This is a genomic window from Paenibacillus sp. SEL3, from assembly GCF_054602585.1.
Genome location: NZ_CM137725.1, coordinates 4,460,344 through 4,575,686 on the forward strand (window position 1 = coordinate 4,460,344; position 115,343 = coordinate 4,575,686).

Sequence of the window (115,343 nt, forward strand, 5' to 3'; positions counted from 1 at the left end):
TTTGAGAATTTGCAGTCCTTCCACGCCCAGTCCTTGGAAATCGTACGGAGACGTACGTGGTTTAAACGCGCCACCACGAAGAATCGGCACACCGGCTTCCTTGAGAGCCGCACCTACTTCACGAGTTTGCTGGTAGCTTTCCACCGAGCATGGACCTGCGACCATGATGGAGGCTTTGCCGCCTACCAGCGTATCTTTAACCTTAATAATTGTGCTATCTGGTTGATTTTTGCGGCTGACGATCAGATGTTTTTTGTGTTCTTCTTTTTGATAGTTCAAAGAAGCCTTGAAAATATTTTTGAACAGTTGGCGAATCGTAGCATCGTCAAAAGGCCCACGGTTAGCCGCGATCAGCTTGTCCAGCATTTGTTGCTCACGTACCGGATCAAAGTCAGGTACCCCTTGAGCTTCCTTCAATTTTCCAAGTTGTCCGGCCAGTTCAGCGCGTTGGGACAGCAGCTCCAGCAATTGCAAATTTGTAGCATCGAGTTGTTCACGCAGCAGCTCCAAAGAATTTTCATTTGTAGACATACAGTACTACACCCTTCCCGAATTTAATTTGTTTTTTCTGTCAGTCCATGGACTTTTTTTGCAGAAAATAACACAAAAAGGCACTCGCCGCAAGGGACGAATGCCGTGGTACCACCCTAATTACAGAAGTATACATACGAATCGTCAACGTCGTTCAGTCGACAGCAGTAACTTCTGAGCTTGATGCCCGTAACGGGGGCTTCCGGAAACCTCTACTCGGACAAAGGAATGAATCCTTCTGTCGGTTCAAGGCTCGACTCGGGAGTGAATTTCAACGCGGGATTGCGGTACGCTCTCAGCAATTCGTACCTTTCTGTGGGAATCCGTTAGACGTTTACTTGTCTCCGTCGATGTCTTTGTTCATGGTATTCAAAAGATTTGACCTTATTTTAAACAAAGTAGGTACAGAAGGCAAGCCCTGATTATCAGGTTCAAGTTTTTTCCCTTGAATTGCTGCCCTTTTATTTTCCTTGATCCCTGGGTTCGGGATTCGCAGATGCGACTCCTCGTGGGTTATCTTCGGTCGAGGTATCGTCCGTATTCGTCTTGTCCGCAGTCCTACGGTCGTCTGCTTCCACAGGATTCAAGGCTTTATACCGTTTGTATTCCATATCGGCCTGAGACATCGGATCTTTATACATAGGAGATCAGTCAACTCCTTTCTGTTATACACTACATTACCCGCATAGCAGTATGGGTAACCGTTTTCTTTCACTCGATAAAATGAAGTGGTTAATCCAGCATATCGTCGCTTTCCAGTTGATCTTCTTCATCCCCATCGGTACCATTCAGCAAATCGGTACCATGCAGGAATTCGGCAGGAGCAGAAGGATCAACGGGACTGTTCGGTGTCAGTTCATCGGCATCTGGTACGTCCTCCAGAGGAGTATCCGGCCCTTCGGTCAGATTCTCCCAGTTGGTTTCTGCATTTTGCAGAGAAGGCTCAAAATCATTGTCATGTAGCTCAGTAGTTCGATCGTCACGATTTGCCATGTTGCTCAGCTCCTTTACTTTTTGTTGCTTATTCCGACCTTACCCAAACAGCGGAACGGCTAAACCTTCAGTTAGTGTGTCTGTAGGAAGTTAAAATCATGCGAATAGGGAGATGCCCATTCTCAATTAGCGTTTTTTTGGTAACTGCTGTGATATGATAAAGAAGATAGGGAGGGATATGAATTGGAATGGTACATGTTTGGTCCGATGATTAGTCGTATCCGCGTAGGACAAAAGGCATCTACCCCGGGATTTTCCCGCACCCTCATTCGACGCCCGGAAGGCTTATACTGGACAGATGGCGGACAGGCCGGAAAAATAGTAGAAATACGCGATTATTTATTTTCCGATATTTGGACGATCTATGAAGATGAAGATTGTGAACCATGGTTGGGGCTTAGAGAGCAGAAAGAGCGGCGCGAACAGGAAATGATCATTAATCAATATGAAGATTTTACAAAAAATGAGTAAAAAGAACATGATATCCTTCTTGTGAAGAAGGTATGCACATCATCGTATAGAATAATATAATTTCAGGACGTAAAAAATGTTAAAACGTATACAAACTTGTAAATCCTACTATGTAACTTTGAGGTGCTTAATATGAGGCATGTGCCCAAAGCTGTCGCCGCCCTGCTAGCGGTCATTGTGATGCTGTTGTCGCTGGGTCACTCCGCCTATGCGGCCAAAATGACCCCGGAAGGGGATTATAAAATACCCTCCTGGGATATGAGATGGGGAGAGGTAGACGAGGATGGCTCTTTAGATGAGGTAAAGAATCCCAGCAAGATCTGGATGCATATTGAAGATGATACACAACTGCTTAGGCAGCCCGGCAATATAGGCTCCGCCTGGATTCGTATTAAGTTACCTTCGCTAAATGATGAAACGCCAGCGATACTTTTTGAAAATATTTATGGCAGGCATATTACGCTGTATAAGGATGGGACCAATTTTTACGAATCCTACCGTGGGTACAATTATGAGAATAATCGTATTCTGATTCCGCTGAAGCCGGAAGACAGCGGTAAAACATTATACATATGGACGGAAAGCAGTAAGAAAAGACTGGGCATCATCGGTAATGTGATGACCGGTGATTATCGCGATTTGTTGGGGACCTTGGTCAGAATGGATGTTTTAGATATTGTACTGGGCAGTACGTTTATCTTTATCGCCCTGGTGCTGCTGATCTGCTCGTTTTTTCTGTTCCGTCCGAGTATGGCCATGTGGCTGTCTCTAAGTGCGATTGTATTGTCTATTGGTCTGATGATCGTAACGTATTCACCATTCTTGTATACATTCTATCGCGGCTATGGCAAGCTGTACTTACAACTTTTTGATGTGGCACTATTTATTCTGCTGCCCTCATTAGCCTTCTTTTTTGAGCAAAACATCAATTCGATTATACTGATTCGTAAATTCAGAAAGTTGTTAACCGCCTACTCTTTGTTCTGCTTTACCATGATGATTGTGAATTTAGGAGCACAGGAGCGGTTGAACAACATATATTATTTTTTTAGTGTAGTCATTCTGGGTATATTACTCGTCGCCTTAATGATACTGCTGGTATTTGCTTCGGTTCGCATGGCACTTAAGGGTGATCACGAAGCGATCATCTTATCGACAGGCTTTGCATTTTTTGCAGTCATCTCTATCGGGGAACTGAGCTGGTTTTTCATTCTGGACGGACACTACAATATGTTTTTGTGGAAATGGGGCGTGTTCGGCTTTGTACTGGCGTTGATCGCGATTTTGGGCAGAAGGCTGGCAGAAAAGCACAAGCAGGTGGTTCGGTATTCCAGAGAACTGGAGATGTTCAATAATGAGCTTCAACGTTCGGAGAAAATGGAGATAATTAGCGATCTGGCTGCATCTGTAGCTCATGAGGTACGTAATCCCCTTCAAGTTACACGTGGATTTCTTCAGTTGATGAGCAAGCAGGAGGATGGTAAGAACAAAGACTATCTACATATTGCTCTGGAGGAGCTGGATCGAGCTTCCGCGATTATTACTGATTTTCTGACCTTTGCCAAGCCAGAATTTGACCAAACCAAAACGTTGACCATATTGGACGAATTCAAGCATATTGAAGGAATCATCAGTCCAATGGCTAATTTGCAAGGTGGAAAAATTTCGCTGGATATTCCCCAGGAAATCAAAGTACGCGGGAATTCCTCCAAGTTCAAGCAGGCGTTCATCAATATCATCAAAAACAGTATTGAAGCGCTGCGAGATCAGGGGCTTATTCATATATGGGCTTATGTGGATAACGGAGAAGCTGTCATTCATATTCGGGATAATGGTGAAGGGATGGATGCTCAGACTTTATCCAGACTAGGTGAGCCTTATTTTTCGAATAAGACAAAAGGCACGGGTTTAGGAATGATGGTGACTTTTCGGATTATTGAAACGATGAATGGAAAAATAACTTTTACAAGTGCAAAAGGGGTGGGAACAGAAGCGACCATCCGCTTCCCCGTAGCCGGATAATATCCGGCTTTTTTGCGTTCGGAGAAAACGGAGGGAAGCTTGCTGAGCCCACCCCTATGAGGTTAAGGAATCTAGATTAAATAAGCATTAACAACCATTCTACCACATTGAGCGAGGTTTCTGGGATGCAGCGAGCACGCCGGAGGGGTCTGGAGGAATTACCAGAAAAAACTGATCAGGCGTTTCTTCTAATGTTTTGATTTGGATATGATCGGGGATCACGACTCCTAACACATCACGAATTGCAGATTTGGGATCAGTCATCAGTTTCTCTCTGAAACTGGCATCCTCCCAAGCTTTTTGAATGACTTGTGTTTGAAGAACTTCAGTAGCCATCAAAAATCACCCTCTCATTCAATTGGTTATATTTACCTAGTCAGTATACCACGAAGGGCTCAGAAAAATCTAGCATTATTTCATATTTTTGGAGAGCCAGTAGTCAAGTCCGCCTCTTCTCAAATGCGAGCGTCCGCCTTCAATTTCTGCCGCCACTTCGCCCAGCTCAGCTGCGATAGAATGTGCAAAGCTATGTAGGCCGTGGATAGAAGGCTCCAGGGTCTCTAACTGTTGGACTGCTTGATCGGCAATGTTCACATAGCTGGCAAGCGCACCGCGTACATAAATCGCTTCCTGAATCTGTTTGGGTCCCAATCCTTCACAGTAAGCCGTCTTTTGCTCGGCACTGATATGGGACAAAAGACAGTTATAGCTATGTTCGACCAAATCTTCTGACCAATCCGCCCAATCATCCGACATTTGAAGCACGAGTAGCGCCAAGTCCGTCATATTTGTAATGTTTTGAATCAGATCAGCACGGCCTGCGAGCAGCAAAGCACCCGTTCCGGCCATTTTTAATGGACTTGCTTTCAGCGCGACCTTATTTTTTTCTCCTTGAAAATAGTCCTCTGTTCCTTCGGATATCACACTAACGGCCCATTCATCAACATACGTTCGGGCATATGACCAAAAAGGAGAGGTTGCCGGAAAAAGGTCCCGATATACGCTTAGACACTCGGTATAGAATAGTTGACTTAAAGCGAGTTGCGTTTTACGGTTGTCTGCTGCTGTGTCCATCACATCGTCTTGAATTAAATAGTGAGCCATGACGAACACGTTGCCAAGTGACAGCCTGCGGTATGTTTCGGGGGGCAGTCCTGTGAGTTCTTGCAGCCAAAATGGAAGCAAATAGCATATGTAATTACGCGTGCTGTCTTCCCGCAACGGATTAAAACGCGCCAGATAGTCCAAACCCTCTTGCTGAAAGGGAGCTGGAAACGTGGACGTCCGTTCCTCCGCTTGACGAAATACTTTTTCCAATTCGTCTTTGTATGCAAAATACCATTCCATCGCCATCACCTGCATCTCTTATGAATATTTTTATAGCGACTTCTAGTTGTTACCCGCCATTATACAACAGATTGCAATTTTCAAGATTTTGTTATTTTTACATTGAGAATGTTGTAAAAAGGATATCGACAAAAATCCCGGTTGGGAAGATCCCGCCGGGATTTTGTTTTTTTAAATTAGATGATCTCTAAATAGTCAATATAAGCATCCCATGTCCCATTATCGGCTGTTACAACAAGCTCAATCTCTTGATTTCCGGTTCCATGGCTGACATTGTTTAAAGTATAGACCGCAGGACTGTTCCCGCCGTAGTAGAAGGTACCCTTCGTTTGTCCACCAATTTTCAAGTCAACTTTGGCCATGTTGGAATTATTTGAAGCACCACGGAGTGAAAAACTATGGGTGCCGCTGGTAAAATTCTGTGTGAATTTCACTGAATCATTGTTGGAGTATAAAGCCACTCCGTTGAACGGCGAGCTGATATTTGAAGTATACTGACCGCCTTTGGTCATATTCTCTGCTTCCACTTTTGTGCCTTTGTTTGGCGGCGTTTCGCCGTTTCCGCCATCAGGCGCTACCGCCCGGCCATTGCTTGGTGAGATCATACCAGAGCAAAGGTTACGATTTTTGAGGTTCTGTGCAATTTGTGGAATAGCTTGGAGTGTAGTCTGGTACTGATCATGCATCAGGATCACATCGCCGTTTTTAAGTTTGCCCGCAGCAGCTACGATCTGTGCGGTGGAGGCGCCGTTCCAGTCTTGGGAGTCAACGTTCCACAATACTTCGGTAAGACCGTTTTGGGTCTCAATGGATTTGAGGGTTGCGTTGGTCTCGCCATACGGAGGACGGAACAACTTTGGTGCCGTGCCAGTAATGGACTGTATCGTTTGCTGCGTGCGTGTAATTTCCGATGACATCTGCGATGTGCTCAGTTGTGTCATATGCGGATGTGACCATGAATGATTACCGATCCACATGCCTGCTGCTTGCTGGTCACGTACAAGCGAAGGATTATTCTGCGCGTTTTGTCCAAGATTAAAGAGCGTCGCGCGTAAACCGTTTTGCTTCAGAGCACTAAGAAGCGCTTTGGTGTTAGAGGGATTGGGACCATCGTCGAAGGTTAACGCTACATAACCGCTCGAGCAATCAGCCGCAAGCGCCTGGTTGCTCGAGATCACCAGCGAGCCTGTGAATAAAGACAAGGTGATTGACATAATCGCCGTCCATTTTCCTGCTTTAGCTATAAACATGGGTCTACCTCCTAGCTATTTTAATATAGTATGGATGTTCCGATACTCCGAACCGATTCAACTCTTTACTAGATTTGAAATTTTAGTTGATCTCCAAATAATCAACATAAGCATTCCATGTTCCGTCATCGGCTATTACAACGAGCTCGATCTCTTGGTTTCTGGTGCCATTATTGCCGCCAATCGTAATTGTATTACTAGTTACATTGGCACTCCGACTGCTTTGGTATCCCTATACAATAAGTGAATCTTCATACATCTTGTCCATGTCTTCCCACTTTTTGAAGTGCTCGCTGACCGATATGGTTTTGCTCGTGCGTTTGGATGTCCATAAAAATAACCTTATTTTTTTGTTTCATTGGACTTTCCTCCTGTAGCCTCACTATGATGCAGTGCATTCTGTAGTAGCTTAATGCAACATGTCTTTCCAAAAATAAAAATGTAAACGTTTACAATTTTATTTTATCATATTTTCCTTAATATATAACTTGGAAAATTTCAAGTTATATTGTAGAAAGTATAGTTATTCATTCTTGCTCACTCTACAGGATAGGGTTCCCAAGGAGCGCGTGTAGATCGAAGGTTGGGTGTAATTGTGATAGCAATGTTCATAATCTCTTTTTTCCCGTCTTATGGTTACTTAACAGGCGAAAATATGAATAAAAATAGCGGGAAAAGAAAATATTATTTTAAAAAGGATGAAAGAAGGGTCTGCAACATGAAAAAACAATGGAAATTGACCGCTGCTATCCTGTATGGAGGAGTGATGATGTATGGCACTGCGGGTGCAGCTGGAGCTTCCGGGACGGAACCGAGTAATTCGTTGCAAACTCTCACTCCCAACGACTCTATCCAAGGGGCAGCCCGCCAATGGAATGCTGAACCACAGGACGAACACGGGCATGTTCACAGACATAGGCACGGCAAAAGGCCTGGCGGCTTGAATCACCATCTCAACGAGAAAGTAGCCAAGCTGCTGGGCATCACTCCTGTCCAGTTAGAGAAAGAGCTGGGACAAGGGAAGTCGTTGGCCGAGGTTGCTAAAAGCAAAGGCATCAAAGAGGAACAGCTCATTGATAAGTTGAAGAATGAAATGACCGTGGACTTGAAACGGCTTGTGAACCGTAAAGGCCCGATTACATTCGATCGTAAGTCCGGCGCTTCGAATGAAGCTCAATTGAAGCGTTAGCCGGGGATACCGTGGTATATCTGCTCTTGAATAAGTCGAGGAGTAGATCGTTTGACAATAAAAAAAGGATGGGGAAACCCATCCTTAAATTTCCACTTCCTTATCTTGTGCTATGTCATATTTAGTTACTTTACTGGTGTATTTATCTACATAATAGAATCCATAAGTTGCAATGTGATCAGGGAAATCTTCGTAAACTCTTATACAATATTTAGTTCCTTCCAAACCTTCAACCATTAAGTTTAAATTATATTTAACAGCATCCTTTTTTATTTTATCAGAAAGAATATGGAGTGCTTGATTTTCTGTAATCATCTTTTGCTGTTTACCTAAATACAGTTTATTATCAATGAGGCTGATTTGTCTGCTTTCTGCAATCCCAATATCTTTAACAGAGATATACGTGTTTCCGTTGTAAATCAAGCCATCGGCAGTGTTCTTTTTTGTCCCCTCTAAAAATACATCAAACTTTTTCACAACAGCATTTACGCTTGTTCCAGATGCAGCCATTGCGGTTGCACCAGTAATCATCATACCAATGGTTAAGCCCACTAATAGCCCCTTTAATTTGTCATTCATTTTAATTACCCCTCTTATGTATGCTAATTCCCTCACTATAGTATCCTAAATATCACCATATATAAAGTGATTGTTGTGGGAGAGCAGAAGAGTCAATTATCTTTAAAGAGCTTAAAAAAATCAATGGTTTCTTTTAAATCTTCATCATCAGTATAAATGTTCATCACCTTGCCTATTTCAATTGCAAAGTCCACATACTGATTTGGTTTAGCCGTAATGATATTCTTGTGTATCTCCAGACCCGTTGGATGATTCACAGGATTTTTATAGGAGACACCTGCTATCTCCAGTAGTTCAGTGGCAGAACAAATGGTCGCTATCACTTTATGATCATTATTCAATGTATTAATTAGAGCTAGAAGCTGCTTGTTCGTCTTTAATGGGGTGTTATCTCCGCCAGGTATAATTAGGAGTTGAATATCCACAGCAGACACTTCATCAAGGGCTACCGAAGGCGTAACTTTAAAATCCTCATAGGAAATTACAGGGTCTTTGGTTACTCCAATCGTAACAATGTCCCCTTTGGTTTTCATAAAATAGGTTGCTAGCATAATCTCAAAACTCACATAACCATCATAAATTAGAACGTGTGATTTCATTTATACACCTACTTCAACATTAGTTTTTAGCTTTGAGTCAATATACCACTTTGATAGGTTTAATTCCATAATTTACAGCAAATATAGGCTTGGAAGTTGAAATAACCAGTCGCACGAAATCAACCAGCGACTGGTTATTTAGCTTTGCTAGAATAAGAGTTGAGCGATACCTATAATAGCTTTTTAAGCTGGGAAATACGGCCTTGGGATACGCCGAGCCGTTCAGCGTATTCGCCTTGCTTGGCGTTTGGATGCTCGCGCATGAGTCTTCTTAGCTTCTCAACCAAATGTTGTGAAGACAACCGATGTACACTTTTTTCTTTGCACGCAGGTTCCTTAATAACAGGTACAGGCATTTGACTCACACCTATGTTTCCCTTCAGATCGTTTATGCATTTTTTACATAAAAATGAACCCCTGAAATAGCTTAAATCCTGAACCGAATAGCATAAATGACAGCAGACTCCTATATACTTTCGCATGCTCAATAATCCTGTTTCAACATCCAAATAAAATTCTAAAGATTCACCAGCTTGAATCCCCATAGAGGTTCGCATCTCCTTAGGAATAACAATCCGGCCTAACGTATCCAAGGGACGTGTCATACCTGTATTTTTCAAGTGATCTTCTCCTTCCATTGTCCAACATCCAATGATCTCCTAAAAAAAATATAAAAATCAATAAAGTAAAAGCATTTATGTTTGTTCCAAAAGATGGTATTATCGTGAAAGAAAATCAATAATTATACCATTAGTTTCCAAACTACATTGTTTATTGAAATTGAAATTGAAATTCTATGAAAATGCTGAAAGGGTGGTTTATCCATGGAAATCACACCTACGATACAGGCAGAAATTCAAACTTATCTGAAACGAAAAGGCTTAACGATGACCAAGTTTGGTCACACGATTGATTTGAATGTAGGTACAGTTAGTAGCATTGTGACTGGTAACCGATCTATTTCTGTTCATCAACTGGATAGTATTACTGCGGGAATGAATTTACCACCGGATTATTTTTACGAACGTTATATTGAAGAATGCATTGAAGAATCTCCGCTCAACTGGAAAAAAATCAGCCCTTTCCTATACCGATGCATTGAACTAGGACGACTCGACTGCTTGCAGCGAGTTGTAATTATGTTATTGGATAACCCTAATTATCCGCCATCGCTCTTTGAAGTTGCCGAAAATGTATACAAAGACGGTTACAACGAAGCAGCGGCATACCTTTACAAAAAGGTGGCTGAAAGTGAGAAGCAGCAGCATTCAGAGCGATTGGCGGTCTGCCAGTATCGTTTGTTCCAAATCAATATTGGACAAGATAGAGCTGTAAATCTTCAAGCTGCCATTGAATTTGCCCCTTTTGTGGATCGTTTAGACGAGATAGAGCAATTAGATGCTTTAAAAGATTTGGCTAACGTGTACAGATCATTAAGTATGTGGGACAAGGTGTATGAATTTGCCCATCAGATGGGTCAATTAGGACAGATCCAATATAATTTGGTTCATAACTCCAAGCGTAAAGGAACAGAGCCGCGAAAAAGGCTAAGCAGGCCGCTGTTTGTATACATAGTTTACTCCGAGTTGCTGTGTGCTAATGCTTGTGATGCAAAAGGCGATCATGAACAGGCATTAGAACATATTCGAGGTTATGCCGATCTAAGTTGGGTGAAGGAACAAGATTCCGAGTCTCTCTATTGGAAGAAGCAGTATCTGCAATGGGCGAAAATTAATACGTACGTCAATAGACTTATGTCCGGGGACATCAGTGTTCTGCCGGATTACGTAGAACATATGGCTGCCGAAAAAGAGATTTTTTCCGAATTAATAAACGTCATTGAAGTGGCTAATCGGTACAATGTAGATGTAGACCATATCCTTAAGCGTTTTGAATCCCAAATTGCAGCGTATCAGGAGCCGTTATCTTCTGACATGTATACACAACAAGTTTTACCTGAAGAATACGTGCGATTTTGGTACAAGATGGCTAAGTACAGCCTAAATAAAGGCAGATATCCATATGGTTTCAATTGTTTAATAAACGCTTTTGAAAAAGCTGTTACAATTAACCACGTACTACTTATTGCCAATTGTTTTGGACTATTTTCTCATTTCAAAACACATGCGGCTCCTGAAACACATGCTCAGTTCCAATCTATTTATGAGGAGGTGTGGGAGAGAAATGATCAAAAGGATGGCTTTCTGCTTGACGGTAACTAGCTTTTTACTGGTATTCACAGTACCAGCCCAGGCTGGAAATCTAAGCCATGACACAATCCAAACACAAGGACACGTTGGTGGATCTTGACCAAGCACTAATTTATTACCCTGGACCAGCTTATTGCTGGTCTTTTTTTGTATTATTTTGTAATTTTTTGATTCAAAAAAGGTTCTTAAGTAGTTGGACATCCCTCCTTAAAATAAGATTCAATAGGAGGTATGCAGGATGAACAGGGATAAAACGGAAACGTTAATTCAACAAATGGAACACGCCAGACAACACTTGCATGATCTTTACGCAGAGTATGGCTTCGGACATGCTTGTGTACTTGAACAGTCTATGCTTTTGGATGAACTGATTAATCAGTACAACCGTATGTATCAGACCAGAAAGCAGCCTCACCATGTTTTGGATCAGATCATTAACAACGACGATGTTATGTTCAGTCCATCCTCCCCTTTCTCTTTATGCAAAACTGTGACTTCTCCCACGTAATGTTTATTATTATTCTATATAATGACTTATTTTAAAATAAAATACATATTCATGTCATAAAATGTTAATCATTTTTTTGGGGACAGCATACTAAGGCAACAAAAAAGCAGAGCTCCATAAGAGAGCCCTGCCAAAGTCCATTGGATTTATAACCCCATGCTGAAACACAGACGCACAAGTTTAGCCAAGCTCCTGCGTGCTTTTGGAAGCGCGCTTAGAGGAAAGGAACTGGAAACGAAACGCATGCCAGTTCAACCGCTGTCTGCCTTTGGAGCCAACAATCCAGTTGCCGCCGGGCAGATGGGCAAAGAGCCAGCTGATGCCCAGAGAAACACTTGCCACGACGACAAACGTAATGAGCGTAGCTGTAAAATGATGATCACCCAGTGCAAGCGGGCGGGTGTAGTAGGATATGAAGGACAGCACGAGCGCATGGGCCAGATATCCTCCGAAGGAATAGCGTCCAATCCAGTTCAGCATACGGCGAAACGGCTCGGATCGCTGGTCTTTTTGCAAATGAAGCAGCAGTCCGTACAACAAAAGCAACTGCGAGACAATCAGCACGAAGGTGCTTGGCTTCAGATAGGTGGAAATATTAAGATTAATCGTATCACCCGACTGGATCAGCATTGTGTGACCCATAAGCATGAACAAACCAATAAAGACAAATACATTCCACGGCAACGTCTGTTGGGCCAATCCCCGCCAGGTGTCCGTCATATAGGCGCACACTGCGCCCAGCATAAAATAGAAAAAATACATAACAAAGTTATAAGTGCGGTAATCTAACAGAGTCTGCCAAAAGGGAGGCAACCCAGTGCTCCATGCAGACATGTCATAGTAGGACCATTGTAACAACAAAGCGTAAGCCGCAGCGGCAATCAGCATAACAGCCAAAACAAGCTGTTTGCGTCTTTTCGTGCTGTAACGACGTAGAAACACTTGAACCTGCCCGGCTGCTTTTGAAAATAAAGGAAACAAAATATAAAACTGAAAGATCATCACTACAAACCATAGATGATATCCGCTGACGGGGATGATCATTTCCTCGAACATACCTTTGTAAAAATAAATATTTCCCCACTGCGCCGTTGACCAGTTTTGAGTACATACCCAATAAATAACCGTCCAGCAGAGGAAAGGAACATAAATATCTCGAAACCGCCTGCCAATATAGCGAGGGTAGCCAATCGGTTTGTTACCATTATAAAAAAGCAGCGCCGCAGACAGGAAAACGAACGTCGGTGTGCCAAAACGTGTCAAATGATACAGCATCGCGAGCATAACGGAATCTGGCTGTTGGATGTCGCTGCGATAAATATATTCGCCAATGCAATGCTGAAGCACGACAGCGAGGTAGGCAAGACCCCGTAGTTCTGTCCACTCCGCGATACGCGGCTTGCTCATCCATATCACTCCTTTTCCTCAAGATACGCATATGTTTTTCCTAGCACAATTGTAGGTATTGTAACGTAGAAACATTAGTGCAGGATTAACGCCACCTGAAAGTAAGAAGAGTGAAGTAGTTCCAATTTAATATGATTGCGTTTACAATCTAAGTGAAACCAGAATAAATTAAAGTGAATTTATAACTTAAGGATACACACAGGAAGAGGGAGGAAGGATGAAAAAAACGCTGCTGGTATATATGCTGTTGATTGCGGCCTTTGCTCTCTATGTGTTCAGGTATGAACAAACTGGCCCGTTGAATGGTACTTGGGAAGATAAGGGGCTACGAGGCAGCATCGGAGAAACCTATATGATGATTACCTTCCAGTCTGGCTTGGAGTATTGGAAAAGCGGGCTCAAGGGTTTCGAGGATGCAGGAGATGCTTTGGGAGTGACTGTGGAGTATCGGGGAGCTACCCGTTATGATGCACAGGAGCAGACGACAGTTATTGAGCAGGCGATTGCTCGTAAGCCCGCAGGGATTGCCATATCAGCGATTGATCCTCACTCTCTGATTCCGGTAATTAATAAGGCGCTGGATGCGGGCATTCCTGTGGTACTGTTTGATGCCGAAGCGCCGGGGAGTCGGGCGTATTCTTTTTTGGGCACGGATAATTATAAGGCGGGCGTGACCGCTGCGGACAAAATGGCAGAGCTGTTGGGACGAGAAGGTCAAGTCGCTGTTTTGACGCTACCCGGTCAGCAAAATCATGAGGAACGCTTGCGTGGCTTTCGCGATACCATACAGCGGCAGTATCCTGCCATGAAGGTGGTGGAAGTAGCGGATGGCCGCGCAGACGCGATGGTCTCCCGGGATGAGTCGCAAAGGCTGATGAAAGCTTATCCGAAACTGGCGGGCATTTTTGTGACCGAAGCAACGGGAGGAACAGGTGTAGGTGAAGCGGTACTGAGTCAAAAAAACAGCCACCCGCTGAAAATCATTTCTTTTGATACGAATAAAGCGACATTGGATATGATTCGTGGTGGCACAATCTCGGCAACAATTGCCCAGGGAACATGGAATATGGGCTATTGGTCGCTTCAATATCTGTTCCATCTGCATCATCATTTGACGACTCCTGCGCCTTCTTCCACTGGAGACAACACTCCGCTGCCCGTGCGGGTAGACACTGGAATCTCTGTTGTCACCCAGGCGAATGTAGATGATTATTATGCGAAATAAATTTTGGAAGCGTATCCAGCTAGGAGTGCACCACATGATGCCGCGGTTACGCTTGCGCAATATGCCCTTACGTTATCAGCTGATGCTTCTGTTCCTGTTGTTTGGCATTGTACCTTCGCTGGGATTAGGTCTGCTGGTCAATTGGACGGTGGAACGGATTATTGAGCGGCAGGTGGAAGACCATACGATGCAGTTGATTGGCAAGGTAAATGAAGCACTGGACACCAAAATGGAAAATTTGCAGAACATGACGTATCTGATTGCTTTTAACCCCGATATCGGGGAGTTCTGGAAAGGGAAGACGCTGGCTGACGGCCACGCAGGTCATGCGAGTGTAATAACAACGGAAAACCAGGGGGAGCAGACTCAGAACTCGGCGCAAAATCAGGCTCTCAGCTCCAAGCAGGCATTAAGTTCTGTACAGGAGCAGGATACGCTGTATAAAATGAAGCAATTTTTGCAGGGCTATACTACGTTATATCCTGAAATTGCAGGGATTCTGATCGTGAACGAAAAAGGCGACTATATCAGCAACGAAATGTATGCTCGAAGCACGCGTAGCCTGACGGAAGAAGATTGGTACCAACAGGCGGCGCAGCATGCAGGCATATTCACTGTGCTAGGACAGCCGAGCCACCGTAATGTGACCACTCATGTCCGGTACAAGGACAGTGAAATTGTCTCCGTCGTTCGTTCGGTTACGGATTCGGAAACCGGACGCGTGCTAGGCGCGATAATGATTGACCTCAAGCTACGGGCTGTGTCGCAGGCCGCCAGAGATGTAACCTTGGGCAAAAGTGGGTATTTAATGGTGACAGATGCTGAGGGACGCAGCGTGTACAGGCCGGATATGCCTTTGATTGAGCGCATTCCACCGCAATGGTTCGGGGCAGGTGACAGCGGGATGTTTACCCGTGAAGCTGGGGGCAGGGAATTGCTGTTCATGTTCAGGGCTTCCGAATTCACGGGCTGGAGAACAGTGGGGGTATTCCCGGCACGCGAATCTACACTGGAAGTGCGACAAATTCAGTTCTATGTCGTCTGTTTTGTTTTCATTGTATGTCTATTTGGCTTAACGGCATCCTTGCGATTGTCGAGTTCCATTGCGCAGCCAATTTTCCGGCTGATGTCCTATATGCGGACGGCAGAGACAGGGGATCTTACAGTTCGCCAATGGAGTGACCGTGGGGATGAAGTCGGAATGCTGGGGCGGAGCTTTAACCGGATGCTGGAGCAAATTCGCCGTCTCATGTCACTTAGCGAACTGAGAGAACGGCAAAAACGGGATGCCGAGCTACGCAGCCTTCAGGAGCATATTAAGCCCCATTTTCTATACAATACGCTAGATACGATTCATTGGATGGCCCGAAGAAATGGAGTAGACGACGTATCTGACATGGTAGGAGCGCTATCGAGATTGTTTCGTCTCGGGCTGAGCAAGGGGGATGACTTTATTCCGCTGCGCTCCGAGATTGAGCATATATCTAGCTATATGCAAATCCAGCAAACCCGCTATCGTGACCGACTTCGCTGGGAGTTGAATGTACCCGACGAGCTAAAGGATCTGTTCGTGTTGAAGTTGATGCTTCAGCCTGTAGTGGAAAATGCGATTTATCACGGCATCAAGGCCAGACGTGGCCCAGGCACGATTTGGATAGAAGCTAAAGCTGAAGGCGACAAGCTGCTGCTGACGGTGCGTGATGATGGCGCAGGGATGGCGGCAGAAAGGCTGCGTGAGCTGCGTGAATTGCTGGAAATACCGCTGGAGGCGATGGAAGGACAGCAGAAGCAAAGTGGGGCTAGTACAAATGGTAGAAGCTACGGCATGCTGAATGTACAAGCGCGTATCCGGCTATCTTTTGGTGAGGAATATGGAATTGTACTGGATAGTAAAGAAGGAGCAGGCACCTGCGTGACGATCATTCATCCGCTGCTGCTGGATATGGCGCAACTGAAGAAGCCGCATGAAAAAGGAGAGGGTCAGGATGACGAAATCAAAGGGCAGAGACAACTCAACGACGGTGAGTCTGATTGACCAGGCCATAACGGAAGTGATAACAGGGACAGCACAGCGTTACCAAGTATTGATCGCAGATGATGAGCCGATCATCCGAGAGGGGATACGGGATTGCATAGACTGGGCGGCACTCGGCATGGAGGTTGCAGCTGAGGCGGAGGATGGTGAAGAAGCGCTGGAGCTGGTGGGTCAGCTTCGCATAGATATCATGCTGGTCGATATGAATATGCCGTTCATGGACGGGATTGAACTGATTCGTCGGCTGCGGGAAGTACGTCCGGAGTGCCGCTGTCTAATCATTTCCGGGCATGATGAATTTGCTTATGCGCAGGAGGCAGTCCGACTTGGCGTAGAGGATTATATCTTGAAGCCGGTAGATGCTGAGCAGCTTCACGCTGCGCTGTCACGGCTCGGTCAGCGGCTCGAGGAAGAGCGTAAGCGTGCCGCCTATGTAGAACAAGCTGCCGGGCAGATTGAGCGGAATATTCCGTTGTTGCGCCAGCGGTTTTGCCTGGAATGGCTGGAAGGGCAACATACGGGCATAGATGTCATGGAGCAGTTGGCGTTTTTACGGCTTCCATCGCGGCCGCCTGCTCAGATCGGTGTCGTACGGTGGCCAGCGGCAGAGGCCCGGCAGACGATTATGCGCGAGAATGACCGACAGTTGTTTCTTTTTGCCGCTGAAAATATTATTGGCGAACTGCTGGAGGACCTGCCACATGTGTTGTTCCGCGATGCGAACGGGCTGATCGGCATATGCCTGTGGCAGGAGGCACCCGAGACGATTGGCGCTTCCATAGAGCAGGCGATTGGACGCTACCTGAATATAGCGGTTCATACGCATGTGGAATCCAACGCGGGTGGGCTGGAAGGCGCAATGGATGCGTACCGGATGTGTCGGGATCGGGTGTATGGCGAATCGCAGCTGTCTCCCATCGTACGCCGTGCTCGGCAGCTTATTCAGGAAGGCTACGCCGATCGGGAGTTGACGCTGGAAGCCCTTGCCTCGCGGCTACAGGTATCCGCCGTATATCTCAGCCGTGTGCTCAAAAAGGAGCTCAACGACAGTTTCGTGACCCTCGTCACGCGTGCCCGTATCCGTAAAGCAGTGCAGCTACTGGATTCCACGACGTTGTCTATCTATGATATAGCAGAACGTACGGGTTACGACAGTCAGCACTATTTTAGCACCGCTTTTAAAAAGACCATGGGTGTGTCCCCTGTGCAGTACCGTAAAGGCGGGGGAATTCAGGAAAATTCGCTGGAGTAGGAATGATTGGCATGTGGAATTGTCCTACACTGTTCTATGATGATAAATGCTAAAAAAATGTGTGTGTAATCACACCTACGCATTCAGGGGTTTGTTACGCTGGGGATAACGAACAAATATCTATAAATATTTGGAGGAAAACGATATGTTTTGTTATCAGTGTGAACAGACGCCGAGTGGCGGGTGTAAAGTAGTTGGGGTGTGCGGGAAAGATGAGACGATAGCGAGCTTGCAGGATACGATGATTTTTGCATTAAAAGGGATTGCTGCCTATGCGACACATGCTCGCCAGTTGGGCTATACCGATCCTGAGGTAGATCGCATCACGCATGAAGCGTTATATATGACCTTAACCAATTCTAACTTTAATGTACAAGAGCATTTGGAAATGGCGATGAAGGTCGGAAATGCGGCTGTACGGATCATGGATGTGCTGGATCGTGCGCATACGGATCGTTTTGGCATTCCGCAGCCGATTACGGTCAGCCAAAATAAAATCGAAGGCCAATGCATCGTCGTGACCGGACATAATCTGTATGCGCTGGAGGAATTGCTGCGGCAGACAGAGGGCAAGGGCATTAATATCTATACTCACTCGGAAATGCTGCCTGCTCACGGTTATCCGGCATTGAAGAAATATGCACATCTCAAAGGGAATATCGGTAAAGCCTGGTACGATCAGCGTAGACTGTTCGAAGAGTTCCCGGGCGCAATTCTGGCTACGACGAACTGTGTTATGCCGATTAAAGGCACGTATGCAGACCGCTTCTTCTCTTATGAAGTAGCCGGGCTGGAGGGAGTAGCCAAGATCATGGACGACGACTTTTCACCATTGATCGAGCGCGCGTTGGCTCTGCCAGCCGCAGATGTAGATTCAGAGCAGGTGCTTACAACGGGATATCATCATGAGACAGTTATCGGGCTGGCTCCTGAGATTATTCAGGCCGTTAAAGACGGACATATCCGCCGTTTCTTCGTCATCGCAGGCTGCGACGCACCAGGCAAAGGCGGCAACTATTATCGCGAGCTGGCTACATCCTTGCCGAACGATACGGTCATTCTGACCACATCCTGTGGTAAATTCCGCTTCAATGACGTGGATTATGGAACCGTTGGAGATACAGGAATTCCGCGTTATATTGATTTGGGGCAATGCAACAATTCGGGTTCTACTGTGAAAATCGCTCTGGCATTAGCGGATGCATTCGGTTGTACGGTGAACGAGCTGCCTGTCAGCATTGTGTTGTCCTGGTTTGAGCAAAAAGCCGTTGCCATCCTGCTGGGCTTGTTCAGCCTTGGCATCCAGGATATTCGCATTGGGCCGAAGCCGCCTGAGTTTATTTCTTCTGGCGTGCTGGATGTACTAGTGGAGATGTTTGGCTTGAAGCTAATTACGACCGCAGAGGAAGATATGAAAGCGATGTTGGCATTGTCGTAAGAGATTGGTGGGGAACTGCAAAGTGCAGTTCCTTTTTTGTTTCATCGTTCATCGATTCTTATAAAGATGTCCGTAAGAATCTTTAATGCCAGTTCAGTATCTTTGGATTCACGAGTTCTTAGGAGAGTTAAAATGGTTTTTATACTTGAATGTTCTTCGGTAAGCTCATCATTGTCCTTCACATATGTAAGCAACTGATAGACGCCCACGTTCAATGCCTTCGCTATTTTCTCCAGATTTTTCAAAGATATATTTCTCTCCGCTCGCTCAATAAATCCAATATAACTCGAATTGAATCCTGCTTTTTCGGCTAAAGCTTCTTGGGAAAGCCCTTTAGACTTTCGAATATCTCGAATACGTGTACCGACTAATTCCAAAAGTTCTGACATGAATACACCTCTCTATAGTAAGGGTTCTACAAAATCGATTTCAATCGCTCCAAAGTGCAATATATAGACGAACTAGATCATCACGACCTATATATTATTACTGGAAGTCGCTTGTTGGATTTTGCAAAATCCTCTAGTTAGAAGTGTAGAGAAAGAGTTACATCTAATTAATAAGTGTTAGTAAGTAAATTGAATTAAAAACTACTATATAGTAATATTTATTAGGAAGCTTGTCCGGTAGCTAGAAAATTATACATCTTGATGGTTACATATTTGTGCTACGTTGCTCACATTTGTTTCAGGATTTTGCAAAACCCTTATTTATGAAATTTTAATTCAGGAGTTGATTCCCCATGAAACATTACTCCTTAAGTCCCCAACTACATAGTGATTCTGATTTCAAATTGCCCAAGTACAGCGATACCTACATATTCAATTGCATGATGGATTTTCAAAAGCTTGCCGAATACCAGATCAAGCTTGCACAGATGATGCGCGACCATCATCAGTTTCAAAACTGCCTCATTCTTTGTGATCGAGCGATGTTTTCTATGGCTAAGGCCATGTATGTTCATCGAAACCAAATCATTCCATCGTACATTCGATCCATGACTGACCTATTCCCTTTAATTCACACAGATGCTGAGCCCAATTTAGATATGGTGCTGTTTATCGGTACGGTACATTATCTGGTTTCGGGAGAGGATGAAGCATCCGAGGAGACGATGAGACAGGAGGAAGTAGACAAGTTGCTTTATAAAACGGACTCTATTCTAGAGTCTCTGTCACAGCGGATCGTAGCTGATCCGTCTAAGCGGTATCCGTCTATTTATAAAGAAAATTCGTTCAATGAATCGGTAGATCTTTTATCAATAATACCCGGTTCTTTTTGAGCTAATGATATAATGACGAAAAGGAAGATGTTAGATGATGGCTAACACCTCCACATCAGAAAGGGTGTTATTTCATATGCCTACATACAACAAACTGGTGCGGGATCGGATTCCGCACCTCATTATGTCTCAGGGCAAGGAATGTCGGACACGTATCTTGGAACCAGAGGAGTATAAGCAGGAACTGCGAACGAAGCTTCGTGAAGAAGCCGGGGAATATTTTGAAGCGGACAAAGATCAGGAAGCGCTGGAAGAACTGGCGGATATGCTGGAAGTCATCCGGGCGCTGGCAGAAGTACATGGGACGAATGCGGCAGAGCTGGACAAGCTGCGGGCAGACAAAGCCGAGGCACGGGGTGGCTTTCAGGAGCGGGTGTTTTTAATTGATGTAGATGAAGATAAAAGTTAACTAAATATTTCAAGGATAGCACATTCAAAAGGGGAGCTTGATAATTGGAGCTACCTTTTTTGTCTCTTTTTAAGCACCTAGTATAGCGAAAAATTTATAAAGTGGAAGTTATTTTATCTTCTCTTCTCCAACTTCTAACTCCCCCCATCACAAAGGTTAAAATTTTATAAAAAAAGTTCAAAACCAGCAAAGACCTTTCCCGGCCTGGAATGATACCATGTGTTTGCACATAAAAAAAGGAGAGGCACTCATTGCCTCACTTATGTAAGCGCTATCTCATCTCAACTCTAATTAGCACTGACCTGAGGATTTTGCAAAATCCTTACCTTCAAATGACCTGCATTACATGAGGAAAGGGGAACTTCATATGAAAAAAGGAGCTGTTGTCGTATGGCTTCTGGTTTTGGCCCTGATGCTTTCGGCCTGCAATCTGGCGGAGAGTGGAACGGGCAGCAAGGAAAAAGGCTATGTGGGCATTTCCATGCCGACCAAATCGTCCGAGCGTTGGGTAGGGGACGGAGAAAATATGGTTCGGTTGTTTCAGGAGCAAGGCTATAAAACGGATTTACAGTACGCCGAGGACGTAGTAGAAAACCAAATCTCCCAAATCGAAAATATGATCACCAAGGGCGTCAATGTTATGGTGATCGCTTCGGTCGACGGAAACACGCTGACGGATGTGATTCAGAAGGCACATGACCGAGGCATTCAGGTCATTTCTTACGACCGTCTGATTCGCAACACACCGTATCTGACGTATTATGCGACTTTCGATAACTTTAAGGTGGGCGTACTACAGGCGGCATATATTGAGAAAAAGTTGGGACTCAAGGAAGGCAAAGGCCCTTTCAATATCGAACTGTTCGGTGGTTCACCGGACGATAATAACGCTTATTTCTTCTTTAATGGTGCGATGTCTGTACTTAAACCGTACATTGATTCCGGTAAGCTGGTCGTACGCAGCAAGCAGATGACGATGGCGCAGATCGCTACACTGCGATGGGACGGAGCTTTAGCGCAGTCGCGGATGGATAATCTGCTGAGTGCCTACTATTCAGGGGCCAATCTGGACGCGGTACTATCCCCGTATGACGGCATTAGCATCGGTATCATTTCATCCCTGAAAGGGGTCGGATATGGATCAGCGAACAAGCCGCTGCCGATCATTACAGGGCAGGATGCGGAGCTGGCTTCCATCAAGTCCATTGTGGCTGGGGAGCAGACGCAAACTATATTTAAGGATACCCGCAAGCTGGCTGAGCAAACGGTCGTAATGGCCAACAGCATTTTACAGGGCAAACAAGCGGAAGTGAATGACGTCAAATCCTATAACAACGGTAAAAAGGTCATTCCTGCCTACTTGCTTGATCCGATCTCGGTAGATCGGACGAATGTGGAGAAGGATATTGTCGGCAGTCACTATTACACCAAAGAGCAAATTGGACTGAAATAAGAGTAGGAATCCAACCGAAAGGAGCGTATCCCATGACTGGAATCATTTTGGAAATGAAGGGAATTACCAAAACCTTTCCCGGTGTGAAGGCATTGGAAAATGTAAATCTCAAGGTCAAGGAAGGCGAAATCCATTCCTTGTGCGGTGAGAATGGTGCGGGCAAGTCGACGCTGATGAAGGTACTAAGCGGTGTATATCCGCATGGAACCTATGAAGGGGATATTGTTTTCCAGGGCAAAACGTGTGAGTTCAAGGATATCAAGCAGAGCGAGGAACTAGGCATTGTCATTATCCATCAGGAGCTGGCGCTGATCCCGTATCTCTCAATTGCGGAAAATATTTATCTGGGCAACGAACGTGCCAGCGGCGGCGTGATTGATTGGAAAGAGACTTTTGTGGGTACACGCGATCTGCTGTCCAAGGTCGGTTTGAGTGAGAATCCCAATACATTAGTTACGAACATCGGGGTCGGGAAGCAACAACTGGTCGAAATTGCGAAAGCGCTCTCTAAAAAGGTAAAGTTGCTTATTCTCGATGAACCGACAGCGGCGTTGAATGAGGATGATAGTGAAAATCTGCTTAATTTGATGCTGGAATTTAAAAGACAGGGCATTTCCTGCATTCTCATCTCCCACAAGCTGAATGAAGTCGCAAAGGTGTCGGATTCGATTACGATTTTGCGGGACGGGAAGACGATTGAGACACTGGATATGAAAAAGGATGAGGTCACGGAGGATCGGATCATTAGCGGGATGGTTGGACGTGATCTGACCAGCCGTTATCCAGAGCGTCATGCCGAGATTGGCAAAGTCGTTCTGGAAGTGAAGGATTGGACGGTGTATCACGAGCATCATGCAGACCGCAAGGTGCTGGATCAGGTGAATTTGAACATCCGTCGCGGTGAAATTGTCGGTATTGCCGGGCTGATGGGAGCGGGACGGACCGAGCTGGCGATGAGCGTGTTTGGCAAGTCATACGGACGCAACATTTCCGGTCAGCTGATTAAAGACGGCAAGCCGATCCAGAACAACACGGTTACAGACGCGATCAACAACGGCTTTGCCTATGTGACAGAGGATCGCAAGGAGTATGGCCTCATTTTGATGGATGATATCAAGCGTAATATTTCGCTGACTGGCCTGAACAAGCTGACGAAGGGTGCTGTCGTCAATGAGCAGGAGGAAGTCGTTGTTGCAGAGGAAATGAAAAAAAGCATGAACATAAAAGCACCGAGCATTTTACAGAAAACGGGTAATCTGAGTGGCGGCAATCAGCAGAAGGTGGTGCTGAGCAAATGGATTTTCGCCGGGCCGGATATTCTGATTCTGGATGAGCCGACACGCGGCATTGATGTGGGTGCCAAATATGAAATTTATACGATTATTCATCGACTTGCCGCTGAAGGCAAGGGAGTGCTGGTCATTTCGTCCGAGCTGCCAGAGGTACTAGGTTTGTGTGACCGGATTTATGTCATGAATGCTGGGCGGATCACTGGAGAGGTTAGCCGTGAGGACGCGTCGCAGGAAACGTTGATGAGATATATGACCAAGTCAGGAGGCGTGAAGCATGGAAACCATAACTAAACTATTTAAAAATAACATCCGCCAATATGGCATGATGATTGCGCTGGTCGTCATTATGATTTTGTTCGAGGTGCTGACAGGCGGCCTGCTGTTGAAGCCGATTAATATTACCAATCTGATTCTGCAAAACAGCTATATTCTCGTGCTGGCCATCGGGATGGTGCTGGTCATCATCACTGGACATATTGATTTGTCCGTCGGCTCCATAGCTGCTTTTGTCGGTGCGGTTGCCGCCATAATGATGGTCGATTGGCAGCTTCCAGCATGGATCGCTGTCATTGCATCTTTGCTGGTCGGAGCGTTAATCGGCGCATGGCAAGGGTTCTGGGTCGCTTATGTACGGATTCCGGCATTTATCGTTACATTGGCAGGAATGCTGCTCTTCCGTGGATTGACCATGATCGTGCTGGAAGGTCAATCGATCTCTCCATTTCCGGGGGGCTTCCAGAAAATCAGTTCAGGCTTCCTGCCGGATTTTTCATCTACCGGTTATAACCTGGTATCCATCATTGTCGGCATTGCACTCACGGTATGGTTTATCGTGAACGAACTTCGCGAACGTCGTTCTCAGCTTAAATACGGATTTGAGGTTCCGTCACAGACATTATTTGTACTCAAGCTGATTGTGGTAGCTGCGGTCATCAATCTGTTCACCTTCATGCTCGCGAGCTACGCGGGGATACCTAACATTCTCGTGCTGCTGTTCATACTGATCGTTGTGTACTCCTTCGTCATGAACCGCACGATTATGGGTCGTCATGTGTATGCGTTGGGTGGAAATGAAAAGGCAGCGGGTCTGTCCGGTGTCAAAACGAAAAAAGTAACGTTCTGGGTATTCGTTAACATGGGTGTGCTGGCGGCCATTTCCGGTCTGATCTTTGCTGCACGTCTGAACGCGGCTACGCCGAGAGCGGGTACGAACTTCGAGCTAGATGCCATCGCAGCCTGCTTTATCGGTGGAGCTTCGGCGTCCGGCGGGATCGGAACCGTTTTTGGAGCCATTATCGGTGGTTTGGTCATGGGCGTACTGAATAACGGTATGTCTCTGATCGGTCTGGGTATTGACTGGCAGCAAGGAATCAAGGGCTTGGTGCTGCTGCTGGCGGTTGCCTTCGATATTTACAACAAAAACAAAAGATCTGCTTAAGCTCAGATTCGGTATCGTAAAACAAGAAAACCTCCAGTTCCACTAGAAATGTGGATGCTGGAGGTTTTCTTGCTTGTTGGGTCTTGTGGCTATCAGCCAACGAAACTAAGTGGTGACCATTTGGCCGCCGTTTATATGCAGCGTTTGGCCTGTAATGTAGGAACCGTCATCCGAAGCCAGCAGCACATAGGCAGGAGCCAATTCATAAGGCTGCCCGGCACGCTTCATTGGTGTATTGCTGCCGAAGGTGCGAATGACTTCAGGCGACTGTGTGGCCGGATTCAGCGGAGTCCAGATCGGACCGGGAGCAATCGCATTCACGCGAATACCCTGATCGACCAGATTATTAGCCAAAGCGCGGGTGAAGCTGACGATAGCTCCTTTGGTAGCTGAATAATCGATCATATTCTTTTGACCCACATAGGCTGTCACCGATGCCGTATTGACGATGCTAGCCCCAGCCCGCATATACGGCAATGCTTCTGTAGTCATATGGAAGAAGGAAATAATATTCGTATCAAACGTATCACGAAGCTGCTGCTCACTGATATCCAGATACGATTCGCGCACAAACTGAATACCTAGGTTGTTAATCAGGATGTCAATACGACCAAAGGTTTCCATCGTTTGTTGAACAACCAGACAGCAGTTGCTTTTTAGCCTTAGATCCCCCGGAATTAACAAACAACGTCGGCCAAGCCTGTGAATGACATCACGGGTTTCCATAGCATCTCGATGCTCATCGAGATAGGCAATGACCACATCGGCCCCTTCCTTGGCAAATGCCACTGCAACCGCGCGACCAATACCACTGTCACCACCGCTAATAATAGCCACCCGATCCTGAAGCTTTCCAGTGCCGATATACTTTGGATTATCATAAATAGGGCGTGGAACCATCAGGTATTCCAACCCCGGCTGTCTATATTGATGCTGGGGAGGAAAAGTAATCGGAACTTCTTTACATTGGGTTTCTGTACCGTAATTAGGATGTTGCCAATTCATCGATAATCCCTTCTTTATACGTTTTGAAATCCAATATATTCAAAATAGGCGCAAACGGTGACTCAGGACGATTGCCTTACTCCGAAACCGTCGCTCCATCTGCCGGAATATGGACGCGCCCCTTTAAACCTTCACGGTTGATATGTTCCGTAAGCTCTGAGCGAGTTAGTAGACAATGATTGATTGCTTCCATGTGGACAGCCACGATTTGTGTATAAGGGGCATGTTGTGCTACCGCCGTTACATCTTGGGCAGTCATAATAATGGGATCACCTACCGTAAACCGTGCTCCTCCAGCGTTCACAATTGTCCAGTCAGGACGGTATTTATCCAGTGTTTCCGCGATTTCACTGCACCAGATCGTATCCCCGGCCAAATAGACGACAGGTTCACCTGGTGCCTGAAAAACAAAGCCGGATACGGGTCCCATCTGCTCCCCGATTTCTCCGGTGCCGTGATGCCCGGTTGTACGGATAATCTCAATTTCTCCCACAGAACCAGCCAACGGAATCGGGGTAACCTGTGTAAAACCATCAGCAGTGATTTGTTCTTCATTTCCGGGCTGGCAGAAGACAGGAATTTGTTTGTCCAACCAGCGTACTGCTGCCGGGTCCCAATGATCGGGATGTAAATGTGTGACGATGACAACGTCAGGCTGTCCGAGTGCCTGCCATTGTGGCGGCAAGGGAACCAGTGGATTACGGCGGGCATTTTCCGTATTGGGGACCGGCGGATTTGCGCCAGCATCGCTTAACATCGGATCGATCAGAAATTTTATTCCAGCGTATTCCAGCCATAAGGTTGCGTTGCGGATTAGTGTGATTTTCATATATGAAAGCTCCTTTGTGATGAATGTTATTTTTGACCAAGTGTATTTTCGGTAGTTCATTGTTTCTGTTACAATCATATCTGACGCAAGGAGCTACAGGCTACGGTTTGCTGAAAGGAAAATCAGCATTATCGTTTCATCATGAAAGGAAAAATAACTATGGAACTATTCGCACCTGATGACACCGATCTGCGCATTCTTCATCATTTAATTGAAGACAGCTCTTTATCGCACAAGGAGATCGGCCAGCTTGTTCATTTGACAGGCCAAGCCGTAGGGGCGCGTGTTCGAAGAATGCAGGATGCGGGCATTATCGAAGGCTATACGCTGCGCTGGAACCCTGAAAAAATTGGACAGACGATTCATGCCTTTATTACGGTTTTTTTGAATTCAGGAACGACTCACAGTGCTTTCCAGGCTTTTGCACGGGAGCATCCCTATATTGTTGAAATCCACCGGGTGAGTGGGGAGGGCTGTTATTGGATGCGGGTGCGCATGTCCTCACAGACAGAGTTAAATACCATGCTGGATGAACTTACGAAGTTTGGTAATTACAAATTGAGTTTTTCCATTGGTGAGATTTAACGATAAAAGCTTTCGGCGTTGGTGCCGAAAGCTTTTCTATTTGGGCGAGGGCTATCGAGGTCAACTTATAGTGTGTGTTCAAAAAGTCGGCTTTTCAGGACCGAGAAGGTTGGATGAAGCTAGGGACAGAGTAGCGGAGCGTAGACAGATCTACGTGAGCAACGGAAGGCCCGGCTGAATTCAAGATTCGACGTCGAATCCGCTTCTTGAATAGCTTCGTTATGGAAAGACGACTTTTTGAACAACCTCTTATAGGCTCATTTTAAAAATATGCTGCAAGCCGTGTTGTCCCAATTTAGTGTCACCTTCATCTATAAAGCCGCATTTGCGATACAGACTTTGGGCAGACAGATTACGGGCATTGACGCCCAGTACAATCTCGCGAATATGTGGGAAGTGTCTGGCGATGAACTGTGGTAGTAGAAGCAGCCCTTTTTTGGCGAATCCTTGTCCCTGATCTGCGTAATGAATAGAGAACGCGCGTAGCAGCAGTGCCTCAGAAGTATTCGTATAGTCCGCTAATTCATCCCCATTGTATAAAATGAAAAATCCAACGGGTCTTCTAGTAGCCGTAATCACGACAGGATGGCGGTGCGGATCTTCCTTGGCCAGTATGAGCATTTCATCCGGCATTCCAGTAAACTGCTTCTGCTCCTCAGGTAAGTAGAAGGTATGTAAAATGGCATCATGCCCACAATGGTAAGGGACAAGCTCTACATTATTCATCATTACACTCCGATCTGTATGGATTTTTAACTTTCTTTATCATCTAGTTTGCTAAAAAAAGAAACCTGAACTCGCCTTGCTTACGTATTACCCATACATAAACTAGCATAGTCAAAAGGAGACGTCTACGCTTATGAAGCAGCTTACAGAATATCGGGAAAGCCAGGACGTATTGCGTCATGAGTTGAAGAATATTGAAAAATGGGAGAAGGAACAGAAGGACATTTTTTTCTGGGAAAAAATCGGCAGATGGCCTTTTATGTTGCTGGATCGGCTGACGCCCAAAATCATTAAAGACAAGCTGGAGCAACTCCTTAACGAGTTGGGTAGCTTCATTCAGAACGGCGGCAAATATTTGGTGAAGGAAGAAACGGTTCTGAACAGGCTGAAAAAGACGGCCCATGAACATGTCATTCAGCAAAATGGTGCAGATTCCGCTTCGGATACGCAGGACCTGCCTCGTGCCGGGGAAAACGTTGATTCAGAACATAGTGTCGAACCTATGTGGGAGTTGAAGCAGGCGGCTGAGCTCCCGCTAACCATCATGGATCGGACTGCCGACGATATGACATCGGCTCGCATTACCTTTGCCACCGCTCAGGGAGCAACAACGGGGATTGGTGGTGTGTTTACGATTGCGGCGGATATTCCTCTTTTGCTCGGCTTGTCGCTCAAAGTGCTTCAGGAAATAGCCTTGTGCTATGGCTTTAATCCCCATGATAAGCAGGAACGCATTTTTATTATTAAATGTATGCAATTTGCTTCATCCGATATTGTGGGGAAGAAGGCCGTATTAGAGGAGCTGGCTTTGTTCGATGATCCTTCACGTCAGGCACAGGTTTTTTCCCAGATGCAGGGATGGAGAGAGGTCATTAACACCTATCGTGATCAGTTTGGATGGAAAAAGCTGCTTCAAATGGTCCCGATTGCGGGTATTTTGTTCGGCTCCATCGCGAATCGAAGCGCTATTAGTGATGTAGCTGAAGCAGGGAAAATGCTCTATCGGAAGCGTCGGATTGTGATGCGTTTGGCAGAAGTAGAGAGTGAGGAATCACGTTAGTTGGCTATAAAGGTGTGCAGCGGCCAGGATGGCCGCCACACGTTAGCCTGTTACACTTCGGCTCCATTTTCTTCCGCCCAGCGGTTCAGGGTTTTATCTGTAGGAAGCAGGAAGGTTAAGATGCCGAGCAGTGGCAAAAAGCCGCACAGGAACATGATGTGGGTGATGCCTACTTTGTCGATCCAGTTGCCGAGTACGAGCGCGCCTACACCGCCAAGGCCAAAAGCCAGACCTGTAATGAGACCGGACACGGTCCCGATTTTACCAGGCACGAGCATCTGCGCATATACGACGGTGACCGAAAAGCTAGATAGCATAATAAATCCGATAATCGCCAGCAGGATTGCCGTCCAGAATTGGTTGGCATAAGGCAGCAGCAACGCGAGTGGTGCAGCTAATACCATGGACAGGAAAATCATATTGCGTTTACCAAAACGGTCCGCCAGCGGACCGCCAAAGAAGGTGCCCAGCGCTCCAGCTCCGAGGAACAGGAAAATGTAAAGCTGTGCATCAGCCAATGGCATTTTGAATACTTCCATCAGGTAAAACGAATAGTAGCTTCCGACCGAGGTCGAGTACCACGATCGAACGAATACCAGTAGAATGAGGACAATCATGGCAAACATAACACGGTTACGCACTTCGGGCTTCATGCGGCGTGCCACCGCTTTTTTGCGTGCAATGCCTTCTGTACGCAGGACGTTACCGTACCAGCGGGCGATGAACGTTTGCACCACAATTCCCACTGCCGCAATACCTGTGAACCAGATCGCACCAAATTGTCCCAACGGGATAAAAATCCAGCTCGTGAGCATCGGCGCCAGTGATTGGCCCGCATTGCCGCCAACTTGAAAAATGGATTGTGCTAATCCCCGGCGTGATCCTGCCGCCATATGGGATACGCGCGAGCCTTCCGGGTGAAAGGCAGCCGAGCCCAGACCCACAAAGATGACTGCGATGAGCACCGCTTTATAATCGGTAGCATAGGCGAGCAACAGCATGCCTGTCAGCGTAAAGCCCATACCTATGGGAAGGATAGCGGGCGTAGGTCGTTTGTCCGAAAACAAGCCAATCACAGGCTGCATGATCGAAGCTGTAAAATTGATTGCGAATGAAATCCAGCCGATCTGTGTAAAGTTCAGGCGCATAGATTCCTTTAAGATCGGAAAGATCGCTGGAATGACCGATTGAATCGAGTCATTGAACAGATGGACGAAACTGATCGCAATCAGAATCGCAAAAACGGTGCCTTTCACTTGCGGCCCCGGGAGGGGGAGCGATTGGCCCGTTTCATTTTTTGTAGCAGATTTACTAGTCATGGCAACCTCCGAATATGTATGTATATTTTAAGATATAGGAAGCGATCCATTTGCAGCAAATGGCTGAAAGTGGGATGAAGGCCACTTTTACTCATTACTGCTTGCCCATCCTGCTGGATACTCTTCATTGCTCCATTTAATTAGAATTTCTAAAATGGCATATCGAAATTCAAACATTTACCATCCTCAAAACCGATATATATGTGAGTATTTTGTATCAATCCCAAAAAGGCTTTCAAATCAGTAATATAGAGATCGAAGCGATCTAGTTCGTCTATATATTGTATTTTTGAGCGTTGGGAATGGAATTATGCAAGTTACTGATATGGAAATAGAGATAGAAAAGGGGAATCACGATGAGAAAAGCAGGGATGATTTTGCTGGCAGTATCCGTGGTATGTGGAGCGGTGGTGGGAACTACGTTAAACACTGGAGAAACAGCAGTAGCGGCAAATGTAACGACGAACAACACTTGGAAAAATGCTAAAATTATAGACGTGATCGACCGGAATAACTACATACTGGATGATGGTTCTTTATGGAGAAAGAGTATAGATGGCCCGGCTATTGAGAAATTGAATTTGAAGGGCATTACAGGCAGCAAAAACGAGAGTCAAGGTTATTATGGCTGGACTGAGGACGGGAAGGTAGCCATCTGGGATGATAACTCCGACCCAAAAGTGACGGCCCAATCTTCAGGAGTAAAGGAGATTACCGGAGAGGGTCTGGCTATTAAAACCGATGGGACGATCTCCTGGGGAAGAGAACAGGTCGAGGGAATATCGGATGCTATAGACGGTGATAAGGTAAGTACCTACTTTACGGTTCTTACTCGATCCGGTGATGTATGGTATTCCACAGGGTACGCAGAATCTAAGCCCCGCAAGATAGGTCATGTAGATGGTGCGCTTGATATCAAAATGAGTACGGCGTATGCTGCAATACTTAAGGAAGATGGTCATGTCACGATGCTGGATATGCTGACCAATGAACCGCCACGTGAAGTGGGAAGTGATATTACTTCGATATTGTGGAAAAAAGGTACACATGTCTTGATTACTGTACATCGCGACGGGACAGTATGGAGCTATGACCGGCTGAAAAAATATCCTGCGGTGCAACTTAGCGGGTTATCTAATGTTGCACGGTTGGTTGATTCGCCTGACGAGCTTTTTGCACAATTAAAGGATGGCTCTTGGGTCGGCTATAAGGACGGAACCACGACTGCGCTGAGTTTGCCTACATTAACGGGTATGTCCTTGTTGACGACCTCCAAAGAGGCTGCCATCGGCGATACGATTCAATTAAATGTACAAGAGACGTATTCGAACGGTTATCGACTAACACGTCATCCCGAAGCTAGTGAGATTGAAGTGGAGAAACCGCAGGTTGCTGAGCTACAGCAGAATGGTTCCGGTACACTCAAAGTAAGGGGCATTGGCAGCACAGCCGTATCTCTGCGGAACGAAGGTATACCCTCTTCTTTTACACTAAAGGTATCGTCTGACCAAACCTTGACCGGGGCGGCTATACTAAACGGCAGTGTGTATTTGCCTGTGCAGTCTGTGTTCAAGACGCTGGGTGGATCTGTTACCGTGGCAAACCAGGCATTTACGATCAAGCTGGGTAAAAACAATATCGTACTCCAAAAAGGGAGTTCCACCGCGATAGTGAATGGTAAACCTGTTGCACTGAAGGGCAAGGTTCAAACGGTTAACGGACAGGTTGTATTCCCGGGAACATTACTGACCGATCTGAAGTTGGGCGGATTCAAATGGAATCGTGACCGTCAGCAAGGCGAATTATCTGTGGGCGCTACCAAGCTGGTCATTGAGACGCCGGAAACGGCTAAAATTATCAAAGCCATTGATCTGGGGAGTCTGTCCAAATTAATTGGCAAAACCTATTGGGTCAATAACTTCTATAACGCTGGAGAGCGATTTGGCAAGGTAACAGTTAAAGACATCGAAGTCAGCACAGACCCTAACGGTGTTAAATCTTACGAAGTTATTTTCCAGGGGGCTAATGGCGAAACTTATGACACGTTTTCCATTATCGGAGCTTCACGCATTCCACAAATGCTGTCTGATTCCGATCAATTTCTAACTTACGATCCGTACAACAAATACCAATGGTCGCAAGCCATCTGGAACAAGATTAAAAATAACGAGGTAAGCTTGGGCATGAATACGACGCAGGTGCAGTTCGCATGGGGAAGCCCAACAGTCAGAGAAAAGGGGGCTGCTTCAAACGGAACTCAAGTCGAAGCCTGGGTATACGGCAATCGTAGTCTTTATTTCAAGGCAGTAGCTTTCGTAAATGGCAAAGTCATAGAAGTATGGCTGTAGGGTAGCTGATTTTCTATAACGGTTTGAAAGAGGTATCTCCAGATTCGTATATACGAATCTTGGGATGCCTTTTTTTCATTTAACAAAACTAAGCTCTTGATTTAACAAACTTAAGATATGATTCTTTATGTCATACATCTTGTTATATAGATAATAGCTCCGTAGAGAAAGTATGAAGAGCACAAGAGAAGAGAGGATCTGATTTAAGAATGAAATCGCTAAGGAAACCATTATCAGTTGCATTACTATCTTTACCCTTACTTCTAGGTTCCCTGGGTGGAAGTTATGCGAGTGCAGCAACCCTACCAACAGCGGTAACTCCAACAGAACCGTCGTGGGGATATTTCGTAGATCATTATAAAAATAATAGTTCTGCAAATAAGACGGAAAGCTCTAATCCGACTCTCGGGTTGCTCTCCGAATTTAATAAGCTTTGGACTCCCGGCGCTACCTGGGATACAGGTACCAAGCTAAACAGCAGCGTGCTGGACGCCAATATTCAAAAAGTGATTGATATCGCTGCCCGTCGCACTTCCAGTGAGGCCGATGCGGCTTATTTGGATGATCGCAGAAACCAGAGCTACAGTGTGATCGACGGGCTGGGTTCGCTCACTGATGTATATCGTAAGAATGCAGGTGCCACGACAACAATCAACGACATTCCGGCAGATGCCCTGACTAAGAAATACGAAGATGAGGGAACGAATGCTGGGAGTACAAGCTCCAATCTCGGCAACATCGTAAATCTGGTAAATACCTTGCGTGGAGAATACTCTACGACGAACCCGGCTAAGTCTTATTTTAGCTATCCTCGCCCGTTTCGCTGGAGCGATAACTCTGTAGTTGTTCCGAGCCTTATTCCCGCTCTCAAAGCTGATGCTACTAGCGATGGCGGCTTTCCTAGCGGTCATACCAATGCTGCGTATCTTAGTTCTATTGCTATGGCCTACGCCGTGCCGGAGCGTTATCAAGAACTGCTGACGCGCGCTTCGGAGCTGGGCAATAACCGTGTTGTTGCTGGTATGCATTCCCCGCTTGATGTTATGGGAGGACGTGTCATGGCAACAGCGATGGCTGCTGCTATCCTGTCTGATCCAGCCAATAGCAGTTTGAAGAAAGCCGCTTATCAGGATGCTCGCAAACAACTGCTGCCTCAAAAAGGTACAGCTCCAGATCGGTTCAGCAATTATGCCACAAACAAAAAAAATTATAATCAACGATTAACATACGGATTCAGTCAGGTTAATCTAAATACGACGCCAATGACAGTGCCTAAGGGAGCCGAGGTACTGTTGGAGACACGCTTGCCTTACCTGGATAGCATACAACGTCGTTGGGTTTTGGCTACCACGGGGATTCCTTCCGGATATCCTGTACTTGATGATGCTGAGGGATGGGGAAGACTTAACCTGTTTTCCGCTGCGGATGGCTACGGTGCTTTCGCCAATAATGTGATGGTGAATATGGACGCTTCCAAAGGCGGTTTCAATGCATTGGATCGCTGGCGCAATAATATATCTGGTGTTGGAAAGCTGACTAAAAAGGGAACAGGTACGTTGAAACTAATGGGCAACAATACGTATTCCGGCGGTACACAGATCGACCAAGGTACTTTGGAGGGAACTACGGAAACGGCTTTCGGAAGTGGCGGAATTACGAATAACGGGGGAACTCTTCTTAAAAATGCTTCTGGGAAGCTGATTATTGGCGGAAATTACAGACAATCTGCCAAGGGAACACTTGAGCTTAACCTGCACACTAAAAATGATGTGCTCAAAATAAAAGGAACAGCTATACTCAACGGAAAATTACGCCTGAATTTCTCTAACAAATATGTGCCGGCTAATGGTGCTACGATCTTAACTTATGGTAAACGGAATGGAGCATTTTCTTCGATTGAAACGGTAGGTTTACCAAGCAATTATAAAGTGAAGGTTATCTATACAGCTGACAGTGCTCAGTTGAAAGTCACTAAGTAAAATGTAATTAGCTCGCTATACAACAATTGAAGTGCACCTTTAAATACATGGGAATAAACCAGAAGGTTATTCCAGTATGTATTCTAGGGTGCACTTTATTGTTTCATCAGGCACCAGTTGCTAGTATGCATTTATAATCAAGGATATAAAAAGGTCAAAATTTGACCTTAATGTAGTAAAATAATCCCGCTGTTTGAAAGCGCAGTCATGATATTCTTAAGAAGCCTATTTGATCAACGTTTTAATGATTCAGACTAACTAAGAGGAACAGAGGAAAGGAAGAGACTGATGAGTCTTGAAAAAGAATACGTTAAAATAGCCCAAGATGTCATTAAAGGGCTTGGCGGAGAAGACAATATTATTTCCATGGCACATTGTGCCACACGGCTGAGGCTGATTGTAAAAGATAGAGAAATTATTGATGATGAATTTATTGAGAATATTGATAAGGCCAAGGGCGTTTTCTTTACCTCTGGGCAATATCAAATTATTTTTGGAACCGGTACTGTAAATAAAGTATACGATGCCATGGTTGGCCAAAGCATATCTGCTACATCAAAGGCTGATTTGAAAGAGATGGCCTCCACTCAAGGTGATAATCGCTTCAAAAGAATGATCCGTGTTTTCGGGGATGTATTTGTTCCGATTATGCCTGCATTGGTAGCTACAGGATTATTCATGGGAGTTAGAGGCTTAGTAACTCAGCCTGCACTGCTCCAGTTATTTGGACTTACACCTGATCATATTTCTGCGAATTTCATATTGTTTACGCAAATATTGACCGATACGGCTTTTGCATTTTTACCCGTGTTGGTATGTTGGTCGGCCTTCCGGGTGTTTGGTGGATCACCACTATTGGGGATATTGATTGGATTAATGTTAGTAAGTCCTTCGTTGCCTACATCTTGGGATGTCGCTCAAAAAGTTCAGGAACCACTAGTGTTTTTCGGATTCATTAAAATTGCAGGCTATCAGGGCTCGGTTTTGCCTGCTTTCATAATAGGTGTCGTGGGGGCGATGCTGGAGAAGAAAATCAGAAAATCAGTCCCGGATGCATTGGACTTAATTCTGACACCGTTTCTGACATTATTAATCACACTGGTACTGGGATTGTTCGTGATTGGTCCCATTTTTCACGAGGTGGAAACTTTAATATTAATGGGTGTTACCGCCATTTTAAAATTACCATACGGCATCGGCGGATTTATTTACGGTGGCATCAATCAGATTATTGTAGTTACCGGACTGCACCATGCCTTAAACCTGATTGAAATACAGATGTTAGTAGGCAATGGTTGGAATATGGTGAACCCGATCAGTTCAGCGTCGATTTGCGCACAAGCGGGTGCTGCATTGGCTGTTGGTCTAAAATCTAAAAATGTAAAAACCAAATCCATTGCGTATCCTTCTACCTTGTCTGCGTTATTGGGTATTACAGAACCCGCTATCTTTGGGGTGAACATTCGATATGGCAAACCGTTCTTGATGGGCTTGATTGGCGGAGCGGTTGGCGGTTTCTTCGCACGTATATTTAATGTTCAAGCAACGGGCATGTCAATCACAGCCCTACCGGGAATGTTATTGTACCTGAACAATCAGATATTCATATATATCTTAGTTTGTGTAATCGGCTTTGCTGTGGCATTTGCACTAACGTGGATCTTTGGGTTTAAAGAAAAAACAGATCACAAATAAAATGATGTGGGGAGAATCATGGACAACAACACACTGCTTAAGAAATTGGACAGCCTTTCAATAGAAGAGAAAATAGGCCAGCTCATCCAACTGACCGGTGATTTTTTTGAAGGGGATATAGACACTGTTGTGACGGGTCCTTTAAAAAAATTAGGGTTAAACGCCGGCTACAATATATATAACACAGGCTCCATATTGAACATCACTAATCCAGAAAAAATTATCCAACTGCAAACGGATTATTTGGAAAAATCGATTCATAAAATTCCGCTGCTGTTCATGGCAGATATTATCTATGGGTATCGAACCATCTTCCCGATCCCGATTGCACAAGCATGTAGTTGGAATTATGAGGGTATAGAACATGCAGGTTCGATTGCTGCCCAGGAATGTTATGACGAAGGTGTGCACGTGACCTTTTCCCCCATGGTAGATATCGTTAGAGATCCCCGTTGGGGGCGGGTGATGGAATCGCCTGGAGAGGACACTTTGCTGGCGAAGAAATATGCCGAAAGCATGGTTCAGGGGATCCAGGGGAGAAACTCGGAGGATATCATACCAGCCAATAAAATTGCCGCTTGCGTCAAACATTTTGCCGCTTATGGGGCACCTGTCGCTGGACGTGAGTATAACGCCGTGGATATGTCGGAGCACACGCTGCGAGAATATTATTTGCCAGGGTATCAAGCTGCAATCGAGGCGGGGGCAAAGCTTGTTATGACGGCCTTTAATACCTTGAATGGCGTTCCTGCAACAGGAAACGAGTGGCTTAACCGCGACGTGCTAAGACGAGAGATGAATTTTAATGGTGTGTTGATCTCGGATTACGCCGCTATAGAAGAACTGATCATGCACGGTTATGCCGAAGATGAGGCTTCCGCTGCAAGGCTGGCATTGTTGGCTAGTGTTGATGTGGATATGAAGACAGCAGTATACGCCAATCAATTGGAGAAAGTAGTATCTGATAACGAGCATATGTTGGAGCTTTTGAATGAAGCGGTATACCGTATTTTAAAGCTGAAAAATGATTTGGGGCTGTTTGAGGACCCGTTCCGCGGATTACAGGAAACCGTTCAGCGGTCGAGAAACAGCATTCTGTCAGATGAACATAAAAAAGCCGCGCTGTCCTTGGCTGAAGAATCCGTAGTCTTGCTGAAAAATGAAAATCAACTGCTGCCATTGTCTAAACATACCAAAGTAGCTTTAATCGGTCCTTACGCAGATGAAAACTCCACCCTGGGTATGTGGGCCATTAAGGGGGATGAGGCGGATACCGTCAATTTGAAAATGGGATTATTAAAGCATGTTGATCCCGACAATCTCTCGGTTTGCAAAGGGGCGCACATGCTTCCTGCTAATGCAAGAGAAGCCCTTGGCAAATATGCGGACAAGCTGGCTGCTGAAACAGTCGATGAGGAGGCCCTGCTGCGCGAAGCAATCCGAAATGCTAACGAAGCGGATGTCATTGTCCTCGCCTTGGGAGAAAGTATTTATCAGAGCGGAGAAGGGGGATCGCGAACGAACCCGACGCTTCCTAAGCCGCAAATGAAACTACTCCATGAATTAAGTTTACAGGGCAAAAAGATGGTTCTGATCGTTTATAGCGGAAGACCTTTGATTCTTACCGAAGTAGCCGGAAAAGTGGACGCTATTGTTCAAGCCTGGTATCCAGGAACGATGGGCGGAGAAGCACTGGCTAATATACTGTATGGGGAAGTCAATCCATCGGGGAAATTAGCCATGACCTTTCCACGGAGCGTGGGACAAATTCCGATATCCTACAATGAGTTGAATACAGGCAGACCGAATTTAAAGGAAAATGGCTCTTATCGGTTTGCATCCCGATATATAGATGAAGTGAATGAACCCTTGTATCCATTTGGCTATGGTAAATCTTATACCTCATTTGAATACAGCCTATTAACAATTAGCCAAAAAGAAATGAAGAAAAATGAGTCAGTTGATATCCGTATTTCTGTTACCAACACTGGAATTTATGATGGAAAGGAAACGATCCAATTATACATTCGCGATAAATTTGCAAGTATTGCAAGGCCAGTGAAAGAATTAAAAGACTTTAAAAAAGTTTTTTTGCAAAGTGGCGAGACCCAAAATGTTGAATTTTCAATTCATGAAGAGATGCTTAAATTTTATGATCGTGAAATGCAATACAAAAGTGAACCCGGTGAATTTGATGTTTATATCGGGTCAAGCTCGCAGGAAATTTTGCTGAGTTTTAGTTTTGTTTTTTTACCGGAGGATGAGCATGAATAAAAGCGACGCGTATAACCTGAAATATCATATTACCCCTCCTTACGGTTTGCTCAATGATCCTAATGGACTTGCTTATTTCAATCATCAATATCATGTGTTTTATCAGTGGAATCCAAAAGGAACTGAGCATAAAAATAAATGCTGGGGCCATGTTGTTTCCAGCGATCTGGTGCACTGGCAAAGGAAAAGTGTCGCGCTGGAGCCTTCGGAATGGTATGACAAGGATGGCATTTATTCGGGCGGGGGCATTGTTCATAATGAAAAGCTGTATCTGTTTTACACAGGAAATGTAATCCGAGATGATGGAGTAAAAGAAAGCTATCAATGCGCCGCGATTTCGGAGGATGGAGAGTATTTTCAAAAAATCGGTCCTTTGTTTGAGCATCCACAAGGTTATACCAGGCATGTTCGAGATCCGAAAGTATGGAGAGACCAACACGGGAACTGGTGGTTGATTGTTGGTGCTCAGAGAGAAGATTTGACTGGAGATACACTTATCTACAAATCTAAAAATTTGTCCGATTGGGAATGCCAAGGATCATTTGTTGATCATGACCACCGATTTGGATATATGTGGGAATGTCCGGACGTACTTCATTTTGCCGAAAATGATGTTTTTGTTTTCTCTCCTCAGGGTTTACCGGAGAGAGGCGAATATTATAAAAATCCTAATCAATCGGGATATATGGTTGGCAAATTATCGAATACAGGCAAATTCAACGGGGACCTTTCCGATTTTAAAGAGCTTGATCGAGGATTTGATTTTTACGCTCCACAATCATTCAAAGTTAATGACAGAACCATTATGTTCGGATGGATGAGCGCCATGAATGAGGAAGCGGAGAGGGCTGTCCCGACCATTCAGGAGGGCTGGATTCATGCATTAACACTTCCTAGAGAAGTTGTGCTGATGAACGGTGTGTTGTACCAGAAACCATTGCCGGAATTACAATTGTTAAGGCTGGATGGCATGCATTACAAAGGGGAAATTCAAAGTAGTAGTGAGTGGGTGCTGCCTTCTACACAAGCGGAGCTAATTGTTGATTTTTCCTTACTGACAGAAAATTTTAAAATGATCATAAGGGATGCTGTGCAAATTGACTATGATCAGGAACAAAACAGTCTGACCGTTTGGAGAACAAACTGGTTGACTGGCGAGAGAGAGTACAGAAGAGCAACATTAAATAATAAGCTTGCAGAAATGCAAATATTCATTGAAAGCTCAAGCCTGGAGATCTTTGTGAATGAGGGTGAAGAAGTGTTTTCCCTGCGTTATTTCATAGAAGATGCAGACCAAAGCAATGTATTACTTGAGGCAGGAGACAATGTAGGAGAAGTTAGAATGTATCAGTTGCAGGAATGTGTAGGGTAACATTTTTTTGCTTGCCGGGTTGCAAGCAGGTTAAGGAAGGCTGTTCATTATCCCGTTTGCGGGAAGAACTGCCTTCTTTTTTATTTTTGGTCCGTTGAATAGATTCTGCTTGTCCGGGCATTTTACTATCGGTATAGTATGAGTATTAGTATAAGAGTTTATGCCTTAATATAGAATACAGATGAATTACTCATGGCTGGCTGATGAGGTGTGGTGATGAAAAAAATATATGAACATATCGAAATAGACAGAAAAAAAATGATTAACCTTTTTATGTTCCAATCCAGAGATACAGAAAGAGTCATTCCTATGCATTTTCACAGCAATATGGAGTTGATCTACTGTACAAGTGGAAGTCTAAAGGTGTGGCATGAAGGAAAAATAACTATTTTGATGGAAAAGGATGCGCTATTCATTAACAGCAATGTTCCGCATTCCACGCAGAGCATTACGGAGAACCAGGTCATAGTGCTGCAATTTCCAGACACTTTCTTTGCCAATGAACAAGTAATCATCCATTTAAACACGCAAGAGAAACAAGTTGAAGAACCTATAATCTCTAAATTAAGAGGATTGTTTATGGATATATATGATCTACATATTTCCAAAAGCAAATACGACTACATTTTAGAGCAAAGCCGAATTATTGAACTGAAATATTTGCTTGTCAATCATTTTAGTCAGACGACAGACATTCCACCGGAAGTATTCAGTGAAAAGCAACAAAAGATAAAGACAATCATGGACTTTATTAAAGAGCATTATACTGAAAATATTAGCTTGGCCAAAACGGCCCGTATCTGCGGTTATTCGGAGGCTTATTTGTCGCGAATGTTTCATAAATATACAGGCCAGACGTTTACCGAATACAAGCAAATTCTTTGTTTGGAGAAGGCGATCGATTTACTGGATTCAACTAATAAGTCACTTACAGAAATTTCTTACGAGGTCGGGTTTCCAAACGAGAAATCTTTCAGAAAAGCTTTTAGAGAAGTTATGGGTAAAACACCGTATGAATATAAAAAATCAAGATTTGATCTGGATGTGTAATGCCACAAGCGTGCACAGTCTCCTTTCAGTAAAACGAAGGGGTTGTCCCTGAGTCATTTGATGACTTTAGGACAACCCCTTGATATTTACGCTATGTCAGAAGAGTTATTAGCTTAACGGTTATCAACCTTTTCTGGGTACATATCATGATTCATCATGCGGTGCTCCGCTATCTGTTCATACTTTGTTCCTGGCTTGCCGTAGTTGGTGTACGGGTCGATAGAGATACCGCCGCGTGGCGTGAATTTGCCCCATACTTCAATGTATCGAGGGTCCATCAGCTTAATTAAGTCATTCATGATGATGTTGACGCAGTCTTCATGGAAATCGCCGTGGTTACGGAAGCTGAACAGGTACAGCTTAAGGGATTTGCTTTCTACCATTTTAATATCGGGAATGTAGCTGATGTAGATGGTTGCAAAATCAGGTTGTCCTGTAATCGGACACAGGCTGGTGAACTCCGGGCAATTGAACTTTACAAAATAATCCCGATAGGGATGTTTATTATCAAAGCTTTCGAGAATGGCGGGATCATAGGCAAAAGTGTATTGTGTGCCTTGATTGCCAAGCAGGGTAACATCGGTCATTTCTTCGGGTGTTCTTCCGGTCATATGGATAAGGCTCCTTAAAGTAAGTTGGTTTGGTAAAAGAGAGAGGGAGTTATGGTGGTGGGAGGTCGCTCCGCGAATGATTTGAGTCTCCGCTTCGCTGCCGACCGCCGTCATCACCATAAAGTCCTACTCGTTTACGTGTAGGTTGGGATAGAAGTGAGTAATGCTCTCCTTTGTGTATCACATACAGCGCATACGGAATATATTACATATAAGTGTTATACGCCGCGTTTGTTGCCCCATACGAGGGTGTGGAGCTGCGGGAGTACTCTTACATGGTTTAGTAGGGAATCGTCCATGACACGGTCGATAAGCCATTCATAACGATGGAGTAGAGACTCCGCTATCTGTCCGGTATTCTCCGTGTTTACATCTGGATTACCCGTCTGAAGGAACAGCGGTACGTGTGGATAGCGCTCGTGAACAGTGCGGGCATAGGCAAGATCGGTGTCATCGAAGATGACGACCTTCAAGCTGCAAGCTCCGGTATAGAGCCGCGCAGATTCATTAGCGGGTTCCTTCAAGTCTGTTGCGATTGCGACGTGGGACGTCGCTTGGGACTCACTAGCCCTCTTCCGGTTTGACAGACGGGCGACAATATCATCCAGCACATCCCAGTTGGTCATCATACCCGAGCTGGGCGGTTTCGGGGATAGGGTTACCTCATCGATATCGTACAGCCATTCCTGCCAACGGGAGCCTTGTGTTTCGACAGCGGTGGCAATGCCTTGACTGCGCAGCAGGGTGATTAGCTCCCCAAGCTGCGGTAGCAGGGCAGGATTGCCTCCAGAAAGGGTCACATGCGAAAAGCGTTCGCCGCCGATGGCCTTCAGCTCCTGCCAAATGTCCGTGGCACTCAGACGACGGATCTGATCCTTGGCGCTGCCGTCCCAGGTAAAGGCGGAGTCGCACCACGAGCAATGGTAATCGCAGCCTGCGGTACGAACAAACATCGTTTTACGACCAATGACCATACCTTCGCCCTGAACAGTGGGACCAAACACCTCCAGTACGGGAATAGGGGCTATTTGGGTGCCGTGGGAGGCTGTCATGGGTTGGTGAGTAGTCACGGTATTACTCATCGAGCATCCACTCCCGTCGGAACTCGGCGTAGCTGGTAGGTGTCTCGAACAACCGTACAAACTCGGTACGTCCACCTTCGACACGGTTGCAGTATGCCTCCGAGGTCAAGGCTGACTCCATTTGTTCAAAGATCCAGACGACCATATTTTCCGCCGTTGTATTCATTGGAGGAAGCGTCTCATTCAAGTAACGGTGGTCCAGAAAAGGCTCAATCCGCTCTTTCCAGATCGTTTTGATGTCACCAAAATCTAGCGTTAGACCCGTTTCGCCCGGTATGCCGCTTATGCCAAATACGACGATATAGGTATGTCCATGCAGATTTTTGCATTTGCCTTCGTAGCAGTGTAAATGATGTGCTGCATCGAATGTAAATTGTTTGCTGACGAGTACACGTTTGCGGTGATAACGCAGCTGAGAGCGCTCAATGTCTGTCCCGAACTCTTGGAGCTTATCGACAATGCGAAAGGTACCTGGCTCACGCATGACCTTCAACTCCTTGGGATGAAGCTCCGCGCACCGCGAGATATTGCTCCAGTCCAGCACGGCGAAGTTTGCAAGCAGGGCATTCGCCACAGCCATCGCCAATGACGCCGTTATAGCACGTTAGTGTACGTGTTCTTACAAATTCAAGAGCTTTCAGCTCATCGGCCATGTGCCAAGTTTCGGCCTTGTTCAACCACATAAGCGGGGTATGAATCACAAAGGGATAGTCCATCGAAAGATTCAGTGTGACGTTCAGCGATTTGATAAAGGAGTCCCGGCAATCGGGATAGCCGCTGAAATCCGTCTCACATACGCCTGTAATGATGTGGCGCGCTCCTTTTTGCTTGGCGAGAACTCCCGCGAAGCTCAGGAACAGTAGGTTGCGACCGTCTACAAAGGTGCTAGGCAGTTCGCCTTCCTGTTGAGTAATGTCAATGTCTGTGCGTGTGAGGGCATTAGGGGCTAGTTGATTAAGCAGGCTCATATCCAGTACCGTTTGTGGAACACCCAGTTCGCGGGCGATTCCAGCGGCTACTTCGATTTCCTGCTTGTGGCGTTGACCGTAATCGAACGTCACAGTTTCTACTTCAGCAAAATGTTTTTTTGCCCAAAATAAACAGGTTGTGCTGTCTTGGCCGCCGCTGAATACGACGACTGCTTTTTCGTTTGCAAACATAAAAAAACCTCTCGATCTTCTTGGAATGGTGCAAGACACAAGTCTTGTCACTTGGAAGAAGGAGAGTTCTTGAACCGACTTCAACAAAAAACAGGCCTTGCCCCGAGAAATCATTTTTCTTGCGGAGGACAAAGCATCGTTAGTTTTTTATAGAGGGAGTTCGCGAACCTCTCCCATGCATGACGCATGGATTTTCTTCATTAGTATCTGCCACGAGGACAGACGGCTTTAGCATTGTCATTATAGCATGGCAGGGCTATTTGATAAACACTCCACCAAATGGAATGACTTCCCTTAAAAATCGCTTGATCACGCCATCGTCGTTCATATCCTGTTGGAGCCGCCGATGATGCTCCCCGGCATGGAATAGTACGGTACCCTGTCCGGTCATTTTAAAATGATAGTTCATATGCTGGCTGGCCAGATGGTTGCCGTACACGGTCAACTCCAGATGGGCGTTTTCGGGGTAGGCAATGACGCTGCTCGCATCCACATATATCGGTTCTGTCGGATGAAGCTGTTCCTGACACACCAATCCCTGCGTCAAAAGACCGATTTGACCCACACCATCAAATTTCATTTTTATAACATCACGGCTAAACAACATGTTTTTCATGCTTAGCAGCTTAGTACGCATTTGGATACCGGAGCTGTACCAGAACAGGTTGCGAAAATCGTATAACAGATCATCGCTTCCTTCAAGCTTAATCATTTTTAGACTAAAGCCAGGTGGAAGTGCAGCAATTAGGCGACAAGCTCCTGTGAAATCGGCCTGAATCAGTTTGTGTTTGCGATACATGCCCTTAATATTCATCAGTTTATCACTGCGGCCTGAGCTGGGTCCGCGGTATGCGATGATTTGCTGCGGATGCAGAACGTGCAGCTTTTCTCCTTCCGCCAGATCGAGCGTTACGACCGAACCGACGCTTTCATCATGGTGTTGTCCTGCTTGTATGTCCATTCAGACCTTTCATCCTTTCAGACAGTTAGTATCTTCCCGAACGTCGACGCATCCCGTAACGCAACAGTCGGATACCCATAAAATAACCGGCCAGCAGAATTATAGCTGTGATAATGAGCAATTTATTTCGATGTGAAGCCTGATCGCGCTGGGTTTGAAGATTTTTTAATTCTGTGACTGTGTCAGTCAGCTTGCGGTTTTGCTCCAGCAATTGGGCGTTTTGCTCTTGATAGGCTTCTAAGCTGTTACGGGCCTTTTCCAGATCCTCCTGGGTTTGTCGATAGCTTTCCTTGAGCTGATATACATCACCAGGTAACCGCGAAAATTGCTCGAAGCCCTGATATACATCATCCCAATAAGCAGCATGTACTTCGGGTACACGAGTTATCCCAAAAATAAACAAAAGTGCTATAGCAGCGCAGACAATGCGGCGATACAAAGCAAAGCGACAAGTTGGTCGTGCCAAGAGATGTTCCCCCTTTTGATAAACCAAGATGTTAGATGATATAGATCATTACCCATATGACATGGTTACGTATAATATAACGATACGGATGCAGATTTTTGAAGAAACGGACGATAAATACGGAGAAAATGATCTCAAAAAAAGTCGATATATGAGTTTAAGTGTACCAAAAAACGGGTATATCAAGGAAGCGGCAACATTCCGGCATTTTTTCTAGCATACGAGTAAAGAACGATCCGCACCTGATCAGGTCTTAAATATGAATATATAAACTGAAATATATTAAAAATTAATATAGAAGGAGATTTTGCAAGATGAATGAGAAAGAACAAAACTATAAAACTTTAAAAATCACTGTAAATGGAAAGCCGTTATCAAAGGATCTCGTCGTAGATAGTACTACTTTTGCCCCTATATCTGATATTTGCACAAAAACGAATGTTTCTTTAACAGAAACTACAATCTCATAAGTTTAAGTATAGAAGTAGACTATAAAATAGCCCGGCATACGCCGGGCTATTTTTGCGCGTTCATGTAATTCAAATGGTTTAAAATGTTATTTACCAAACTAGGTCCCCCTTCATAAAGATTCCCATGTATAATTTTCACAATCAAACATACGTTCCCTGACAATATAGTGTCAGATAACACTGTTAATTTAGAGTTACATGTTCTTTTAGGGGGAATTTACCAGTGGTGAAGTCAATGCTCAATGTAACGTACACATGGGACAAAGAGTCTATATCTGCGAATGGGTCCAAACAAGTAAATCTACTGATAGAATGGGGCTATGGAGCTAAACGTAAAAGAAAAGGAAATCTAATACCGAAAGCAGCGGGATGTGACCTTCAACTCCAGTTCATTCCAGAAAACGGGGTAAGTCTATTAAAAGCTGAAGGGGTAAGGCTCGGTTTTAAACGCTCGGAAAACGGAGATAGCATGTTTGTTCACTGTGGTGATGTACGGCGGGGAAAATATAGACAGGCTATTTTGACGTTTTCTATACCGGCTCACTCGTCCGGAAGACATACGATTGGAATGATGGAGTGGAGCTGGCGCAAGCCATCGCAGGAAAAGCGAACGATGATCCGGACAGACCAGCTCTACATCCATTTTACGCATCATCTTGGTCTGCTGAGCATTCCATCCAACCCGAAGGTGGAAAAATACATAAAGCTGAATGAGACGTCCCCTATTGTAAAAAAGGCATTGCGTATGTACGAGAAAGGGGAATATGAGCAAGGGGCGTTCATCCTTACCAGACAAGCAGATGAATTACTTATACGTGCAGCAAGAAGCGATGATATGGACTACCTGCAGGAAGCCGAGTTGCTTCTGGCTATACGTAATAAATGGAGTGGTACTTTTGTATCATTTACAGCGTATAGTTCTAAAGTCTTTTTCAATAAGGCAATATCGCTAGAAGATGTTCATTTTACTGAAAATGATACTTTGAGATAGGCAATTATGCTAGTTTATTTGTGTAATATAGTGAGTCTAATTTACTATCTTTTTGTAAAGGAGAGACTTCCTTGACTGATCGGTTGATACGTTTAATGCGGATTATTACTATTGTTCAGGCAAATCCAGGGATATTGGCAAGAGAGCTTGCCGAACGTTGTGAAACATCAGAACGTACCATATACCGAGATATGGAGGCGCTAAGCGCTATGCATATACCGATTGCGAATATGGGGCATGGCAAGGGGTACATTTTTATTAGCAATTTCGCTTTGTATCCTCTGAATTGGACGGAAGAAGAGGCAGAGGCTTTTACTAAGCTGGGAGAGATTATGGAAACGGTAAAGCCTCTTTTACCGCCAGCTTTTGAAAGTGCTTATGAGAAAGTGATGGCCTCTAGTCAGAAAAAAAAGATGGAACAGACGAGCTTCGCGCAGGAAATGAAAAATATTGTCCGGCTCGGCTCGACACTTGATCGGGAAAACCAGCCCTATCTGCTCAGGCTGATTGTTTTAGCGAGTCTTACGCAGCAGACCATTGAAGCGGAATACAGTTCGCCTCAAAATGAAGATGTTTCACTCGTTCAGGTGGATCCTTATTGTTTGGTTCCGCAGGATCGGCGATTCTATATGCTTGGTTTTTGTCACAAGCAATCCGCGATGAGAACCTTTCGGATCAGCCGATTTCGGAACATGAGAATTTTGCCGTATACGTTTCAAAAAAATACAACTGAAATGGAAATGTTTTTTAAAGGGACCTGGTCGGTGACCAAAGGAAATCAGAATATCCGGTTTGTGGTACGTTTTTCTGCCGAGTCTGTATATCGGGTCAAAGAAGAGGAACTGTTCATCAAGCCTTTTCTTAAGGATTTGCCGGATGGAAGTTTGTTGTTTGAGGTGACGGTCAATCATGACCGTGAATTTTTGGATTGGCTCACTTCCTATGGAGCTGAGGCCGAGATCCTGGAGCCTTTACGGTACCGCAAACGAATGCAAGAAATGCTGCGGACCTGGGGGGCATTCTATTTCGATAAAAAGGCAGGAAATTAAGAATAACAGGGGGAGATCCCCCGGAACGGGCCGGGGAGCTATCCGCTTAACGGTCCTTAAACAGGTTGGCGAGATTGCCAAAAGGACTGTACTGTTCCTGCTCTTCTTCAGGTGAGGAGTAGACGAGCTTCGATCCACGGCTTTCCTCATCGTCAGCAGCATTATGAACTAATGTAATACGATCAAAATGGTACATGAAAACCTGAGCGGTGTTCACGGCATCATCCAGTGCCCGGTGTTGTTGACCGTCAAAGTCAATGTTGCACAATTCCAGCGCCTGAGACAGGCTCAACTGACGGTACTTTCCATTGGAACCAAGCAGACGGGAAATCTGCTTCTGTATATCATTTGTATTATGAATCCATCCGAGATCTACATGATGGGTACGACAATGGGATACCAGCTTCTGACGGTCATCCGGGCCCCATGCGCATAAATAATAAGGGGAATCCGTACCGAGCCAGGCTATGAACTCCTTCACAGCTTCAGGAAATAGTGGAGCGGCATCAATGTCTCGTTGAGTAATACCCGTGAACTGAACGGTATCAGTAGAGAGTACAGGTCGATTCGAGGGTCTTACAAAACTGTGAAACGTATCCGCAACGTATAGGCCATCGTCTCCCTGAACAACTTTGACGGCACCGATATCAATGATTTCGGAGGAATATCTGGCGTTACGACTAACGGTAAATTCAAGATCGTAAATAATGTATTGCATTTCTGGACTCCTTCCACACATATAACTGATCCCGATGGGGATCGGGACGAATGTTCTTGCCCGAGTGACTCTTCTCCATCATACCTCTCGGTTCACAACTTGTCAGCGGTTAAAAGGTTTGCTTTTTAAAAAAATATGCGATGTCCAAATGAGCTTGGACTATCGCATATCTATAAACGCCTGACCTACGGCAGCATCCGGAACCACTAGGATGCTGCCTTTGCTAGCTATCGAATTAGGCCGGGAGATCTAACTTTTGTCCGGGATAAATACGGTGAGGATTCTTCAACTTATTCAACTGTTGAAGCTGTTGCCAGGTGGTACCATGTTTGCGGGAAATGTCATACAGCGTATCCCCGGATTTCACAACATATACATGGCTATTTGTAACTTGTGCAGAATCGGATGTCTGCTGTGGCTTAGCTGTTTGAGACTTTGCCGGTGCCGGTTTTGCGGGCGCTGGTTTTGCAGCCGGTGTAGAGACGGATTGCGGCTTTTCCTGCACAGGTGCGGGTGTTGCGGTTGTAGCAGATGGCACAGCTTGTGCGGCAGGGACAGAAGTTTTACCATCAGTCTTGGCTTCTTGAATGCGACCGTCTGCTTGTACTTGCAGGCTAGCGGAGCCCACCTTTTGCATGTAGCGGATTAACGCCTCATCAAGCGAGCCGAACATACCTGCCTGTGGATATTTAGCGAACATCGTATATTGGTCACCACCTACGGCAGTAAAATCATTGGTGGCCAGTGTATATATTGCCTCAGGATCAAGTGTCTTGCCGCCGATCAGAATGGAATGAACGCGGCTCCCTTTGGCTGCTGATGTGTCTATTTTGAACGAAATACCTGATACCTGTGGGAAACCTCCGCTTGGCTCTGGATAGGAGGCTGTACCATTTTCCAGTGCGGCCTGAATGTCAGAGCCTTTCACTTTCAGGGTAACGATCTGGTTGCCGAAAGGTAGCACTGTGATGACGTCTCCCTTGGTTACCGTTCCCGTCTTGATGGAAGCACGGATGCCGCCACCATTCGTTAAAGCCACATCTGCTCCCGAAACGTCACGCATAGCATCGGTGAGCAGGTCACCGAGATTGGTTTCACTTGCACGCACCTTTTCGCGTGCTCCTTCCAGATCCACACTTGTTTGCGTTACAACCTCTTTTAGAATAGGTTCCTGGTCCTTCTGAATGGAGGCGATCAATGCAGCAATTTCAGCGTTGGGCTGAACGTCCACTGCTTGAGTCGAATCAATCAGCTTGGCTTGCTTTTGCGTAACCTTACCGCCGTCAACCCATAAGTCCACAACACCCAGATACTTGGTGTATTCACCTGCGCTAGCGATCAATGTACCATTGTCACTAACCAAGCCTTTTTCCAGTACAGTATGGCTGTGTCCATCGATGAAAATATCAATGCCAGGCACTTCCTTAACAACTTTGAGGCTGGTGTCCTTACTAGACGCATCCTGCCCCAGGTGACCAAGAACAACAACGACATCTACTTTGCTGCGGATTTCATCAACAGCCGCTTTGGCCTCAGCCGCAGGATCAGTGAATTGAATACCCTCAACATTTTTGGGATTCGTCTTATATGCTGTTTCTGGCGTAGTCAGACCGATAATACCGATTTTAACGCCGTCCACTTCTTTAATAACATAGGGTTTGAACAAACGTGTTCCGTCTGTTTGTTTAATATTGGCGCTGAGCACAGGGAACTGAATTTCCTTACTTAGCTCGACAAGATGCTTCCAACCATAATTAAACTCGTGGTTACCCGGAACCATAGCATCATAGCGTAGCTTGTTAATCACTTTCACGATACTCTCACCGTTAACCAAAGTAGCGAAAGTCGTTCCGTGAACGGTATCCCCGTCATCAAGCAGCAATGTATTGGGATTGGAAGCTCGGTACTGATCAATGATGCCCGCCAGCTTGGCGAATCCCATTTCCTTGTCGTTCGCGACCACGTGGGCATGAGTGTCATTCGTATGTAGGATGGTGATGTGTTTACCGCTGACTGGAGTCGTTGCCGTTCCCGCTGTTCCCACATGGGTTGCTGGGTCTGCTGCTGCTGTACCGAGACACCCAAGTAAAAGCGCGGCAGTCGTCAGGATCGACGAGAGTTTTTTCCATGAGTTCATGTTGTTCCTTCAACCTCCCATAAAATGAATGAATTAGAGAAACCGCTTACGACCACATTTTATCAGATGATTGTAAAAATAACTTCTATTTTATATCAAAGCACTAAAATTTTTTGATATATCGGTTGTTAAACCCATCGTCTAGTTACCTATATTATAGAGGAAGTAATAAACAGTAACCTACGGGTGGGGAACTAGTGTTCTGTTTTGTGATCAAAAAAAAGGGCAGTCTCTTTGGGCAGCCCAATGCGGGGTAAATAGTGATCCAACGTTTCGTCAGCTAGTGGCGGTTTTCCTTCACTCAACAAAAGCACGGCAAACCGATTGGCCTGCTGTTCAAATTTTCCTGGGGAAAAGTAGGAGTGCTCCTCCATAAAAAAGCGGCTAATGCCTTTATGCAGTCGGTCATGTCCCAATTCATGCGCACAGACGAACCGTTCCCATTCGGGTGTGAGGCCATTGTGGATAACGATAAATCTTCTACGTAGCTTGTGGTAATACAGCCCTTTGGTTGTGGGGCCTAGATCGCAGTATCGGATATGGATACCCAGGGCTTTCGCAATATCGAAGGGGCAGTTGGTACGGTATTTTCGGACAAGTTTGTGAATGAGTTCGTTCATACGCTCACCTGCTATCCCTGATCTTTGCCCGCTTGGGGCTCTTTGGGCTTTTTATGTTTGTTCATCTGTTTGGCTTCCCAGAACAGACCTGTCAGAACGTCCTTGATCCGTTGACGATCTTTTTCATCCAGCGGAATGCCATCGAACATTAATTCGTCGTCTTCCTCCAGCATTTTTTTAAAATCCCGGCGGTCTTTAGAGGTTGCCCATTCCGGTACAGTAGAAGGATAAAGTTCATATGGACTTTGCTCCATTGAATCATCGTCTCCCCAATATCCGGCGGCCTTCATCATTTCGGTATAGGATACGCTGAGCGCGTCCGCTATTTTGCGGAGAGTGGAGGGTTTGGGAATTCCGCGCAGTCCATTTTCAATGCGGGAAATTTGTGAATTGCTAATACCTGCGGCGTCTGCCAATTGGTTGATGCTCAAGTGTTTGTGCTCGCGCTGCTGTTTTAAGTAAGTTCCGAATGCTGGCTGTTCCACAATGGGGGCTCCTTTCTGCAAGAGAATCATAGATATTGCTTTTATTATACCATTAGGTAAATAGTAAAAGCACGTAATATGCCAAAAGGCATAGGAAAATAAAGCGAATATCCTGTTTTTGGAGCTATACTGCTTTTTTTGAGGATGGATACCTATCCTAAATAATGTTATGTTATACTCAAGATACGAACAAAAGGGGAACACAATGTAAACATAAGCGTTTTTATATTTAAAAATACATCATTGTCAAAAGGCATATAAGGAGTGTTGCTTTACATGAGAAATAACTTACCCGAATTGGACCGTCGCAAAACGCAGAATGCATTGGAGGGTGTGTTTGAGAAATACCGAATTTATAAAACGATTACCTTTATGGATCGGGAGAGCTTTATTACGGCTGGCTATACGGATCGCCCGAGCGGCCCAACAAATGTGACAAGCGATCCAACCGCCCGGACAGCCGTATATAATGTAGATGCTCCTGCCGCCCGCTTGGCCTACTGCGAAATGGTGGATGCCGTAGTGAGCCGCTTGAATGAACGCGAACAGCTGCTTATCCGTGAACGTTATTTAAAGGATGACGATGTGTTCGATTACAAGGTTTACAATTATGTGTTAGACCCGCCAGTCAGCAAGGATACGTATACGAAGCTTCGCACGCGTGCTTTTTACAAAATGGCGCTTGCACTGGCGGACCAAGGCGTTTTAAATTTGGCAGGCTTGCAGAAGGGCGCGGATCGAAAATTGGGTTGATGTAATAATTATCCACTTGTTCTCATTTCTATTTTAAAATGGTTTCCTAAAAGGCTTTGATTTCCTGTAATAACAGGGGTCAAGGTCTTTTTTTACGATACGAACATGTGTTCTCAAAAAACCTCCCAACATCATCCCTATCCTCTGCTTTTATCGTCCATTTCCCCGGCAACGCATTCGTTATTAGGGTGTAAGATTATATCATCGGGAATCAAGACAAGAGGACATACCGAAGACACACACAGTCAAACGTTAGCCGGCCATTAGGGCCGGTTTTTTCATGCGGTGATCGTCTCTGTCGGTTCCCGGGAATTCGTTGAATAGAAAGGAGGAGTCGTGTTGCCTAAGCAAGGGATGCTGCAATGCATGAGTATGGAGCTGCGCCGGATGAGAACACGGAAGTGGAAAAAAGCCTGGCTGAATAGCCACAACATGCGAACGCAGGGTACGCAAAGGTGGCATGCCGCAGAATGAGACAAGCCTTTAAGCAAAAGCTCATTGAAATTATTCCAGCGCTGCAAGGGCGTGTATACGATGTTCAGCCACCGTCGCAGACGGCAGAGGAGCCGTATGCTGTTATGGCGCTGGGCGAGGAAATCTGGAAGTCTTCCTGGGCCGGCTATCGGCAGGTTGTCCGCATCATGCTGTACGCAGGACAAGCCGGACTGGCGCAGGCTGACGTATGGGCGAATGCCCTGATTGCCGGGCTGCACCGGGAACCCGTGACAGGTGCAGGTGAGGATACATCGACTTTTACCGCGCACTATTTGGGCGTGCGGGATGCAGAAAAGCTGGACACCGTTACGGGCAAGGCCTATAGAACGCTTCGTTTTGGCGTGTATGTGCCTGAGACGGAAGGTGGTTTGGCCGTTCCAGCAAGCGGTGCTACACAGCCGGAAGAGTGGCTGGCCGCGCTGGTCCGCTGGACGCAGAAGCAACTGGGTGAAACGTGGTCGGTATACGCCGACGCATGGCCCGCACAGCCGGGGCGGCAAGCGGTACTATGGCGGATGAGCGGCTGCGAAACTAGGATGGCGGGAGCCTCCATGTATGAGCTGCGCAAACGGTTCATCGGGCATATTACCGCCCCGGACACCACCGAGGAAAACCGCGCAGCTTTCGCACTGATCGAGGGCTTTGCCGCTCAAATCCAGCTTCCTCTGGATCAGGACAAGGGCCGTTATATGTCTACAGCTGAAGCTTCAGCCGATTTGCAGGCAGATGCCATTTTAGATGGTCAGCTTCGGCTGATGTTAGTACAGCGGCGTATGCGTCCGGCTGAGGAAGCGGCGTTGATTCGCAGAGTGGAAATTCATCCTATTTTGAAATGAGGTGGTCCGAGTGACCTTGGAAAACCATGAGAAGGCCCCGGTATATGCCGGGCAAGAAGCAAGTGGCCCTCGCTATACGCTGGAGGAGCTAAAAGAGCACGCAGAACCATTGTTTTCCGTGAAAGAAGAAGTGCTGGCAGGCGCCTTTTTTGGCACACAGGACAAGCTGTTTACGGTAGCAGAAGCACACACTAAAATCGAACAATTTATGAAAGCGAAGGTGGACTAATTATGGCAGGCGGAACATGGGAAAACACGAATAAACCGGTATTGCCGGGTTTGTATATGAATTTTCAGGCAGCAGCAGCTTCAGCGATTCAAGGTGGGTCGCGTGGTACGGTCGTTGTGCCCGTTAAGGCGAATTGGGGCCCTGTACGTGAGTTTGTAGAGATCGGCAGTGAAACGGCAATCAGCCAAATCTTTTCGGGTGACAGTCTGGACGGTGCGACCGCGTATTCGACGCTGTATCTGGCTTTGCTGGGCGGTCCGAAAAAGCTCTTAGCCTACCGTTTGGCAGATGATACAGCTGCTGAAGCATCTGTGACGCTGAAAAGCGGCGGTGCGACCCCGGCGGATGTGCTGCGTCTGAAGGCTTTGTACACAGGTAGCCGCGGTAATGGTTTTGCTGTAACTGTACAGCCAACTTTGGGTGATGAGCAAGCTCGTGAGGTGCGCCTCTATGAAGGAACCAAGCTGCTCGGCACGTACAAAGGCAGTGACGGTACGGCTGCCTCTATCGCCAAGGCGATGAACGAGAACAGCGAAAATGTATGGGTGAAGGCCGAAGTTGTCGGCGACGGCGGCATTCCGGTGGATGTCAGCGGCGTACACCTCACTGGCGGCAACAGCGGCAATAGCAAGCTGGTTAATGCCGATTACATCGCGATGCAGGAGGCACTTGAAGGACAAGAGTTTAATGTCCTGGCTCTGGATTATGCAGCTGATCTGGCATTGCTGCAAAGCTTCGCTGCCTGGATCAAGCGTGTCCGTGGCGAAGGTAAAGGCGTAATCGCTGTATTCGGCGGTTCTGCGGCAGATGATGTGTCCAAAACAGCCGTCAGCTTGGCCTCTGCACGTTCCCTGGCCCTAAACCATGAAGGCATCGTGAACGTTGGTACAGGCGTACGTCTGGCAGGTTCGGATTACAGTTCCGCCCAAACGGCTGCTTATGTAGCTGGCCTGATTGCAGGTCAACGTCTGAATCAATCGGCAACATATGCGGTTACGCCTTTTGAGGATGTAACCCGCCGCTGGACACGTTCCGAGCAGGAGCAGGCTGTCCGTAACGGTGTCTTCCTGCTGTTCTTCGACGGTCGTCAGGTCAAAGCGCTGCGCGGGATCAACAGCTTGGTGAATCCATCTGCCGGGCAAAACAACGCATGGAAGAAAATTCGTTCCATCCGTGTCATGGACGCTATTAACGCTGACTTGCAGCGTGCAGCTGAAGAGACTTACATTGGCAAAATCAACAATACGGTGGAAGGCCGTCTGGCACTTATCGGTGCAATCAAAGAATACCTGGCACAGCTGTCGCTGAGCAATGTCATCGAAGCAGATGGCTACGATGTCATTCTCGACCCGGCTTACTACGGCGATGCGCCAGTCATCAAACCGGAGCCGGATCAAGTGTTCCTGCAATGGAACGTGAAGCTCACCGACGTGATGGAGCAGTTGTTCGGCACATTTTACGTGCAATAAATAAGCATTTTACGTGTATAAGCATTTCGCAGGCAATCGGCAGAAATGAAGTAGCTTGTTAACAACGAGGATTTTATGAAATCCCGAACTATATTATGGATTATTTTGAGGAGGAAAAAGAAATGTTGGATGCTTCAAGAGTTATTTTAGGTACGTTTGGTCAGGCATATATTGATGGGGTATGGCAGACACATATTAACAAGCTGGAAGCTAGCGTGGAAATTGATAAAAGAGAACTGAATTTGGTTGGTAATACTTGGAAGGTGCATAAAAATGGAGCTAAAAAAGGCACTGGAACGATGAGTGGTTACAAAGTAACTTCCGATATGATTCGTCGCGGTTTTGAAAAATTCGATATTATTTCCAAGCTAGACGATCCTGAATCTTTTGGACATGAACGCGTTCGTTTGATTCGCTGCATGCCAGATAAGATTCAGTTGGCTAACTGGACTGCGGGAGAAGAAGTGCCAGAAGAAACTACTTTCACCTTTGAAGGCTATGAACTGCTTGATCCTATCGTTGCTGAATAATTTATTGGTTATGGTGGGCCTGGAGTAATCCGGGCCCAATTTTCAAAAATTTATTAGGGGGATTTAATATGAGTTTGCCTGAAAATATGTCAGAGGAACAAATTTTGGATAGTCTTTTTGAAGCTGCAGATAAATTACCAGAGGAAACTGTTCGGATTCAGCGCCTGGATATGCTTCTCACACTTCGTGGTTTGACATCCAACAAAGTAGATAGCATCCGTGAACGGTGCACAATTCGTAAAACGGTTAAAGGCCGTGTGGATGAAAAAGTAGATACAGAAACATTCAATGCACTGCTTATCTCGGAAGCTACGGCTGGTCTAGAAGTAAAAGGTCTGCAAATTAACGGATGGGGTGATCCGCGAATTACTAGCCGACTTAAATTGTCTGGTGGTGAACAGGCTGTGCGTCGAATGCTTCTGGCAGGTGAACTGGATGCAGTAGGGGATAAGGTGCTGGAACTGTCCGGCTTCGGTGTGGAAATTGATGATCTAAAAAACTGATTCGCTCCGGCGGAATGACATCGGTGCTGTATTATCTGTGGATACGGCATCATCTCCGTCCCGGAGAGTTTTGGGCCTTAAACAGAGGTGAAAAATCCATGTTAATTGCATTTGCTGAAGAGGAACTAGACGCATTATCCAAGCAAATACAGCAATGATAGATACGTAAGGAGGTGAGTAAATGGCAGGATCAAGTAACTATAGAGTTAATATTGTTACAGATGTAGAGGATTTGATAATTACAAACCGGGAACTTAAAGCAACAAGTCGCTATATTGAGCAGATACAACGGCTTTCTGATCGCTTAGGACGTGCCCGTTATCAGAGCTTGATTAAGCTGAATACGGAACTTAAGTATATGCATAGGCATCTTGGGAATATTTACAGCCTAGCTGTTCGTCTTAGCCGGCTACGCATTAGGCCAAAAGTCTTTCTGATTGATAAGGCGACTCCAGTCCTCGAAGCGCTTATCAGAAAGCTAAAAAGTCTTAAGGATGCCTATATTGTTGCACGTGCAAAAACGGGCATTGATCAAGACGATACAAATAAGAAGAAAGCTAAGGGTGGCAACCGGGGAAATAATTTAAATGTTTCAAATATTGTGAACAAGTCTATCAGTGTTACTGCAAATTTAGAAATAAAGGATCCTAAATTTGACTTTAACTTTAATTATGATATCAAGGTAAAACCACCTAGATTGAATATTAGAGTCGCAGCTCCAAAATATGCGCCTAAGATCAACGTAAAAACAGGTCCTATTCGAGTTTCTCCAAAAATTAAGGTGATCTGTAATTGTTGTTGCTGTGGGAAAAAAGGAAAAAGTAAAAGAAGCATTGCTGAACAAGATGGACCTGATGGTAAAAACAAAAAGAAAAATAAGAACAACAAAAAAAGCCCTGGCAAAAAACGAGGACTTCCTAAGCTGTGGGAAAAAGCAAAACGTTTATTTAACCCAAAACCTAGCTCTAAGCCGGGAGTCCCAGGAGGACGGCCAACTCCGCATGGAGGTAAGGGGAAGTTTGGAAAGATATTTGATTTCGGTAAAAAAATACTTGGTGAAAATCCAGGAAATATGCTTAAAAAGATAGGTAAGGGAGCAATGAAGGGGGGCAAGAAGCTGCTTGGCCCAATTAGCATAGTATTAGATATTGTAGACATTGCTACAGCGTCGCCGGAAGAACGTCCGGCTGCTATTACATCAACGCTTTTAGGAAGTGGCTTTATTACTGCTGGGGCAGCTATTGGTACAGCGATTGCTCCAGGTATAGGTACTGTAATTGGTGGTCTTATTGGTGCAATTGTAGGCGCTGTAGTAGATAGTTTAGCAGGTGAATGGTTAGCTCAAAAGTTCTCTGAAATGAGTGATTGGGCCGGAGAAAAAGCTACTTCTGCAATGGACTGGGTTGGAGAAAAAGCTATTGGTGCAAAGGATTGGATTGGCGAGAAAGCAAGTGTTGCAAAGGATTGGGTTGGTGAAAAAGCTTCCCAAGCTACAGATTGGATGAGTAATAAAGCATCTGATGTCAGTAATTGGTTTTCTAGTCAAACAGAAAGTTTGAAAAGTGACTTCTCTAATTTGTTTGGTTATTCAAATGAACCTGAAAAATCACAACCTGTTGTTTCTGTAAATAAGGCCTCGCAATCTTATAATCCCGCTTCAACTGCACCGGGAGCGTCATTAGCTCTGTCAAGATTCCCTTCGGTTGATCCGGGGCTTCCATTACCATCTTTTATTCAGGATGCCCAAAACCGTTCCAAGGTGATTCAGGGTATGGGGCCAGGTGGTTCACAAATTCCTACGGCGAAAGGAGGAAAACCAGCTCCACAGCTCGTGCAAATAACGGATGAACAAATGAGTAGCCTTTCAGGCTTTCTCAAGGATTTCAAGACAGAAACGAACAACCAAATCAGTGTAACGTTGCCTCCTGGAGCAGTACAGGTAACGGTTCAAGAAGATTCTATTGATTTCGACACGATGGCACTTCAAGTAGGACACCGGATTGTAAATGAGGTACGACAGGCAATTATTAATAGAGGTGGAGGGGACAATAGTTCCCTTAAAAAGGATAAAGCTGTACTAGTCTAACGTAAATCTATCACAGCAGAAAGGAGGGAGGCTATGGGTATAGACTTTTTTCTGATTAATGGTCAAAGCGTGTTTCAATTCCCAGTTAATCCCGAAGAGGTGAATATTTCACGGCAAAAAGGGTATGAAACAGTTACGATGCTTACACATGGGGAATTTGATTTTCCACAAGGAGAAAAGGTGAAAGAAATCACCTTTTCTTCTTTTTTTCCCAAGGTGTACGATGCATCCTATTGTCGTTATAAAAATATCCCAGATCCTAACGAAGCGATGAACAGGTTAAATGCAATGTTAAAAGCAGAGAAGCCGTACCAATTTATTATTACGAATACACTAATTAATGTTCCTGTTTTTATCATTGCTCATAATACGACCTTTCGTGGAGGCGAGGCAGGAGATATATATTTTGAAATTACTTTGCGTACATGGAGGGAACCTAAAATAGTGTTGCGAAAAGGGAATTCTCCTCAAAAAGTAAACTCTAGTAACCTTCCACGCACGAATCTTAAAACTAAATCTAAGACGTACACTGTCAAAACTGGGGATTCGCTTTCTAAAATTGCAAAGTTGGAGTTGGGGGACAGTTCCAAATGGAAAAGTATATATCAAGTGAATTCAAAGATCATAGGCAACAATCCGAATAGGATTAAAGCGGGTCAAAAGCTGGTGATGCCATGAGTTACCAAGTAATACTTCAAGATCGATATGATCTTACCTCCCTAGTTGAGAAAATAACTTTAAAAGATGCTCTTAATCAAATTGCATATCAGGCCAGCATACGTGTAGCTGCTTCAAATGTTATGCCCACGATTACTCCGGGAATGTCTATTCGTGTCAGTGGAATTCCATTTGGAAAAAATGTAAAGGTACCACTTCTCCACCCTGCTGTTGTATGGGAAGTAGAGAGCTCTAACAGCGGTACAAAACGTTTCTCTCTGGTGGTATATGATCGGACGATTTATCTGGATAAATCCGAGGATGAATATTTATTTCCCAAAGGACAGACAGCTACGCAGCGGTTGCGTAAATACGCGAAGGATTGGGAGTTTCAGATCACCTCAATACCTGATACGAAAGTGCGATTAGGAAAAGGTATTTATCGTGCCCAGACCCTATATTCCATGATGCTTGCTGATTTGAAAGAGACAGCAAAATTGGGCGGAGATTTGTACCAGTTACGCATGACAAGTGCTGGATTGGAGCTATTTAAAATCGGTAGCAATCCTTCCCCCTATGTGTTAGACCGATTTATTGATCTTACGCAGTTGCGGACACTTGAGGGAGCCGTAACTAAGGTCAAAGTAATGACAGCTAATGAGAACGTAGGAAGCGGACAAGAGGTACCGTCTAAGGTGCTGGCTGTAGCAGAAGGGGATACTAAAGCGCTAGGTACTTTGCAAAAACTGGTGGAAGATGATCAAGTGAAAGCAGCTGGCGGAGCCAGTAAGCTTGCTAAAAGTCATCTAACTGGAATCCAGGAAACTTTTACAGTTAATTTACCAGATATTAATACCATACGTGCCGGTGAAGCTGTGATGTTACAAGGATTAAAGCTGATTGTTACTTCAGTCAGTCGGGATTTGGGGAGCCCGGGGAATATGACTTTAGAGCTCGCTTCCTTCGATATGGTTAAAAGGAGGTATTTTCTTGAGTAAAGATCCCTATGGTGCATTTGTAAGTGTAATGCAGTCGTCTATGGCGGGACACACTCGGCAAGCGTTGAGTGGAGTAGGCGCGGTACTAGGCACGATCACCTCCACGGGACTCAAGCTGGACGATTTTAAACATGAGCTTCAGGATTATCTGGTCGCGGAGCTGCCGGGACTGCTATCTGTACCACGCCATATGTACAAAGGTACCTCAACCGCAGTGGAATCAGAAAATTGGGAAGGTAAAGAGCTGAAAACTTCCTTTTATATCGGGGAAGACGAGCTGGAGGATGTGAATCTCAGTTTGAACGAAGGACTCAAGCCTGGAGATCGTGTACTGGCGGTTCGGGTGAATAGCGGCAATGATGTGGTGGTCGTGTGCAAGGTGGTGAGTGGACGTGGCTAATTTATTTCCCGAAACAGATGATATGATCTGGACAGACAGGGATATGACCGACCCGGATATACTGGAGGATAACCGTGCAGTATTTGGGCGAAGCTGGAGGTTTGATTTTGAAGCCGGCGAGTTTGTTATGAGCCCTAGTCGTAAAATCGTGACTACAGGGGAGAAAGAAGCGTGGGTACAGTGGTGTGAAAAAGCGATTCGCACTCCTCGCTACCGGCATGTGATCTATTCACCTGACTATGGGAGTGAGCTGGAGGAGCTCATTGGCAGCAGCTATGGGCACGGTGTGCAGGAAAGTGAAATTAAACGCATGGTCACAGAGGCGCTACTAGCAGATGCACGTACGGCTAGTGTGGATCAGTTCACGTTTCGCTGGGAAGGCGAGGCGTGCCATTTTAGCTGCCAGATTACGAACGTGCGGGATGAAACGGAAATTGTGGAAAGTGTGGTGATCTAATGGCAGACTTGCCGGAATATTTGGTAGACCAGACGGAAGAGGAAATTTTAAATCGAATGCTGGAAAAAGTGCCTTCGGATATTGATAAGTCCGAGGGCTCTTTTATTTGGGATGCGCAGGCGCCGGTGGCATTCATGCTCTCGGAAGCGGCGATCTGGGCGCAGGAGCTGCTGCGTCGGGGCTTTGCCAGCACAGCAGCCAGCGACAACCCGGATTTTCGTTCGCCGGAGCTGGATTTGCGGACAGCAGAGCATGGGGTGACACGGCGAGAAGCGGTTGCGGCCTCAGGTATGGTTACGTTCACGGGCACAGCGGGAACGACTGTCCCGGCGGGAACCTTGGTGGCGACCCCGGCAGATGATGTATCCGGGGAAGCTTCTATTGAGTATGCGACCACGGCTTCGGTCACGCTGGATGAACAAGGTGCCGGGGAAGCGGCTATTCGGGCGGTCAACCCCGGGCGCAGCGGTAATGTACCTGCGGGCGTCATCCAGGTGATGGCCACTCCGATTAGCGGGGTTGCCTCTGTGATCAATACGGAGGAAACCAAAAGCGGTACAGACGTTGAGAGCGACCAGCTATTGCTGGAGCGTTTTTATGCCAAGGTGCGGAACCAGGGCACCAGTGGCAACAAGGCGCAGTATACCCAGTGGGCGAGTGAGATTGCTGGAGTGGGTGGCGTGGAAGTAGTTCCGCTCTGGAAAGGACCGGGAACAGTGGGGTTATATGTGCTGGATACGGATAAACGCGCAGCCAGCCCAGATATCGTCGCTGCGGTGCAGAAGTACATCGATCCGACGCAGGATGGGCAAGGAGAAGGGCTGGCGCCAGCGGGTCCTGTAGTGACGATCATGCCAGCGGCAGAAGTGGAGATTAACATCTCAGTCAAGGTACAGCGTACCAAAGAGAAGCCGTCTACACTGGATGAAATCAAAAAGCTGATCGAAAGCGGTGTGCGGACGTATTTGAAGCAGCTTGCTTTTTACAAGGAAGACCCGTTGGTACGGTACACCCGGATTTCCGCTGTGCTGCTGGACATTCCGATCATTATTGATTTCTCTGAACTGAAAATCAATGGACAGAGCAATCAGAATATTGAGATTGGGTCAGGTCAGGTGGCAGTACTGGGGACGGTGAGCGTTAGTGAGTAACAATGAAACGAACAGTTTTGAAGATTTATTGAATAACCCAGACCAGGGAAAACGCGCAAACCGTAGTGGCACTTTTGTTAATCGAGTAACGATAGCGGAAGATACAGTGGGCCAAATGAACAGCGAGCGAGGACGCGAGCTGCTTTCCTATTTGCCTGCCTATTATGAAACTTCACGTGTGATGCGTTCTGATATGGATGCTAAAGGAAGCGAATTGGACGCCCTGTATCTTGCAATGGATGCAACGGTGGGACAGTTTTTCGTACGTACCGCCACGTGGGGATTGGAACGCTGGGAAATGGAGTTGGGGATCGAAACCGATCTGGCGAAGCCATTGGACCAACGGCGTGCGGTGGTGGAGTCGAAGCTGCGAGGGGCAGGAACTTTTTCCGGTCGGCTTGTCAAAAATGTAGCAGAGGCGTATGACGGAGGTACGGTAGATGTTATTTTTCACCCTGCCGAATGGGGATTTACGGTCAAATTTATAGATACCATCGGGATTCCACCCAACGTAGATGATCTTAAAGCAGCCATCGAGGAGATCAAGCCCGCCCACATGGCAGTGGAGTACAAACTACGCTACCTGACCATTGCCGAAGTGGAGTCTATGACCCTCTATGAAAATGAACATACAACACAGGATAGATATTTAGGAGGTGGCGCATAACATGGCAAGTGAAAAAACACCGAATCTTGGTTTAAATCAAATTGACCGCACATCGCCCAAAACCACGTATTTTGATTTGGAGAAGTATTTGGACCAAAACTGGCGGGCTGTTGATGAATTTGCTAGTGACGTGAATGATGGTGTGAATGCGATCAAGAAGCGTTTGGATACGACAGAGCGTAAGACGGTAACTCTCGAACCCGGGGTGCAAATTGTTCATGCGGAAAAGGCTGCCCCATTTTCGCTGACGGGGCTGAGCGGGCGTACGTTGGTAAATTTGTTGGGGCGGATGGGGAACTGCGAGACAGTAAGCGAGTGGTCCTCGAATGTAGCTATTGCAATAGACTCTAACAACAAAACCAACGGCAGCAGTTCATTTAAAATTACACTAGGCAGTGTACCAGCAACGGCGTCTGCAAGTTTTTTGACCACGCCTGGTCGAAAATATATCGCAATAGCGGACGTGAAAAGTGGTAATACCAGCAAGGTGGCTATATCAATAAATGGTATTGCCAGTGATGTGGGTAACGAGGTATCTTCTGGCTCTGTTTTTGCTCCGTCTGTTGTACGGTTTACGGCGAAGGAGTATTTTCATATTGTTACGGTTACAGGCACGGGTGTGGCTAGTAATACGTTTAATATGGATAGTGTGCGCGTTTATGAGATTAGTGAGGCAGACTATGCAGTGGCAGCTAGCTACACGCCAGCACAGGCCGCAGCTAAGTATCCATATGTTGATAGTGTAATGCCTGTACGTAATCCTTATGCGATTCGGTACGGGGAAAACCTGTTACCTAACTTTTATGAGTGGACGGTCATCAATTCAGGGATAGTCAATCTGCAAGCTCCTTACAAAGCGAGTGCTTCAACAAGTAGCTATCCTGGTCCATTTCCTTTATCGCCCTTAAAAGTGGTTGTTCCTGTATTGCCGAATACAACATACACAATCTCAAGTGCGGGTGACGGAATACAGTACATTGAACGTCGGGATGAAAACGATTCTGACCCAAGTGGGGAAGTTATGCCAGGTGTAATTGCCGTAGATTCTAAAACATTCACCACATCGTCACAAACGCGATTCTTATCTGTGCGGCTTAGATACGCTGCTGCGGGTTCATTCACCCATGAAAATCCTATGCTTAACATCGGCAGTACAGCCAAACCATTCAAGCCACGCGAGGATTCCATGCTGGCGCTGCAAACAGACCTATACGCCGATCCAGTAACGGGAGTCAAAGCGGATATAGTTTTCGAACGTGACGGTCAATACTTCAAGTCTAAGAAATGGCAAGGCATGACGCTGGACGGGTCGTTACCTTGGGTTTACTTTGGGTCAGGTGTGGGATATAAGGGTGTTCGTGTTCCTGTTAATAACGGTTTTGTTGACAGTGAGAGGATAACAAAGTTTGACGGTAAGTTGGTCCAGCATGTTTTCCCTTTAACTGGGCCGGATCAATCCCACCTTAGTCCAGAGTCAGGAGTTGTGGGTCTGACTATCTCGGTTGCAGACAGCGGGTGGGCAGACGGATATGAGCCGTCGCAAGATGATGTCAAAGCGTACTTTTTTGGTTACAAAGCCTATGACGCTAACACCATCACTCCTGCAAACGCTCAAGCCATGACCACGGCTACATGGACAGGTACAGGTACTAAGTATTGGGTGCAACGCGTGGGCGAAGCTAATTTCACGCAATCGGTACCCACAACGTCATATACAGGGTACACGCCGTATCAACTTGTATACCAACTTGCAGCGCCTACGGTGGAGCCTATTGTATCCGAGGGGCAACTATCATTTGTCGAGGGCGATAATCAGGTTGAAGTAGGTACGGGGATTGTGCTGCGTGAAGCAGTTGGGCCTAAATTACACACAAACGGGTTCTATTACATTAATGCGAATGCCGTTCCAGGTAGTAATACAGTTAATACACCTAGCCGCATTATCAATATTTTGGCGAATAACAGAAATGATACAAGCAGTTGGGCCAACTACACAAACTCCGGTAGCAACGGGATAACATCCGAGCTAAATCCGAACAAATTTAATGCCGCTGCTTCTTACAGTATCACTTACGTAATGCTTGCACCATCGCCGTTCGTACCATTCATGGGATCGTTTGCCGCAAATGAAAAGACGCTGCTTGCAGACTTGGTGGACAGTGTGCAGCAAAACACAGCGCGTGTGTCGGTACTGGAAAACAAGAAGGCTGACAAAGACAGTCCTGCATGGATATCACCGACGTTGCTTAATGGGTGGGCTACGAGTAGACCCGTAGGAATAATGAAGGACAGTAACGGGTTCGTCCATATCAGGGGGCTAATCGCGAATGGTTTGACAAACGGAGGGTTAGCACTGTTTACTCTGCCGCAAGGTTACAGACCTATCAGTATACAAGGCCCTGTTTCTTATGGCTATGGACCTAGCGGGCCTGTTTTTGTACCGTTTGATATTTTTCCAGATGGAAGAGTTTGTTTTGGTGGTGGAGGGGCAAAAGATAGCACTACGGTGAGCGTTCTTTTCCCGCCATTCATAGCAGAGCAATAAGGAGGTCATACCATGAAATTAGTACCTAAAGTAAATACAGACGGACTCTATCTGGAGGATGAAGTAGTGGACGATGCCTTTTCCGGTGTCGTCCCTTTTTATACTCCATCTTCGCCCACGCTATCTGACATAAACCAGCAGCTAGACACCCATCAGCATACTGACAGTAGCTCTAGTACCATAGATGGAACAAGTTCAGAAAGCATCCCTGCTGGTTATACAGTAGGAATTCCAGTGCCACCCGGTCTATACCATCCTCGTTTTGACATCCAAGGTTGGCTGGCCTACGAAGCGAAATATGATCAAAAGCTGATAGAAGCGCAAAAAGCCTATGAGGAGTTGAACAACGAATCCCAAGCTTTATTTCAGAAGCAGCATGATGAATGGCAAAACAAACCTGAAAACGAACGTGGAGACGAACCTATATATTCTGCTCAGACATTCATGGCCCCAGAACGAAGAGACCCAACGACGTTCTGGAGTGAAGGATTGAGTGAGGAAGCAATTAAGGAACTGACACAAAAAGCAGAACAACAGCCAAGCGAGACAGATCAACTGAAGCAGCGGATTGCAGATCTCGAAGTGACGTTGACCCAGCTTATGCTTGGTAACACAGGAAAATAACGTGTACTGAGGATTATATGTAACAGCATCTTTATATAAAAGAGGTGAAACTATAAACATGGCCGCTTTAACAGAGGCACAAATGCGTATTTGTGCTTATGCTTGCATCACTCGCTATGAGCGGGGTGAGGGCAATATAGCAACGATCATGGGAAGCTACGCTTTAGATGTAGAACAGCGTGAACAAGTAATGAAGATTATTTTATCCAAGCGTTCTGATCTAATAGCGGGCAACGTAGAAGGATCGTCATCAACCGATGCTTCAAATGAACAGGAAGAAACGGTTAAATGGTATACCTCTATTTTCCGTAAGAAAACAGTATAGAGAACAAAATAAAAATCATTGTTTATATGCCCTTGGATCAGTCCAAGGGCATTCACTTTACACCTAGGTTCAAAAGGGGGAACAAATATGCATGAAAAGATCGATCAGATTTGGCTGGGGCTTTCCACGGGGACCTTGATCGGTTATTTTTTCGGGGGGTGGACCACAATGTTGACGTTGCTGTGGTGGATGGTCGTGATCGACTTTTTCACCGGATGGGCAGCGGCCTGGATTAATGGGGAGCTAAAAAGCCGCCAGGGGTATTACGGTATTTTTCGCAAGGTTACCGTGTTTTTGCTCATTATGGTAGCTCACCTAATCGACGGTATTCTCGGGGATGCACATTACTTCCGGGATGCCGTCGTTTTCTTTTATTTAGCGAACGAGCTGTTGTCCATTATTGAAAATGTGGGCAGAATGGGAGTGCCGATGCCGGATATTTTACGGAATGCGGTAGCTATTTTTGAGTCCAAGTCGAGTGGAGAAAAAATAAAGTCAACCGACCCTTCCGACAAAGAGAATAAAGTTTCATAAAGTGCCATCAGTGACCACCACCCAAATAGGCTGACTACCTTTTTGCCCTTTTTTCGGTGTAAAAGTGGAAAAGCCCAGACCGTATGGATGGTCCAAGCATATATAACAGAGACAGAGTGCTACAACATTATAATGACAGGGAGGGAGCGCCTTATGCAAAGTCGTAGCCCTAATGCTACCGAAGGCATTGACGTGTCCCGATATCAGGGAACGATTGATTGGAAGCGTGTACGAGCCGATGGTAAATCGTTTGCCTTTATTAAAGCGAGTCAAGGACAGCGTTACGTCGATCCGACATTTATCACGAATGCAAAAGGGATCAAGGCAGCCGGGATTCTCCTGGGAGCGTATCATTTTGTAGATGCGACCAGTGTAAACGCAGCAAAAGCGGAAGCCAGGCATTTCGCCGAGGTGCTGGATCAGGTGGGTGGTGCGAAAGCGCTGGACTTGCCAGCGGTGATGGATTACGAAAATAATCCGGGAGGGCTTAGATCGGCCGCGATTCATGAGATTGCGTTGGCATTTGTAACGGAATTTGAACGGGTAAGCGGCCGTAAGCCGATGGTATATACAGGGAATGCTTTTGCTGCCCATTTCAAAGCGCCATTGGGTAGTTATAAGCTGTGGATTGCGCGTTATAGCACACGGGTGCCCGGCGACACCACGGCATGGAAGCGCTGGGACTTTTGGCAATACAGCGATAGTGGACGGGTTGATGGGATTCAAGGGCCGGTTGACCTGAATGTATACGCCGGAACAGAGGCCGAGCTACGTCAAGCATTTGCAGGAGAAAAGGGGGATGAGCCAATGACAGCAGAGGAAAAAGCGGCATTTAAGGCCCTGCAGCAGCAGGTCGCCGCGCTTGAGAACAGCAAAGATGTGCTCAAACAAACATTGAATGAACAAAGCGCTTATATTAAAAAAGTGGATCAGCGGGTAGCTGAGCTGGAGGCGCGTCAGACTATGCCTGTACCGACCTGGGCGAAGGAAGCAATGGCTGCCGCTGTTGCATTTCATCCAGCAAGCCCGATTGTGGATGCGAAACTGCCAAGCAGTTACGATTTTTATCGCTTACTGGTCGTACTGAACCGTCTGGGTGTGTTTAAAACGACCAAATGATCTTTTATAAATTTTATGCGAAAAAGGGATTATTTTCATGAAAACTAATCCATACGCCTGAAACGTAAATAGACAGGCGGTTCAAAGGCAACCGCCTGCACTTATTGTAAAGTGATGTTCTTCATGATTTCTACATAAGCTGAACTAGAACGTTTTAAAAGTGTGAATCATTGGGTGGAAATGCAGCATGTCTACCAGCCAAATCAAGCGGTAAAAGCTCTTGTATGTTTGTTTATTTCAGAACATACCTGGGAATTAGGATATTAAGGATGTAGGTTTGGTGCTGAATACATTTTTGAGGTAAGATCATGCTCCTGCTTGGAGGTTAAAGACCCCCAGCAGGAATATATGTTTGGTATGATCGTGTAAGTTGGTTTGTAATATTAATTGACATGATGTATAAAAACATATCGTAATGTATGAAAAACCCCCTTGTCGTCTTCCAGATTTTATAGTAAAGTATCCAATAATCAACTTTGTTTGAGCATAATATTCACTGTTTGTGAGTATATGTCACACTTTTACCACGACCTGACATACTCCTCTTTCTCTTTATCACATCACATTTATTTATTACCCTACAGCATCTCTTACACCACTAGATTATGAACACTTCTGTCCTACTACACCTATTTGATGAACTCGGAACCTGGGATTACAGCTTGAGGACAAGCTTGTCATGTCAATTCAAGAATTGACATTCATCCGGTATCAACGAATTAACAATATATAAGGTGTGAAAGGGGTTTGCTGCATGAGCAAAAAGTATGCAAAACACAAAATCTGGACCGTTCTGCTGGTGCTTGCGCTAGGAGCTGTTTTGGCGCTTTCCGGTTGTGGGGGATCAGGTGAAGGAGCAAAGCCAGAGGCAGGGAAAACACCAAGCGGAGCAGGAGAGGGCGTGCAGGACACGCTTATTTATGGACGCGGCGGAGATTCCGTGGCGCTAGATCCTGCCATTGTGACTGAAAGCGAGTCGCTAAAAATTGGAATGCAAGTGTTCGACACACTGCTGGAATATAAGGAAAACACAACGGAGATCCAACCGGGGCTTGCAGAGAGCTGGGAAGTATCACCGGATGGGCTGGTCTATACGTTCAAGCTGCGTCAGGGTGTAAAATTCCATGATGGAAGTGACTTTAACGCTGAAGCGGTTGTGTTTAACTTTGACCGCTGGGCTGATCCAAAAAGTCCATACAAATTTGAAGGTGACTCGTTTGACTATTATGATTCTATGTTCGGTCCTGAAGGAAGTAGGGTGATTAAGGAGGTTAAAGCGGTAGATGCGAACAGTGTCCAGTTTACACTAAACAAGCCGCAGGCGCCGTTTTTACAAAATATCGCTATGCCATCCTTTAGTATTGCAAGTCCCAAGGCAATTCAGGAGAAAAAGGCTGATTTCAAGAGTAATCCGGTCGGCACGGGGCCTTTTGTATTTAAGGAATGGAAACGGAACGATACCATCACGCTGGAGAAGAATCCAAACTATTGGAAAGAGGGCCAGCCGAAGTTGGCAAAGATCATTGTTCGTTCCATACCCGACAATACCGCGCGATTTAATGCTCTGCAAAATGGAGAAATTGACCTGATGGAGGATTTGAATCCGGATGATGCAAAGCAGCTAGACGGTAATAGCGAATTGGTGAAAATTGAACGTCCCTCCTTTAATGTGGCGTACATTGGATTTAATTTAAAGAAAAAAACATTCAATAATCCCAAGGTGCGCCAGGCGCTGAATCACGCAGTGAACAAACAGGCCATTATTGATGCATTGTTTGCAGGGCAGGCTAAGCCTGCGGTCAATCCGATGCCACCTACGTTATGGGGGTACAACGATAGTATTCAGGACTACGCCTATGATCTGGATAAGGCTAAATCTTTACTGGCGGAAGCAGGCTTTCCTAACGGGCTTCCCGAGCCGTTAACCTTCTATGCAATGCCCGTATCTCGTCCTTATATGCCTGACGGCAAAAAGGTGGCCGAGGCCATTCAAGCCGATTTTGAAAAAATAGGCGTCAAAGTCAACATCCAATCTCCAGAATGGGCTACGTATCTGGATGATCTTAAAGCAGGAGAGAAGGATGATCTGTACATGTTGGGATGGAACGGGGACAATGGTGACCCGGATAATTTCCTTTATACATTGCTGGACAAGGATACGATTCCAGGCAATAACCGTAGTTTTTATGTGAATGAGGAACTCCACAAAGTATTGGTGAAGGCGCAGGTTGAGGTCGATCAGGACAAGCGTGGGGAACTGTATAAACAAGCACAAGTGATTATTAAACAGGATGCACCGTGGATTCCCTTGGTTCACAGCACACCGTTGATGGCAGGTAAAGCGAACCTCAAGGGTTTTGTACCTTCTCCGGCAGGTATGGAAGCGTACGGAAATATTTATTTTGAATAGCCCAAACGCAAGCAGGCGGTGAATAGGATATGAACTCATATATTGTAAAAAGACTGGCCATATTGATTCCTGTATTACTGGGCATGACGCTTATCGTATTTTCGATTATTCATGCTATTCCGGGTGATCCGGCGGAAACCATACTAGGAGATAAAGCTACGGAACAGTCCAAACAGGCGCTACGTGAGCAATTGGGACTGGATAAGCCGTGGTTTCAGCAATATGGAACCTATTTGAGTGAACTGGCACATGGAGACTTGGGTGATTCCATTCGCACCAGACAGCCGATTGCCCGGGAAATGCTTCCTTATCTGGCGGCTACGCTGGAGTTGACAGTAGCGAGCATGTTTTTTGCCATAGTAGTTGGAATGAACGCTGGCATCGTGAGTGCCTGGAAGCGAAATTCCTGGTTTGACTATGTCAGCATGGTCATTGCACTGGTCGGAGTATCGATGCCGATTTTTTGGCTGGGCTTGATGGAGCAATGGATTTTTGCAAATAAGCTGCATTGGCTTCCTTCCATCGGACGCATGAATTCCCGTGATCCGGTGGAAGCTGTGACACATTTAGCCGTGATTGATGCGTTCATAGGTGGGCGTATGGATCAGGTGTGGACCGTCATCAAGCATTTGATCCTACCCAGTATCGCACTGGGAACGATTCCAATGGCGGTCATTGCGCGCATTACCCGTTCCAGTATGCTGGAGGTTATGGATGCGGACTATATCCGTACGGCTCGGGCGAAGGGGCTGGCATCTTTTCAAGTCGTGTACAAACATGCGCTTAAAAATGCTGCGATCCCTGTGCTTACTGTCATCGGTCTTCAGACGGGATCACTACTGGGAGGCGCGGTACTGACAGAAACCATTTTTGCCTGGCCCGGCATCGGGCGGTACATTTTTGAAGCGATCAGTTCGCGTGACTATCCGGTTATTCAAAGCGGAATTCTGATCATAGCGTTTCTGTTCGTCATCATTAATCTGATTGTCGATTTGTTGTACGCGGTTCTCGACCGGCGTATCCGTTATCAGTAATCAAGTCGCCAATTGTTCAAGGGGGAGCTTGTCCGATGTCACAATTTTCAATGGAACCCAACAACATACCGACGACACGCAGTACATTGGCGCATTTGCCTGTCGTGACTGGTCCTTGGAGAGACGCATGGAGGGCATTCCGTCACAATAAAATGGCGTTCGTCGGCCTGAGCATTATTATCTTCTTTGTCATCATTGCTTTGATCGCGCCGTGGATTGCTCCTTTTGACTATAAAGAGCAAAATTTGGTGAGCCGTTTGCAGCCTCCTTCTGCGGAGCATTGGTTCGGTACGGATGATCTCGGTCGAGATTTACTGACTCGCACGCTGTATGGAGCCAGAATCTCGTTGTGGGTCGGTTTCTTGTCTGTTATTGGTTCAATGATTGTAGGAACCGCCTTAGGTTTAATCGCAGGATTTTACGGAAAATGGGCAGATATGATCATTTCGCGGCTATTCGACATTTTACTGGCATTTCCGGGGATTTTGCTGGCCATTGCTATTGTGGCCATTCTAGGGCCTTCATTGGAAAATGCGTTGTACGCCATTGCCATTGTCAATGTGCCAACGTATGGAAGGTTAGTTCGCTCTAAGGTGCTGAGTGTCAAAACAGAGGAGTATATCACTTCTGCTAGAGCGCTTGGAGCCAATAATACACGAATCATCCTCCGTTATATTTTGCCTAACAGCCTGACACCAATCATCGTACAGGGAACGTTGGGGATCGGAACGGCTATCATTGAAGCGGCAGCGCTTGGATTTCTAGGCTTGGGTGCACAACCTCCTGAGCCAGAGTGGGGTAAAATGTTGTCCGATTCGCGGCAATATATCCAAAATGCCCCGTGGACAGTTATTTTTCCGGGGATATCTATCATGCTGACCGTATTGGGCTTTAACCTGATGGGGGATGGCCTGCGGGATGTATTGGACCCGAGGGCGAAGCGTTAGGGCAAAAGTGGTGAAGTATATAAAGTTGAGTAAAAGGTGTTCTCTGGCCTGAAGCAAATGGCTGGGGAACACCTCTTTTATGTGACATTTTTCGTATTGGAGTAGAAAGCACCATCCGACTGCGAAGTGGCGTTAAAAGTAACTTTTACAGCTGAAAGTCATGTGAGCTTTCATGAAGCGCGAAAAAAATGTATAATCACTCCAATTGAGTACGTAGGGAGTGGGATTTATGACATGGCAGGACAAGAGAGAGCATCGGCAATTTGCGGAACAGACACGAAGCGACGCTTCACGGGCCGCATATGAACGGGATTACTCCCGTTTGATTCATTCACCGACTTTCCGTCGGTTGCAGGGTAAATCACAGGTATTTGGTGCAGGCACGGGCGATTATTATCGCACACGACTGACGCATTCTTTGGAGGTAGCGCAAATTGCGCGTGAAGCATCCCGAAGCTTGCTGCGCCGCCATCCTGAAGTAGAGCTGGAACAGGCAGATAACGCAGGACTGATCATTGACCCTGAGGTGGTAGAATGTGCTTCCATCGCACATGACTTTGGGCATCCCCCGTTCGGGCACAAGGGAGAAGAAGTACTGGACGGGATTTTGGATCAACTGATTGAAACAAAGGTAGAAAAGATATCCTCTGCCGGAGGCTTCACACTGGAGTCCAAGCGTGGACAGGAGGCCTATGCGCGTGAGCGACGAATTTATGAGCATTTTGAAGGGAATGCGCACAATTTCCGGCTGATTATGTTTTTGGAGAAGCGTGAGAACGTGGATGGTTTGAATTTGTCGGACGCTGTGTTACTGGGGATCAACAAATACCCGTACCCAGGGATTCTGAACAAAAAAGGGTTGTATCTGCATGAGTGGGAATATATACGTTCCATCCGCGAGGATTGGGGTATCCCTGATGGTAAAAAAACGCTGGAAGCCCAGCTTATGGACCTGTGCGACGATATCGCTTATTCTGCGCATGATTTGGAGGATGGGATTAAGGCTGGAAAAATCGAGGTGCACGAGCACTTCTTGTATGATCCGTATTTAATTCGTCTGATTACGGAGAAAATCACCACGTTGGAGGATAGCTTCTGGCAAGGCTGGCAACTGGCTCAGATTGAGCAGAAGGTAGCGGCTGTGCTGAGTGAATTTTTGAAGGTGTGGAATGGCAAGATGCCGATGTGTGAACACGATTATTCCCGGACCCGCCGTGAAGTGAAGGCATACTGGGTCAGCCTGTTTGTCAGCAGCTTGGGTGTCATTGATGATGGAAATTGGAAAAAGGTGACCTTTGTACGGGATGGAAACGAAGATTTGGATATGCTGCGCACGGTGAGTGTATTGAAAAGCTTTGCTTGGGTTACGATGATCCGCGATCTGCGCGTACAGCGACTGCAAAAACGGAGTGAGTGGATGCTCAAACGACTTTGGTTGGCTTTTCTGGACCCGGAAACATCCAAATCTATTATTCCAAGCGACTGGCTCCAGCGCTATGAGCGCGACCAAGCCAAGACGAAGCCGATCTGGACATGGGAGCATATGGTTATAGACTATATTGCAGGCATGACCGATGCTTTTGCTGAAAAAATCTATAATGAGTTATACGGTCTGAAGGTGGGTTCCATTTATGATCTGGATTGACCTTTAAATTACCCCTATATAGTAGAAGGAACTGGTTTATAGCGGATAGCAGGAGGGAGGAATGTGTCTGTGCCATCTCGGTCTTTAATTATAAAAAGGTTGAATCTCGGTGTGCTCGATATGGTGCCGTTGCTGCCCGGTAACCGTCCAGAGCAGGCGGTTCAACGAGCTGGTGAACTAGCGAGACAGGCAGAAGCATGGGGATATACACGCTACTGGACCTCGGAGCACCATGATATGGAGGGGCTGGCTTCCTCCAGCCCGGAAGTACTGCTGTCTCATATCGGGGCGGTGACGAAGACAATCAAACTGGGTGCAGGTGCTATTTTGCTCCCGCATTATAGTCCAGTCAAGGTCGCGGAATGGTTTCATCTGCTGGCCACTCTATATCCTGGCAGAGTCGAATTGGGTCTGGGGAGAGCACCTGGTGGGGGACCTCATGCTTCGATGGCACTGAGCGGCAATTTTCTTCAACATGTGACGGAGCTGCCACAGACGATGGAAGCTCTATTGGCTTTGCTAGAAGGTACTTACGAATATGAACAGGTGCCTGTGCTTGCTCGGCCGATGCCTGAACAGCCGCCAGCAGTGTGGATGCTGGGTACAAACCGAAAAAGTGCCGAATATGCCGCCCAGTATTCAACAGGCTATGTATTCGGTCAGTTTATGAGTGAACAGCAAACGGAAGAAATGCTCAGCATTTACCGCTCCAGCTTTCAGCCATCCAACCGGATAGACAAGCCACGTACCATGGTTGCTGTAGGCGCAGTATGTGCCTTGACGGATGAGCTGGCGCAGCAATGGACTGCTCAGATTTCATTGGGCGACCCGGCAATGCGAGCCAGTTGGCTGGTGGGAACGCCGTCGGTTATTGCCAAACGGTTACGTGGCTTGCAGATTAAATATGATAACGATGAGTTTCTGTTGGTCACACCGATTCCCGATTATGAGCAGCGGCTTCACTCCTACCGTCTAATAGCGGAGGCCGTAAATTCTAGCCTTGATTCCTAATGAAAAGATGAAAAGAGATCTGACATGAATAAACAGAAAACGAATATCGATGAAATGAAACCAAGCTACGTGTATACCTATGCGTGTCATGAAACAGAGCGTGAGTTATGTCTTTTGGAATTAAAATGTTTGTTCGGTCAGCCGCCCGTGCAGGATTCCATCCTGTTGTCCCATCGACGGCTGGAACCGGGGACCAGCCCGTTTATTCATCTTCGGCTGGATGTAGTGACAGATGCGGGAACACTGGAAGAGCTATGCGAAGCAGCCTCTATGTTACAGCTTGAGGAAGGAAAGACTTTCAAGGTGTTGTGCCTTAAAGAAGGTGACCATGAGGCCGGCTATGACGAGCGGCGCGGGATCGAACGCCGAATTGGTGCACGCATTCATGGCCAGGCGCAAATGAAGACACCGGATATCATCCTTGGTGTTATTCGGATAGGACAACGGTGGCTACTGGGCAGGTGTCAGTATAGCGACAGATCGTGGCAGGAGCGTCGTCAGAAGCCGCAAAATTATTCTACTGGACTACCCGTTCTGGTAGCTAGGGCACTTGTGAATTTGGCAGCAACTGATCTAATAGCAACAAAGGGAGAACCAGGCTCATTGAAACTGCTAGACCCGTGTTGTGGTATGGGCAATGTAATGATTGAGGCATTGAGTATGGGAAAGGATATTCGCGGTTGTGATATCAATCCGTTGGCGGTGCGTGGGGCACGAGTGAATTTGCGTCATTTTGGATATGAAGAAGATCTAGTGAAACTCGGGGATATGAATAAGCTCGAAGGCACATACGATGCGGCCATAGTGGATATGCCCTATAACCTGTGCTCCGTGCTCCCGGCTGATGAACAAAAGAAGATGCTGCGCAGTCTGAGACGCTTGGCCGCGCGGGCGGTGGTCGTGAGCACGGAGCCGATGGAAACATTGTTATCCGAGTCAGGTTGGACCCTTACGGAGCAATGTCGCATACATAAGACAGGTATGAGTCGGGAAATCTGGATCTGTAAGTAGTGTGTTAATACTGAGTTTTATAGTTAACCAAATTCAACGGCAGTTCCTGATCAGCGGCATAGGCATTCAAATTAGTAAGAAAAATATCTACCGCTCGTTCGGCGTATCGGTCCGTATCGCCTGCAATATGCGGTGTGATCAAAACATGGTCCAGACTCCATAGTGGATGTGACGCAGGTAGTGGTTCTTCCTCGAATACATCCAGTCCGGCAAAGGCAATATGCTTTTGCTCCAAAGAGCGTACAAGCGCATCCGTATGAACGGTTCCACCGCGACCTACATTAATGAAGAAGGCTCCCTTACGCATAGCTGCAAATGCTTTTTCGTCAAAGAAGTGATGAGTCTCCTCGGTGAATGGCAATATATTTACCACGATATCCGCTGCTCCCAATGCATCGTGTAGTTGTTCGTTAGTATACATATGCTCTACATGCGGAGCTTCCTTACCAGAACGCCGGACTCCGATTACCCGCATGCCAAAGGATTCTGCAATCCGCGCTGTTTCACGGCCAATTTCGCCAACGCCTGTAATCAACAGCGTTTTGCCACGTAATTCCGTCAGTTGGCCTTTCGGTGGTTGCCATGTTTTCTGACGCTGCAAGAGAGCTGCTTGCTGTAAATAACGTGTATGCGATAGCAGCATTCCAAAGATCTGCTCTGTAATTGGAATGGCATGCACACCACTCGTATTCGTGAGTAAAATGTTACGCTTCTCCAATTCGGTAAGCGGTAGCTTATCAATCCCAGCCGACCAGGTTTGTATCCACTTCAGCTTGCTGTCTGGATGTAATGCATCTTCGGCAATATGCTTGGACCAGCCCAGAATAATCTCGGCTTCCCGGATTTGTTTAGATTCTAATTCCTGAGCTTTGCCAATAATCAACTCGTAGCCCGAAGCCGCTGCACGAACTTGTTTTTTTTGCTCTTCCGTCAGTTGATGTAAGCTTAAAATGTTTCCCATAGTTCATAGCCTCCTCGATTTTTAATTCCTTGGAGTTTCCAATATATTCTGGCGAACCATCTTTTCAAGAATAACAGATTGCTGAAAAAATTGCATAAGAAGGATAAAAACGAGCTCGCGGTGTCACTATATATAACAACAAATGGCTTTACCCTGATTAGGGACAATCCAAACAGCTGCTTTTGAGATATCCACAAATATCTATAGCAAAGGAGGTAAAGGTTGATGAAAGATGAATCGCAAAGACTTTTTACAGCTATTGCTCTCCCAAATGAGCACAAGAAGAACTTACATCATTGGGTGGAGCAGGATTTGAATGATCTTTCTTTTCGCAAATGGGTTGATTTCAGAGATTACCACGTGACACTTCAGTTTTTGGGTGATGTGGAGACCTCGGTTATCCCGAAACTTGAGCAGGTTTTAGTTCAAGCGGCAGCTGAGCATCACCCGTTCACACTTGGCATTGGAGAAGCAGGTTTTTTTGGCCGTGAAGAATTTCCACGTGTACTCTGGAAAGGAGTGACTGGACAGCGAGAGTCGCTAGAGCAGCTATATCAGTCTATACTTCGTGCTACCAAACCCCTTGGTTTTAAACCTGAGGACAGACCTTATCGGCCTCATATCACCGTAGCACGTTCGTACACAGGGGGACAGCCCGTTCCAGCTTCTGTGTGGCAGCCAAATGACCGAAGCGGCGGGCCTTGGGAAGTGGGAGAATTTGTTTTATATGCAACACGATTGGGTCAAAAACCAATGTACCAAATAATTCAAACATTCCCATTAATGAGGCGAAACCCTTGATCTATCAGCGAATTTAGTGATATAGTGTTTCAGCGTTATTCAAAAAGCGCATTTTGGGTTACATATCTGAGGAATGTGCTTAAGTTAACGGGAGGAACATTATGGAAATTATTAAAGAACATCGTTGGTTTGCACCTCTTTTGAGTGTGCTGCTTGTTTGTATATTGGGGATAGGCCTCTACGCTGAGGTTCAGCAAACACAGAATAATCATAAAAATGCATCCATGCATTCTCTGAGCTGGTCAGGGAACTCTGCAGCTCCTACATATGGCGACAGGATGGGGACCCATAAAGGGTCTAACAGGACAAGCCCCATCTTTGTTGCTGCTCATGGGCAGCCAAGCTGGAAAGAAATCATGCCGACTCCGTTACCCGCTTCCCAGATGAAGCAGGCGGAACAAGCTCGGAATAACGTTGCTACAGGCAAGAAAAAGCCTGAGGTCCAGCATAGCAAGTCCGCAATCCTAACCCCTCCTACAACCATCTACTTTACGAAGACAAAAATGCTCACGCAGGATGACAAGGCGTTGTCTACCTGGAGCTATACTGTCTCCGCTAAAGAACTGCTCCTGCTGCAAAAAATAGTGATGGCAGAAGCAGAAGGCGAACCGTACGAAGGCAAAGTGGCAGTTGCCAACGTTGTCTTAAACCGGCTGCGGTCAGCCCCATTTCCCGATACGATTCAGGCAGTGATTTATCAAAAAGCGCAATTTAGTCCGGTCGCGAACGGGCGTCTTCGTCGTGTTCAGCCCAACCAGGACAGCATTCGTGCGGTTACTGCTGCTTTGAACGGCCATAAAGCCGTGCCTGATAACACCTGTTTTTTCCTGTCGCTTACGTTGGCCCAGGACCTTACGGTTCATCATTCCCGTACCAAGGTGAAAACGATCGGTCATCATACCTTTTATAAATAAAGGCACCCTTCTACAAATAACAGCCCTTTCTAAACAATAGGGTTCAGCTTTGTGAACGGATTTTGTGGTACAGGTGAAGCCAGAATGCAAAAGAGGTATAATAGATAAAGGAAAGTAACCCAAATAATGAAAGTGACAAAGGAGGCGTAGATGAAATGAAAATCACATATTATGGACATTCAGTTGTACTGGTAGAGGCAGAGGGGAAACGGATTATTATTGATCCTTTTTTGACGGGAAATCCTAAAGCAACCGTACAGGCCGAGGATATTCAGGTGGATGCCGTGTTGTTGACACACGGTCATGCCGATCATTTTGGTGATGCTGTTGAAATTGCCAAGCGCAATGATTGTCCAGTAATCGCGGTCGCGGAACTGGCCGAATATTGTTCATCCTTGGGGGCCAAAGCTCACGGTATGAATATGGGTGGGGGTCACCACTTTGACGGTTTCCATGTGAAATTCACACTTGCGTTTCACAGCTCATCTTTGACGGTGGACGGACAAACCATTTACATGGGAGAGCCGGCGGGGATTTTATTGACCATGGGAGGCCAAACCTTTTTCCATGCAGGGGATACTGGTCTGTTTGGCGACATGCGTCTCATTGGGGAGACTAACTCCATCGATGCTGCGGTATTGCCGATCGGAGATGGTTATACGATGGGACCGGAGGATGCATTGCTGGCAGCAAAATGGCTGCGTGCAAGCCGCGTAATACCGGTGCATTACAATACGTTCCCGGGTATTGAGCAGGACGGAGATGGCTTCTGTGATCGTCTGCACAAAGAAGGTATTGAAGGGAAAGCATTGAAGCCCGGCGAAAGTCTCGAATTTTAATACGGATATCTGATTTGCGTGAATACACTAGATGGTCTATTAACTTATCGTATCTCCTTTGTCAGCCTTTTCTGTTCCTTAGAGGAATAGGAAAGGTTGTTTTTTAAAAGTGAATATTTATACATAAAAATGAGATAAATTTGCATCGATACGTTGAAGCTGTAATGTAAAAGATTTATTATCACAATCATAAAAACTTTGAATTGCTAACATGATAGGTCAATGATAAAATGATAGAACTAATTAGATTCATCAGTGGAATCGACGTATTTTTCAAGTCAAGCCATTGCATAATTATTGAAAAACATACGCATTCGGTGGACCGTACCGCCTTGAATGCGTCACATGTTTTGTCCCCCATTCCTCGTAGTTGTTCTTTGAGTTACCTCTTGTTGCCACTGTCTTCTATTCGGCCGCCTGTATTTCAGGCCAGCATGACTTTATAACAGAAAGGTTGCGTTCCATGAGACAGACAGGTTTACCACCCAAACAGGGACTATATGATCCCCAATTCGAAAAAGACGCCTGCGGCATGGGCTTTGTTGCCCACATCAAGGGAAAACCATCGCACGATATTGTAAGTCAGGCTTTGACCATGCTCGTGAATATGGAGCATCGGGGCGGTCAGGGAAGTGAACCTAACTCCGGTGACGGAGCAGGGATTATGATTCAGGTCCCTCATCTGTTTTTTCAAGAGGAAGCGGAGCGATTGGGCTTCAAATTGCCAAAGGCCGGACATTATGGCGTGGGTATGCTTTTTGTATCCAATGATCCAAAAGTTCGTGAGGTGCATGAGCAGAAGCTAAGAGATATCATCGTGGACGAAGGTCAAAATTGTTTGGGTTTTCGCGATGTTCCTACTTATGACGAAATGCTGGGTAAATCGGCAAAAGCAGCTAAACCGGGTGTGCGTCAGGTATTCATCGGTCGCAGTAGCGATTTGAAGGAAGAGTTGGACTTCGAACGGAAACTGTATGTCATTCGCAAACGTGCAGAGCTTGCTATTCGCTATAACCAAGAGGATGAGAACGGTGAGTCGTTCTATATTCCAAGTTTGTCCTGTCGCAAGGTTGTATACAAAGGAATGCTGACAACCGAGCAGGTAGGTAAATTTTATCTGGATTTGCAGGATGAGCGGGTGACATCAGCGATCGCGCTGGTCCATTCCCGTTTTAGTACGAATACGTTCCCGAGCTGGGATCGTGCGCATCCTTATCGTTTTATGATTCACAACGGTGAAATTAATACGATGCGCGGCAATGTGAACTGGATGCATGCGCGTCAGGCGCAGTTTGAAAGCGAAGCGTTTGGCGGAGACATTAAGAAGGTAAAACCCGTCATTAACCCAGATGGCTCGGATACAGCCATGTTTGATAATACGCTGGAGTTTCTGTATCTGAGCGGACGATCCCTTCCTCATGTAGCCATGATGATGGTGCCGGAGCCTTGGAACAAGCATGAAACCATGGACCCGAAGAAGCGGGCATTTTATGAATATCACAGCACTATGATGGAGCCGTGGGACGGACCTGCTGCAATGGCGTTTACAGACGGTATCCAAATCGGGGCGATTCTCGACCGCAACGGTCTGCGTCCTGCACGTTACTATGTGACCAAGGACGATCTGATCGCACTGTCTTCAGAGGCGGGTGTATTGGATATTGATCCTGAAAATGTGCTCTATAAGGATCGTCTCCGTCCGGGTCGTATGCTGTTGGTTGATACCCAAGAAGGCCGTATCGTTTCTGACGAAGAGTTAAAGGAACGTATTGCTTCCGAGGAACCTTATCAGCAATGGCTGGATGAGCACTTGGTTGATTTGGATGAGCTGCCGGAAGCACTAGAACAGCCGGAGCCTAAACATGAAAATGTAAATCAGCTTCAGCTCGCTTTTGGATATACGTTTGAAGAACTGCGCAAAATTCTGGAGCCGATGGCACTTACAGGTGCAGAACCGATTGGCTCAATGGGATACGACGCACCATTGGCGGTGCTGTCTGATCGTCCGCAACGTTTGTACAATTACTTTAAACAAATGTTCGCCCAAGTCACAAACCCGCCGATTGACGCCATTCGTGAAGAGATTGTAACGTCAACCGCAACTACGATTGGACCAGAGCGCAATTTACTGCATCCAGAACCGGAAAGCTGTCGCCAGATTCGTTTGGATTCGCCGGTGCTATCGAATGAGGAGTTTGCCAAAATTCGCCACGTGCACCGTCCAGGCTTCAAATCGATGACGATCCCGATCTTCTTTGAAGCGAAGGAAGGTGCTGAGGGCTTACGCAAGGCGCTGGAAGGATTGTTTGAGGCGGCTGACCGTGTCATTGACAAAGGTCATAACATCCTGATTTTGTCCGACCGTGGAGTGGATGCGGAGAATGCAGCCATTCCGGCGTTGCTAGCTGTTTCCAGCCTGCATCACCATTTGATTAAACAGGGTACCCGCACACGTGTAAGTATTTTGCTGGAGTCCGGCGAGCCAAGGGATGTTCACCATTATGCGGTGCTGCTTGGCTACGGTGTGAGTGCGGTTAATCCGTATCTGGCTTTTGAAACGCTGGATGTCATGATTCAGCAGGGTTTGCTGCGCGGCATCTCGCACGAAAAGGCAGTTAAAAATTATATTAAAGCGGCAACGAAGGGTGTCGTTAAAATATTGTCCAAAATGGGTATTTCCACGATTCAGTCGTACCGTGGGGCGCAAATTTTTGAGGCCGTAGGTTTAAAACAGGATTTTGTTGACCGTTATTTCACCTGGACACCTTCCCGCATTGGCGGTATTGGTCTGGAGGAAGTGACTATAGAAGCGCTGGTTCATCATAATCGTGCTTTCACCGACAAGGACGGCAACGACAAAGTGCTGGATTCGGGCGGCGAATATCAATGGCGTAACGATGGGGAAGAGCATTTGTTTAACCCGCAAACGGTGCATTTGCTCCAGCAGTCGGTTCGCTCGGGAGACTACAAGCTTTACAAGAAATACGCCAAGCTGGTACAGGGTGAATCTGAACAGTATTTGACGATTCGCTCCATGCTTCAATTGAAGCCTGCTGGTGAGCCTGTGCCGCTGGATGAAGTGGAATCCGCTGCATCCATTATGCGTCGCTTCAAGACAGGAGCCATGTCCTTTGGCTCGATCAGTCAGGAAGCGCATGAAGATATGGCGATTGCGATGAATCGGATCGGTGGCAAGAGCAATACGGGTGAAGGTGGGGAGAACCCTGCACGTTTCATACCGGATGCCAATGGTGATTCTCGTCGCAGTTCGATTAAGCAGGTAGCATCGGGCCGATTCGGTGTAACATCGAATTACTTGGTGAATGCCGACGAAATTCAGATCAAAATGGCGCAAGGCGCGAAGCCGGGCGAAGGTGGACAACTGCCAGGACGTAAGGTGTACCCTTGGGTCGCTGAGGTCCGTGGCTCTACGCCAGGAGTAGGTTTGATTTCACCGCCGCCGCATCACGATATTTATTCTATCGAGGATTTGGCAGAGCTCATCTATGATCTCAAAAACGCCAATCCGCGTGCTGACATTAACGTGAAACTGGTGTCAGAGGTAGGCGTAGGTACGATTGCTACAGGGGTAGCTAAAGGCCGTGCTGACATTATTCTAGTCAGCGGTTACGACGGTGGTACAGGCGCTTCTCCGCAAGGCTCCATTCGTCATGCGGGTATGCCTTGGGAGCTGGGTCTGGCGGAGACGCATCAGACGCTGATGCTAAACAACCTGCGCGACCGCGTAGTATTGGAGACAGACGGCAAGATGCTGTCTGGCCGCGATTTAGTAGTAGCTGCCCTGTTGGGCGCGGAAGAATACGGCTTCTCTACAGCGCCGCTCGTGGCGTTGGGCTGTATTATGATGCGGGTATGCCAAATGGATACATGTCCGGTTGGTGTGGCTACGCAGAATCCGGAGCTGCGTAAAAATTATATGGGCGATCCTGCCCATGTGGTGAATTTTATGCGTTTTATCGCAGAAGATGTCCGTGAAATTATGGCGGAATTGGGCTTCCGTACGATTCAGGAAATGATTGGACGTACGGAATGTCTGGATACCGTGAACGCCGATTCGCACTGGAAGAAGAAGGGCGTAGACCTGAGCTTGCTGTTGCATGTTCCTGAGTTGGAAGAAGGTAGTGTACGTTACCGTGTACAACGCCAAAATCACGGTCTGGAAGAAACACTCGACATGCAGCAGCTTGTACCGATGGCTGCGAAAGCGCTGGAGAACGGAACGCCTGTTGAGGGTACCTTACCTATTACAAATGTGAATCGGGCGGTAGGGACGATTCTGGGCAGCGAGGTCACCCGTAAGTATGGAGCGGCGGGTCTGCCTGAGGATACGATTCGCTTTAACTTTATTGGATCGGCAGGTCAGAGCTTCGGAGCATTTATTCCGCAAGGCATCACGTTGAGCGTGGAAGGCGATAGCAATGACTATGTCGGTAAAGGGCTATCTGGCGGTAAGGTTATTGTGAAAAAGTCTCACAAAGCGACCTTTAAGGCAGAAGAGAACATTATTATCGGAAATACAGCCTTGTATGGAGCGACCAGCGGTGAAGCTTACATTAGCGGAATCGCAGGCGAGCGTTTTGCCGTTCGGAACTCCGGCGCACGTATAGTTGTTGAGGGCGTTGGAGATCATGGTTGCGAATATATGACAGGTGGACGTGTAGCTGTATTGGGTGGAACCGGACGGAATTTTGGAGCCGGAATGTCCGGAGGTATTGCATATGTCTATGACCCTGAGGGGACGTTCCTGAGCCGTTGTAATCTGGAAATGGTGTTGCTGGAAGGTGTGGAAGAACCTACAGAAGCAGCGGAGTTGCGCGGCTTGATTCAACGCCATGTCACTTACACGGGTAGTGAAGCGGGACAACGTATTTTGGATGATTGGCAGACTGCGATTCAGCAGTTTGTACGAGTAATTCCAAAGGATTACAAGCGTATGGTTGAACAGATTCAAAAAGAAGAGGCAACTGGTTTGAGCGGAGATGAAGCTCTATTGGCAGCATTTGAAGCCAATATGCGTGAATTAGCACGTGCCGGGGGCTAAAATGTAGACTACCAGGTTCACTAAAAAAGGACTCGCTGAATACCGCTGTGATAATCACAGTGGTACCAGCAAGTCTTTTTTAGGTCGCTAAAATGTGATTTATTTCCTTGACAAACGTCATAAATTCTGACATTACCCCCAAAATGTTTTCCTGAAACGGTAAATATGTTATAAAAAGTACCAAATTTTTTGGAATGTAACCGTTTACGTAAGAGTTTATGTCTTGTTATTTATTTTTGGATTGGTTATGATTTTTTAGAGTACACAAACCTAATATGCCCATCGTCCCTTCAAAACACAGAATAGGGTGACAGGATGAAGTTGAGGAAGTCAGCAGAAGACAAAATGATTTTTCTATACCGTTATGTATCACTATCTTTAACGTCACTTGTTTTTCTGTTCGAATCATCTAGATTAATCGTGTGGCAGAAGCTGTTACTGATTGGTTTTCTATTTTTATCCGTTACAGCATTTACTTGGATTTACCGTAAATACAGACTTCATGATATGGTATTGAAATGTAGCATTGCACTAGAAACAGCAGGGATCATTTTGTTGTTATTCCCGACCGGAGGGATAAATAGCCCGTTCAAATGGTATGTGATTACTCCCATGCTGGTAGCTTGTGCTCATCTATCTATGAGGTACAGCTGGACGCTCCTACTTTCTTATATCGGTTTGGTGCTTACATTTTGTTATATCTTTTTTACACCAGGTCAATATTTTTTGTGGGATCTTATATTGCAGAACATTAATTTGTTTCTGGTATTGATCGTAACCACGATGGCAATGCAGGTTATCGGCGTCATGAAGGACGAACTGAAGGTGGCTAAAGAACAAGCCAATGAGACGATGGATCATATCAAGTCGATTTACCACATCATGGAGACGACCAGCCATAATGAGGCATTAAATCTGGGTCAGGTCATCTCGGATTACACTGTCAAGCTTACCAAGCAGAGCCGTGCATTTTTCTGGCTGGATAGTCAGGAGGAGGATGCACCGGCAAGCAGCCAGACAGGCTGGACGGTGGAGGAGGAAGAGCAGCTATTCGAGGAACTGGAGAATTACCGGGAGGAGTTCAGGGAAGAACGCGAACCATTTTTCAGACATCTGCCAGAATGGGGCGACTTTCTCATGATCACCGTACCGATGACGACCCGCTTTGTAGCGACGATTGGCCTCAAGCTGGGACCGGATCAAAGTCTGACAGGAAGACGCTGGCTCGTGCAACAACTGATATTCTTGGCTGAGCTGAGTGCTGTGTTTTTGGAGCGCTATGAGCTGGAGCGTATTGAGAATCAATTGATTGTGACGAATGAGCAGAACCGGATTGCAAATGAAATGCATGACAATGTTTCTCAGAGCCTTTTTGGTATTGTGTACGCAACGCATTCTCTCCGGCAAACCTGGTGTCATCAGCCAAAGGAGCAGGTGGAGGAGCAAATTGATCTAATTCAGCAATCTGCCAACCAAGCGGTTAGAGAGCTGAAAGGAGCGATTCATAGTCTAAGCTCGAAAAAAAGTGGAGGCTCAACTTGGTTAGGGACGGTGAAAAGTCATCTGCATACACTATCCAAGCTGAATCATGTACAAATTGATTTTGACATTCATGGTGATCATTATTCACTTCCGTATTTGTACCAAAAGGCTTTGTTCCGCATCATTTCCGAAGCGGCGGGGAACGCAATCCGTCATGGATTGGCCAAGCGAATTGATGTGAAGTTAAAATTGACGCCCCAAGTGATTAGACTGTCTATTCATGACGACGGAGTAGGGTTTGAGACGGCGAGAATGGTAGCAGGAGGTGAGGCGGTCAGTGCAGGCGGGGGCCTGGGCATGATGAATATGGAATATTTAGCTCAATCGATGGGAGGCGAATTTGATATTTCAAGTCGAATCGGAGAAGGAACACAGATCCGATTGTCCATTCCGGTAAATGCTTATGAATGAGGATTTTGCAAAATTCTCGAATAAAATGTGTGAACATTCTGCAATACAAAATCTGCGGTAACAATCGGATACATAGGGATTATGCAAATCCTGAACTGTAGACAGGAGGCCGAATCATGAAAATTGTCATTGTCGATGATCATCCTTTAGTACGGAAAGGACTCGCTGCGGTTATATCCATGCAGCCCAATGTTCAGTTTGCGGGAGAGGCCCAGAATCAACAGGAAGCACTTGTGGTGATTGAGGAAACGGATCCGGATCTGGTGCTGCTGGATTTGAAACTAGCTGATGAATCAGGGCTGGATATTATCAAGATAGCGCGCGGACGTGGTTTCAGAAGTAAATTTATTTTGCTGACCTCTTCCGCAACACGTGAAGATTTTCTGAAAGCAGAGGAAGCTTCCGTGGACGGTTATGTGCTTAAGGAAGCGTTGCCTGAGGAACTAATTTACGCGATTCATCTTGTCAACAAAGGACGCAAATATTATGATCCGGCTATTCTCGAAAACAAGCTGCGTGAAGATGCGGGCAATCTGACGGACGACCTGACGCCAAAGGAAAAGGAAGTGCTGGTCGAGTTGGGACAAGGAGCTTGCAATCGTGAAATTGCATCCCGATTATTTATCAGTGAGTTTACAGTCAAAAAGCATGTCAGTCAGATCCTGGCCAAGCTGCGGCTGGCGGATCGCACGCAGGCAGCATTGTATGCCAATGCCATTGGTCTGGCGAAGTACGAGCCAACAAACATTGTATGATGCGCTGACTCTATAAGTTGCATTGCACTTTCATATGCGAGTGGAATGAAAAGCCTCAAAATCACCAATTTTTGTGATTTTGAGGCTTTTTTCGATTTCTTTTTCCATAATCAACAATGTATGGTACAAAAGTATACCATGCCGTATCCGAAAGTATACATTTCCCTCCCCCTGTAGTGAGGGAGAAAGTGCCATTCGGTTCCATGTCGTTCACAGAGCCAATTGTTACAATAAAGTCATACTTAAATATGAAGAGAAATTGTATAGGAGGGAGGATTTTTGTGGAGAAAACCATTTTGGATTATCTAGTCCTGATTAAAAGAAGATTGTGGCTGATTGCGATTTTTGTCATTCTCTCATGTGTAACAACATACTTTGTGAGCGACAATGTCGTGAAGCCAGTCTACTCCGCTTCAAGCCAACTGCTGGTTAATCATATTTCCGCCAAGCAGGGGAGCAACAATCTGAACGACGTCAACACAAGTCTTAATTTGGTGGAAAGCTACAAGCAAATTCTCACTTCACCTAAAATTATGGACGCTGTTGTAGCGACTCATCCCGAATTCGGTTTGACACAGCAGAAGTTGGCAGAAAAGCTGCAGATTAAATCCTCGGATAAAAGTCAGGTTATCGGTTTGACGTTTGAGGCAGGGAGCTATCCACAGGCCGCAGCGGTTGTAAACGCGGTTACCCAGAAATTCGTACAGACGGTTCCGGGATTGATGGAATTGAATAATGTAAAAATTTTAAATGAAGCGGATCCTCAGGCCAATCCTGACCCGATTAATGGGAACCCGCTCATGAATATTGCGATTAGTTTTCTCGTATCGCTGATGATTGCATTGGGCACGATTGTGTTCCTGGAAAGCATTAACGGCACGCTGCGCTCGGAAAAAGAGGCAGACGCAGACATCGGTATTCCGGTAATTGCATCGATTCCAGTCATTCGCAAGAAGGACATCGATGGAGCAGCCGGAAATTCCAAAGAACGGGTAGGGGAGCGTAAATATGCTGCGATTGAATGACATGTTGATTACAGAAAGTAATCCATCATCGTATATCTCGGAATCATTTCGATCCCTCCGTACATACATTCGGCAGCAGGTGATTGGACAAAAGGACCGTGGGACGGTTCTATTGTTGACCTCGCCGGAAAGCGGAGCGGGTAAAACAACACTGCTCGCCAACATCGGAGTTTCTTTTGCACAAGAAGGCAAGAAGGTGGCTCTGGTGGATTGCAATCTGCATAAGCCAGCGCTGCACGAGATATTCGGAATGGAGAATACCGGAGGTCTATCGGCTTATTTGCGCGGTGGGGCTTCTTCCAAGTCTATCGTTAGGCATGGTGGCCTGGAGCTATCGGTTGTTCCCGGTGGAGACACCCTGTACAACGCAGCGGATCTGCTCGGTAGCGAACGTATGGCTGAGCTGCTGGAAGAGCTCAAACGTGAATATGACATCATCTTACTCGATTCAGCTCCGGCGCTGAATTATACGGATGCCCGCCTGATTGCAGGCTTGACAGATGGTGTGATTCTCGTTGCTAAACATGGTCGTACCAAACGGGAAGATCTGCGCAAAACAAAGCAACTCATGGAGCAGGCCAGTGCGACGCTGGTTGGAATTGTGATGAATCAGGTGAAGTAAGCAACACCAAAATTCGATGAAGCAAGGAGAATGAGTGCGATGACGAAAAGAGTGAAAAAGGCCATTATTCCAGCAGCAGGGTTAGGTACGCGCTTCCTCCCTGCCACCAAAGCGATGCCTAAGGAAATGCTTCCAATTATCAACAAGCCTACGATTCAATATATCGTGGAAGAAGCGATTGCTTCTGGTATTGAGGACATTATTATCGTTACGGGTAAAGGCAAACGTGCCATTGAGGATCACTTTGACAACGCATTTGAGCTGGAGTCAAAACTGCTCGAGGACGGTAAGCTGAAGCTTCTGGAGGAAGTACAGCGTTCTTCGGGAGTGGAAATTCACTACATTCGCCAAAAAGAACCCAAAGGTCTTGGACATGCGGTATGGTGCGCAAGACGCTTTATCGGGGACGAGCCGTTTGGTGTGCTGCTGGGCGATGATATCGTAACAGGTCAGAAGCCTTGCCTACGCCAGCTGATGGATCAGTATGAGGAAACACAAAATTCGGTTATCGGTGTGCAGCGGGTACCGCAGGAATTTACGAACCGGTACGGCATCATTGAACCGGATCAGCAGGACGGACGCTTGTACCGAGTGAATAATTTTATAGAAAAACCAGCTCCAGGCACAGCGCCATCCGATTTGGCTATTATGGGTCGCTACGTGTTCTCACCGAAAATTTTCAAATATCTTGATCTTCAGGAAAAAGGAGCTGGCGGCGAAATTCAGTTGACGGATGCGATCCAAAAGCTGAATCAGAGTGAGCGTGTGTACGCCTATGATTTTGAAGGCACACGCTATGACGTAGGTGAGCGTCTTGGATATATTTTAACCACACTTGAATTTGCACTTGCCAGCGATGATTTGAAGTATCCGGTTATGGAGGCTATGAATGAATGGTTGAAAAAGACCGAGAAAGCAACCACGGCAGGTTGAGAGGGGGTACGTCAGCATGAGCATGGAAAATTTACCGGAGGACGGCGAGGCTGTCATGTCAGGTAAAGCGTTTTACATGCCATACGGAAATACACAAGTTCAGGATAAAACGTCCTACCTGGTCACAAAACGCCTCCTTGATATGCTGCTGTCGTTCGTAGGCTTGATCGTCTTGCTTCCGCTTTTTGTAGTGGTAGGCGTATTGATTAAGCTCGAAGACCCAAAGGGAAGCGTGTTTTTCAAGCAAACTCGGGTGGGCAAGAATGAGAAGTTATTCGATATGTATAAATTCCGTTCAATGGTGTCCAATGCTGAGGAATTGAAAAAGGACTTGATGGAGCTGAATGAAGTGAGCGGCGCCATGTTCAAAATTAAAAACGATCCTCGGATCACGAAAATTGGTAGTTTTCTGCGCAAGACGAGTATTGATGAGATTCCGCAGCTGTGGAACGTGTTGGTCGGCGACATGACTTTAGTCGGTCCGCGTCCGCCGTTGCCCAGCGAGGTCGAGCAATATTCCGATTATGATAAGCAACGCCTGATTGTAACACCGGGATGTACGGGTTACTGGCAGGTGAGCGCACGTAACAGTGTAGGCTTCGAAGAAATGGTGCAAATGGATTTGAAGTATATTCATGTACGCAATACGTGGCTCGATTTGAAAATCATCATGAAAACAGGCGTTAAAATGCTGTTCTCCAAGGATGCTTATTGATGGATGCATTCAAGCGATGTCCCGCAGTATCCGTCGTTATTTGCACCTATAACCGGGCGGATCTGCTGGAAAAAACGTTAATGTCCCTGCTGGAGCTGGAAGACCTTGCACTGGCTGAGATCATTGTGGTCGATAACCGATCCACTGATCATACAGCAGCGACGATCAAAAGGTTCACCGTCGCCCATGGTCAGAATATCCATCTCCGATATCATTATGAGCGCGAACAAGGACTGTCTGCTGCTCGTAATGCAGGCATTACGTTATCAAGAGCGGAAGTCATTGCTTTTCTCGATGATGATGCAATTCCGTGTGTTACATGGTTGCAAACGATTATGTCAGCATTCGGGAACAATCCTGAGCTGACGGCTATGGGTGGGAAAATTGACCCTATGTTTGAGACGGAACGACCGGGTTGGCTGACAGGCCCGCTTGAACTGCCTTACACGATTATTGATCTGGGCAAAGCCATTCGTGAATATCCGTCGGGACTGAATCCATTTGGAGCGAATATGGCGATGCGTAAAACGGCTTTTGCCGCTGTTATGTTCCCGCTTCATCTAGGCAGAAAGGGAGATATCCTTCTATCTGGTGAAGAATCGTGGGTATTCGAGCAAATCCGTAAAAATGGTGGAACGATTATGTATCATCCACACATGTCTGTGGAACATTTTGTGCCGGCTTCACGGTTAACAAAAGAATGGATCATGAACCGCTACTATTGTCAGGGCATGTCTAACGCTGCTCAGGCCGTAGGTCTGCGCGGCAACGCGATGCTGATGGCGAAGACGGCAGCCAAAGTGTTATACATCACTTTGGATTCCCTGCTGGCGCGTAGTGAGGGCAGGAAGCTGTTGAACCGGTGCAGGCTTGAAAGTATCCGTGGGACGCTGGATACACTGCGCAACCGGAAAAGCGAGTCAGCTGCGGGGTGAAAGATGGAACATGAGTAACTATCCTTGGACTACTAGAATAAACACCATACAGCATGTTTTTATTTTTCTACTGGGCGCTCTTGCTGTAGGAATTGCGGCTACCTATCAGCCGGTGGTCAGTATTGCGGCGGTATGTTTACTGCTCTTGCTGGCTGTTTCTATCCATCATCCGGAGCGCATCAGCTATGCTGTTTTGCTAAGTACAGCAGTCTCAGTCGATTCTTTGTATCAGGGCGGCGTGTTCGGTATTGAGATTTTGTCATTGTACAAATTGGGCATTTTGGCTCTGTTGGTGCCGTGCATGCTCGTGTATGGCATACGTCTCAAGTTCAGCTATCCGGTCTGGGCATTGGTGATCATGCTGGGAATCACATTTGGATTTTCAGCATGGATGCCTTTGTTAACGACCTCGATTGCCGTCAAGGCGTTCGTCGGTTTATCACTCCCTTTCTTTTTTTTACTGATCCAGTGGAAAAAGGATGTGGCAGAAAAGCATATCCGACTGATCAGTCTGTTGCCCATTATTAGTGTGGTCATTGGGCTGGGTTTGCAGGTTCTAGGGCTGCATTCGTTTACGGATGTGGAATTTACGGGCGCAGTCAGAGTACAAGGAGCGAATATACCGCCGCATCTGGCAATGCTCTCCTTTCTCGGAATTGCCGTCTCTCTAATTGAGGTCAAGCGCAAACCCAAGCAAGCCGCTTTTTATTACACAGTGTTGGCACTGAACTTTCTGATTCTGATCGCCACCGGTACACGTGGACCGATTCTGGCATTGTTATTACTGTTTGCTGTGTATCTGTTTGATATTGCCCGTCAGTACCTCAAGGGGAAAGTCAATTATTTGCTACCGCTGGCCGGATCGTTTTTGGTTGCTCTGGGGGCGGTGGCCCTGCAATGGAACAATTTAAAAAAACGCTCCTTCGAACGGGAGACCGATACAGGCATTGACCTATCGGGACGCTCGGAGGCATGGGAATATTTTTTGAACAGAGTACATGATTACCCTTGGTCAGGTAGAGGTCTTGGCGCGGTAACGGTTGCGAACGACGGGACGTTATTCAATGGTTTCGTTGTACCGCATAATGAGTATATTCGCTTTTATTTTGACACGGGATATATCGGTTGCGGGCTATTAATGCTTTCATTGCTGATCGTGTTCGCTCTCATTTACCGGTCGCTTGCCAAGTCTATCAAACCTTATTTTGCAAGCTTAATTGCAGGCTTTCTGATCTACTCGTTTTCAGATAATACGTTGTCGACGGTTCAGATGATTATTCCATTTTGCTGGTATTTAAACGCGTTATACCAGACATCTACTCAAACCGATTTTCGCAAAGAGAAGTGATACGATGAGCAGAGTGAACATGTTCGATGTCAACTTTGATAATTACGATTTTAATGATCTACTCGAATTTATAGATACTTCTATTGAACATCAGCGTCATTCCTACATTTTGACCTGTAATGTCGATCATGTGATCAAGCTTCGCAAGGATGATGAATTCCGCAAGGTGTATTCAGATGCCGGAGCTGTAGTGGCCGATGGGATGCCTATCATATGGGCGTCCAAGTTACTGAAAAAGCCCCTCAAACAAAAAGTGTCCGGGTCAGATTTGTTCACTCGGTTGGGGGAGGCTTTTGAGGATCGAGGCTATCGTTTATTTTTTCTGGGTGCAGCTGACGGTATTCCTGAGAAGGCTATGCTCAATCTCCAGGAATCTTATCCGAACATGAACGTGGTGGGCTGTTACTCTCCTTCTTATGGATTTGAGAAAAACGAAGAGGAGAACAGACACATTGTCCAATTGCTGCAAGAGGCTCGCCCGGACATCGTTTTTGTTGGTGTAGGCGCACCTAAACAGGAAAAATGGATTTACAGATATTATGAGACTTACCGCGCTCCGATTTCGATTGGGGTGGGAGCGACCTTTGATTTCCTGTCGGGAAATGTGAAGAGAGCACCGGAGCTGATGCAGAAGACGGGATTTGAATGGTTCTGGAGGTTGTCTCAGGAGCCTAAACGATTGTGGAAAAGATATTTGATTGAGGATTCCCAATTTCTCGTTCTGCTGTTTAAGGAGATGTTCAAGCGGAAGCGGATGAAGGGAGGTCAGGGGTGAGAAACATGAGTCGGTTGGCAGATCAGCAGATTTCCGTTTGGCTAGGAAATCGGCGTGGAATCGGCATGATCGGCATGGGGTTGCTGGCTTGTATGCTGCCACTCGCCATCGGATTTGCCAGCGCCAAGATGAATCCCACCATGAGCCAGCAGGGAGCCATATTGCTGGCGCTCGTTTTTCCGGCCTTCCTGCTGGCGATCTTGCAATCCCGGCTACTGATTCCTTACACGCTGGTAGTGTGGGCAGTAGGCCCGGAAATCCGCCGTATTGCGGATTGGATGGAAGGAACGTATCACTCGGTTTCCTTGTTGAGCGTGGCACCGCTGCTGGTAAGCAGTATGTTGATTATTCCTGTGTTGCGAGGCATTCATCAGGCGGAAAAACCATTGACCCGAATTGCTGTATTTTTCGGTATAGAATTGGCCTACGGAAGTGTAGTCGGGTTATTCAAAAATGGTATTGTTTTTGCTTATGATTTAGCCAATTATTTGGTTCCTTTGATCCTGTTGCCTTATCTTGCGATTAAGCCCATGAAGGCGAAGGAGCTGGACCGACTGCTGTATTCATATGCCAACATTGCTGTTCTTGTGGCAATTTACGGCATTATCCAGTACTTGACGGTGCCTCCGTGGGATGCATTTTGGATGAATCATGTAGAAATGAATTCCATTGGTGTTCCAGAACCACTTCAAATCAGAGTATTTTCTTCCATGAACTCGCCCGGTCCCTGCGCTATTTTCCTGGCAATGGCACTTGTACCCATGCTAATGGAAAAACGGTGGCGAGGTACGTTGGGATGGATCGGAATTTTGCTGACGGTCGTTTGTCTATTGATCACGCTGGTACGTTCAGCCTGGCTGATTGCATTCGTTATGTTGCTGGCTTACATTCTCAGTTCATCTTCCAAGGGAAAGTGGAAGACCTTGTTTCAACTAGCTGTCGTCGGTCTTCTTCTCTACATTATTGTTCCAAAACTTCCAGGAGCAGAGGGTTTGGTGGCTCGCATGCAGACGCTGACGGATATTCAACAGGATCATTCGTACAACGAACGTTTGGATTTACTGCATACGATGCTTCCGGCGATTACTAGCAATCCGGTCGGGCAGGGGATCGGGAGTGTAGGAATTGGAACCAAGCTTGATAACGGCGGCGATCTCGGCGAACTTGGGATTATGGATAATGGATATATTGCCATTTTCCTCACCTTCGGTATTTTCGGAGCATTCTTTTTCTTCGGCGGTCTGTTCGTTATCATCAAGCGCCTTCTTGTCCGTATTGCCGAACGAGATTCCAGTCAGCCTTATATTAGACTGGCGTTGGCTACGTGGGCCGGAGCTGTAGCCAGTCTCATATCGGATAATGGTTTCCCGGGTATGCGCGGCTATCTGATCTGGATGATGATCGGAATAGGACTATGGGCAAAAGATGTCATCGCGGAAAGAAGGTAAAGGCTGTGCAAAACTTACAAGCATTATCCGCACCTGTCCGGACACTATGGTCCACGGTGATTCGGTTTGCCAAAAGCAAGGATAACAGCTCTGCAGCGGTAAAAACGATGATATTCAGTATGCTGATTCTCGTCGTGAATATGTTGACTGGTGTGCTAACAGCACGGTTCCTGGGTCCTACTGGACGCGGGGAACAGACCGCGATGGTGAACTGGTCCCAATTTCTCGCCTTCTGCATGAGCTTCGGTGTCCCGTCTGCATTGATTTACAATGCCAAAAGGAAACCAGAGGAAACGGGCAAGCTGTATGGTTTGGCCTTGTTGCTGGCTACCATGTTCGGGGGCTTGGCGACACTCGTCGGAGTATTTCTAATTCCTTATTGGCTGCGCTCTTTTTCTTCATCGGTCATCCTTTTCGCGCAGTGTTCCATGATGATGTGTCCGCTCATAGCGATTTCACAGATCAATAATGCATTGCTTCAAGTTCGCTCGGAATATAAGCAGTACAATTTATTCCGGTATCTGGTACCGCTAAGTACGTTGCTGGGTCTGGCGATTCTGATCCTAACCGGAAATATGAATCCGTACACCTCGGCATTGGCTTATTTACTACCAGGCTTGCCGATTTATATCGGTGTCACGATACGAATGATTCGGCTGTACAAACCCAAGGTAAAGAACAGCTGGACGCAATTTAAAAATCTCTTTACCTACGGTATGGGTTCATACGGAAATGATCTCATGGGGCAGGTTTCCACTTATATTGATCAGATTTTGATTGCGGGTCTGCTCAGACCCGCTGATCTCGGTTTATATGCAGTAGCGGTCAGCTTGGCCAGGATGGTGAATGTATTTTCTACCTCGATCATTGTCGTGCTGTTTCCCAAAGCCTCTGGTCTGAATAAGGAAGAGGCGGTGGACATAACATTTCGGGCATTTCGAGTGACATCAACAGCAACCTTTCTGGCTGCGATGATGCTGATGCTGATTGCTCCGTTCGTATTTACATTGTTATATGGTCAAGAGTTTAAACAAGCGCTTACGGTATTCCGGTTCCTTGTGCTTGAGGTTGCTATCAGTGGAGGGACCATGGTGCTGGCACAACAATTTATGGCGTTGGGTAAGCCCAAACTGGTTACCATTCTACAGGGTGTCGGATTGGCGCTCGTCATTCCATTGCTGTCCATACTCGTGCCGAGATATGGATTGACGGGTGCAGGGATAGCAATGCTGTCTTCGGGGATTCTACGGTTCATTTTCATTTTATGTAATGTTAAATTCGTTCTAAAAATGAAGATTCCAAGACTGCTTATTTCCAAACAAGATTTTCAATGGCTCCGATCAACGATGTCACACTACATCCGGAAAAAGCCAGTTAACGGTTAGATAAAGAAGGAGGCACCCGCTAATGAACCACATGTCTAGCGTTCCCGCGGACAACCGGATATCCGTAGTTATTATCGCTCAGGATGATGGCACTCGAATCACAGCCGCCATTAAATCCTGCAAGCCCTTTGCGGACGATATCGTCGTCATTGACGGAGGGAGCAAGGACAATACGATTCAGGTAGCTGAATCCTTGGGCTGTCGGGTGTTTTCTAACCCGTGGCCCGGTTATGCCAAGCAGCGCATGTTTGGTGTTGAAAAAGCGGAATTTGATTGGATATTCCTGATTGATACGGACGAAGTAGTGGATGCAGAGTTGCTTGGAGATTTGTTGAAAGTAAAAGAAACGCTCCACGATCCGGCCAAAGCATATTCCGTATTTCGGATTGGTGATTTTCTCGGCAAATGGATGAATAAAGGCGAATATCTGGTTCGTTTGTACAATCGTCGTATTTATGGCATTACGAATAGTCTTGTTCATGAAATGCCGGATGTAGCCTCTTCCCAGATTGTCAATCTGGAGGGTGTGTTATGGCACTACGGCTTCCGCAGCATCAGTGATCATATGACCCGTTTTAATAAATATACAGATCTGGAAGCAGAGACGGCGTTTAACAAAGGAAGATCCTTTCGGATGACCAGACTGTTGTGGCGGCCTCCTGCCCGCTTTGTGCAGAAGTATTTTGTCCAAGGCTTATACCGCAAGGGATTGGCGGGTTTTGCCGTAGCCGTTTTCTGGGTGATGTATGAGTTTCTCGTCTGCTTCAAGCATTATGAGCTAACCAAGCGGCGAAAAAAGATAGAAATCGTGGATGACGGACATACCGAGCAGAAAGGAGAAACCAGCTATGTCGTACAATAACGGATTTCGTATTGCGGCAACGGGGTTGAGCTGGCCGTCTTTGCAGCCAGGAGGCCTCAACACATATTTCCAATCGATCTGTGAGCAGCTTACGTTAGAGCGCAATACGTTGGATGCTCTAATCTGTAGTGACGAGCAGCCGCAAGCGCCCGACCGTATTCGGATTCATACGATTGGCAGCAAGCAGCAATCCATCTGGAAGCGCCGGGAGCTAATGCAAAAATATGCAGCAGAGTTGTTCGACAAGCAACCAATGGATATATTGTATTCCCATTTTGCTCCCTATAGTGTCGGGCCAGCGCTGGAGGCGAAAAAAAGAGGAATCCCGGTAGTTACCACTTTTCACGGACCGTGGACGGAGGAAATGAAGATTGAAGGACAGGGTATCAAGCATTTTCTAAAAACGACGTTGGCTAAATCCATTGAAATGAAGGCCTACGGTCTGTCGGATAAATTTATAGTGCTAAGCGAGACTTTTCGGGATATTTTGCATGAGCACTATAAGGTTCCACTCAGCAAAATTCACATTATTCCCGGAGCGGCGAATGTAGAAAGGTTCCACCCAGCAGAGGATCGGGGAGCAGTACGAGAGCGCCTGAATTTGCCGCAAAACGCGACGATTGTGCTAACCGTTCGTCGTCTTGTTAATCGAATGGGACTGCTACAGCTACTCGAAGCATGGCGACGAGTAACCGAGCGTCATCCTGATCATCTGCTGCTGATTGGAGGGAAGGGCCCCTTGATGGAGGAATTGGCTTCCAAGGTAGCGGAATACAATCTTCATAACCATGTAAGGTTGCTCGGTTATGTGTCGGATGAGGAGCTTCCACTGTACCATCAAGCATCGAATTTGTTCGTCGTACCTACACAGGCGCTGGAAGGTTTCGGTCTGATCACGGTGGAGGCAATGGCTTCGGGACTGCCAGTGCTGGCCACTCCTGTGGGCGGTAGCAAGGAAATTTTAAGAGGATTCCGTCCCGAGCTATTGTTCCAGGGAACGGACAGTGAAGCCATTGCTGAAGGATTGCTGCGTGTGCTGGATCATCGTGAACTTCTACCGAATGCAAGGGAATGCCGGGACCATGTCCTGAGCAGATATACATGGGGACATGTAGCGGAGCAGGTGGAAGAGGTGTTCCGACAGGTCCTTGACAGAAAGGCGGCGGCAAAATGATGAGAGTAGCTTATATTGACCATACGGCAAGATGGAGCGGCGGCGAAGTCGCTTTGTATAACATACTGACGAATATCGGGGAACATATCGACCCGCTCGTTATTTTGGCAGAGGAGGGCGATTTGGCAGATCGGCTTCGGCAGCGTGATATTGATGTGCGCATCGTTCCATTGGACGATTCGATTCGCAATCGGGGACGGAACGCCGTGAATCTAGGTGCGCCTGCAGCAGCTTTTCGTTTGCTGGCATACGGTAGAAAACTTGCGCCCTTGCTGCGTGAGGAAAAGGTCGTGTGCGTTCACACGAACTCGCTCAAGTCTGCACTGTATGGTACAGTAGCTGCCAAATCGGCGAAGCTGCCCTTGATCTGGCATATCCGTGATCACATCGGTCCGCCGTATCTGAAGCCGATTGTAGCCAAAGGGATTCGGCTGATGTCCCGCTTTTTGCCCAACGGAGTGATTGCCAATTCCAAGTCCACGCTGAGTGCATTGGAGTTACCCCCGGACAAAAAGACGCTCGTCGTTTATTCCGCTTTTGCCAAAGCAATTACAGCACGTGACACGGCTGCGCATTCACGTGGTGATGACTCGTTTAACGTCGTATTGGTCGGCAGATTGGCGGAATGGAAGGGACAACATATTTTACTGGAAGCGGCACGTTCCTTTTTACCAGATCAGCGCGTGAAATTCTGGCTGGCTGGAGATGCATTGTTCGGAGAAGAGGAATACAAGCAACGATTAGAGTCCACGATGCGCGAATACGGGTTGGCTAATGTCAATCTGCTGGGGCACGTCGATGACATTCAAGGCCTGATGCAGCGTTGTGATTTACTGATTCATACCTCTATTACACCAGAACCATTCGGTCAGGTCATTATTGAAGGCATGGCTGCTGGTCTCCCAGTGATTGCTTCCAATGAGGGTGGACCCAAGGAAACGGTGGTACCCCATGAAACCGGGCTACTTATTGAACCGGGTGACCCGGCTAAGCTGGAAGAAGCCATCCGCTGGATGTTGGAGCATCCACAGGAACGTCAGCAGATGGGTGAGAGAGGGATGGAACGGGTCAAGAAGCATTTTGTCATCGAGAACACAGTTAAGGATATAGTTCATTACTATAAGGGTTTGTTGGCAGGAGTCTGACCGACATTCGCGTTAAAGGATGATTTAGATGAAAATAGCGATAGCACACGATTACTTAATCCAAATGGGCGGAGCGGAAAGGGTAGTAGAGGTATTCCACGATATGTATCCGGAGGCTCCTATCTTCACAACGGTGTTCAGCGACGACCGCCTGTCGCGTAACTTGAAAGATGCGGATATTAGAGCCACTTGGCTACAAAAAGTCCCAGGAGTGAAGGCCAACTTCAAAGGAGTGCTGCCGCTATATCCCATCGCTATCCGTGATTTTGATTTTAGGGATTTCGATATTGTTTTAAGCTCCAGCAGTGCATTTATGAAAAGCATCCAGGTACCCAAACATACGTTTCACATTTGTTATTGTCACACACCGATGCGGTTTGCCTGGGATTACGATACATATATGGCCCGGCAGTCCAAATCCAACCTGCTCAAAAACATGCTAAAGCTGTACATGAACCGGTTGAAAACATGGGATGCCAAAACTTCGCGCAACGTAGACCAGTTTGTCGCCAACTCTTCGGTTGTTAAAAGAAGAATTTTGCACTATTACCAAAGGGATTCGGATGTCATTTTCCCACCTATTAATACATCCCGTTTTAAACGCGCTACAAACATCGGTGACTATTACCTGATCGTATCCCGATTGGTGTCCTACAAGCGCATCGATCTCGCGATCGAAGCATTCAAACGTAACGGTCTCAAGCTGCGCATTGTGGGTGAAGGACCAGATCGTAAACGACTCGAAGGTATGGCTGCCCCGAACATTGAGTTCCTCGGCAGGCTTGAGGACGAAGAGGTTAACAAGCTGATGGCAGAATGCCGAGCGCTCGTTTTTCCGGGCGAAGAGGACTTCGGTATTACGCCTTTGGAGGCGAATGCGGCCGGACGGCCTGTTATCGCTTTTCAGGGTGGGGGAGCGCTGGATACGATTGTTCCTCATGTGAACGGCGTATTTTTCCGCAAGCATCAAGTAGAGGATGTGCTAGAGGCCGTCGCAAAGGTCGAGCAGCATGCATGGAATGTGGACGATATCATTACCCATGCCCGCAAATTTGATGAAGATAACTTCAAGGATCAACTGAAAAAGTATGTAGAACAAGCCTATGTGAACTTTCTAAAAGGAGGATGAACGGAATGAAGCTGGCTGTAATTGGTACTGGATACGTTGGGCTCGTCTCGGGTGTATGTTTTGCGCAAAAAGGTAATGAGGTGATTTGTGTCGATCTGGAGCAGTACAAAATCGACATGTTGAACCGGGCAGAATCTCCGATTTATGAACCGGGTATTGAGGAATTGATCGCGCTGAATCTGGAAGCAGGTCGATTGGAGTTTACTTCGGATTTGGCTGATGCGGTACGCCGCTCGGATATCGTCATTTTGGCGGTAGGTACGCCTTCTCTGGCTAACGGCGAGGCGAACTTGTCCTACATTGAACAGGCGGCTGCTGATGTTGGGAAAGCCATGAACGGGTATAAGATTATTATGACCAAGAGTACTGTACCTGTCGGAACGAACGAAAAGATTAAGGACGTATTGGCTCGTCACACGAGTTTGTCTTTCGATATCGTATCTGCGCCGGAGTTTCTGAGAGAAGGCTCAGCCATCAATGATACGCTTCATCCGGATCGCATCATTATTGGTTTGGACAATACTGGATTGCGTGAAACAATGGTCACTCTGCATCAGGTGTTCACGGATAAAATCTATGTGACGGATATCCGTAGTGCTGAAATGATCAAATACGCGTCCAATGCGTTCCTGGCAACTAAAATTTCGTTTATTAACGAAATCGCTAATATTTGCGAAAAGGTTGGCGCCGATGTAACCTGTGTGGCTGATGGCATGGGTATGGACAAACGGATCGGCTCCTCTTTCCTACAAGCAGGGATCGGGTATGGTGGCTCTTGCTTTCCAAAAGACACAAATGCGCTTATCCAAATTGCGGGTAATGTAGACTATGAATTTAAGTTGTTGAAATCGGTGGTCGAGGTGAATACCGACCAGCGCTTTATGATTGTATCCAAGCTGCGTGAATCGCTGGGTCAACTGAACGGTGTGTCGATTGGCATTTGGGGCCTCGCCTTCAAGCCAAATACAGACGACATCCGCGAAGCTCCAGCACTGGAAATCGTAGAAACACTCATTCAGGCAGGCGCAATTGTCAAACTGTATGATCCCATTGCGATGGATAAATTCAAGGAGCACGTGGATCACCCGAATATTGTGTGGTGCTCATCCCCACAGCAAGCCGCCGAAGGTAGCGACGCTGTGTGCCTGTTGACCGATTGGGAAGAGTTCAAAAAGGTCGATCTCGTACAACTGGCCTCCCTTCTGCGCAAACCGGTTCTAATTGACGGTCGTAACGTATTCGCCGAGGAACAGATTCAAGGCTCCGGGCTGGAATACTATTCCGTGGGGCGTCCGCGGATGAGTGGGTGGAACAGAGATAAAGTGGAAGCTTAAAAGTGACAGATTAAAAAGTGACTGTGGGCGGTGGGGAGACGCTACGCGTTCCATTTGATCTTCCGATCGCTGTTGCAGTGGGATTCTCTGGATTATATAAAACATTCCAAGGTAAGAATCCCACTGCAAAGGCGAACGCTAGCGCTTCTTCAGATTCAAATGGACCGCTTCGCTGCTTTTATCGCACAGAGTCACGATTTTTAATCTCCCACCTTATGGGGTGGGAGTAGGAAGGGCGTATCGGAAGGAGCGGCGCGGTTGAGACCGCTCCTTCCGATCAAAGCGCCAGGCGCCTGCGCCTCGCACACGTCTTTACAGGCTGACCGGACTTAATAATGTCCGGTCGCGCCTTTTGCAATAAACGGTATGATCGGCATGATGCATTTTTGAGTAGCGCAGGGGTGGATTTGAATCTGGAGAAGCGATAGCTTTCGCCTTTGGACCGGGATTCAAACCTATATACGATTTTATATAATCGAATGAATCCCGGTCCAACAGCGATCGTAAGATCAAATCCAGCCCGTAGCGGACTACTCAACCCTGCCCCATCCGATCACCCATACATTATAGAGAGGAAGTGGAGAGTTATGAAGCTCGTACTTTTGTCTGGTGGTTCCGGTAAAAGATTATGGCCTTTGTCCAACGATTCCCGTTCCAAACAATTTTTGAAGGTACTGGAGAGCCCGGAGGGGACTTCGGAATCCATGGTACAGCGGGTATGGAGACAATTGGGAGACAACGGATTATCAGAATCCTCGTTTATTGCGACAGGGAGAGCACAGGTCGAAATGATCCAGAGTCAGGTTGGGCCGAATACGCGTATCATTGTTGAGCCAGAACGCAGAGACACCTTTCCTGCGATTGCGCTGACAGCGACTTATTTATATTCCATTGCAGGTGTTTCACCTGATGAAATTGTAGTTATATTGCCTGTAGATCCTTATGTTGAGGATGCTTTCTTCGCCTCCGTAGCCCAACTGGAACATACGCTTCAGGAGAGTGAAGGCAAGCTTGCATTAATCGGGGTTGTCCCTTCCTATCCTTCAGAGAAATATGGTTACATTATTCCGAAAAACGATGCCACCCAAGGTAGCACTGGCTACCGCGAAGTGAGCCATTTTCAAGAGAAACCCGACCGGGAGCAGGCGGAGCGTCTGATTGAACGCAATGCTCTATGGAACTGCGGGGTTTTTGCGTTCAAATTAAGTTATTTGCTGGATATCTTGGCATCCAAGGGATTGCCGCTGAATTATGAAGAAATGCAAAAGCAATACGCATCTCTGGAAAAAATCAGTTTTGACTATGAAGTAGTCGAGAAGGAAAAGGACATTGTAGTTCTTCCGTATGATGGTTTTTGGAAGGATTTAGGTACTTGGAATACGCTCACAGAAGAAATGTCTAATCAACAAGTGGGCAGAGGTGTAGTAACGGAGGATTGCGTCAATACGAGTCTTATTAACGAGTTGGACATTCCTGTGGCGATCATTGGAACGAATGATCTGATTGTAGCCGCTAGCCCGGATGGCATTCTTGTGACCAATAAGGCAGAAAGTCCTCGTATTAAAGAAGTGCTCAAGGCTCATGATCAGCGTCCAATGTATGAAGAACGTCGTTGGGGGCAGTATCGGGTTGTGGATTATGTCAAATATGACGAGGGTAACGAGGTATTGACCAAACGAATCCGCGTACGAAAAGGCAAAAATATCAGCTACCAGCTTCATTTCAAACGGAGTGAAATCTGGACCATTATTAGCGGTGAAGCGGAAATTATTTTGAATGAGAAGCTACACAAAGTAAAGGCTGGTGATGTAGTCCGCATTCCTGAAGGGACGAAGCATAGCATTTTGGCTGTGACCGATGTGGATTTTATTGAGGTGCAGACTGGCTCTGAATTGGTTGAAGAGGATATTGTCCGCTTTTGTATGGATTGGAATGAAATTTCCCGTCACCAATTTATCTCATAATTATTTTCGTAAAAACGAAAAAAAGACAAATTCATGAAAATTCATGGCCCAAACTGTCGAATTTGGGCGAAAACCTGTAAATTCATGAACATGACCTATTAAATTTTGGTAAAATAAAGTCGATACTTAGGGTAAGAAGGAATCCAAACTCCTTCCAACGATAAACGCAGCCCTGTCGAAAGGCAGGTACGCAAAGCTAAAGGGCCTTCCACAAGGATGGCAGCCTGGCTACCGAAAGGAAGAGCGAAAGTGAGATTCAATTTTATTCCTCTGTATCGACTGATACGTCATGTACTCCCCGTTGTTATACTTTTTTCATTGTTGCCCGTCGGTTTTGGTGATTCTCTGTCTGTGGCGAATGCCGCTTCATTACAACCTGTTAATTCGGACGCTTCTATTCAGGCCCGTGAACTATACAATTATTTACTCAACATCTCAGGGAAAAAAATAGTCACCGGTCAGCATGATTATTTGGAAAGTCCGGATGAATTAAGTAACAAGGTCCAAAAAATCAGTCAGGCATATGTAGGTGTACACGGCTATGAGATGGGAGCTATCTCTGGTCAATCTGACGCTACAGAAGCAGCGCAACGTAAAAATGTCGTCGATAGTGCTATCCGTTGGGACAGATCCGGTGGTATTGTGACGATGACTTTTCATGAAGCGCTACCAGGTAGGCCACTGACTTGGGCCAATGTACAGGCGAAAGTAAGTCAGACAGAGTTCAACAAATACGTGACCCCAGGTACTACGCAGTATAACCTCCTCATTGCCGATCTGGATAAGGTCGCTGTATCGTTAAAGCAGCTTCGTGATGCAGGGGTTCCGGTTTTGTGGAGACCTTACCACGAGATGAATGGCGACTGGTTCTGGTGGGGAAACAAAAATAATTTCAATCAGCTATGGAATATCATGTACGACCGTTTTACCAACACACATCAATTGAACAATCTGCTGTGGGTATGGAGTCCGAATGCGCCCAATTCGTATACTGTCCCGTACACCCCGAAATACCCGGGGGATGACAGAGTGGACATCTTGGCAGTAGATATTTACAACAATGATTTTAAGCAAAGTCATTACGAAGGTCTGCTTGGGCTGGCACGGAATAAGCCGATTGCCATTGGGGAGCACGGTGAGATGCCTAGTTCTGAGGTGCTGCAGGCTCAACCTAAATGGGTATATTCCATGACTTGGGGCAAGATGCTGACTGAGAATAACACAACAAATCAAATTCAGGATTATATGAATGATTCGAGGAGTTTGACGCGGGATGATGTGAAGAATGGATTGGAAACGATTCAACCACCTGGGACAGATATACCGACCTTACCGGACGAGGGACAAAGTGAGCCTATCCCGGCTCCGCCAGTAGTGATCGTTCCCCCAGCCCCGACTCCTCCTTCTGTTCCTGATGTGGTATATGTGAACGGGTTGCGTGGCGAATATTTTAACAATATGAATTTGAATGGAAGTCCTGTTTTGATCCGTACAGATAGCAAGCTGGACTACAACTGGCGTGCCAATGCCGCTGACCCTAAGGTGAATGCCGATCAGTTCTCGGTTCGCTGGACGGGTAAAATCAAACCGCAATATAGCGAGACCTATACGTTCACCACGATATCCGATGATGGTATCCGTGTATGGGTAGACGGCAAGTTGGTGATTGACAGCTGGTTCAAACAAAGCTGGACAGAGCGTAAAGGCAGTATGACTTTGGAAGCAGGCAAAATGGTAGATTTAAAAGTAGAATACTATGATGAAAAAGGCGACGCGATGGCACGTCTAATGTGGGAAAGTCAGCATGAAGCGAAAGCGGTGATTCCCGGAAACGCTTTGTTTCTTCCTTGATTAATACTCTTTCCCGGTCCAAAAATTTGAGGAGAGAGGGTCGATCATATGATAAAAAAGTGGTTATCCCATAGGTATACAGTAGTTTTATCTGGACTACTAGCGATCGTAGCTATAGCGATGATCGCTTGGTTTATATACACGCCTTCAAGAAGCGCAGAATTGCAGACGGATAAAGTAGCAGCTGCCAGTCCAGTATGGAAGCTGGGGCAGAGGGATGACTCTTCAGCGGAATTCAAAGGTGTGGTCGGCAGGGATAATATCGACATTTCTACAGCAGCTGCCTCTACCGAATCATCTGCTAAAGGAGCAATGTCAGCGTTGTCGGTAGCAGAAGAGAGTACAACAGTTCCGGTATTGCTCAGCAGTGGAGATATTCCTCCCGGTTTGAATGCGTCCACGAACCCTGAACTGACACTCCAGTATAAGCTGAATCAGATTCCTCCCAATGGTATGATATTCCGTGTTCGGATTTTAGATGCGGGCAAAGCAGTCCCACAAATGGCTGTATTTTCAAATCAACAGCTGTCCGGTATTATTCAGATTGCCGGAGTATCCGGTACTGGGAGTGCTTATAATTTCAAAAACAACTACGAGCTGTATATACCCAAAGAGCAATTGCAAAGCGGTGTTAACGTACTCAAGCTAAAGACAGCGCGCTGCCTATACTGCTCCTCTGCAGAAGATAAAAATGTGTGGTGGACTTGGGATGACTTGAGCTTGGAGACGTTAGCTTCACCTGCGACCGAACCGGTACACGGTAAATATATACTGACCGGAACAAATGTGAACAATAAAGAATTTTATTATGATCAGGGTGCAGTTAAGCATTTACCATACGTTCTCAAATGGCTGGGAATTGCTTATAGTGGCAATGTCATGAGGGTCACCTGTGCCAGCAATGTGGGCAAGGCATGTACAGACGTGGATGATTACTATCAAACGTTAAAGCAGTATAATATGCAATCGTCTGCTTTGTATTTATATACAGGTGATATCAAGCTGCAAAAAGATGGTTCTCTGCCAGAAACGGCCAAGCAAAAGTTGCGCGATTATGTAAAAAAATACGGTTCTTATCTTCAATATTATGAAGTAGATAACGAACCTGGATTATTTAATCGCTCCAAGGCGGTAAATCTGGCTGTAGCTAAGTGGTTGAATACGGAAGGGAAGCAATTGGCACCGCATCTCAAAACGGTAGCGCCGGGTTGGGCCTACTGGCCGACGTACTCTACCAAGGCGTGCAAAAATCAAACCGGAGGTACGAAAAAATGCGGTGATCCGGATGGATGGGAGCGAGACCCGGCGCAGCGTAAACAGCTGGAGGAAGTCACCGACCTGACCAACGGACACGCCTACGGTGAATCGTATAATGAAGAGGGCGGGGGCAGCTTCATTCAAAATTTGAAAACCTTCGGCGGTTCGAGCGACGGACTGGCGAAGAAGATGCTGAACACGGAGTTCGGTACCAATGATACGCATCGAGATAATCCAGATTACGGGGCTAGTCAGCCACAAGCAGCCGCATTCGACCGGATTATGCGTTCACAAATTGGGTTTGCCGATATGTTTATCCAGCACGCTGCTTTTTATAAAGATTATACGCTGTTTAAAACAGGCTTCGATCTGCAAAGTCATAACCCGGCCAACACAGAAATTTATCCGTTCGGGCAGGGACAGGACACTCGTGTTAAGATCATGAGACGCTTGAGTCTAGCCTATGCCACGCATGGGAAACCTCTGACTTATACAGTGCTGAATCCAGAGGATACCAAGGATAAAATGGTGTATGTGCGTGCGGTGGATACGTCCAAGCTTAAACCGCTGGCAGGTAGCGGCGCTACTTCAAACAAATTGCTGGTAAATCTAGTGAATTTCGAATCCACCACGCAGACCGTTCGTGTACGGGTGACAATGCCGAATGCCGGTTTGTACACGGGTGAACGTTTTGGAGCGGGTTCCACTTACAGTCAGGCACAGCGTTCCATATCAGGGCTCAAGGCTTCTCCTGCCCTTGATTTTGAAGAAAAGCTGGGCCCTGGCGAAGCGGTACAATATATTTTGGAATTAAAAAGTACAGATCAGACCGCAGCTTCAGCTCCAACAGGGGTGAAGGCTGCCTCTGTTCAGGATGGGGCGGTAGAGATTAATTGGCTTCAGGCAGAAGGCGTATCTTCCTATGATGTGCTGCGTGCTGACGGAACCGACGGGGCCTATCAGGTGATTGCCTCGCAAGTAGCGGGAAGCACGTATACAGACCGCACGGTAAAAGCCGGAAGCCACTATGTCTACAAAGTCCGAGCGACCGGAGGTACTCAGGTTTCCCAAGCAGCCGAGGTCGCTTAATCAGATCGGAATGCATATAGGACCTTAGAGTTCGAATACCTAACATCATTTCGAAATAAAACAAAAAAGAACCTATCAGGAGAAAATAGGACCTGACAGGTTCTTTTTTGTTGGAAAATCGTTCTGATTTGCCAATACTTTACGTATAATGAAGAAAAAAATAAGAAAATCCTTTTTTATTCTCGTCATAAGACGACAACATTGCAGGTGTGTATTCATATATAATAGTTTTGTTCACGACTATACATACAAGGTTTGTGGGAAATTTCTTTCCGGTGACCAAGAATAATAAAGTGAGGTTAGTGCTGAATGAACAAGGAGACAGAATTAGGGGGGAACAACCCTCTTTTTCAAAACAACGTACAGAAAGCAGGCAAAGCTGCCATCCACTTGGACATCCGGGACATTTTGCTCCAATGTGGGTTCACGATGCCAGAATGGCTAGAAAGCGACGCGGATGGAACCACATACCGGAAGGACAAGCGCGTGTAAATTCCAACGGCTGGTCTTACTTGAGCGAGACGTGAAGCAGTCGGCCGCTTTCTTTATTCCATCATTCGTTCCATTCGGACAAATGCAATAAAACGTTTGGCTTCTTCCTCAGACAAGGTGCGTCCATCAATGGTCAGTTTGAAACGTTGCAGAATATCCTCATCGGACAGTTCAAGCTGGTCCACAAATTCCCTCACATCTGAGTCCAATATTGCCGCCGGATGGCTCGTACGTCCCACCAAGTAGTCAATCGTTACCCCGAAAATATCAGCGAGCTTGGTCAGGATCTCGAAATCTGGCTTGCGCCTATTTTTTTCATAGTGAGAAAGAGCTGCCCGCGTAATTCCGAGGGATTGTGCTAGTTCCTCTTGTTTTAATCCCTTATGTTCTCGTAATTCAGCGATGCGGGTGCCATAATTCATCCGTTTTTCCTCCTGAAGGCAAGGTTAAGAAAGGTAAAAAAGCAAGTTTACGCTTGACAAGATACGTTTTGTATCATAAATTAGTTATGTAAGTTACATAACGTATCTTTATTTAATAGTTTTCACTGATGTCTTCGTTTATATACCCTAAGAGGCCACCGATGATGAGCATTTTGTGCTTATTCGCTGGCTAGACCTTCTATGCGCTATTATACAACATTTTACTATAGATTAGAGGGTCATGCACCGTTCTTTTCCCCGTTATGCAGAGGATCAGTACAAGCGTTATTGCATCGAAAACAAGTCAATCAGGGAGGACTGGTCTTGTGCAGTTGAAAGAGTACATCCGTTTGATCCGTAAAAGAATGTGGTTGATTGGTAGCATCGTACTGCTAGTATGTACTGTAGTGGGCATAAAAAATATGTATTTTACCCCGCAGATTTATGAAGCTACCGCAAAGCTCATTATCAACCAGACGCCACGACCGGATCGTGCAGGTGTCGTCGATTACAGTGTAGTTCAAACGAATATAGCCTTAACGAACTCCTATAAGCAAATTATGATCTCCTCGGCGATTATGGATCAGGTGGTCGCCAGCTTCCCCGATCTTAAGGTCACTCCGTCAGCATTGGCGCAAAAATTAAGAGTGAACACCGCAGGTGATTCACAGGTCATGGATGTAACAATCCGCGATTTATCGTATACGAAGGCTGTGAAAACCGTCAATGCGGTAGCCAAAGTATTCAAACGGCAAATCCCCTCTATCATGAAAATGGACAATGTCACCATCCTAAGCGAAGCCAGTCTGAATGATCCAGCAGTTCCCGTGAACAGTAATGCCACTATACAGATATTTATTGCTTTTGCCACCTCTTTATTGTTGGGAATAGGCTTGGCGTTTCTGCTGGAGGTACTGGATGATACATTTAAGAATGAAGAGGATATTGAAATAGAACTCGGTCTGCCTACCCTAGCCCTGATTACGAAAATGAAAAAAGAAGATAAACGCTCTGACAGCTCCACTACAACTCCTAAACAGGTAGGTGAAGGGCAATATGCCGCGATTAATCAATAATCAGCTCGTTACATCCCTACATGCTCAGTCTTCCGTTTCGGAGGAGTACCGCATGCTTCGCACTAACATCCAGTTTTCTTCTATAGACGAGCCGATTGAGGTTATGATGGTGGCGTCCGCTCAGGCGGGTGAAGGCAGAACGGTCACAATTAGCAATTTGGCTGTAACCTATGCGCAAGAGGGGAAAAAGGTGCTGATTATGGATATGGATCTGCGCCGTTCCTCCTTGCACCATATGTTTGGTTTGCGTAATCATACAGGGCTGACACGGGTGCTTGCCAATCAACAGGCATGGCAGGATGTGGTTCAAGAAACCGGGATTGACCATCTGCATGCAATTACAGCCGGACCGAACCCGCCCAATCCGTCCGAGATGCTCAGTTCCCGCAGAATGAATGCTCTGCTGGTTGAGCTGAAAGAACATTATGACGTGATCCTAATGGATACACCGCCGTTGCTGTCCTTTCCGGATGGCTTCATTATAAGCGCCATGTGTGACGGAGTCATTCTGGTGGTGCAGGCAGGGAAGGTCAAAAAGGATGTCGTCAAGAAAGCAAAAGCGAATTTGGAAAGAGTAAAGGCGCGCATTCTGGGCGTAGTACTTAATAATGTGAAGCGTTCGAATACCCGTGTCGAGCGGGGGATGGAGGAACGCAATCTGACATGAATAAAAAGGAGGAAAATGAGAGTATATAAAATTCTTTTAACAGTGTATAAATAATACTTATTAATAAGGAGCGAGGTGATGAGACGTGTCTTCTTCCCGCTCGAATGAGGTCGAAGTGCGGGGTGCGTCAGTGGATGTTTATTCGGTCGCTCATGGGCTTGAACGGCGGCAAGGATGGAACGTATACCCGTTCGTGAAGCGAAGCATGGACATTATATTGTCTTTCATTGGAATCATCGTGCTATGCCCGGTATTTCTGCTTGTCATTTTGCTGATTAAGCTGGAGGACCCCAAAGGAAGTGCAATATTTTATCAAGTACGTATTGGAAAAAATGAGCGGCCGTTTCGCATGATCAAATTTCGTTCCATGGTGTCTGATGCCGAAGCCAGATTATCTGCACTGCTGGTGGAAAATGAAATTGAGGGTGCGATGTTCAAAATGCGGGACGATCCCCGAATTACCCGTGTGGGTCGCTTTCTTCGCAGAACGAGCATCGACGAGTTGCCACAACTGTTCAATGTACTGCGTGGGCAGATGAGTCTGGTAGGACCCAGACCCCCGTTGCCAAGAGAGGTCCATGATTACACAGTGAGGGATAAGCTGCGTCTGACGGTTACACCAGGCTGCACCGGTCTATGGCAGATCAGCGGTCGTAATCATCTAAGCTTTAACCAGATGGTAGAACTGGATTTGGAGTACATATCCAGACGCAGTTTCCGCACAGATATGATTATTATGCTGAAAACATTTCGTGTGCTGCTAGGCTCCAAGGATGCGTATTAAAGTCTTTCATTTTCACGAAGAAGGTAGGGGATAAGTATGGATCTTCATTCCAACATATATGTAGCAGGGCATCACGGACTGGTGGGTTCCGCTATTGTCCGAGCGCTTCAGGAAGCGGGTTACCGTCATATTATTACTCGCACAAGCCGTGAGCTGGATCTACGTAATAAAGAGGCAGTAGATCATTTTTTTGAAACAGAGCCTGTGGATTATGTATTTTTGGCAGCGGCCAAGGTTGGTGGGATTTTGGCGAATAACGAATATCCGGCTGATTTTATCCGTGACAATCTGCTTATACAAACAAATGTGATTGATGCGGCATACCGGGCAAATGTAAGTAAGCTATTATTCCTAGGTTCTACCTGTATCTATCCTAAATTTGCTCCGCAGCCGTTACGGGAAGAATATCTGCTCACGGGTGAACTGGAGCCTACTAATGAGGCCTATGCGATTGCTAAAATTGCCGGGATTAAAATGTGTCAGTCTTACAACCGTCAGTATGGAACCCGGTTTATTTCTGTGATGCCGACGAATTTATACGGTCCGGGCGACAATTTTGATCTCCAGACTTCTCATGTGTTGCCTGCGCTCATCCGCAAGTTTCATGAAGCCAAGCTGAATCAATCTCCGACTGTAGAAGTATGGGGTTCTGGTACGCCGCGGCGAGAATTTCTTCATTCTGATGATTTGGCTGAAGCCTGTCTATTCCTAATGAACAATTATGAGGGAAATGAAATTGTAAATATCGGCGTAGGTGAGGATATCTCCATTCGTGAGCTGGCTGAGCGAGTGAAGAATGTAGTCGGCTATGAGGGAGAAATTACCTTTAACACCTCCGCTCCTGATGGAACGCCGCGTAAGTTGGTAGATGTATCCCGAATTTCCGGGCTGGGCTGGTCGGCGCGTATTTCACTAGAAGAGGGATTAAAGTCTGTGTATCAGGCATTTCAAGGTCTGGATCTGGTTGAACAATAAAAAAACGGTGGGGGAATTGGAATGAAAAAAGCGCTGATCACAGGAATTACCGGGCAAGACGGGTCCTATCTGGCTGAATTGCTGCTATCCAAAGATTATGAGGTGTACGGGATGCGCAGACGAACCAGCACACCGAACTTTGAAAATGTAGCGCATATCCAGAATGACATCCACTGGCTTTCCGGTGATATGACCGATCTGGCTTCATTGATTGAAGCCGTTCGGCAGTCCGACCCGGATGAGGTCTACAACTTGGCTGCTCAATCCTTCGTAGCGGCCTCATGGCCGCAGCCGTTGGCTACAGGGCAGATTACAGCATTATCTGTCACCAATATGCTGGAGGCGGTTCGAATTGCCAAACCGGAAGCGCGCTTTTACCAAGCGTCAAGCAGCGAGATGTTTGGTAAGGTGCTGGAGACACCGCAGACAGAAACGACCCCGTTCTACCCACGTAGTCCCTACGGTGTTGCCAAAGTGTACGGCCATTGGATTACAGTGAACTATCGTGAAAGCTTTGATATGTTTGCTTGCTCTGGCATTCTGTTCAATCACGAATCCCCACGTCGAGGATTGGAATTTGTAACGCGTAAAGTGTCGGATGCGGTAGCTCGTATCAAGCTGGGGTTGCAGCAAGAGCTGCGCATGGGAAATTTGGATTCACTGCGAGACTGGGGTTTTGCAGGGGATTATGTAAAGGCGATGTGGCTGATGCTTCAGCAGGATCAACCGGATGATTACGTCATTTCCACGGGAGAAATGCATTCTGTGCGTGAACTGCTGCAAATTGCCTTTTCTCATGTAGGTTTAAATTATGAGGATTACGTCGTGATCGATCCTCAATTTGTCCGTCCGGCAGAGGTAGATCTATTACTCGGCGATTGTGCCAAGGCGAAAGAAAAGCTGGGCTGGCGATTGGAAGTAGGCTTCGAGCAGCTCATTCGTATGATGGTGGATACAGACTTGGAGCGGGTAAAAAGGCAGGCTGCAGTTGAAGCTTCTGTCGTCGTGTAAGAGATGGAGAGGCCATCCGCCTGAGCGGGGGGTCTCTTCGCTGTACGCAAGGTCATTTTTCAAGATGGAGTAAAACCTATGACATTAGTCGAAAAACGCGCCAAACCGCGCAGAAGTTTGCTGGTGAATACATCCTGGCTGTTCGGTGACAAAATGATTCGCATGGTGTTCGGCCTGGCAGTCAGCATCATCATGGCGAGAGTGTTGGGACCAGAGGAACTGGGAAAGTGGAATTATGCGGAATCCTTTTTCGGGATGTTTCTGATTTTCACGACCCTTGGCTTTGATTCTATATTAGTACGCGATCTTGTCAAAGACCCCAAGGATGAGCATGAGCTATTGGGTACGGCGGTTCTGTTGAAATTGTTAGGTACTCTGATAGCCATTGTACTGTCCTATTCCTTCATTTCACTACTCAGACCGGAAGACAGTTCGGTGCGGTTGATCAATCTGATCTTGGCTACGGCCTCGGTATTTCAATTGTTTGATATCATCGACTACTGGTTTCGTGCGCAGATGCTGTCCAAATACACGGTTGTTGCCAAGAATACCGCTTTTGTTCTCGGCTCCACTGTCAAAATCATTCTGTTGTTATCGGGTGTTCCGATATGGATGGTGGCGTTGTGTGCTCATGGAGAGTTTCTGTTGGGAAGCCTACTGCTGCTGTATTTCTTCCGTAAGGAAGGACGACGCGTGAACCAATGGACGTTCCGTTTAGCCACAGCTCGGCGAATCATGAATCACAGCTGGCCGCTTATACTGTCATCCTCCGCTGTATATGTACAGGCACGGATCGACCAAGTCATTATCGGTGAACTGCTGGGAAACGCTGCGGTTGGGCAATACTCCGTTGCACTCCGACTCATCGAAGTGTTGGGCTTCATTCCGGTCGTTCTGACAACGGCTTATGCTCCGGTGGTGACGCGTTCCAAGCAGAAAGGAAGCGACGAGTACAGACAGACATTGTCCAAGGTGTATCGGCTGATGTTTATATGCTTTCTTGTGACCTCGGTACCTTTATTTTTTCTATCCCAATGGGTAGTGGTTGTGCTGTATGGGAGAGAATTTACCGAAGCAGGTTCGCTGTTGTCTCTATTCGCGATTCGTCTGTTTTTCACCAACTTCAGTGTTGCTAAAAGCTTGTTTATTACCAATGAAAATTTGTTCAGATACACGCTGCTGACCTCGGTGGTGGGGGCGGTCACGAATATCGCTTTCAATTACGCGCTAATCCCGTTGCTTGGTGTCCGAGGGTCGTTAGTGGCGACGATTTTGTCCTTTA

The 115,343-nt window shown here is 46.3% G+C and carries 107 protein-coding genes, 1 pseudogene, 2 riboswitches and 1 other annotated feature (2 of these 111 only partly in view); of the genes and pseudogenes, 80 read left to right on the forward strand and 28 right to left on the reverse strand.

Features of this window, described 5'->3' with window-relative positions:
• From ACYCS5_RS20510 to ACYCS5_RS20520, 3 genes are all read right to left on the reverse strand, one after another.
• Positions 1–531: the start of a bifunctional 3-deoxy-7-phosphoheptulonate synthase/chorismate mutase gene (locus ACYCS5_RS20510; protein ID WP_029516113.1), read on the reverse strand. The gene continues 552 nt to the left of window position 1, outside the view; 531 of the gene's 1,083 nt are visible here — the first part of the coding sequence; the start codon lies at positions 529–531; the stop codon falls past the left edge of the window.
• Positions 532–620: 89 nt separating this feature from the next.
• Positions 621–891 (reverse strand) — a binding site (T-box leader).
• A gap of 101 nt (positions 892–992) precedes the next feature.
• Positions 993–1,157, reverse strand: coding sequence for a hypothetical protein (locus tag ACYCS5_RS20515; RefSeq protein WP_239645146.1), 165 nt, complete (start codon positions 1,155–1,157; stop codon positions 993–995).
• A gap of 106 nt (positions 1,158–1,263) precedes the next feature.
• On the reverse strand, positions 1,264–1,524 hold the full coding sequence (locus ACYCS5_RS20520; protein WP_029516115.1) for a hypothetical protein: 261 nt from the start codon (positions 1,522–1,524) through the stop codon (positions 1,264–1,266).
• Positions 1,525–1,707: 183 nt separating this feature from the next.
• Between ACYCS5_RS20520 and ACYCS5_RS20525 the strand changes: the two genes are divergently transcribed.
• Complete coding sequence (locus ACYCS5_RS20525) at positions 1,708–1,995, forward strand: hypothetical protein (RefSeq protein ID WP_023987328.1); 288 nt, start codon at positions 1,708–1,710, stop codon at positions 1,993–1,995.
• A gap of 132 nt (positions 1,996–2,127) precedes the next feature.
• Positions 2,128–4,017 carry a sensor histidine kinase gene (locus ACYCS5_RS20530; protein ID WP_029516117.1) on the forward strand — a complete coding sequence of 630 codons (1,890 nt, stop codon included), beginning with the start codon at positions 2,128–2,130 and terminating at the stop codon, positions 4,015–4,017.
• A gap of 99 nt (positions 4,018–4,116) precedes the next feature.
• On the opposite strand, the gene ACYCS5_RS20535 is transcribed toward ACYCS5_RS20530, so the two are convergent.
• The 4 genes and pseudogenes from ACYCS5_RS20535 to ACYCS5_RS20550 all read right to left on the reverse strand — a co-directional run.
• Positions 4,117–4,353 (reverse strand): NHLP leader peptide family RiPP precursor, encoded by a 237-nt coding sequence (locus tag ACYCS5_RS20535; protein ID WP_013309068.1) that lies wholly within the window; start codon positions 4,351–4,353, stop codon positions 4,117–4,119.
• A 75-nt stretch (positions 4,354–4,428) separates the two neighbouring features.
• Entirely contained in the window at positions 4,429–5,364 is a 936-nt protein-coding gene (locus tag ACYCS5_RS20540; protein ID WP_459761330.1) for a hypothetical protein, read from the reverse strand.
• Positions 5,365–5,540: 176 nt separating this feature from the next.
• Positions 5,541–6,614 (reverse strand): polysaccharide deacetylase family protein, encoded by a 1,074-nt coding sequence (locus ACYCS5_RS20545; RefSeq protein WP_029516119.1) that lies wholly within the window; start codon positions 6,612–6,614, stop codon positions 5,541–5,543.
• Positions 6,615–6,696: 82 nt separating this feature from the next.
• Positions 6,697–6,939 (reverse strand): annotated as a pseudogene (locus tag ACYCS5_RS20550) (hypothetical protein); the annotation flags it as partial.
• A gap of 393 nt (positions 6,940–7,332) precedes the next feature.
• On the opposite strand from ACYCS5_RS20550, the gene ACYCS5_RS20555 reads away from it, so the two are divergent.
• Positions 7,333–7,803: a hypothetical protein gene (locus ACYCS5_RS20555; protein ID WP_318627021.1), complete on the forward strand. Its 471-nt coding sequence runs from the start codon at positions 7,333–7,335 to the stop codon at positions 7,801–7,803.
• Between the two features lie 84 nt (positions 7,804–7,887).
• Here the strand turns inward: ACYCS5_RS20555 and ACYCS5_RS20560 are convergent, their stop codons facing one another.
• From ACYCS5_RS20560 to ACYCS5_RS20570, 3 genes are all read right to left on the reverse strand, one after another.
• A complete protein-coding gene (locus tag ACYCS5_RS20560; RefSeq protein WP_029516121.1) occupies positions 7,888–8,382 on the reverse strand; it encodes a hypothetical protein in 495 nt (164 codons plus the stop codon).
• A 92-nt stretch (positions 8,383–8,474) separates the two neighbouring features.
• The gene (locus tag ACYCS5_RS20565) at positions 8,475–8,981 is read right to left on the reverse strand and encodes a DJ-1/PfpI family protein (protein WP_165144515.1); all 507 of its coding nucleotides are present in this window, start codon (positions 8,979–8,981) and stop codon (positions 8,475–8,477) included.
• 170 nt (positions 8,982–9,151) lie between these two features.
• Positions 9,152–9,601, reverse strand: a complete 450-nt coding sequence (locus ACYCS5_RS20570) for an AbrB/MazE/SpoVT family DNA-binding domain-containing protein (protein WP_029516123.1) — start codon at positions 9,599–9,601, stop codon at positions 9,152–9,154.
• A gap of 204 nt (positions 9,602–9,805) precedes the next feature.
• On the opposite strand from ACYCS5_RS20570, the gene ACYCS5_RS20575 reads away from it, so the two are divergent.
• Together ACYCS5_RS20575 and ACYCS5_RS20580 are read left to right on the forward strand one after the other, a co-directional pair.
• Complete coding sequence (locus ACYCS5_RS20575; protein WP_318627019.1) at positions 9,806–11,203, forward strand: helix-turn-helix domain-containing protein; 1,398 nt, start codon at positions 9,806–9,808, stop codon at positions 11,201–11,203.
• A gap of 226 nt (positions 11,204–11,429) precedes the next feature.
• Entirely contained in the window at positions 11,430–11,699 is a 270-nt protein-coding gene (locus tag ACYCS5_RS20580; protein WP_141695431.1) for an aspartyl-phosphate phosphatase Spo0E family protein, read from the forward strand.
• Between the two features lie 180 nt (positions 11,700–11,879).
• Here the strand turns inward: ACYCS5_RS20580 and ACYCS5_RS20585 are convergent, their stop codons facing one another.
• Positions 11,880–13,106: an acyltransferase gene (locus tag ACYCS5_RS20585; protein ID WP_449291537.1), complete on the reverse strand. Its 1,227-nt coding sequence runs from the start codon at positions 13,104–13,106 to the stop codon at positions 11,880–11,882.
• Positions 13,107–13,323: 217 nt separating this feature from the next.
• Here ACYCS5_RS20585 and ACYCS5_RS20590 point away from each other — a divergent pair, with 217 nt between their 5' ends.
• The 4 genes from ACYCS5_RS20590 (at position 13,324) to hcp (ending at position 19,056) form a co-directional block, all read left to right on the forward strand.
• A complete protein-coding gene (locus ACYCS5_RS20590; protein ID WP_165144527.1) occupies positions 13,324–14,331 on the forward strand; it encodes a substrate-binding domain-containing protein in 1,008 nt (335 codons plus the stop codon).
• A gap of 34 nt (positions 14,332–14,365) precedes the next feature.
• Entirely contained in the window at positions 14,366–16,366 is a 2,001-nt protein-coding gene (locus ACYCS5_RS20595) for a cache domain-containing sensor histidine kinase (RefSeq protein ID WP_342434925.1), read from the forward strand.
• Entirely contained in the window at positions 16,317–17,618 is a 1,302-nt protein-coding gene (locus ACYCS5_RS20600) for a response regulator (protein ID WP_069010373.1), read from the forward strand. Before ACYCS5_RS20595 ends, ACYCS5_RS20600 begins: the two co-directional genes overlap by 50 nt.
• Positions 17,619–17,763: 145 nt before the next feature.
• Positions 17,764–19,056, forward strand: a complete 1,293-nt coding sequence (hcp, locus tag ACYCS5_RS20605) for a hydroxylamine reductase (RefSeq protein ID WP_028543172.1) — start codon at positions 17,764–17,766, stop codon at positions 19,054–19,056.
• Positions 19,057–19,097: 41 nt separating this feature from the next.
• On the opposite strand, the gene ACYCS5_RS20610 is transcribed toward hcp, so the two are convergent.
• Positions 19,098–19,445, reverse strand: a complete 348-nt coding sequence (locus tag ACYCS5_RS20610; protein ID WP_029516129.1) for a helix-turn-helix domain-containing protein — start codon at positions 19,443–19,445, stop codon at positions 19,098–19,100.
• Between the two features lie 353 nt (positions 19,446–19,798).
• On the opposite strand from ACYCS5_RS20610, the gene ACYCS5_RS20615 reads away from it, so the two are divergent.
• The 5 genes from ACYCS5_RS20615 (at position 19,799) to mmsB (ending at position 24,930) form a co-directional block, all read left to right on the forward strand.
• Positions 19,799–20,338, forward strand: a complete 540-nt coding sequence (locus ACYCS5_RS20615) for a hypothetical protein (protein WP_340884583.1) — start codon at positions 19,799–19,801, stop codon at positions 20,336–20,338.
• A gap of 76 nt (positions 20,339–20,414) precedes the next feature.
• Positions 20,415–20,747, forward strand: a complete 333-nt coding sequence (locus ACYCS5_RS20620; RefSeq protein ID WP_459761331.1) for a nucleoside triphosphate pyrophosphohydrolase — start codon at positions 20,415–20,417, stop codon at positions 20,745–20,747.
• 367 nt (positions 20,748–21,114) lie between these two features.
• Positions 21,115–22,200, forward strand: a complete 1,086-nt coding sequence (gene chvE / locus ACYCS5_RS20625; protein WP_016821351.1) for a multiple monosaccharide ABC transporter substrate-binding protein — start codon at positions 21,115–21,117, stop codon at positions 22,198–22,200.
• Between the two features lie 32 nt (positions 22,201–22,232).
• Positions 22,233–23,783 carry a multiple monosaccharide ABC transporter ATP-binding protein gene (mmsA, locus tag ACYCS5_RS20630; RefSeq protein WP_029516133.1) on the forward strand — a complete coding sequence of 517 codons (1,551 nt, stop codon included), beginning with the start codon at positions 22,233–22,235 and terminating at the stop codon, positions 23,781–23,783.
• A complete protein-coding gene (mmsB, locus tag ACYCS5_RS20635) occupies positions 23,767–24,930 on the forward strand; it encodes a multiple monosaccharide ABC transporter permease (protein ID WP_023987351.1) in 1,164 nt (387 codons plus the stop codon). The genes mmsA and mmsB overlap by 17 nt, the downstream gene beginning before the upstream one ends.
• A gap of 105 nt (positions 24,931–25,035) precedes the next feature.
• On the opposite strand, the gene ACYCS5_RS20640 is transcribed toward mmsB, so the two are convergent.
• Both ACYCS5_RS20640 and ACYCS5_RS20645 read right to left on the reverse strand, forming a co-directional pair.
• A complete protein-coding gene (locus ACYCS5_RS20640; RefSeq protein ID WP_340931537.1) occupies positions 25,036–25,935 on the reverse strand; it encodes an SDR family oxidoreductase in 900 nt (299 codons plus the stop codon).
• 76 nt (positions 25,936–26,011) lie between these two features.
• On the reverse strand, positions 26,012–26,764 hold the full coding sequence (locus tag ACYCS5_RS20645; RefSeq protein WP_340931539.1) for an MBL fold metallo-hydrolase: 753 nt from the start codon (positions 26,762–26,764) through the stop codon (positions 26,012–26,014).
• A 159-nt stretch (positions 26,765–26,923) separates the two neighbouring features.
• Between ACYCS5_RS20645 and ACYCS5_RS20650 the strand changes: the two genes are divergently transcribed.
• A complete protein-coding gene (locus ACYCS5_RS20650) occupies positions 26,924–27,349 on the forward strand; it encodes an Lrp/AsnC family transcriptional regulator (protein WP_165144551.1) in 426 nt (141 codons plus the stop codon).
• A gap of 249 nt (positions 27,350–27,598) precedes the next feature.
• On the opposite strand, the gene ACYCS5_RS20655 is transcribed toward ACYCS5_RS20650, so the two are convergent.
• Positions 27,599–28,075, reverse strand: a complete 477-nt coding sequence (locus ACYCS5_RS20655; protein WP_029516138.1) for a GNAT family N-acetyltransferase — start codon at positions 28,073–28,075, stop codon at positions 27,599–27,601.
• 133 nt (positions 28,076–28,208) lie between these two features.
• Between ACYCS5_RS20655 and ACYCS5_RS20660 the strand changes: the two genes are divergently transcribed.
• The gene (locus tag ACYCS5_RS20660; protein ID WP_029516139.1) at positions 28,209–29,135 is read left to right on the forward strand and encodes an EcsC family protein; all 927 of its coding nucleotides are present in this window, start codon (positions 28,209–28,211) and stop codon (positions 29,133–29,135) included.
• Positions 29,136–29,185: 50 nt separating this feature from the next.
• Here ACYCS5_RS20660 and ACYCS5_RS20665 read toward each other — a convergent pair whose 3' ends face one another.
• Positions 29,186–30,454, reverse strand: coding sequence for an MFS transporter (locus tag ACYCS5_RS20665; protein ID WP_459760062.1), 1,269 nt, complete (start codon positions 30,452–30,454; stop codon positions 29,186–29,188).
• 356 nt (positions 30,455–30,810) lie between these two features.
• Between ACYCS5_RS20665 and ACYCS5_RS20670 the strand changes: the two genes are divergently transcribed.
• The 6 genes from ACYCS5_RS20670 (at position 30,811) to ACYCS5_RS20695 (ending at position 41,172) form a co-directional block, all read left to right on the forward strand.
• Positions 30,811–32,802, forward strand: a complete 1,992-nt coding sequence (locus ACYCS5_RS20670; RefSeq protein WP_459760063.1) for a stalk domain-containing protein — start codon at positions 30,811–30,813, stop codon at positions 32,800–32,802.
• 209 nt (positions 32,803–33,011) lie between these two features.
• Positions 33,012–34,781 carry an acid phosphatase gene (locus ACYCS5_RS20675; protein WP_459760064.1) on the forward strand — a complete coding sequence of 590 codons (1,770 nt, stop codon included), beginning with the start codon at positions 33,012–33,014 and terminating at the stop codon, positions 34,779–34,781.
• Between the two features lie 288 nt (positions 34,782–35,069).
• The gene (locus ACYCS5_RS20680) at positions 35,070–36,476 is read left to right on the forward strand and encodes a sucrose-specific PTS transporter subunit IIBC (protein ID WP_322251256.1); all 1,407 of its coding nucleotides are present in this window, start codon (positions 35,070–35,072) and stop codon (positions 36,474–36,476) included.
• Between the two features lie 18 nt (positions 36,477–36,494).
• Positions 36,495–38,750 carry a beta-glucosidase BglX gene (gene bglX / locus ACYCS5_RS20685; protein WP_342425771.1) on the forward strand — a complete coding sequence of 752 codons (2,256 nt, stop codon included), beginning with the start codon at positions 36,495–36,497 and terminating at the stop codon, positions 38,748–38,750.
• Positions 38,743–40,122 carry a glycoside hydrolase family 32 protein gene (locus ACYCS5_RS20690; protein WP_340931546.1) on the forward strand — a complete coding sequence of 460 codons (1,380 nt, stop codon included), beginning with the start codon at positions 38,743–38,745 and terminating at the stop codon, positions 40,120–40,122. Before bglX ends, ACYCS5_RS20690 begins: the two co-directional genes overlap by 8 nt.
• A 216-nt stretch (positions 40,123–40,338) precedes the next feature.
• Positions 40,339–41,172 carry an AraC family transcriptional regulator gene (locus tag ACYCS5_RS20695; RefSeq protein WP_029516146.1) on the forward strand — a complete coding sequence of 278 codons (834 nt, stop codon included), beginning with the start codon at positions 40,339–40,341 and terminating at the stop codon, positions 41,170–41,172.
• A 113-nt stretch (positions 41,173–41,285) separates the two neighbouring features.
• On the opposite strand, the gene queF is transcribed toward ACYCS5_RS20695, so the two are convergent.
• The 6 genes from queF to ACYCS5_RS20725 all read right to left on the reverse strand — a co-directional run bounded on the left by queF (position 41,286) and on the right by ACYCS5_RS20725 (position 45,452).
• Entirely contained in the window at positions 41,286–41,783 is a 498-nt protein-coding gene (gene queF, locus ACYCS5_RS20700) for a preQ(1) synthase (protein ID WP_029516147.1), read from the reverse strand.
• Positions 41,784–42,001: 218 nt separating this feature from the next.
• Positions 42,002–42,865 carry a 7-carboxy-7-deazaguanine synthase QueE gene (gene queE, locus ACYCS5_RS20705; RefSeq protein WP_459760065.1) on the reverse strand — a complete coding sequence of 288 codons (864 nt, stop codon included), beginning with the start codon at positions 42,863–42,865 and terminating at the stop codon, positions 42,002–42,004.
• On the reverse strand, positions 42,858–43,349 hold the full coding sequence (gene queD / locus ACYCS5_RS20710; RefSeq protein WP_318627003.1) for a 6-carboxytetrahydropterin synthase QueD: 492 nt from the start codon (positions 43,347–43,349) through the stop codon (positions 42,858–42,860). The genes queE and queD overlap by 8 nt, the downstream gene beginning before the upstream one ends.
• Complete coding sequence (queC, locus tag ACYCS5_RS20715) at positions 43,342–44,025, reverse strand: 7-cyano-7-deazaguanine synthase QueC (RefSeq protein WP_459760066.1); 684 nt, start codon at positions 44,023–44,025, stop codon at positions 43,342–43,344. Before queC ends, queD begins: the two co-directional genes overlap by 8 nt.
• 133 nt (positions 44,026–44,158) lie before the next feature.
• Positions 44,159–44,202: riboswitch (PreQ1 riboswitch) on the reverse strand.
• Positions 44,203–44,281: 79 nt separating this feature from the next.
• Positions 44,282–44,986 carry an AIM24 family protein gene (locus ACYCS5_RS20720; protein WP_069011542.1) on the reverse strand — a complete coding sequence of 235 codons (705 nt, stop codon included), beginning with the start codon at positions 44,984–44,986 and terminating at the stop codon, positions 44,282–44,284.
• Positions 44,987–45,011: 25 nt separating this feature from the next.
• Positions 45,012–45,452 carry a hypothetical protein gene (locus ACYCS5_RS20725; RefSeq protein ID WP_069011543.1) on the reverse strand — a complete coding sequence of 147 codons (441 nt, stop codon included), beginning with the start codon at positions 45,450–45,452 and terminating at the stop codon, positions 45,012–45,014.
• Between the two features lie 314 nt (positions 45,453–45,766).
• Here ACYCS5_RS20725 and ACYCS5_RS20730 point away from each other — a divergent pair, with 314 nt between their 5' ends.
• The 3 genes from ACYCS5_RS20730 (at position 45,767) to ACYCS5_RS20740 (ending at position 47,962) form a co-directional block, all read left to right on the forward strand.
• Complete coding sequence (locus tag ACYCS5_RS20730) at positions 45,767–45,922, forward strand: hypothetical protein (protein ID WP_165144572.1); 156 nt, start codon at positions 45,767–45,769, stop codon at positions 45,920–45,922.
• Positions 45,923–46,145: 223 nt separating this feature from the next.
• Positions 46,146–46,913, forward strand: a complete 768-nt coding sequence (locus ACYCS5_RS20735) for a hypothetical protein (protein WP_029516151.1) — start codon at positions 46,146–46,148, stop codon at positions 46,911–46,913.
• A gap of 71 nt (positions 46,914–46,984) precedes the next feature.
• Positions 46,985–47,962 carry a helix-turn-helix transcriptional regulator gene (locus tag ACYCS5_RS20740; RefSeq protein WP_029516152.1) on the forward strand — a complete coding sequence of 326 codons (978 nt, stop codon included), beginning with the start codon at positions 46,985–46,987 and terminating at the stop codon, positions 47,960–47,962.
• A 46-nt stretch (positions 47,963–48,008) separates the two neighbouring features.
• On the opposite strand, the gene ACYCS5_RS20745 is transcribed toward ACYCS5_RS20740, so the two are convergent.
• From ACYCS5_RS20745 to ACYCS5_RS20760, 4 genes are all read right to left on the reverse strand, one after another.
• Entirely contained in the window at positions 48,009–48,680 is a 672-nt protein-coding gene (locus tag ACYCS5_RS20745) for a 3'-5' exonuclease (protein WP_029516153.1), read from the reverse strand.
• A 235-nt stretch (positions 48,681–48,915) separates the two neighbouring features.
• Positions 48,916–50,817, reverse strand: coding sequence for a 5'-nucleotidase C-terminal domain-containing protein (locus ACYCS5_RS20750; RefSeq protein ID WP_459760067.1), 1,902 nt, complete (start codon positions 50,815–50,817; stop codon positions 48,916–48,918).
• 194 nt (positions 50,818–51,011) lie between these two features.
• Entirely contained in the window at positions 51,012–51,437 is a 426-nt protein-coding gene (locus ACYCS5_RS20755; RefSeq protein WP_250259133.1) for an ImmA/IrrE family metallo-endopeptidase, read from the reverse strand.
• A gap of 11 nt (positions 51,438–51,448) precedes the next feature.
• Positions 51,449–51,922, reverse strand: a complete 474-nt coding sequence (locus ACYCS5_RS20760; RefSeq protein ID WP_069011548.1) for a helix-turn-helix domain-containing protein — start codon at positions 51,920–51,922, stop codon at positions 51,449–51,451.
• Between the two features lie 276 nt (positions 51,923–52,198).
• Between ACYCS5_RS20760 and ACYCS5_RS20765 the strand changes: the two genes are divergently transcribed.
• From ACYCS5_RS20765 to ACYCS5_RS20885, 25 genes are all read left to right on the forward strand, one after another.
• Positions 52,199–52,675: an ArpU family phage packaging/lysis transcriptional regulator gene (locus ACYCS5_RS20765; protein WP_029516157.1), complete on the forward strand. Its 477-nt coding sequence runs from the start codon at positions 52,199–52,201 to the stop codon at positions 52,673–52,675.
• Positions 52,676–53,014: 339 nt separating this feature from the next.
• Positions 53,015–53,149 carry a hypothetical protein gene (locus ACYCS5_RS20770; protein ID WP_256026078.1) on the forward strand — a complete coding sequence of 45 codons (135 nt, stop codon included), beginning with the start codon at positions 53,015–53,017 and terminating at the stop codon, positions 53,147–53,149.
• Positions 53,146–54,006, forward strand: a complete 861-nt coding sequence (locus ACYCS5_RS20775; protein ID WP_069011549.1) for a hypothetical protein — start codon at positions 53,146–53,148, stop codon at positions 54,004–54,006. Before ACYCS5_RS20770 ends, ACYCS5_RS20775 begins: the two co-directional genes overlap by 4 nt.
• 10 nt (positions 54,007–54,016) lie before the next feature.
• Complete coding sequence (locus tag ACYCS5_RS20780; protein WP_069011550.1) at positions 54,017–54,235, forward strand: hypothetical protein; 219 nt, start codon at positions 54,017–54,019, stop codon at positions 54,233–54,235.
• A gap of 2 nt (positions 54,236–54,237) precedes the next feature.
• Positions 54,238–55,704 (forward strand): phage tail sheath family protein, encoded by a 1,467-nt coding sequence (locus ACYCS5_RS20785; protein ID WP_165144587.1) that lies wholly within the window; start codon positions 54,238–54,240, stop codon positions 55,702–55,704.
• A 122-nt stretch (positions 55,705–55,826) separates the two neighbouring features.
• Positions 55,827–56,234 (forward strand): phage tail tube protein, encoded by a 408-nt coding sequence (locus tag ACYCS5_RS20790; protein ID WP_025678602.1) that lies wholly within the window; start codon positions 55,827–55,829, stop codon positions 56,232–56,234.
• 68 nt (positions 56,235–56,302) lie between these two features.
• Positions 56,303–56,737: a phage tail assembly chaperone gene (locus tag ACYCS5_RS20795; protein ID WP_090736430.1), complete on the forward strand. Its 435-nt coding sequence runs from the start codon at positions 56,303–56,305 to the stop codon at positions 56,735–56,737.
• Positions 56,738–56,918: 181 nt separating this feature from the next.
• Positions 56,919–58,823 (forward strand): hypothetical protein, encoded by a 1,905-nt coding sequence (locus ACYCS5_RS20800; protein ID WP_459760068.1) that lies wholly within the window; start codon positions 56,919–56,921, stop codon positions 58,821–58,823.
• 39 nt (positions 58,824–58,862) lie between these two features.
• Positions 58,863–59,501, forward strand: coding sequence for a LysM peptidoglycan-binding domain-containing protein (locus ACYCS5_RS20805; protein ID WP_254329439.1), 639 nt, complete (start codon positions 58,863–58,865; stop codon positions 59,499–59,501).
• Positions 59,498–60,478 (forward strand): XkdQ/YqbQ family protein, encoded by a 981-nt coding sequence (locus ACYCS5_RS20810; RefSeq protein ID WP_340931561.1) that lies wholly within the window; start codon positions 59,498–59,500, stop codon positions 60,476–60,478. Before ACYCS5_RS20805 ends, ACYCS5_RS20810 begins: the two co-directional genes overlap by 4 nt.
• Positions 60,471–60,878, forward strand: coding sequence for a hypothetical protein (locus ACYCS5_RS20815; RefSeq protein WP_165176500.1), 408 nt, complete (start codon positions 60,471–60,473; stop codon positions 60,876–60,878). The genes ACYCS5_RS20810 and ACYCS5_RS20815 overlap by 8 nt, the downstream gene beginning before the upstream one ends.
• The gene (locus ACYCS5_RS20820; protein WP_039269491.1) at positions 60,871–61,335 is read left to right on the forward strand and encodes a DUF2634 domain-containing protein; all 465 of its coding nucleotides are present in this window, start codon (positions 60,871–60,873) and stop codon (positions 61,333–61,335) included. Before ACYCS5_RS20815 ends, ACYCS5_RS20820 begins: the two co-directional genes overlap by 8 nt.
• Positions 61,335–62,486, forward strand: coding sequence for a baseplate J/gp47 family protein (locus ACYCS5_RS20825; RefSeq protein WP_459760069.1), 1,152 nt, complete (start codon positions 61,335–61,337; stop codon positions 62,484–62,486). The genes ACYCS5_RS20820 and ACYCS5_RS20825 overlap by 1 nt, the downstream gene beginning before the upstream one ends.
• Positions 62,479–63,153 (forward strand): YmfQ family protein, encoded by a 675-nt coding sequence (locus tag ACYCS5_RS20830; RefSeq protein WP_459760070.1) that lies wholly within the window; start codon positions 62,479–62,481, stop codon positions 63,151–63,153. The genes ACYCS5_RS20825 and ACYCS5_RS20830 overlap by 8 nt, the downstream gene beginning before the upstream one ends.
• 1 nt (position 63,154) lies before the next feature.
• Complete coding sequence (locus ACYCS5_RS20835; protein ID WP_459760071.1) at positions 63,155–65,698, forward strand: hypothetical protein; 2,544 nt, start codon at positions 63,155–63,157, stop codon at positions 65,696–65,698.
• Positions 65,699–65,710: 12 nt separating this feature from the next.
• Entirely contained in the window at positions 65,711–66,322 is a 612-nt protein-coding gene (locus ACYCS5_RS20840) for a hypothetical protein (RefSeq protein ID WP_459760072.1), read from the forward strand.
• 58 nt (positions 66,323–66,380) lie between these two features.
• Positions 66,381–66,647, forward strand: coding sequence for a hypothetical protein (locus ACYCS5_RS20845; RefSeq protein ID WP_165144615.1), 267 nt, complete (start codon positions 66,381–66,383; stop codon positions 66,645–66,647).
• Positions 66,648–66,734: 87 nt separating this feature from the next.
• Positions 66,735–67,181 carry a phage holin family protein gene (locus ACYCS5_RS20850; RefSeq protein WP_459760073.1) on the forward strand — a complete coding sequence of 149 codons (447 nt, stop codon included), beginning with the start codon at positions 66,735–66,737 and terminating at the stop codon, positions 67,179–67,181.
• Positions 67,182–67,334: 153 nt separating this feature from the next.
• A complete protein-coding gene (locus tag ACYCS5_RS20855) occupies positions 67,335–68,300 on the forward strand; it encodes a glycoside hydrolase family 25 protein (RefSeq protein ID WP_459760074.1) in 966 nt (321 codons plus the stop codon).
• A gap of 754 nt (positions 68,301–69,054) precedes the next feature.
• Complete coding sequence (locus ACYCS5_RS20860; RefSeq protein ID WP_165144621.1) at positions 69,055–70,710, forward strand: ABC transporter substrate-binding protein; 1,656 nt, start codon at positions 69,055–69,057, stop codon at positions 70,708–70,710.
• Between the two features lie 29 nt (positions 70,711–70,739).
• On the forward strand, positions 70,740–71,744 hold the full coding sequence (locus ACYCS5_RS20865) for an ABC transporter permease (protein WP_029516174.1): 1,005 nt from the start codon (positions 70,740–70,742) through the stop codon (positions 71,742–71,744).
• A gap of 35 nt (positions 71,745–71,779) precedes the next feature.
• A complete protein-coding gene (gene nikC / locus ACYCS5_RS20870) occupies positions 71,780–72,691 on the forward strand; it encodes a nickel transporter permease (RefSeq protein WP_029516175.1) in 912 nt (303 codons plus the stop codon).
• Between the two features lie 229 nt (positions 72,692–72,920).
• Positions 72,921–74,336 carry a deoxyguanosinetriphosphate triphosphohydrolase family protein gene (locus ACYCS5_RS20875; RefSeq protein WP_069012216.1) on the forward strand — a complete coding sequence of 472 codons (1,416 nt, stop codon included), beginning with the start codon at positions 72,921–72,923 and terminating at the stop codon, positions 74,334–74,336.
• Between the two features lie 120 nt (positions 74,337–74,456).
• Entirely contained in the window at positions 74,457–75,347 is an 891-nt protein-coding gene (locus ACYCS5_RS20880; protein WP_459761332.1) for an MsnO8 family LLM class oxidoreductase, read from the forward strand.
• A gap of 24 nt (positions 75,348–75,371) precedes the next feature.
• Positions 75,372–76,358, forward strand: a complete 987-nt coding sequence (locus tag ACYCS5_RS20885; protein ID WP_459760075.1) for a methyltransferase domain-containing protein — start codon at positions 75,372–75,374, stop codon at positions 76,356–76,358.
• A 4-nt stretch (positions 76,359–76,362) separates the two neighbouring features.
• Here ACYCS5_RS20885 and ACYCS5_RS20890 read toward each other — a convergent pair whose 3' ends face one another.
• On the reverse strand, positions 76,363–77,319 hold the full coding sequence (locus tag ACYCS5_RS20890) for a D-2-hydroxyacid dehydrogenase (protein ID WP_039269519.1): 957 nt from the start codon (positions 77,317–77,319) through the stop codon (positions 76,363–76,365).
• Positions 77,320–77,544: 225 nt separating this feature from the next.
• Here ACYCS5_RS20890 and thpR point away from each other — a divergent pair, with 225 nt between their 5' ends.
• From thpR to ACYCS5_RS21010, 24 genes are all read left to right on the forward strand, one after another.
• Entirely contained in the window at positions 77,545–78,120 is a 576-nt protein-coding gene (gene thpR, locus ACYCS5_RS20895) for an RNA 2',3'-cyclic phosphodiesterase (protein ID WP_029516184.1), read from the forward strand.
• 101 nt (positions 78,121–78,221) lie between these two features.
• Positions 78,222–79,034, forward strand: a complete 813-nt coding sequence (locus ACYCS5_RS20900) for a cell wall hydrolase (RefSeq protein WP_029516185.1) — start codon at positions 78,222–78,224, stop codon at positions 79,032–79,034.
• A gap of 155 nt (positions 79,035–79,189) precedes the next feature.
• The gene (locus tag ACYCS5_RS20905) at positions 79,190–79,873 is read left to right on the forward strand and encodes a metal-dependent hydrolase (RefSeq protein WP_459760076.1); all 684 of its coding nucleotides are present in this window, start codon (positions 79,190–79,192) and stop codon (positions 79,871–79,873) included.
• 463 nt (positions 79,874–80,336) lie between these two features.
• Entirely contained in the window at positions 80,337–84,935 is a 4,599-nt protein-coding gene (gene gltB / locus ACYCS5_RS20910) for a glutamate synthase large subunit (RefSeq protein ID WP_459760077.1), read from the forward strand.
• 315 nt (positions 84,936–85,250) lie between these two features.
• A complete protein-coding gene (locus ACYCS5_RS20915) occupies positions 85,251–86,888 on the forward strand; it encodes a sensor histidine kinase (RefSeq protein ID WP_029516188.1) in 1,638 nt (545 codons plus the stop codon).
• A 116-nt stretch (positions 86,889–87,004) separates the two neighbouring features.
• A complete protein-coding gene (locus tag ACYCS5_RS20920; RefSeq protein ID WP_165144639.1) occupies positions 87,005–87,643 on the forward strand; it encodes a response regulator in 639 nt (212 codons plus the stop codon).
• A gap of 281 nt (positions 87,644–87,924) precedes the next feature.
• A complete protein-coding gene (locus tag ACYCS5_RS20925) occupies positions 87,925–88,668 on the forward strand; it encodes a YveK family protein (RefSeq protein WP_029516190.1) in 744 nt (247 codons plus the stop codon).
• Positions 88,652–89,290 (forward strand): CpsD/CapB family tyrosine-protein kinase, encoded by a 639-nt coding sequence (locus ACYCS5_RS20930; RefSeq protein WP_029516191.1) that lies wholly within the window; start codon positions 88,652–88,654, stop codon positions 89,288–89,290. The genes ACYCS5_RS20925 and ACYCS5_RS20930 overlap by 17 nt, the downstream gene beginning before the upstream one ends.
• A gap of 39 nt (positions 89,291–89,329) precedes the next feature.
• Positions 89,330–90,223 carry a UTP--glucose-1-phosphate uridylyltransferase GalU gene (galU, locus tag ACYCS5_RS20935; RefSeq protein WP_013309151.1) on the forward strand — a complete coding sequence of 298 codons (894 nt, stop codon included), beginning with the start codon at positions 89,330–89,332 and terminating at the stop codon, positions 90,221–90,223.
• A gap of 16 nt (positions 90,224–90,239) precedes the next feature.
• Positions 90,240–90,938: a sugar transferase gene (locus tag ACYCS5_RS20940; RefSeq protein ID WP_029516192.1), complete on the forward strand. Its 699-nt coding sequence runs from the start codon at positions 90,240–90,242 to the stop codon at positions 90,936–90,938.
• On the forward strand, positions 90,938–91,873 hold the full coding sequence (locus ACYCS5_RS20945; RefSeq protein WP_029516193.1) for a glycosyltransferase: 936 nt from the start codon (positions 90,938–90,940) through the stop codon (positions 91,871–91,873). Before ACYCS5_RS20940 ends, ACYCS5_RS20945 begins: the two co-directional genes overlap by 1 nt.
• 10 nt (positions 91,874–91,883) lie before the next feature.
• Positions 91,884–93,221, forward strand: coding sequence for an O-antigen ligase family protein (locus ACYCS5_RS20950; protein ID WP_165144645.1), 1,338 nt, complete (start codon positions 91,884–91,886; stop codon positions 93,219–93,221).
• Positions 93,222–93,225: 4 nt separating this feature from the next.
• The gene (locus tag ACYCS5_RS20955; protein ID WP_013309155.1) at positions 93,226–93,996 is read left to right on the forward strand and encodes a WecB/TagA/CpsF family glycosyltransferase; all 771 of its coding nucleotides are present in this window, start codon (positions 93,226–93,228) and stop codon (positions 93,994–93,996) included.
• A gap of 5 nt (positions 93,997–94,001) precedes the next feature.
• Positions 94,002–95,444, forward strand: a complete 1,443-nt coding sequence (locus ACYCS5_RS20960; RefSeq protein ID WP_340884641.1) for an O-antigen ligase family protein — start codon at positions 94,002–94,004, stop codon at positions 95,442–95,444.
• A gap of 5 nt (positions 95,445–95,449) precedes the next feature.
• A complete protein-coding gene (locus tag ACYCS5_RS20965; protein ID WP_029516196.1) occupies positions 95,450–96,829 on the forward strand; it encodes a lipopolysaccharide biosynthesis protein in 1,380 nt (459 codons plus the stop codon).
• A gap of 22 nt (positions 96,830–96,851) precedes the next feature.
• Positions 96,852–97,691 (forward strand): glycosyltransferase family 2 protein, encoded by an 840-nt coding sequence (locus tag ACYCS5_RS20970; protein WP_039269533.1) that lies wholly within the window; start codon positions 96,852–96,854, stop codon positions 97,689–97,691.
• Entirely contained in the window at positions 97,678–98,865 is a 1,188-nt protein-coding gene (locus ACYCS5_RS20975; RefSeq protein ID WP_029516197.1) for a glycosyltransferase family 4 protein, read from the forward strand. The genes ACYCS5_RS20970 and ACYCS5_RS20975 overlap by 14 nt, the downstream gene beginning before the upstream one ends.
• On the forward strand, positions 98,862–100,010 hold the full coding sequence (locus ACYCS5_RS20980) for a glycosyltransferase family 4 protein (protein ID WP_029516198.1): 1,149 nt from the start codon (positions 98,862–98,864) through the stop codon (positions 100,008–100,010). Before ACYCS5_RS20975 ends, ACYCS5_RS20980 begins: the two co-directional genes overlap by 4 nt.
• Positions 100,011–100,038: 28 nt before the next feature.
• The gene (locus ACYCS5_RS20985) at positions 100,039–101,139 is read left to right on the forward strand and encodes a glycosyltransferase (protein ID WP_029516199.1); all 1,101 of its coding nucleotides are present in this window, start codon (positions 100,039–100,041) and stop codon (positions 101,137–101,139) included.
• A 5-nt stretch (positions 101,140–101,144) separates the two neighbouring features.
• Complete coding sequence (locus tag ACYCS5_RS20990; RefSeq protein ID WP_340884649.1) at positions 101,145–102,473, forward strand: UDP-glucose dehydrogenase family protein; 1,329 nt, start codon at positions 101,145–101,147, stop codon at positions 102,471–102,473.
• Between the two features lie 587 nt (positions 102,474–103,060).
• On the forward strand, positions 103,061–104,437 hold the full coding sequence (locus tag ACYCS5_RS20995) for a sugar phosphate nucleotidyltransferase (protein WP_459760078.1): 1,377 nt from the start codon (positions 103,061–103,063) through the stop codon (positions 104,435–104,437).
• 155 nt (positions 104,438–104,592) lie between these two features.
• Positions 104,593–104,673: riboswitch (cyclic di-GMP riboswitch) on the forward strand.
• A 13-nt stretch (positions 104,674–104,686) separates the two neighbouring features.
• Positions 104,687–106,288 carry a glycosyl hydrolase gene (locus ACYCS5_RS21000; RefSeq protein ID WP_029516202.1) on the forward strand — a complete coding sequence of 534 codons (1,602 nt, stop codon included), beginning with the start codon at positions 104,687–104,689 and terminating at the stop codon, positions 106,286–106,288.
• A gap of 48 nt (positions 106,289–106,336) precedes the next feature.
• Entirely contained in the window at positions 106,337–108,634 is a 2,298-nt protein-coding gene (locus ACYCS5_RS21005) for a hypothetical protein (RefSeq protein WP_459760079.1), read from the forward strand.
• 309 nt (positions 108,635–108,943) lie between these two features.
• On the forward strand, positions 108,944–109,126 hold the full coding sequence (locus ACYCS5_RS21010) for a hypothetical protein (protein WP_069012564.1): 183 nt from the start codon (positions 108,944–108,946) through the stop codon (positions 109,124–109,126).
• A 53-nt stretch (positions 109,127–109,179) separates the two neighbouring features.
• Here the strand turns inward: ACYCS5_RS21010 and ACYCS5_RS21015 are convergent, their stop codons facing one another.
• Complete coding sequence (locus ACYCS5_RS21015) at positions 109,180–109,548, reverse strand: helix-turn-helix domain-containing protein (protein ID WP_459760080.1); 369 nt, start codon at positions 109,546–109,548, stop codon at positions 109,180–109,182.
• Positions 109,549–109,874: 326 nt separating this feature from the next.
• Between ACYCS5_RS21015 and ACYCS5_RS21020 the strand changes: the two genes are divergently transcribed.
• From ACYCS5_RS21020 to ACYCS5_RS21045, 6 genes are all read left to right on the forward strand, one after another.
• Positions 109,875–110,624: a YveK family protein gene (locus tag ACYCS5_RS21020; protein WP_029516205.1), complete on the forward strand. Its 750-nt coding sequence runs from the start codon at positions 109,875–109,877 to the stop codon at positions 110,622–110,624.
• Positions 110,605–111,291 (forward strand): CpsD/CapB family tyrosine-protein kinase, encoded by a 687-nt coding sequence (locus ACYCS5_RS21025; protein WP_029516206.1) that lies wholly within the window; start codon positions 110,605–110,607, stop codon positions 111,289–111,291. The genes ACYCS5_RS21020 and ACYCS5_RS21025 overlap by 20 nt, the downstream gene beginning before the upstream one ends.
• A gap of 85 nt (positions 111,292–111,376) precedes the next feature.
• Complete coding sequence (locus ACYCS5_RS21030; protein ID WP_029516207.1) at positions 111,377–112,075, forward strand: sugar transferase; 699 nt, start codon at positions 111,377–111,379, stop codon at positions 112,073–112,075.
• Between the two features lie 36 nt (positions 112,076–112,111).
• Positions 112,112–113,050, forward strand: a complete 939-nt coding sequence (fcl, locus tag ACYCS5_RS21035; protein ID WP_069012566.1) for a GDP-L-fucose synthase — start codon at positions 112,112–112,114, stop codon at positions 113,048–113,050.
• Between the two features lie 21 nt (positions 113,051–113,071).
• Positions 113,072–114,061 (forward strand): GDP-mannose 4,6-dehydratase, encoded by a 990-nt coding sequence (gene gmd / locus ACYCS5_RS21040; protein WP_029516209.1) that lies wholly within the window; start codon positions 113,072–113,074, stop codon positions 114,059–114,061.
• Positions 114,062–114,139: 78 nt separating this feature from the next.
• A protein-coding gene (locus ACYCS5_RS21045; protein ID WP_039269547.1) for a flippase crosses the window boundary here: on the forward strand, positions 114,140–115,343 show its 5' portion. The gene runs 140 nt beyond the window's last position; only the first 1,204 of its 1,344 coding nucleotides appear in the window; its start codon is at positions 114,140–114,142; the stop codon falls past the right edge of the window.

Coding starts and splice junctions, on each gene's coding strand:
- ACYCS5_RS20960 (WP_340884641.1), top strand. CDS start 94,002: ATGAGTCGGTTGGCAGATCAGCAGATTTCCGTTTGGCTAGGAAATCGG.
- ACYCS5_RS20600 (WP_069010373.1), top strand. CDS start 16,317: ATGACGAAATCAAAGGGCAGAGACAACTCAACGACGGTGAGTCTGATT.
- ACYCS5_RS20855 (WP_459760074.1), top strand. CDS start 67,335: ATGCAAAGTCGTAGCCCTAATGCTACCGAAGGCATTGACGTGTCCCGA.
- ACYCS5_RS21025 (WP_029516206.1), top strand. CDS start 110,605: ATGCCGCGATTAATCAATAATCAGCTCGTTACATCCCTACATGCTCAG.
- ACYCS5_RS20975 (WP_029516197.1), top strand. CDS start 97,678: ATGTCGTACAATAACGGATTTCGTATTGCGGCAACGGGGTTGAGCTGG.
- queD (WP_318627003.1), bottom strand. CDS start 43,349: ATGCGTGAGCCAGGTACCTTTCGCATTGTCGATAAGCTCCAAGAGTTC.
- ACYCS5_RS20720 (WP_069011542.1), bottom strand. CDS start 44,986: ATGGACATACAAGCAGGACAACACCATGATGAAAGCGTCGGTTCGGTC.
- ACYCS5_RS20985 (WP_029516199.1), top strand. CDS start 100,039: ATGAAAATAGCGATAGCACACGATTACTTAATCCAAATGGGCGGAGCG.
- ACYCS5_RS20900 (WP_029516185.1), top strand. CDS start 78,222: ATGGAAATTATTAAAGAACATCGTTGGTTTGCACCTCTTTTGAGTGTG.
- gmd (WP_029516209.1), top strand. CDS start 113,072: ATGAAAAAAGCGCTGATCACAGGAATTACCGGGCAAGACGGGTCCTAT.
- ACYCS5_RS21005 (WP_459760079.1), top strand. CDS start 106,337: ATGATAAAAAAGTGGTTATCCCATAGGTATACAGTAGTTTTATCTGGA.
- ACYCS5_RS20850 (WP_459760073.1), top strand. CDS start 66,735: ATGCATGAAAAGATCGATCAGATTTGGCTGGGGCTTTCCACGGGGACC.
- ACYCS5_RS20535 (WP_013309068.1), bottom strand. CDS start 4,353: ATGGCTACTGAAGTTCTTCAAACACAAGTCATTCAAAAAGCTTGGGAG.
- ACYCS5_RS20690 (WP_340931546.1), top strand. CDS start 38,743: ATGAATAAAAGCGACGCGTATAACCTGAAATATCATATTACCCCTCCT.
- ACYCS5_RS20575 (WP_318627019.1), top strand. CDS start 9,806: ATGGAAATCACACCTACGATACAGGCAGAAATTCAAACTTATCTGAAA.
- ACYCS5_RS20800 (WP_459760068.1), top strand. CDS start 56,919: ATGGCAGGATCAAGTAACTATAGAGTTAATATTGTTACAGATGTAGAG.
- ACYCS5_RS20790 (WP_025678602.1), top strand. CDS start 55,827: ATGTTGGATGCTTCAAGAGTTATTTTAGGTACGTTTGGTCAGGCATAT.
- ACYCS5_RS20675 (WP_459760064.1), top strand. CDS start 33,012: ATGAAATCGCTAAGGAAACCATTATCAGTTGCATTACTATCTTTACCC.
- hcp (WP_028543172.1), top strand. CDS start 17,764: ATGTTTTGTTATCAGTGTGAACAGACGCCGAGTGGCGGGTGTAAAGTA.
- ACYCS5_RS20920 (WP_165144639.1), top strand. CDS start 87,005: ATGAAAATTGTCATTGTCGATGATCATCCTTTAGTACGGAAAGGACTC.
- ACYCS5_RS20520 (WP_029516115.1), bottom strand. CDS start 1,524: ATGGCAAATCGTGACGATCGAACTACTGAGCTACATGACAATGATTTT.
- ACYCS5_RS20750 (WP_459760067.1), bottom strand. CDS start 50,817: ATGAACTCATGGAAAAAACTCTCGTCGATCCTGACGACTGCCGCGCTT.
- ACYCS5_RS20845 (WP_165144615.1), top strand. CDS start 66,381: ATGGCCGCTTTAACAGAGGCACAAATGCGTATTTGTGCTTATGCTTGC.
- ACYCS5_RS20730 (WP_165144572.1), top strand. CDS start 45,767: ATGAATGAGAAAGAACAAAACTATAAAACTTTAAAAATCACTGTAAAT.
- galU (WP_013309151.1), top strand. CDS start 89,330: ATGACGAAAAGAGTGAAAAAGGCCATTATTCCAGCAGCAGGGTTAGGT.
- ACYCS5_RS20865 (WP_029516174.1), top strand. CDS start 70,740: ATGAACTCATATATTGTAAAAAGACTGGCCATATTGATTCCTGTATTA.
- ACYCS5_RS20950 (WP_165144645.1), top strand. CDS start 91,884: ATGAGTAACTATCCTTGGACTACTAGAATAAACACCATACAGCATGTT.
- ACYCS5_RS20670 (WP_459760063.1), top strand. CDS start 30,811: ATGAGAAAAGCAGGGATGATTTTGCTGGCAGTATCCGTGGTATGTGGA.
- ACYCS5_RS20930 (WP_029516191.1), top strand. CDS start 88,652: ATGCTGCGATTGAATGACATGTTGATTACAGAAAGTAATCCATCATCG.
- ACYCS5_RS20515 (WP_239645146.1), bottom strand. CDS start 1,157: ATGTCTCAGGCCGATATGGAATACAAACGGTATAAAGCCTTGAATCCT.
- ACYCS5_RS20955 (WP_013309155.1), top strand. CDS start 93,226: ATGAGCAGAGTGAACATGTTCGATGTCAACTTTGATAATTACGATTTT.
- ACYCS5_RS20655 (WP_029516138.1), bottom strand. CDS start 28,075: ATGAATAATGTAGAGCTTGTCCCTTACCATTGTGGGCATGATGCCATT.
- ACYCS5_RS20775 (WP_069011549.1), top strand. CDS start 53,146: ATGAGACAAGCCTTTAAGCAAAAGCTCATTGAAATTATTCCAGCGCTG.
- ACYCS5_RS20590 (WP_165144527.1), top strand. CDS start 13,324: ATGAAAAAAACGCTGCTGGTATATATGCTGTTGATTGCGGCCTTTGCT.
- ACYCS5_RS20695 (WP_029516146.1), top strand. CDS start 40,339: ATGAAAAAAATATATGAACATATCGAAATAGACAGAAAAAAAATGATT.
- ACYCS5_RS20610 (WP_029516129.1), bottom strand. CDS start 19,445: ATGTCAGAACTTTTGGAATTAGTCGGTACACGTATTCGAGATATTCGA.
- queF (WP_029516147.1), bottom strand. CDS start 41,783: ATGACCGGAAGAACACCCGAAGAAATGACCGATGTTACCCTGCTTGGC.
- ACYCS5_RS20940 (WP_029516192.1), top strand. CDS start 90,240: ATGAGCATGGAAAATTTACCGGAGGACGGCGAGGCTGTCATGTCAGGT.
- ACYCS5_RS20915 (WP_029516188.1), top strand. CDS start 85,251: ATGAAGTTGAGGAAGTCAGCAGAAGACAAAATGATTTTTCTATACCGT.
- ACYCS5_RS20555 (WP_318627021.1), top strand. CDS start 7,333: ATGAAAAAACAATGGAAATTGACCGCTGCTATCCTGTATGGAGGAGTG.
- ACYCS5_RS20650 (WP_165144551.1), top strand. CDS start 26,924: ATGGAACTATTCGCACCTGATGACACCGATCTGCGCATTCTTCATCAT.
- ACYCS5_RS20825 (WP_459760069.1), top strand. CDS start 61,335: ATGGCAGACTTGCCGGAATATTTGGTAGACCAGACGGAAGAGGAAATT.
- ACYCS5_RS20660 (WP_029516139.1), top strand. CDS start 28,209: ATGAAGCAGCTTACAGAATATCGGGAAAGCCAGGACGTATTGCGTCAT.
- ACYCS5_RS20580 (WP_141695431.1), top strand. CDS start 11,430: ATGAACAGGGATAAAACGGAAACGTTAATTCAACAAATGGAACACGCC.
- ACYCS5_RS20615 (WP_340884583.1), top strand. CDS start 19,799: ATGAAACATTACTCCTTAAGTCCCCAACTACATAGTGATTCTGATTTC.
- gltB (WP_459760077.1), top strand. CDS start 80,337: ATGAGACAGACAGGTTTACCACCCAAACAGGGACTATATGATCCCCAA.
- ACYCS5_RS20880 (WP_459761332.1), top strand. CDS start 74,457: ATGGTGCCGTTGCTGCCCGGTAACCGTCCAGAGCAGGCGGTTCAACGA.
- thpR (WP_029516184.1), top strand. CDS start 77,545: ATGAAAGATGAATCGCAAAGACTTTTTACAGCTATTGCTCTCCCAAAT.
- ACYCS5_RS20545 (WP_029516119.1), bottom strand. CDS start 6,614: ATGTTTATAGCTAAAGCAGGAAAATGGACGGCGATTATGTCAATCACC.
- ACYCS5_RS20890 (WP_039269519.1), bottom strand. CDS start 77,319: ATGGGAAACATTTTAAGCTTACATCAACTGACGGAAGAGCAAAAAAAA.
- ACYCS5_RS20860 (WP_165144621.1), top strand. CDS start 69,055: ATGAGCAAAAAGTATGCAAAACACAAAATCTGGACCGTTCTGCTGGTG.
- ACYCS5_RS20835 (WP_459760071.1), top strand. CDS start 63,155: ATGGCAAGTGAAAAAACACCGAATCTTGGTTTAAATCAAATTGACCGC.
- ACYCS5_RS20565 (WP_165144515.1), bottom strand. CDS start 8,981: ATGAAATCACACGTTCTAATTTATGATGGTTATGTGAGTTTTGAGATT.
- bglX (WP_342425771.1), top strand. CDS start 36,495: ATGGACAACAACACACTGCTTAAGAAATTGGACAGCCTTTCAATAGAA.
- ACYCS5_RS20755 (WP_250259133.1), bottom strand. CDS start 51,437: ATGAACGAACTCATTCACAAACTTGTCCGAAAATACCGTACCAACTGC.
- queC (WP_459760066.1), bottom strand. CDS start 44,025: ATGTTTGCAAACGAAAAAGCAGTCGTCGTATTCAGCGGCGGCCAAGAC.
- ACYCS5_RS20765 (WP_029516157.1), top strand. CDS start 52,199: ATGAGAAATAACTTACCCGAATTGGACCGTCGCAAAACGCAGAATGCA.
- ACYCS5_RS20785 (WP_165144587.1), top strand. CDS start 54,238: ATGGCAGGCGGAACATGGGAAAACACGAATAAACCGGTATTGCCGGGT.
- ACYCS5_RS20875 (WP_069012216.1), top strand. CDS start 72,921: ATGACATGGCAGGACAAGAGAGAGCATCGGCAATTTGCGGAACAGACA.
- ACYCS5_RS20905 (WP_459760076.1), top strand. CDS start 79,190: ATGAAAATCACATATTATGGACATTCAGTTGTACTGGTAGAGGCAGAG.
- ACYCS5_RS20990 (WP_340884649.1), top strand. CDS start 101,145: ATGAAGCTGGCTGTAATTGGTACTGGATACGTTGGGCTCGTCTCGGGT.
- ACYCS5_RS21010 (WP_069012564.1), top strand. CDS start 108,944: ATGAACAAGGAGACAGAATTAGGGGGGAACAACCCTCTTTTTCAAAAC.
- queE (WP_459760065.1), bottom strand. CDS start 42,865: ATGAGTAATACCGTGACTACTCACCAACCCATGACAGCCTCCCACGGC.
- ACYCS5_RS20885 (WP_459760075.1), top strand. CDS start 75,372: ATGAATAAACAGAAAACGAATATCGATGAAATGAAACCAAGCTACGTG.
- ACYCS5_RS20530 (WP_029516117.1), top strand. CDS start 2,128: ATGAGGCATGTGCCCAAAGCTGTCGCCGCCCTGCTAGCGGTCATTGTG.
- ACYCS5_RS20980 (WP_029516198.1), top strand. CDS start 98,862: ATGATGAGAGTAGCTTATATTGACCATACGGCAAGATGGAGCGGCGGC.
- chvE (WP_016821351.1), top strand. CDS start 21,115: ATGAAAAAAGGAGCTGTTGTCGTATGGCTTCTGGTTTTGGCCCTGATG.
- ACYCS5_RS20840 (WP_459760072.1), top strand. CDS start 65,711: ATGAAATTAGTACCTAAAGTAAATACAGACGGACTCTATCTGGAGGAT.
- nikC (WP_029516175.1), top strand. CDS start 71,780: ATGTCACAATTTTCAATGGAACCCAACAACATACCGACGACACGCAGT.
- ACYCS5_RS20810 (WP_340931561.1), top strand. CDS start 59,498: ATGAGTTACCAAGTAATACTTCAAGATCGATATGATCTTACCTCCCTA.
- ACYCS5_RS20995 (WP_459760078.1), top strand. CDS start 103,061: ATGAAGCTCGTACTTTTGTCTGGTGGTTCCGGTAAAAGATTATGGCCT.
- ACYCS5_RS21015 (WP_459760080.1), bottom strand. CDS start 109,548: ATGAATTATGGCACCCGCATCGCTGAATTACGAGAACATAAGGGATTA.
- ACYCS5_RS20595 (WP_342434925.1), top strand. CDS start 14,366: ATGATGCCGCGGTTACGCTTGCGCAATATGCCCTTACGTTATCAGCTG.
- ACYCS5_RS20745 (WP_029516153.1), bottom strand. CDS start 48,680: ATGCAATACATTATTTACGATCTTGAATTTACCGTTAGTCGTAACGCC.
- fcl (WP_069012566.1), top strand. CDS start 112,112: ATGGATCTTCATTCCAACATATATGTAGCAGGGCATCACGGACTGGTG.
- ACYCS5_RS20620 (WP_459761331.1), top strand. CDS start 20,415: ATGCCTACATACAACAAACTGGTGCGGGATCGGATTCCGCACCTCATT.
- ACYCS5_RS20665 (WP_459760062.1), bottom strand. CDS start 30,454: ATGACTAGTAAATCTGCTACAAAAAATGAAACGGGCCAATCGCTCCCC.
- mmsA (WP_029516133.1), top strand. CDS start 22,233: ATGACTGGAATCATTTTGGAAATGAAGGGAATTACCAAAACCTTTCCC.
- ACYCS5_RS20680 (WP_322251256.1), top strand. CDS start 35,070: ATGAGTCTTGAAAAAGAATACGTTAAAATAGCCCAAGATGTCATTAAA.
- ACYCS5_RS20540 (WP_459761330.1), bottom strand. CDS start 5,364: ATGGAATGGTATTTTGCATACAAAGACGAATTGGAAAAAGTATTTCGT.
- ACYCS5_RS20970 (WP_039269533.1), top strand. CDS start 96,852: ATGAACCACATGTCTAGCGTTCCCGCGGACAACCGGATATCCGTAGTT.
- ACYCS5_RS20640 (WP_340931537.1), bottom strand. CDS start 25,935: ATGAATTGGCAACATCCTAATTACGGTACAGAAACCCAATGTAAAGAA.
- ACYCS5_RS20560 (WP_029516121.1), bottom strand. CDS start 8,382: ATGAATGACAAATTAAAGGGGCTATTAGTGGGCTTAACCATTGGTATG.
- mmsB (WP_023987351.1), top strand. CDS start 23,767: ATGGAAACCATAACTAAACTATTTAAAAATAACATCCGCCAATATGGC.
- ACYCS5_RS20645 (WP_340931539.1), bottom strand. CDS start 26,764: ATGAAAATCACACTAATCCGCAACGCAACCTTATGGCTGGAATACGCT.
- ACYCS5_RS20795 (WP_090736430.1), top strand. CDS start 56,303: ATGAGTTTGCCTGAAAATATGTCAGAGGAACAAATTTTGGATAGTCTT.
- ACYCS5_RS20585 (WP_449291537.1), bottom strand. CDS start 13,106: ATGAGCAAGCCGCGTATCGCGGAGTGGACAGAACTACGGGGTCTTGCC.
- ACYCS5_RS20945 (WP_029516193.1), top strand. CDS start 90,938: ATGGATGCATTCAAGCGATGTCCCGCAGTATCCGTCGTTATTTGCACC.